Consider the following 114956-nt stretch of genomic DNA (forward strand, 5'->3'; position numbering starts at 1 on the left):
ACCGCCGTCGTGCTCCCCGCGGGGATACCGAGCCGCTGCCACACCCGCCCGCGCAGCAGCGCGTATTCCTCGCCCCTGCGCAGCGAGTGGCGCATCGGGCGCGGCACCGAGACGCCCTCCATGACGACCTGACCGGCGCGGAACTGGTCGCGGGTGAGGTCGATCTGGGAGCCGTCCGGCAGCCTGTTCCACCAGTGGAATCCCTGCCGGCCACCGTGCACCCCGTACACCTCCCCGCACATCAGCTCTCCGCCCAGCAGGTCCTGCACCACCAGCGCCGTCACGTCGCACTGCCCCCACGCGGGGTTCGCCGGACTCCAGCCCGCGCGCTCCAGATCATCCGGGGAGCAGGTGTCCGCGCCCCAGGACGCGCGCAGCGCTCCCTCGATCCGGCCCAACTCCGAAGCACCCGCGCCCATACCGGAAACCCCGACCGCATCCGCACTCATGTCCGCAAGCATGCCCCACCCCACTGACAACGACCCCTGCCGACCGCAGCACACCGCGGCCGCTCCACGGGACCAGGGTCAGGGTCGAGGTCAGCTCGGTCCGAAGCCGCCGTAGGGCCGGAGCGGCACGACGCGGAACTCCGACATCTCCTTACGGGCCAGCGGAAGGGTGTCCACGGCCGCCTGCGCCTCCTGCGGCGAGTCGGCCTCCAGCAGGAAGCAGGCCCCCGGCCCGTCCCCGCGCAGCCAGATCTGCCGCAGTACCCCGTCCGCGTACAACTTCCGTACCGCCGCGGACTCCTCGGGGAGCACGGCGGCGAACTCCTCCTCGGAATAGCGGTCGCTGTAGCGGCGGGTCATCACCAGGAACTGCATGCTCCGACCCTACTCCGGGGGCCCGTACCCGCAGATCATCGGCCGGGCGTCCGGAGCCGCGTACGCGACGTGGTCCACGTGCCCCGGACCTCCGCCACCCCGGTTCCCCGGCTGGGTCCCCAGCCGTCTCAGCAGTCTCAGCCGTCCCCCAGCGTGCGGGCGAGGAGAGGCAGCAGCCGGTCCCAAGGGCGCTGCAACCCCGCCGGGCTGAAGGCGTCGGTGTCGGACATCGTGTAACCGTGCACGGTGCCGGGGTAGATCTCCGAGGTGTAGCGGACCCCGGCGGCGTCCAGGGCCTGGTTCAGCTCGCCGAGGGCCTCGGGCGTCAGATCGGTCTCGGCGTGCCCGAGGTGGATCTCGGCGGTGATCCTGGAGAGCAGGCGGTGCAGGCTGTCGGGCTCGTCAGCGCCCACCGGACCGTGGAACCCGGCGACGGCGGCCACCCGGTCGGGGAAGGCCGACGCCGTGCGCACCGCCAGGAGTCCGCCGATGCAGTAGCCCGTCACCGCGACGGGTCCGGGGCGGACCTCCGGCTGCGCGGAGAGGAACTCCAGGCAGGACTCCGCGTCGCGCACGATCCGTTCGTCGGTGTGCGCCTCGATCAGGGGCATCAGCTTGCCGATGGCCTCGTCCCGGGCCGCGTCCCCGATGTGCTCGGGGAGTTCGATCACCGGTGCCGGACCGCTCCGGTAGAAGAAGTTGGGGACGAGCACGTAGTACCCGTGCCCGGCCAGTTCCTGGGCGAGTTCGCGCAGCACGGGCCGGTTGCCGAAGGCGTCCCCGTACATCAGCACCCCCGGGTGCTGTCCGCCACTGTCGGGAAGGGCGGCGAAAGCGTCGGCCCGACCGTCCGCGGTGGGAATCGACAGCGTCGTGATGGGCATGGATCCTCCTGTCCGTTCGATCCCTCGAGCCTATGATCACCTCGGCCGGAGCGGGGCCCTTCGGCGTCGCCGGGCCCAAGAGGCCGGCTCGTTCCCGGCCTGTTTCCCCCGGGAGCTGCCCGCTGCTCCTCCTGATCCGTCCCGCCGTCCTCCGCGAGCAGCTTGCTCACCCGGCGCACGACGTCCACCTGCGCGGGGTTGCAGAGGTCCACGAGGGCCCCGCCGATCGTCTCCCCGGCGGACTCCTGCCCGCCTGCGGGGTCGGCGGGCAGCGTGGTCAGTCCCGGATGCTGCCGGAACAGCGCCCGCAGCGAAGGCACCGGGCGCTCGGACAGGTCGGCGCGGGCCCGTTCTTCGACGTCGCCCTCGACCTGGCGCGCTGCGGTCACCGTGTGGCGCATGGTGCAGGGCGAGCGCTGCGCCACGACCGTCGGCGGTCTCGCCGGAGCGGCGACCGCCGGCAGCGTCGCGGCATGGGCACCCCGCTGCTGGCACCGGTGCTGCTGATCGTCTTCTGGTCGTTCCACCGCTCGACGAGGCGGCCGGCCCGCGACCGGGCCTGCCACGACCGGGTGGCCCGCACCCTGCGCCGTCGACCCCGGCCCGGCGCCGAGCCGCAGGCCTCTCGCGACGGGCGGCCGCAGCGCAGCGGACAATCGAACGGTGCAGCTCCCCTACGTCCACCGCCTCAGTCCCCACGACCCCGCCGACCATGACGAACACGGCCACCGCACCGGCAGCACGGACAGCGCCGACGAGCACGGGATCGAGGAGGCCCTTCTGCAGGCGGTCGCGGCCTTCGCGGAGGCCACCGGCGTGGACCGGCTGGCCGTACGCGAACCCCGTGTGCCCTGCCTCGCACACCTCGGCGCGGAGCCCCCGGTGGACGGCTTCGGCCCGGACGGCCGCTTCCCCCTCGGCCCCGCCGGTCCGGACGGCCTTCCCGACGGTTTCCACGACGGTGCAGAGGTGCCGCTCGATGTCGCCCTGGAGCTGGTACGCACCATGCTGCGCGACAACGGCGCCTGGTGCCGACTGGAGAGGGAGGGCAGCTTCGCCGTCCATGTGGGCTGGGACCGGTGCCTCTACGTCGGCACCGCCCTGCCCTGCGCGGAGGCGGTGACCCACGCCCGCGCGCTGGGGCTGTTCCCGGAACTCCGGGACCGCTCCCCCTACGCGATGGAGACCGGCACCGGAGGAATCCAGCGGCCGGGCGACGACGACTTCTGGGCCACGGTGCGCTGGGCAGTCGCAACACGAGGCGCCGGACTCCTGGAGGAGGCACACGTCGAGGGGGCCGCACGGTGGCACCGCCTCACGGGCGACTCCGTCGAGAAGGTGCGCGCCCGGCTCGCTCCCCGCGCCCGCCTGGCCCTGTGGCCGGACCTGTCCCCCGACATCGACGCCGTCCTCGGGGGCCTGCCGTCCGAGGGCCTCGTCGAAGGCGTCTGGCAGGAAGCCGACGGCAGGATCCACAGCGCCGTCGCCGACGAGGATGCCTTCCCGGAGTTGGCGGCGCGGATCTCCCGGGCCGTCGCGGCGGCGCTCCTGCCCGTGTACACCGACGAGCGCGTCCCGCTGTTCACCGCCGTCCTGCCCGACAGCGACGGGATCGTCCGCGCCCGCTGGCGGACCGACCCGACACCCGGCGACCGGAACTGGGCCCTTCTCCGCACCCTGCGCCGGGGCGAGACCGTCACCGGCACGGTCAGTCTTGCCGCCGACTTCGGTGTGACCTTCGTGGACATCGGCGGCTTCGACGCGACGATCAACATCCCCGAGCTGTCGTGGCGCCACGTCGACCATCCCTCCGACGTCGTCTCCGTCGGTCAGCAGATCGAGGCCGAGATCCTCGTCGTCGACCCGGTCCGCGAACAGGTGTGCCTCTCCCTCAAGGCGCTGCGGAAGGACCCGATGGTGCCGCTGCGCGCACAGGTCGGCCGCACCCTTGCCGGTCCGGTCACCAGAGTCGTGCCCTTCGGTGTGTTCGTACGCGTCGAGGAGGCGGAGAACGGCTACGAGGGACTGGTCCACCACTCCGAACTGTCCGACAGCGCCCCGCAACCCGCTCCCCGGGAGGGCGACACACTCCTGGTGAAGATCCTGGACGTCGACCCCGTCACCCGCCGGATCGCCCTCTCGCAGCGGCAGGCCGCCCCGCATCCGGACCCGTGACGGACTCCGCCTCGCAGAGGCGACAGGGAACCTTCCGCACCGGCCACGGGCCGGAACCCACACCCTTCCGCCGACGGCGAAGACCGGCCCGGTCGGGTCCGGCGGTCAGTACCGTCCGTACTCATGACGACAATCAGCACCCGCGAGGTCGAGTACCCGGCCGACGGACTCACGATGATCGGGCACCTCGCCCTCCCGGCCGGTACCGGCCGCCGCCCCGGCGTCCTGGTCGGTCCCGAGGGGCCGGGCCTGAACGACTTCCAGCGCCGCCGAGCCGACGCCCTCGCCGAACTCGGATACGTGGCCCTGGCCTTCGACCTGCACGGCGGCGGACGCTGGTTCACCGACCCCGAGGAGATGCTGGCACGTACGACACCGCTCCTCGCCGACCCCGACCGGCTGCGGGACATCGGCCGTGCGGCGCTCGACGTGCTGTGCGCCGAGCCGCGGACCGACCCCGACCGGATCGCCGCCGTCGGCTACGGCACCGGAGGCGCGATCGCGCTGGAACTCGGGCGCGCCGGGGTCGACCTGCGGGCGATCGGGACAGTCAACGCGCTGACCACGGGCCGACCGGGCGAAGCGGCACACATCCACTGCCCCGTATGGGCCGGGGTCGGCTCCGAGGACCCGATCATGCCCGCCGAGCAACGGGACGCCTTCGCGACCGAGATGCAGGCAGCAGGCGTCGACTGGCGCATTGTGGTCTACGGCGGCGCCCTGCACGCCTTCCACCACCCGCCCGTCGACCAGAGCACCGTCCCCGGCGTCGCACACCACCCCCGGCACGCGCGGCGAGCCTGGCGCGACATCGTCGACCTGCTCGCCGAGTGCGTACCCGTGGCGGAGTGAACCGCCGGGTCAGTGGCTTCCGCGCCCTGGCCCGGCTGACCCGGCTGACCGGCTGACCCGGCTCCGGAGGAATCCCGCTGCCGTGCCGGGTGCCGACTCACGCCCCGGAACACCACTCTCACCGGCGGGGCCGCCGCTGCCCGTCCGGGCCCCGGGCCGCCGCGGACCCGAGGTGGGATGGGCGCCCCCGGGCGGGCCCTCAGTCGAGGCAGAACTCGTTGCCCTCGATGTCCTGCATCACGAGGCAGGACTCGTTCTCCTCGTCGGCGCGCAGCAGCCGCACGCGCTGCGCGCCGAGCGCGACCAGCCGTGCGCACTCGGCCTCCAGCGCGGCGACGCGCTCCTCGCCCACCAGCCCGGTGCCGACCCGCACATCGAGGTGCAGGCGGTTCTTGGCGACCTTGCCCTCGGGAACCCGCTGGAAGAACAGCCGCGGACCCGCACCCGAGGGATCACTGCAGGCGAACGCGGCGTCCCGGCGCTCCGGCGGCAGCGAACGGTTGTACTCGTCCCACGTGCCGAACCCCTCCGGCGGCTGCGGTACGACGTACCCCAGCACCTCGCACCAGAAGCGGGCGACGCGCTCGGGCGACGCGCAGTCGAAGGTGACCTGGAACTCCTTGATCGACGCCATCGGCCCACCCTAGCGGCGCACACTGCTTCTTGAGCCCTGAGGTGTCCCGCAAGCGCGGCCTGGCAGGGGACCCGCTGCTCCCCCGGGCTGGAGTACCACTGCGTCCGGTCAGCCGACCCGGCCGACGAGTGCCGAGACGCGGACTTGCTCGGGGAAGAGTTCCCCAGGCGGCAGTGCCTTCCGGAGCCGGTGCTCGAACACCGGTCGTCGCTCGCCCGTCGGCAGTAGCTCTGCGGGGACGGCGGAGTAGAGACCGCCGACGACCTGCTCGAAGGTCAGCTCGTCGGTGTAGGAGTGCGCTGTGCTCCGCACGTCGGAGAATCCGGCCTCCCCGAGAGCCTCGGCGTACCGGATCCGGTCCTGCTCGGCAGTCCCGCAGGACGAGGTCAATTCGGTGTCGAAGTACTCTTCCAGGAAGCCGCGCAGCGCACCGGACCAGACCGAATCCTGCTGCCACAGCGGCGCCCCGTTGGCGAGCACGGCGATGCCTCCGCCCGTGCGGAACAGCGGGCGCAGATCCCGGAAGAGGGCGTCGGGCCGCATCCAGTGGAGCGCCTGTCCGACGACGGCCATCGCAAGGGGAGACGCCTGTCCCAGCAGTGCGCCGAGGGCGGGGACGTCGGTGTCGGCGCCGAGCACCCAGGTCACGTTGGCCAGCCCCTGCTCACCGGCCCTCTCCCGCGCGAGGCGCAGCATGTCGGGCTCTGGGTCCATCCCGAGCACCGAGCGGACGCGCCGGGCGAGCGGAAGGGCGAGTTGCCCAGTGCCGCAGCCGAGATCCAGGACGCTGTCGGCCGGTGTCAGGGAGAAGTACTCCTGGAGGGTGTCCAGCACCCGCTCGGGATACCCCCGCCGGAATCTCGCGTAGTGCTCCGCCACTTCACCGCTGAACCCCGCAGTCATGAGAGCACTCTGTCGGCCGCCGGTCCTTCTGCACAGCCTCCCGCACGGCCGATCGCTGTGGGCGGAACGCCACCGGCCGCGTAGCGGTCGGGAGCCGGCCGCGCGCCACCGCGCCGCCGCTCTTTCCTCAGCGGAGGGGGAGACCACCGTCCGCCCTCCGACGAGGTTGCCCGGCGGACCGCGGCGCCGGGGGCAGGAGCCGGCCGGCGAGCAGGACGGCGCAGGCCCCCGTGGTCAGCAGCCCGCCGACGAGGAAGGCGGCGCGCACGCCGGCCGACGACAGGACCAGTCCGCCCAGTGCGGCGCCCGCGGCGATACCGGCGTTGTAGAGGCCCGAGTTGGCCGCGAGTGCGAGCTCCGTGCGGCCCGGTGCGCAGTGCAGCATCGCGTGCTGCGTGGCCATGAACACCGGGCCGAGGGCGCCGCCCATCAGCGCCAGGAACGCCACTGCGGCCACCGGATCGCTGCCGACCGCGTACAGCCCGAGCATGCCCACCGCCTGGGTGCCCACGACGGTGGTCAGCGCAGCCTGCGGAAAGCGGTCCAGCAGCAGCCCGGTGATGCTCACCCCGGCCAGGCACGCCGCGCCGAAGGCCAGGAAGAGGACGCTGACCGCGCCCGGCGGGTAGCCGCTCACCTCGCCCAGGAGCGCCGCGAGGTAGGTGTACCCGGCGAACGCTCCGGTGGCGGACAGCGTGCCGGCCAGCAGCACGGTCCCGAACCGGCGGGCGTCGGGGCTGGTCCCGTACGCGGCGGGCTCCCGGTCCGGGCGCGAGGTCGGCAGCAGCGCGGCGACGGTCAGCAGGGAGACGCAGCCCAGTGCCGCCAGCACGGCGACGGGCGCCGGCCAGCCGTGCCGCCACCCCAGCCAGGTCCCGGCGGGCACACCCAACACCAGGGCGAGCGACCCCGCGACGGAGATCGCGCCGACCACCCGTCCGCGGACGGCCGGTGCGAACAGGCCCACCGCGACCGGCCCCGTCACGGCCCAGAACAGCGCCTGGGCGAGCGCGGTCAGCAACCGCGCCAGCAGCAGCACCCCGTAGGAGGCGGCCAGCGCGGCGAGAGTGCTGGACACGACCAGCGCAGCCAGCAGCCCGGTGAGTACATGACGCCGGGGTACGACCCGCGTGGCGTGGGCGAGCGGCACCGAGGCCACGGCCACCGTGAGGCCGTAGCCGGTGACCAGGAGGCCGACCGTCGGCACCGGCACCCGGAGGCGGTCGGAGAGGAGTTCCAGGAGCCCGATCGGCAGGTTCTCCGCGGTGTTGAAGCTGAAGCAGCCAGCATCAGCGCCGCGAGGACCGCCACCCGCCGCCATGGCGCCGCTGCCGCGGCGGTGCCTGCCTCCGCCGCGGCCTCCCGTCCCGCCTGCCGTACGGCCTCGCCCATGGCCGTACCTCACCGGGCCGCCCGCTCCCGCCGCAACCGGATTAGGCCCCGCGCCCGCGGGCGGTGGAGGGTTCCCGCCGGTACGGACGGGTGCGGACCGGCAGGGTCTCAACTCCGCCGGCAGACGACGCTGTGACCTGCGGACCTGCCCGTTGTTTCAGGTCGGTCGCTCCGCTGTTGCCCCACGAGCGTGTCACGTCCTCAGCGGGCAGGGCCGAACCGCACTTTGGACAGCGCGGCCGTATCGCTCGCATGGTGCGCACAGGGCAGCGTGCTGTTCCTTCCGAGTCGGATTCCGGCAGAGCTCCAATCTGCTGGAGAGCCAGGAGAACGGAGGCGGAGGTCCTTCTCAAACGAGTGGGTTCCGGCGGAACCGGAGCTCGTGGTGGGGCCCATCTCCCGGGGTTCACTGCTCGTCGGCGGTCTCCAGGATCGTGCGGAGACGCGATAGGCATTCGTCGCCGAAGGCGGGATAGGTAGTCCAGTAGTCCACCACTCCGCTGACTCCGACGGCGATGGCCCACGCCCGGGCACGCAGCCATGTCGCGTTGTCGAGGCTCATGGCGTCCCAGTATGCCTGTCGGGCCCCGGGGGGAAAGTCCCACAGAGGCGAGTGCTCGGCGTCGGGGAAGCCGACTGAGAGGGCTCCGAAATCGATGACCGCGTGCAGCTTCCCCTGCCGCACCAGAAGGTTGCTGGGTTTCAGGTCTCCGTGGAGCCACACTTGGTGACCGGAAGGCTCGGACGAGGCGAGCGCACACTGCCACAGGTGCCACAGGTGCGCGATGTCGAGATCGAGGCCCTCGATCGTCCGGCAGTTGTCGAAGCACTCGCTGATCCACCGGTCACAAGCCTGCAGGCCCCCTCCGCGGTACCAGCTGAGCTCGCCCTGACGAGTAGCTCCCATGAGAGGGATGGAGTGCAGGCTCTGCACCATCGCCGCCAGATCGGCCCCGAAGGCGGGCCAATCGATGACCGGTCCCAGACCGGCTTCATCGCCGTCGATCCAGCGGTAGACCGACCAGGCAAGCGGGAATGCTGAGCTCGGGATGCCGGCGTACACCGGCTCCGGGATACGACACGAAAGGTGTGGCGCCAGCCGCGGCAGCCATGTCTGTTCCTTCCGTACGGCCTTCGCGTTGTCCGGGGTACGCGGCAGCCGCACGAGCAGCTGCTCGCCGAGCCGGTACATCCTGTTGTCGGTGCCCTCACCGGCAGGTGAGAGGGGAAGGGCAGACCATTCCGGTTGCTGCTCCCGCAGCAGCGACCGGACGACGGCCTCATCCACACGGACCTCGTTCTCATGAAGTGTCACGCTGAGAGCCTTCTGCCCGCGCTTCGCCGCCGCCAGTGATTTCCTCAAGACGCCGCCGCTCGGAAAGCGATCCGCTGGAAAACTGTCAGGTCATCTGCGACTCGAGCGCCTGATGAAGCTCTGGGCAGGGACCGACGAGGCCCTCGGGGGAAGATACTTCTGGGTCTCGGACGATCTGATCGTCAGGGATCCCGGCATCGACAGCATGACAGCCGTGATCGCCGGACTGATTGGGAGCGGCGAGTTCTCCGAGATCTTTCAGCGGGTGATCAACGACTGATGGATCGACGACCAGGGCCGTCCCGGTCACCCGGTCCCAGCCCTCCACACGCACCATGCGACCGATCTCGGTGTCGGTGCCATCGAAGATCGCGGTCCAGCCAGTCTGATTGAAATAGCGAAGAGACACCGCTCCAACATCTCGAACCTGGACTCTCGCGCTTGACAGGTCTCCTTGCTCTGCACGTTCAACCGTATGCGCTCTGCACAAAGGCGAGTACGCCACAAACGCGGGACCGAGAGGTCAGCTGGGCCGGGCCGCAATCTGGCGACGGGCAGACCCCCAGACTTCCTCGAACTCCTCGAAGGTGAGTTGCTCGGGATCGTGGCCTTCCCATTCCGAGACGGGCGGCTCGGCGGTGATCCCGAACCTGCTGTCGTACTCCTCGAGGCGGCCTGCGTCACGGGCCTGCTGCCGCTCAGTGAGGGAGGCAGCTGCGATCGGGATCAGTTCAGGCCCTTCGAGTTCGACCTGCCGGATCACCCAGCCTTCGGCGTCGACCTCGAAGTAGAACCAGGTGTCCTCCACGTCCCAGTAGCAGCGCATCCATGTGGTCACCGGGCCATGATGTCAGGCCAGACACGCCGTGCCACTCCGCTCTGTCTCATGGTTGAGCGATGAACCCTGCCGATCGGTCGAGCTGGAAAGGAGAGCCGGAATGGGTTGGATCCCACCCTTGAGCCCGTGCTTCTCGGATGCTGGCAGCAACGTGAGCTGGCCGCATGGGTTCCGTCTCGACGCACACCCAGTTACTGGAATGGGCCTGATCGCTGGTTACGATCAAGATCGTGCCCGGCTGGCTGCCGCTGGCCGCTTCGACCGCGTAGGTCATCGGTGTCCAGCAGAGTCCCTGCATGTAGGAGGGCTTCCTGCGGATCCTCCAGCGGTACTCGATCCCGTCAACAGTTATGCGCCGGGAACCCTTCTTGTTCAGCGCCATCTTCCCTCCTTCGCTGTCGGACTCCAGCGCCGTGCAACAGGCCCGCCCCAGCCGGAATCTACCGGGCTGCTGTGACGACGCGTTCTCCGAAGGGGGTCAGCTTCATGGCGGTGCCGCGTTCAGCTCGCAGCGACGCCCCATCACAACACGTCAGGTCTGGGCCATGTCGACGAAGCGGGAATAGTGGCCCTGGAAGGCGACCGTGATGGTGGCGGTGGGGCCGTTGCGGTGCTTGGCGACGATCAGGTCGGCCTCGCCCGCGCGCGGGGATTCCTTCTCGTAGGCGTCCTCGCGGTGCAGCAGGATCACCATGTCCGCGTCCTGCTCGATGGAGCCGGACTCACGCAGGTCGGAGACCATCGGCTTCTTGTCGGTGCGCTGTTCGGGTCCGCGGTTGAGCTGGGAGAGGGCGATGACCGGGACTTCCAGCTCCTTGGCCAGCAGCTTGAGGTTACGGGACATCTCCGAGACCTCCTGCTGGCGGCTCTCGGGGCGGCGGGAGCCGCCCGTCTGCATCAGCTGGAGGTAGTCGATGACGATGAGTTGGAGGTCGTTGCGCTGCTTGAGGCGGCGGCACTTGGCGCGGATCTCCATCATCGACAGGTTCGGCGAGTCGTCGATGTACAGGGGCGCGTCGGTGACCTGCGGCATCTGACGGGCCAGCCGCGTCCAGTCCTCGTCCGTCATGGAACCCGAGCGCATGTGGTGCAGCGCCACCCGGGCCTCGGCGGACAGTAGGCGCATCGCGATCTCGTTGCGGCCCATCTCCAGGGAGAAGATCACGCTGGGCATGGTGTGCTTGATGGAGCAGGCGCGGGCGAAGTCCAGGGCGAGGGTGGAGTTGTGCGTGGGGACCATCGCCCGGCCGGCCAGATAGAGGCTGTCGGGGTTGTCCACCTGCACGCAGCGCACCGGGACGCTGGGTACGGGGCGCACCTCGGTGATGAACCGGGCGTCCGCACGGGGGGCGTGCGCGGGCCTGCGCTCCTTGTGGAGCAGCCGCTTCCGCTCCAGCCGGAAGACCTCGTCGGGGGTGGTGAAGGTGATCTCGTGGAGCACCGGGTCCGTCGGGGATTCCTCGCGGAAACCGTGGTCCTCACAGAGCCCGTGGTCCTCACAGAGCCCGTGGTCTCCGTGTTCCTCGTGCCCGTCCCGCAGTCGGCGGGTGGTCCAGGCGCAGCGGTAGCCGAGGCCGAGCAGCAGTTCGCGGAGGTCCTCGGCGAACTGCTGCCGGGTGGCGGCGAAGCTGACGGCGCCCGCCTCCCCGACCGTGCCGTGGGTGTCCAGCAGCCCGGCCAGGAGCGCCCGGCGCTGGGCCTCGGAGGCCCGCAGATAGCTCCGCGGGATGCGCGTGTTCTCCGACATCCCCATGGTGCGGAGAAGAGTCCGGACGCTTCCGGACGGCACGGGGGCGCCGGGCAGGTGGAGCGCGTGGCTCGCCGAGTGGCCCACGCGGGAGGTGGCGTATCCGTCGGCTCCGATGTGGAGCAGCACCTCGGGTTCGTCGGTGGTGACCAGGAGCGTGTCGGCGGCCCCGTCGACCTCGGAGGCGCCGTCGGCCGCGGCGGCCCCGTCGACGTCGGGGGAGCCGCCGAGCCAGGCGCCCAGCGTGTACGGCGCGAGCGGCAGTTGGCGCTCCGGCAGGTCCAGCGGGGCCGTGTTCCGCACCGAGTGCTCGGGGCGGTGGTCGGGACGGTGGCCGGACGCGGAGTGCAGGGTCTCGGCGAGCTGTCGGGTGGTGCGCACCGCCGGGAGGTCCTGCGGGGGCCGGCCGTCGCCGCTGCGGGCCGCTTCCCGCGCGGCCCGGCGGGAGGCGCGGGTGTCCGTGAGCCACTGGTGCTCGGCGTCGGCGACGAGCACGGTGCCGTCGTCGAACCGGACCTCGTAGCAGGGGCGGTCCGTCATGACCTCGGTGGCGGCGGTGACGCGGGTGGCGCGGCCGTGCGCGTCCAGCAGCCGCTCGCCGACCTTCACCTCGCCCATCGTCGTCCACCCGGAGGGGGTGGGGAGGGGGGTGTCCAACGCGAGGGCCTTGCCCATGGCAGGACGGGCGGCGATGACGATCATCTGGCCGGGGTGCAGGCCGTTGGTGAGCGAGTCGAGGTCGGTGAAGCCGGTGGGGACGCCGGTCATCTGGCCGCTGCGGGAGCCGATGGCCTCGATCTCGTCGAGGGCGCCCTCCATGATGTCGCCGAGCGGGAGGTAGTCCTCGGAGGTGCGCTGCTCGGTGACGGCGTAGATCTCGGCCTGGGCGCCGTTGACGATGTCGTCCACGTCGCCGTCCGCCGCATAGCCCATCTGGGTGATGCGGGTGCCTGCCTCGACCAGGCGGCGCAGGATGGCTCGTTCGTGGACGATCTCCGCGTAGTACTCGGCGTTCGCCGCGGTGGGCACGGCCTGGACCAGCGCCTGGACGTAGCCGGGGCCGCCGACGCGGGCGATCTCCCCGCGCCGGGTGAGTTCGGCGGTGACGGTGATGGGGTCGGCGGGCTCGCCCTTGGCGTAGAGGTCGAGGATGGCCTGGTAGACCGTCTCGTGCGCCGGGCGGTAGAAGTCGACGCCCTTGAGGACCTCGACCACGTCGGCGATGGCGTCCTTGGACAGCAGCATGCCGCCGAGGACCGACTTCTCCGCCTCCAGGTCCTGCGGGGGCACCCGTTCGAATCCGCCTGCCGGACCCTCGGCTCCGCGTTCGTGCTGCTCGGGCAGGCCGGGGCCGGAGCGCTCCGCGCCGGGGCCGGAGCGGGAGCCGCCGCCCGGGCCGCCGTTGCTCCCGCCGCCGCTGCCGTTGCGCCGGCGGCCCTGCGGCGGCTGCGCCGTCAGGGCGAAGCCCTCCTCGGTGGCGAGGTCGGCGGCCCAGGGGTCCTCCACGTGCTCGGGCTGCTGGGTCACCCCGCTTCGCCTCCTCCCACAGGTCCCGTCGTAGGGCACAGTCTTACGGCACAGCACTGACAAACGCTGGCAATCGGGCCGCCCGACCCGGGTTACGGCGCGTCGCTGCGACGGTGAAGAAGAGGGGAACGGGGAGTCGGGCGCTGGTACACCGTAGGCGGCCCGCACGGTTCAGCCAATCACCTTATCCACAGGGTGGTGTGGACAGTCGGGGCCAACCTGTGGAGAAGCCGCCGAAAGCTGTGCACGAGTCGGGGGACAGTGCTGTGGATTACTTCCGAACCTCGCCACAACAGCTACCCTGACCTGCACTTTCACCGTACATGCCCTGTGCGGCGAAAAAACTTTCCGCCGGTACCCCCGGGAGGATCACCGAGGGTGTTCACGCCTGTCACGTACACCGTAAAGTAAGCGCCACAAGCCCATTGTGCTCATTACCTGTGGATGTTTGGATCGAACCTATGAGCCCCGCTTCCCCGACCACGCGCGCCACCGTGCGACGCCACGACCGCGAGATCGTCGCGCTCGCCCTCCCCGCCTTCGGCGCACTCGTCGCGGAGCCCCTCTTCGTCATGGCCGACAGCGCCATCGTCGGTCACCTCGGCACCCCCCAGCTCGCCGGGCTCGGCGTCGCCGCGGCGCTGCTGCAGACCGGCGTGAACATCTTCGTCTTCCTCGCCTACGCCACCACCGCCGCCGTCGCCCGTCGGCTGGGCGCCGACGATCTGCCCGCCGCACTCCGCCAGGGCCTCGACGGCATCTGGCTCGCGCTCCTGCTGGGCGGACTCGTCGTGGCAGCCGTGCTGCCGACCGCCCCCTGGCTGATCGACGCGTTCGGCGCCTCACCGACCGCGGCGCCGCCCGGCACCACCTATCTGCGCATCAGCGCGCTCGGCATCCCGGCCATGCTCGTCGTCCTCGCCGCGACCGGAGTGCTGCGCGGCCTCCAGGACACCAGGACCCCGCTGTACGTGGCCGTCGGCGGGTTCAGCGCCAACGCGGCGCTCAACGCGCTGCTCGTCTACGGCGCCGGACTCGGCATCGCCGGTTCCGCCTGGGGCACGGTGCTCGCCCAGTGGGGGATGGCCGCGGTCTATCTGACCGTGGTGGTGCGCGCCGCACTGCGGCACCGCGCCTCGCTGCGTCCCGACCTCGCCGGGATCCGGGCCAGCGGGCGGGCCGGGGCCCCGCTGCTGATCCGGACGCTCTCGCTGCGTGCCGTTCTGCTGATCGCCACGGTGGTGGCGGCCCGCATGGGCGACGCGGACATCGCCGCCCACCAGATCACCCTCACCCTGTGGTCGCTGCTCGCCTTCGCGCTGGACGCGATCGCCATCGCCGGTCAGGCCATCATCGGGCGCTATCTCGGCGCCTCCGACGTCGAGGGGGCCACGGCGGCCTGTCGGCGGATGGTGCTGTGGGGCGTGATCTCCGGGGTGGTGCTGGGGGCGCTGGTGGCGCTGGTGCGGCCGCTGTTCATGCCGCTCTTCACGACAGACCAGGCCGTGATCGACCAGCTCACGCCGGTACTGCTGGTGGTGGCCGTCACCCAGCCGATCGCGGGCGTGGTGTTCGTGCTCGACGGGGTGCTCATGGGCGCCGGGGACGGGCCCTATCTGGCAGGCGCCATGCTGGTCACCCTGGCGGTCTTCGCGCCGGTCGCGCTGGCGGTACCGGCCCTCGGCGGCGGGCTCACCTCGCTGTGGTGGACGGTCGCCGGGCTGATGATGGCCACCCGGCTGGTCACCCTGGCCCTGCGGGCCCGCTCAGGACGCTGGGCCGTCACCGGCGCGGTACGCGCCTGACAGAGGCGCCGGGCGGCGGGCGCCTGACGGACGGACGGCGGGCAGGCGGGCGCCGGGCGGACGCGGGCCGAGCCCGGGCGGGTCGCACCGTCCGGGCGCCGCGCGGGCTCCCTGATACGGCGCAGCCACGACGGCCCCGACATGACGCAGCAGGGCGCACCCCCCGGAAGGGAGTGCGCCCTGCTGTGTGTCTCAGCCGGCTCGGGCCGGCCGCAGCCGGCCCCGGCCGATCTGGGTCGCGCGCGGCGTCAGGCCGCTGCGACCTCCACGCCGACCGTGGCGGTCACGTCGGCGTGCAGCCGCACGGCGACCTGGTGGGCGCCCAGCGACTTGATGGGCGAGCCCACCTCGATGCGGCGCTTGTCCACGTCGGGGCCACCGGAGGCCTTGATGGCGTCGGCGATGTCCGCCTGGGTGACGGAGCCGAACAGCCGGCCCTGCTCCCCGGCGCGCACCGTGAGGCCGACGCGCAGGCCCTCGAGCTGGGCCTTGATCTCGTCGGCCTGCTCGATCGTCGCGATCTCGCGGATCTTGCGGGCGCGGCGGATCTGCTCGACGTCCTTCTCGCCGCCCTTGGTCCAGCGGATCGCGAAACCGCGCGGAACCAGGTAGTTGCGGGCGTAGCCGTCCTTCACCTCGACGACGTCGCCTGCGGCGCCGAGGCCGGAGACCTCGTTGGTCAGGATGATCTTCATGGTGTGGTCACCCTTCCCTTATCGCGCGGTCGAGGTGTAGGGCAGCAGCGCCATCTCACGGCTGTTCTTGACGGCCGTGGCGACGTCGCGCTGGTGCTGGGTGCAGTTGCCGGTGACCCGGCGGGCACGGATCTTGCCGCGGTCGGAGATGAACTTCCGCAGCAGGTTCGTGTCCTTGTAGTCGACGTAGGAGATCTTCTCCTTGCAGAACACGCAAACCTTCTTCTTCGGCTTGCGAGCAGGCGGCTTCGCCATGTCTCTACTCCTATGAGTTTCGCTCAGAAGGGTGGCTCGTCCGAGTAGCCGCCACCGTTGCCCCCGCCGGGGGCACCGCCCCAGTTGCCGCCGCCGCCCTGGCCGCCGCCGCCCGGGCCGGTGGCCCACGGGTCGTTCGCGGGGCCGCCGCCCTGGCCGCCCTGGCCACCGGGGCCGCCGCCCCAGTTGCCGCCGCCGCCCTGGCCGCCGCCACCGCCGAAGCCGCCGCCCTGGCCGCCGCGGCCGGTGGTCTTGGTGACCTTGGCCGTGGCGTTGCGGAGGCTGGCGCCGACCTCGTCGACGTCCAGCTCGTAGACCGTGCGCTTGATCCCCTCACGGTCCTCGTACGAGCGCTGCTTGAGGCGGCCCTGCACGATGACGCGGGTGCCCTTGGTGAGGGACTCGGCGACGTTCTCCGCCGCCTGCCGCCAGACCGAGCAGGTCAGGAACAGGCTCTCGCCGTCCTTCCACTCGTTGGTCTGCCGGTCGAAGGTGCGGGGGGTGGACGCGACACGGAACTTCGCGACCGCCGCACCGGAGGGGGTGAAGCGCAGCTCGGGGTCGTCGACCAGATTGCCGACGACCGTGATGACGGTCTCGCCTGCCATGGGTGAACCTCTCGGCGTGCTGCTGGCTGCTGTGGTGCCTGGTGGTGCTCGGTGGTGCTGTGGTGCTCGGTGCTACTCGGGAGTCGGCCTCAGTGGGTCGACGGGCGCAGGACCTTGGTCCGCAGGACGGACTCGTTCAGGTTCATCTGCCGGTCGAGCTCCTTGACCACAGCAGGCTCGGCCTGCATGTCGATGACCGAGTAGATGCCCTCGGGCTTCTTGTTGATCTCGTAGGAGAGACGACGACGGCCCCAGGTGTCGACCTTCTCGACCTTGCCGTTGCCCTCGCGGACGACGGAAAGGAAGCTCTCGATCAGGGGGGAGACAGCGCGCTCCTCCAGATCGGGGTCGAGGATGACCATCACCTCGTAGTGACGCATGTGGAACCCACCTCCTCTGGACTCAGCGGCCACGGTCGTTCCGTGGCAGGAGGGTCGTGATGCGTTTCCGCACCCGCGGGAGTCGTTTCCGCACCCGCGGGGTGCAGACGGGCCAGCCTACCCGGCCACGGCCTTCCGGTTGAAATCCAGGGGTAACCCGGAGCAATCTGGACACCTCAGATGTGAGCGGCGTTACAGTCCGCGCCGCGCTTCCCCCGGGAGCCGCGTCCCCGCCCGGAGCCGCGTCACACTGTCCACAGCTGCGTCGGGAGGTGCCACATGGCACAGGCAGTGCGCTGGAACCATCCTTTCTCCTATCTGAACTCCGACGGCAAGCGGCATCCCGTGGAGAACTCCTTCGCGAGCGTGACGCTGCTGCTGGGCCTGGTGGCCGTGATCACCGCATGGTGGCCGGGGCTGCACATGATCGGCTCGTGGGCGGGGCTGATCGGGATCCTCACCGGGGCCTGGGGCCAGTTCATCTCCGCGACGACAGGTGAGCGCTTCGTGACGATCATCGGGCTCGGCGCCGCGGCGGTCGGGTTCTACCTGGGCGTGGCGCACGGCGGCCTGGTGCCGTAGCCGGTGCCGTAGGCGGGCACACCGCGCGGGAGCCGGAGGGCGCCCCGCGCGGGAGCCGGAGGGGCGGCGTGAACCGCCTCTCCGGCCCGGCCCTGGGCCGAACAGGGCGTTGCGGGGCACAGTAGGCTTCCCGGCGAGCATCGTCAGTTCGCCGGAGGAGCGTCCCGCCATGAGCCTGACCCTGAGGACCGTCAGCCGAGAGCAGCATCTGGCGTATATCCAGAGCCTGCCGTCGGCAAGCCACTGTCAGGTGCCCGCCTGGGCGGACGTCAAGAACGAGTGGCGCTCGGAGAGCCTGGGCTGGTTCGACGAGCGTACGGGCGAGATGGTGGGGGCCGGTCTGGTGCTCTACCGGCAGCTGCCGAAGGTCAAGCGCTACCTCGCGTATCTGCCCGAGGGCCCGGTGATCAACTGGTACGCGCCCAACCTGGACGAGTGGCTGCGCCCGATGCTCGACCACCTCAAGCAGCATGGCGCCTTCTCCGTGAAGATGGGCCCGCCCGTGGTGATCCGGCGCTGGGACGCGGCGGCCATCAAGAAGGGCATCCAGGACCAGGACGTCAAGCGGCTGCGGGACATCGAGGCCACGCACATCGAGCCGCGCGCCTTCGAGGTGGCCGACAAGCTGCGCAAGATGGGCTGGCAGCAGGGCGAGGACGGCGGCGCGGGCTTCGGCGACGTGCAGCCGCGCTACGTCTTCCAGGTCCCGCTGGAGGGACGCTCGCTGGAGGACGTGCACAAGAGCTTCAACCAGCTCTGGCGCCGCAACATCAAGAAGGCCGACAAGGCCGGGGTGCAGGTGGTCCAGGGCGACATGGCCAACCCGTACGACCTGGACGAGTGGCAGCGGCTGTACGAGATCACCGCCGAGCGCGACCGGTTCCGGCCCCGGCCCAAGGCGTACTTCCAGCGGATGTGGAACGTGCTGAACGCCGAGGACCCGCAGCGGATGCGGCTGTACTTCGCCGAGCACGAGGGCGAGCGCATCTCGGCCGCCACCATGCTGGTCGTGGGCGGCCACGTCTGGTACTCCTACGGCGCCTCCGCCAACCACAAGCGCGAGGTGCGGCCCTCCAACGCGATGCAGTGGCGCATGCTCCAGGACGCCTACGCACTGGGGGCGAGCGTGTACGACCTGCGCGGCATCAGCGACTCGCTGGACGAGAACGACCACCTGTTCGGCCTGATCCAGTTCAAGGTCGGTACCGGTGGGCAGGCGGCCGAGTACCTCGGCGAGTGGGACTTCCCGCTCAACAAGCTGCTGCACAAGGCACTCGACATGTACATGTCGCGCCGCTGACGGGCTCCCCGCGCCCGCCCCGGCTGTCCGCCTGACGGCACCACCCCACCAGACGACCCCACCAGAAAGGTTCCGTACCGGCCATGGCGCTCTCCCTCTACGTCGACAACGATCGCTGGCGAGCGCACCAGCAGACCGTGATCCAGCAGTTCCCGGGCATCGTGCCGGTCTGCAAGGGCAACGGCTACGGCTTCGGCCACGAGCGCCTGGCCGACGAGGCCACCGCGTTCGGCGCCGACATCCTGGCCGTCGGCACCACCTACGAGGCGGCCCGTACGAAGGACCTGTTCGGCGGCGATCTGCTGGTGCTCACCCCGTTCCGCAAGGACGAGGAACCGGTGCCGCTGCCCGACCGCGCCATCCGCTCGGTCTCCTCGGTGGAGGGCGTGGGCCTCATGCGCGGGGCCCGGGTCGTCATCGAGGTGATGAGCAGCATGAAGCGGCACGGCGTCACCGAGCAGGACCTGCCGCGGCTGCACGCCGCCATCGACGAGGTCCGCCTGGAGGGCTTCGCCATCCACCTGCCGCTCGACCGGGCCGACGGCTCGGACGCGGTGGAGGAGGTCATCGGCTGGATGGACCGGCTGCGCGCCGCGCGGCTGCCGCTGGACACCATGTTCGTCAGCCACCTGCTGCCGGAGGAGTTCGCCGTCCTCCAGCAGCAGTTCCCCCAGACTCGCTTCCGCGCCCGGATCGGCACCCGGCTGTGGCTGGGCGACCACGCCGCCACCGAGTACCGGGGCTCGATCCTGGACGTCAGCCGGGTGGCCAAGGGCGAGCGGTTCGGCTACCGGCAGGCCAAGTCGTCCGGCGACGGCTGGCTCGTCGTCGTCGCGGGCGGCACCTCGCACGGGGTGGGCCTGGAGTCCCCCAAGGCGCTGCACGGCATCACACCGCGCGCCAAGGGCGTCGCCCGCGCGGGCCTGGCGACCGTCAACCGGAACCTCTCCCCGTTCGTCTGGGCGGGCAAGCAGCGCTGGTTCGCCGAGCCGCCGCACATGCAGGTCTCCATCCTCTTCGTCCCCGCCGACGCCCCGGAGCCGCACGTGGGCGAGGAACTCGTCGCGATCCTCCGGCACACCACCACGGCGGTGGACCGGACGGTGGACCGCTGACGGCGGCCCTGCTACGGCTGCCGGCGGCCGGCCGATGACGGGGACTCTGACGGCGAGCGGCTGACCGAGGCCGCCACAGTGCGCGCGGTGCCCGGACGGCGGTGGCCGGACGGCGCCGGCCCGTCGGCGTGGCCCTGAGAAGCGGATACAGCGCACGCGAGGAGGGGCCCGGGGACGTCTCCCCGGGCCCCTCCTCGCAGTGGGCCGTCAGCGGCCGGCGGTCAGCGCTCCACCTTGCCGTCGATGAAGTCCTGCACGTTCTGCCGGGCCACGTCGTCGAAGTACTGCACGGGCGGCGACTTCATGAAGTACGAGGAGGCCGAGAGGATCGGGCCGCCGATACCGCGGTCCTTGGCGATCTTCGCCGCGCGCAGCGCATCGATGATCACACCGGCGGAGTTGGGCGAGTCCCACACCTCGAGCTTGTACTCCAGGTTCAGCGGCACGTCGCCGAAGGCGCGGCCCTCCAGCCGGACGTAGGCCCACTTGCGGTCGTCCAGCCAGGCGACGAAGTCCGAGGGGCCGATGTGCACGTTGTCGGCGCCCAGGTCGCGGTCGGGGATCTGGGAGGTGACGGCCTGCGTCTTGGAGATCTTCTTCGACTCCAGCCGCTCCCGCTCCAGCATGTTCTTGAAGTCCATGTTGCCGCCGACGTTCAACTGCATCGTGCGGTCCAGGACGACCCCGCGGTCCTCGAACAGCTTCGCCATCACCCGGTGCGTGATGGTGGCGCCGACCTGCGACTTGATGTCGTCACCGACGATCGGCACGCCCGCGGCGGTGAACTTGTCCGCCCACTCCTTGGTGCCGGCGATGAAGACGGGGAGCGCGTTGACGAAGGCGACCCCGGCGTCCAGGGCGCACTGCGCGTAGAACTCGACGGCCGACTGCGAACCCACGGGCAGGTAGCAGACCAGCACGTCCGCCTGCGCGTCCTTCAGCGCCCGGACGACGTCGACGGGGGCGGCGTCGGACTCCTCGATGGTCTCGCGGTAGTACTTGCCCAGACCGTCGTGGGTGTGGCCGCGCTGCACGGAGACGCCGGTGGGCGGCACGTCGCAGATCTTGATGGTGTTGTTCTCGCTGGCGCCGATGGCGTCGGCCAGGTCGAGGCCCACCTTCTTGCCGTCGACGTCGAAGGCGGCGACGAACTCGATGTCGCGCACGTGGTAGTCGCCGAACTGGACGTGCATCAGCCCCGGCACCTTGCCGTCCGGGTCGGCGTCCTTGTAGTACTCGACGCCCTGGACCAGCGATGCGGCGCAGTTGCCCACGCCGGCGATGGCTACGCGAACCGAACCCATTCCGGTTGCTCCCTGTGTGTTCTCGCTGAGGCTCGCGACGGAGCGCGGCCTCATCTGTCGGTGTTGTCGGACGGACCCGGTGCTGGCCGGTCCGGACGGGTCTCCCGTGCCGGGCGCCCCGCACGCTCGCTCTCGATGAGTTCGCTGAGCCAGCGGACTTCGCGCTCCACGGATTCCATGCCGTGGCGCTGGAGTTCGAGCGTGTAGTCGTCGAGGCGCTCGCGGGTACGGGCGAGGGAGGCACGCATCTTCGCGAGCCTCTCCTCCAGTCGGCTGCGGCGTCCCTCCAGCACGCGCATGCGGACGTCGCGCGAGGTCTGGCCGAAGAACGCGAAGCGGACGCCGAAGTGCTCGTCCTCCCAGGTGTCGGGACCCGTCTGGGAGAGCAGCTCCTCGAAGTGCTCCTTGCCGTCGGCCGTCAGCCGGTACACGATCTTCGCCCGGCGCCCGGCCAGCGGAGCCGCCTGGGCCCGCGCGGACTGCTGCTCCTCCGGCTGCTCGCTCGGCTCCTCCACCAGCCAGCCGCGCTGCACCAGCGCTTTGAGGCAGGGGTAGAGCGAGCCGTAGCTGAAGGCGCGGAAGACGCCGAGCGAGGTGTTGAGCCGCTTGCGCAGCTCGTACCCGTGCATCGGGGACTCGCGCAGCAGACCGAGTACGGCGAACTCGAGAACGCCGGAGCGCCTGCTCACCGTCCGCCCACCTCCGTCCACAACCGCTTATCCCGTGCTTATCTCGCTCTGATGTATCGACTCGATACATCCCGACGATAGAACGCGGTGCCGGAAGCAACAAGAGGGGGGTCGGTGAAGGCCCTCACATCGCCGATTCACCGGGGTACCTTTGCGTCCTTTGTGGCGAATACCGGCTAAGGATGGTTTTGGAGCTGCGTAGTCTGTCCGCGTGCAGACCACCGGGAACCGTGCGACGCGAGTGCGCGTCCTCGTCTCCGGTGAAGTGCGCCCGGGTCCGGTTCTCCCGTCCCGGGGCACCCGGGGGGACCAGAAGCAAACTGCCACCTTCAGGCGCACGGGCCGCCTGCCCGAGGAGTAGCTGTTCCAATGAGCGGAAACCGTCGAAAGCCGCCGCAGGGGCGCGGCCGTCGTGCGGCGCAGCCGCCACCGTCCTCCGGCCGCCGGTCGGCCTCCCGCGGTGGCGGGCAGCAGCCGCCTCCCGGACCGGGCCCCGAAGCGCAGGGCCACCGGTCGGCACCCGGCGAGTCCGGCCACAGCGGCCGCGCGGAGGCCAGGAGGGCCGCCCAGGGCGGCGGACGGCGGCGCGCCTCGGCGGCGGCCGCCAACGCCCAGGCCGGGCGGCGCGGAGCCGGCAAGGGCCGCGGCCGCGAGACGCCGGAGCGCAAGCGCTTCATCGACTACCCACGGGCCGGGAAGCACGGCGTGCGGCGCTGGCTGCCGTCCTGGAAGCTGGTGTCCGGCACCTGCTTCGGCTTCCTCGGGCTGCTGATCGTCGTCTTCGCGATCGGCCTGTGGATGGTGGAGGTCCCCGACCAGGCCAAGGCGGACGCGCGCTCGCAGACGAACGTCTACTACTGGGAGAACGGCGACCGGCTCGCGGTGGCGGGCGCAGAAGGTGAGAAGAACCGGCAGAACGTCTCACTGAGCCAGATGCCCAAGTCGCTCCAGCACGCGGTCGTCGCCTCGGAGAACGCCTCGTTCTGGGACGACTCCGGCGTCGACCCGATGGGTATCGCCCGCGCCGGCTTCAACATGGCCACCGGCGGTGAGACCCAGGGTGGTTCGACGATCACCCAGCAGTTCGTGAAGAACAACTACCTCACCCAGGACCAGACCATCAAGCGCAAGGTCACGGAGCTGTTCATCTCCATCAAGGCCGGCGCCACGATGAAGAAGTCGGAGATCCTGGAGGGGTACCTCAACACCGCCTACTTCGGCCGCGGCGCCTTCGGCGTCCAGGCGGCCTCGCAGGCGTACTTCGGCAAGGATGTCGAGAAGATCGACGCCTCCGAGGGCGCGTATCTGACGACGCTGCTGAACGGCTCCGCGCTCTACGACCCCTACGAGGGCGACCGGAAGGCGAACGAGGCACGTTCGCAGAAGAAGTGGGCGTCCGTCCTCAACCGCGAGGTCGAGGTCCACAAGATGTCCCGGGCCAAGGCGGACGAGTACATCGACAAGGGGCTGCCGGACATCAAGCCGCCGAAGAAGGCGATGGACAAGCGGGGGCAGAAGGGCTACCTGATCGACCTGGCCAACCGCTACCTGGTCAACAACGACGTCCTCACCCGCGAGCAACTCAACCGCGGCGGCTACCAGATCACCACGACCTTCGACAAGAAGAAGACGTTCGCGCTCCGGGACTCGGTCAACAAGGTCTACAAGGAGAACATCGACCCGAAGAAGCGCCCTGATCTGGACACCCACGTCCAGTTCGGCGGCGCCTCGGTCTCTCCCACCGACGGCAGAATCGTGGCCCTGTACGGCGGCAAGGACTACGTCAAGCACTTCACCAACAACGCGGACGAGACCGGTGTGCCCGTCGGCTCCACCTTCAAGCCGTTCGTGCTGAGCGCCGCCATGCGCGACGGGGTGCGCGACCGCAGCGGACAGGAGCAGCAGTCCGCCGCCCAGCGCACCCTCGCCAACCCGGACAAGAGCTTCTACAGCGGCAAGAACAAGATGCTCGTCCGCAACTACAACGGCGAGATCTGGAAGAACAAGGAAGGCGAGTCCTGGCGGCAGACCAACGACGGCAACCAGGACTACGGCGACAAGTCGCAGGACTACCGGATCAACCTGCGTGAGGCCATGGTGCACTCGGTGAACACGCCGTACGTGCAGCTCGGCATGGACGTGGGCATCCCGACGGTGCGCAAGAACGCCGAGGACGCCGGACTGCTGCCCTCCAGCCTCAACAAGTCGAACGGCCCCTCCTTCTCGCTGGGCATCTCCACCCCGAGCGCGATCCGGATGGCCGGCGCCTACGGCACGTTCGCCGCGCAGGGCAAGCAGCGCGACCTGTACTCGGTGACCAAGGTCGTCGGCCAGGACGGCAAGCGCCTGACCCTGCCCGAACACGAGGTCAAGCAGTCCTTCAGCCCACAGGTGGCCAACAACGTCACCGACGTGCTGACCGACGTGGTCGAGCGGGGCACCGGAACCGTCGCCAAGGGGATCGGCCGCCCGGCGGCCGGGAAGACGGGTACGACGGACGGCAACAAGTCGGCCTGGTTCGCCGGGTACACCCCGCAGCTGTCGACCGCGGTCGGCATGTGGCGGATGAACGACGACGCCTCCGCCAAGGACCGCAAGTTCCTGGAGATGTTCGGCACCGGTGGCCAGGAGAAGATCCACGGCGCCTCGTTCCCGGCCCAGATCTGGACCTCCTACATGAAGGCCGCCCTCAAGGGCACCAGCGTCAAGCAGTTCCCCAAGGCGCAGCCCATCGGCGACAAGGTCTACGGGCCCGGTGAGAGCCCCGAGCCGACACCGACCGAGACCTCGGCGCCGCCGAGCCCGTCGGAGACGCCGAGCGAGACGCCGTCCGAGGAGCCCTCGGAGTCCGAGTCGAGCGACCCCTCCCCGTCCGACACGAGCTGCCCGCCGCTCGACCCGCGGTGCCAGGAGAACGGCGGCAACGACAACGGCGGGAACGGCAACGGCGGCGACAGCGGCGGAACCTCCGGCCCGGGCGGCGGTCCGGGCGGCGACGGGGGCGGTACCGGCGATCCCGGCGGCAACGACGGCGGCAAGATCTTCGGCGGCCCCGTCGGCGCCCGGAGGGAGTGAGCGCACGCTCCACCTGAGCGCCGCTCCCGCCCTGCACACCGCTCCGCGGACGGCCCCCGGCTCGACTCCTGGAACCACGGGAGTCCGAGCCGGGGGCCGTTCCCGTATCCGGTGTGCGGCAGGATGACCCCCATGACGAGCGCCCCCACCGCACGGAACCCCGCTCCGCGATCCGGCCGCCCCTCCGCCGCGCCGCCCGTCGTACGCCCCACGGACCACGACGAGGTGGCGACCGCCGCGAGCGAAGTGGCCGGCGGTCCCGCCGGGCGGCGCGCCCTGAGCGGGACCGGCTGGTGGACACCGATCCGCACCGTCGTGGCCCTCGCCCTGGCCATGTACACGCTCGGCATGCTGCAGAAGGTCCCGTGCCTGGACGGGGGCTGGTTCTCCGGGCAGACCGCTCAGTACGTGCACGCCTGCTACTCCGACATCCCGCACCTCTACCACGGCCGGGGCTTCGCGGACGGCTTCATGCCCTATCTCGACCGCATTCCGGACCGGATCTCCGGCGGTATGGACTATCTGGAGTACCCCGTGCTCACCGGGGTGTTCATGTACATCGCGGCCAAGCTCACGGTGGGCGGGGACTCACTCCAGCAGGAGGAGCAGATCTACTGGGTGGTCAACGCCGGAATGCTGCTGGTCTGCGCCGCGGTGCTGATCGTCTGCGTGGTCCGCACCCACCGCAACCGCCCCTGGGACGGCATGCTCGTCGCGCTCGCCCCCGCGCTGGCGCTGACCGCGACCATCAACTGGGATCTGCTGGCGGTGTCGATGACAGCCGCCGGGATGCTGCTGTGGTCCCGCTCGCGCCCCCTGGCGGCAGGCGTGCTGATCGGCCTGGCGACCGCGGCGAAGCTCTACCCGGCGCTGCTGCTCGGTCCGCTGCTGCTGCTGTGCTGGCGAGCCGGACGCTGGGGCGCCTTCGGCCGGGCGGTGGGTGGCGCGGCCGCCTCGTGGACGGTGGTGAACGTGCCGGTGATGCTGCTCTCCTGGGAAGGCTGGTCGAAGTTCTACCGCTTCAGCCAGGAGCGTCCGGTGGACTTCGGCTCGCTGTGGCTGATCCTCCAGCAGCGGACCGGCCGCACATTCGACGACGCCAACATCTACGCCACTCTCCTGATGGCCCTGGGGTGTGCGGGCATCGCCGCCCTCGCACTGTGCGCCCCCCGCCGCCCCCGGTTCGCCCAACTCGCCTTCCTGGTCGTCGCGTTGTTCGTGCTCACCAACAAGGTCTACTCACCGCAGTACGTGCTGTGGCTGATCCCGCTGGCAGCCCTTGCCCGCCCCAAGTGGCGTGATTTCCTCATCTGGCAGAGCTGCGAGGTGCTCTATTTCCTGGGGATCTGGATGTACCTCGCCTACAACGGCTCCGACAAGCACCAGGGCCTGCCCGAGGACGGCTACCAACTGGTCATCACCGCCCATCTGCTCGGCACCGCCTATCTGTGCGCGATGGTGATCCGGGACGCACTGCGCCCCGAACACGACCCGGTCCGCCGGGATGACGGCTCAGACGACCCGGGCGGCGGGGTCCTGGACCGGGCACCCGATGCGTTCTCCCTGACCTCGCTCACCCGCCCACCGGTACTCCAACGCTCCGGGGTGCCCATGGCCCGGGCGGCAGTGCACTGGGGCACGACGCTGCGGGAGTGAGTCGGCCGGGGCGGGGCAGGCACGGGGCCTGGGCAGCCGGGGGAGATCCCGGCACGAGGCCGTGGCAGGGCCGGAGGGGGCAGGTCCACGCGTCCGGGCCAGATTCCTTGGCGCGGGGAGCTGCGGAGTCGGCAGTGCGGCCGACGGCGTCGTTTCACGTGAAACCGTCGCGGTCGGACCGGACTGTGTGAGGCTGTCCCCATGTCCGTCGCCCGCGATCTCCGCACCCTGCTCCGTTTTCCGGACTTCCGGAAGCTGCTCACGGTACGGCTGCTCTCCCAGTCGGCCGACGGCATCTACCAGATCGCGCTGGCGGCCTATGTCGTCTTCTCCCCCGAGAAGGAGACCTCCCCTGCCGCCATCGCCTCCGCGCTGGCGGTGCTGCTGCTGCCGTACTCCTTGCTCGGGCCGTTCGCCGGGGTGCTGCTGGACCGCTGGCAGCGCAGGCAGGTGCTCTTCTTCGGCAACCTCCTCCGCACCGCACTGGCGACCGTCACGGCGGCGCTGGTCTTCGGTGCCGTTCCCGAGTGGCTCGTCTTTCTCTCCGCGCTCACCGTCACCGCCGTCAACCGGTTCGTCCTCGCCGGACTGTCCGCCGCCCTGCCGCGCGTCGTGGACGGCGAGCGCCTCGTGGTGGCCAACTCCCTCTCCCCGACCGCGGGGACGCTCGCCGCGACGCTGGGCGGCGGCGTCGCTTTCGTGGTGCGCTTCCTCGCCCCCGGCGCCGGACGGGACGCGGATGCCCTGGTCCTGCTGACCGCCGCCGCGGTGTATCTGCTGGCCGGCCTCGCCTCCCTGCGGATGGGCAAGGAACTGCTCGGTCCCGATCCCGCCGAGGTGCAGCCCCGCATCCTCGCTGCCGTCGCCAGCACCGCGCGGGGACTGCTCGCGGGGCTGGTCCACCTCGGCGGGCGCCCTGCTGCCGTGTACGCACTGGCAGCCTCGGCGCTGATGCGATTCTGCTACGGAGCGCTGACGGTCACGGTGCTGATGCTGGCCCGGTACGCATGGAACGGAAGCGGCGACACCGACGGCGGACTCCCGTTGCTGGGGATCGCACTCGGTCTCTCGGGGCTGGGGTTCTTCATCGCCGCCGTCCTCACGCCCTCGGCAGTGCCGCGGGTCGGCATCTTCGGCTGGATGGCGCTGTGCGCCGGTGCCGGGGCAGTGTTGGAACCGGCTCTGGGACTGTCCTTCCGACCCGTGCCGATACTGCTGGCCGCCTTCGTGCTGGGGCTGGTGACCCAGGCCGGGAAGATCGCCACGGACACCGCTGTCCAGACCTCCGTTGACGACGCCTTCCGCGGCCGGGTCTTCTCCCTCTACGACATGCTCTACAACGTGTCCTACGTCGGCGCGGCCGGAGTCGCCGCGGCGATACTTCCGCCGGACGGCCGGTCCGCGGTCATCGTCGTCGGAGTCGCCGTGCTCTACGCGCTCCTCGCCGCCGCGCTCTTCCGCGTTTCACGTGAAACAACGCTGCGCGGCGGCGCGGACCGGGTCAGCCCTCCTGCTGGGCCCACCACTTCCTGAGCTCCGCGACAGCGGCGTCGTGCCCCAGCGGCCCGTGCTCCAGCCGCAGCTCCAGTAGATGCTTGTACGCCCGCCCCACCACGGGCCCCGGGGGCACGTCCAGCTCCCGCATGATCTCGTTGCCGTCGAGATCGGGCCGGATGGCGTCCAGTTCCTCCTGCTCCTCGAGCCGGGCGATGCGCTCCTCCAGGCCGTCGTAGGCGCGGGAGAGCGCCTGCGCCTTCCGCTTGTTCCGGGTGGTGCAGTCGGAGCGGGTCAGCTTGTGCAGCCGGCTCAGCAGCGGCCCGGCGTCCCGTACGTAGCGACGCACTGCGGAGTCCGTCCACTCGCCCGTGCCGTACCCGTGGAAGCGCAGATGGAGTTCGACCAGCCGCGAGACCTCCTTGATCATCTCGCTCGGGTACTTGAGCGCGGCCATCCGCTTCTTCGTCATCTTGGCGCCCACCACCTCGTGGTGGTGGAAGGAGACCCGTCCGTCCTTCTCGAACCGCCGCGTCCGCGGCTTGCCGATGTCGTGCAGCAGCGCCGCCAGCCGCAGCGTCAGATCGGGGCCGTCCTCCTCCAGGTCGATTGCCTGGGCCAGCACCGTCAGCGAGTGCTCGTAGACGTCCTTGTGCCGGTGGTGCTCATCGCGCTCCAGCCGCAGTGCGGGCAGCTCCGGCAGCACCCGGTCGGCCAGCCCGGTCTCCACCAACAGTTGCAGCCCCTTGCGCGGCTGCGGGGAGAGCAGCAGCTTGTTCAGCTCGTCCCGGACCCGCTCCGCCGAGACGATCCCGATCCGGTCGGCCATCTCCTTCATGGCGGCCACGACCTCCGGAGCGATCTCGAAATCGAGCTGCGCGGCGAACCGGGCGGCACGCATCATCCGCAGCGGATCGTCCGAGAAGGACGCCTCCGGGGTGCCCGGAGTGCGCAGCCGGCGGGTGGCCAGATCCTCCAGCCCGCCGTGCGGGTCGACGAACTGCTTCTCCGGCAGCGCGACCGCCATCGCGTTCACCGTGAAGTCACGCCGGACCAGATCGTCCTCGATGGTCTCGCCATAGGAGACCTCGGGCTTGCGGGAGGTGCGGTCGTAGACCTCGGACCGATACGTCGTCACTTCCAGGACAAAGTCGGATTTCTTGATCCCTACGGTGCCGAAGGCGATACCCACGTCCCACACCGCGTCCGCCCACGGCCGCACGAGCGCGAGCACGTCCTCGGGCCGGGCGTCCGTGGTGAAATCGAGATCATTACCGAGCCGCCCCAGCAGTGCGTCCCGTACCGAGCCGCCGACCAGAGCGAGACCGAATCCGGCCTCCTGGAAGCGGCGAGCTAGCTCGTCCGCCACCGGCGAGACCCGCAGCAACTCGCTCACGGCGCGCCGCTGCACCGCACTGAGCTGCTCGGCTGCCGGACGGTCCGCTGCGGACATCGCGGGCACGACGGTGGGCTGGTCCTGGCTGTCACTCTTGGCGTTCGGCACAACAGCACAGGTTACGTTGCCGCCCCAGGCGGAGGCGCCCCCGTTCCCGGCGACCGCCCCGGACCCGCGGCACCGGCCTGGGTGATCATGTGGTGGACGGCGCGGCACTTCCACCCTGCGGGCATCGTTACCATCAGGGATCCGGAACGGGACGTCGGCGCCCCGGAACGGGACGTCGGCGATCCTGACGTACCCTCCCGCGGCCGGAGAATCGGCACCGGGCACCGGCACCACCGAGCGCCAAGCACCGAGCACCAGACAGCAGGCACCAGGCACAGGCACCAGGCACCACAACGACACAGCACATTCGACACACACGTCGACGCAGCAATCGAGACGACAGACGACGGGATGGACGAGCGCGTGGCCGAGGCGGCTGAGAGTCAGGCTCCCCCTGGCCCGGAGGGGACGAACCGCTGGAGGCGCCGGGCTGCGGCGCTCCTCATGGCCGCACTCCCCGTGCTGGCCGGAGTGCTCCCCGCAACCGCCCCGGCGGCGGCAGCCGCGCCCGCCGCCTCCCCCGGGAACGCAGCGGCGACAGCGCCCTCGGCCCGCAGCGGCACCGGCTCCCGCAGCGCGCAGATCTCCCTCGACGAGGTCACGCCGACCATCCCGAAGAAGGGCGACACGCTCACGCTGAGCGGCACGGTCACGAACACCAGCAAGACGACGCTGACCGATCTGCGGCTCGCCCCCCGGATCGGCCCCACGCTCACCTCGCGCAGCGCCATCCAGCAGGCAGCACGGCGCAAGGGCTACCTCTCGGGGGCCGACGGCATCGAGGTCCCCGGCGACCACGGCGCGCGGCTCAGCGGCCTCGCCTCCGGCGTCACCCGGCCCTTCACCCTCAAGGTCCCCGTCGACGACCTCCACCTGAGCAGCAACGGTGTCCACCAGCTCGCCGTCTCCCTCACGGGGCAGACCCGCAACCGGCCCTACGCCCAGATCCTCGGCATCGGCCGCACCTTCCTGCCCTGGCAGGAGGAGGCACCTGAGAACCGGACCCGGCTCACCTACCTCTGGCCGCTGATCTCCACCCCGCACGTCACAGCACGCACCCAGTCCGACGAGCAGCAGACCCCCGTCTTCGAGGACGACTCGCTCGCCGAGGAACTGGCACCCGGCGGCCGCCTCCAGCAGATGCTGGAGCTGGGCAAGGACCTCGACGTCACCTGGGTCATCGACCCCGACCTGCTGGCGAGCGTCGACATGATGGCCGGTCGCTACCGGGTACAGAAGCCCGGCGGCAAGCCGGACGAGACCGTCGCGGGGAAGAACCAGGCGTACGCCAAGCGCTGGCTGGCAGAGCTCCAGCAGGCGGTCGAGGGCAAGGAGGTCGTCGCCCTCCCGTTCGCCGACCCGGACCTGGCCTCGCTCGCCCACCGCGGCACCAGGGTCCGCGGCGCCCTCAGCTCCCTGGGTCAGGCCACCACGCTGGCCAGGCGGACCGTGCAGGTCGTGCTCCACGTGAAACCGAGCACGGATTTCGCCTGGCCCTACCAGGGCGCCGTCGACTCCTCCCTCGTGGACGTGGCCACCTCGGCGGGCGCGCACAACGTCATCGCCCGCAGCGACAGCGTCCGCGAGAAGGGGCTCTCCTACAGCCCCACCGCAGCCCGCCCGATCGGCAGCGGCAACACCGCGCTGGTCGCCGACGCACTGCTGTCCACCGCGTTCGAGGGCGACATGTCGCGGGCGGGGAACTCCTCGCTCGCCGTCCAGCGGTTCGCCGCGCAGTCCCTCGCGCTGGCCCGGCAGGTGCCCTCCCGGAGCCGCAGCGTCGTCGTCGCCCCGCAGCGCAGGCCCAGCGTCTCCCAGGCGCAGGCGATGGCGGACGGCATCAAGGCGCTCGGGCGCAGCGGCTGGACGGAGACCAGCAGTCTGGCGGACGCCGCCGAGGCCAAACCCGACCCGAACGCCCGGCGCCGGATGCCCGCACCGTCCTCCTACCCCTCCTCGCTGCGGAAGAGCGAGCTGCCCACCGCGGCCTTCGAGCAGGTGCGGAAGACCAAGGACGGGTTGGAGGACTTCAAGCGGATCCTCAGCCAGGCCGACCGCGTCATGCCGCCGTTCACCACGGCGATAGACCGCGAGGTCTCCAACGCCTGGCGCGGCGAGGCCCGCGCCGGACAGCGCTACCGCGACTCCGTGGAGGAGTACCTGCTGGAGCTGCGGGGCGCGGTCAAGCTCATCAAGAAGTCGGACATCACCCTCTCCGGGCGCGAGGCCACCATCCCGGTGACGGTCCAGAACAACCTCGCGCAGGGGGTCGACGGGCTCGTCCTGGAACTGCGCTCCAGCCGGGTGGGGCTGGACGTGGGCGACGCCAAGCGGGTCAAGGTCGACGGGGAGCACACCCAGTCCCTCAAGTTCGACACCAGCGCCAAGAACAACGGCCGGGCCTATGTCTACGCACAGCTCTACACCGAGGACGGTGAGCGCTACGGCAAGGTGATGAAGTTCCAGGTCAATGTGACCTCCATCACTTCTACCGTGCTGCTGGTGATCGCGGGCGGCGTGCTGCTGATCGTGCTCGCGGGCATCCGGATGTACACCCAGCGCAAGCGTTCCGGCCCGGCCCCCGACCCGGACGCCCCGCTGGAGCACCCGGACGGCGACGACGATGACGGCGCCGAGGACACGGACGCGGACGCGGACGACGGCGATGGTCCCGGCGACGACGGGGAAGCCCCCGAGGGCTCTCCCGGGGACGGCGCCAAGGACCACGCCGAGGGGGCGGACACCACCGAGCGCGACGGCAGTGACGGAGACGACACCGAACGGGAAAGCGACAACCCCCCGGCGACGGGTGAGAAAGTGGACCGTTGACTCATCCGGGCGAGCAGGGGCAGGGGTAGGTAGCGACGATGAACGCGCCGTATGGCGGTGACCGGGGCCGGAACCCCGGTGACGGCTCTGGCCGGCCGGAAGACGCGTACGCACAGGACTCGTACGGGCCCGACCCGCACGACGAGCGCGACCCCTCGGTCCACGATCCGCACACGTGGCCCTCCCCCGGCCCGCAGCCCGAGGATCCGCACTCAGCCCAGGACCAGCCGCGCTCCCCCCGGAGCCAGCCGTATCAGGGACAGCACCCGTACCCGAGCGCGCCGTATCCCGGCCGGGCCCAGCAGGGACCGGGACACCCAGGTCAGGTCCAGCCTGGGGCGGGACACCCGGGCCCGGCCCAGCAGAGCAGGCCGCCGCAGAGCCAGGCGTACCAGGGCCCGGGACCAGCCCCGGGCCCGGCCCAGGGCCCGGCCCAGCACCCGGGACCGGCCCAGCACCCGCTCCAGGCCCCGGGCACGGCCCACCGGCCACCAGCCCCGTCCACGCCCCCGTCTCCGCCCGCACAGCAGAGCGACGCCTTCGCGCACCTCTACCGCGACCAAGGGCAGGCGCCGCCGCAACAGACCGCACCGCCCGCGGGGCCGCCCCCCGGGTACGTCCCGCCCGACGACCGGAGACAGCCGCCCGGCTCCGACCCGTGGCAGCACCGCTCGCCGGAGCACGACCCGAGCCGGGACCAGGCCCAGTCCTCCGGGTTCCACCCGGAACCCACGCAACCGCCGCCGCCCTACCCACCCGAGCCGGGGGCTCCCGGTGCCGCCGAGGAGCCGTCCGCGCAGACCGTCGATCTCGGCACCGTCGTGCCCAAGGGCGCTCCGCCCGGCGAAGAGGGCTCGGCTCCGGCCGCACCGCCCGCCTCCGGCGGCGGGGGAGGGCTCCTCAAGTCCAGCGCCATCATGGCCGCGGGCACGATGGTCTCCCGGCTCACCGGGTTCGTACGCTCCGCGATGATCGTGGCCGCACTCGGCGCCTCGGCCCTCGGTGACAGCTACCAGCTCGCCATCACGCTGCCGACCATGATCTATGTGCTGACCGTCGGCGGGGGCCTCAACTCCGTCTTCGTGCCGCAGCTCGTCCGCGCCATGAAGGAGGACGGCGACGGCGGCGAGGCGTTTGCGAACCGGCTGCTGACGCTGGTCGCGGTGATCCTGGGCACGCTGGCCGTGGCCTCGGTGTTCGCAGCACCCGTCCTGGTGCGGCTGATGTCGGTGAAGCTCGCCGACAACCCCGCGGCCAACGAGGTCACCGTCACCTTCGTGCGCTACTGCCTGCCCTCGATCTTCTTCATGGGCATCCATGTGGTGATGGGACAGATCCTCAACGCGCGCGGCCGCTTCGGCGCCATGATGTGGACCCCGGTCCTGAACAACATCGTCATCATCGCCACCATCAGCATGTTCCTGTGGGTGTACGGCACCGCCGACACCTCCGATCTGACGGTCAGCACCATCCCGCCCGAGGGCGCCCGGCTCCTCGGGGTCGGCACCCTGCTGGGCCTGGTCGTGCAGGCGCTGGCGATGATCCCGTACCTCCGGGCCGCGGGCTTCCGCATCCGCCCCCGCTTCGACTGGCGCGGCCACGGCCTGGGCAAGGCGGCCAAGCTGGCCAAGTGGACGATCCTGTTCGTGCTCGCCAACCAGGCCGGCGTCCTGGTCGTCTCGCAGCTCTCCACCTGGGCGGGCACCACTGCGGCCCAGAGCGGCCACTCCGGCACCGGCTACATCGCCTACTCCAACGCGCAGCTGATCTGGAACATGCCGCAGGCGATCATCACCGTCTCCGTGATGGCCGCGCTGCTGCCCCGCCTCTCCCGCTCGGCCGCCGACGGGGACAGCGGCGCCGTGCGGGACGACATCTCGCAGGGCCTGCGCAACTCCGCCGTCGCCATCGTCCCGATCGCCTTCGGTTTCGTGGCGCTCGGCATCCCGATGTGCACGATGATCTACGGCTCGGCGGGCGTGGGCGCGGCCCGTTCCATGGGGTACATGCTGATGGCCTTCGGCCTCGGCCTGATCCCCTTCTCCGTGCAGTACGTCGTCCTGCGTGCCTTCTACGCCTACGAGGACACCCGCACCCCGTTCTTCAACACGGTGATAGTGGCAGCCGTCAACGCCGCCGCCTCCGCACTGTGCTTCCTGCTGCTGCCCTCGCGCTGGGCGGTCGTGGGCATGGCCGCCTCCTACGGGCTCGCCTACATCATCGGTGTGGGCATCGCCTGGCGCCGGCTCAGCCACCGGCTGGGCGGCGACCTCGACGGGCGGCACGTCGTCCGTACCTACACCCGGCTCGCCGGGGCCAGCGTCCCGGCCACCCTCGCCGCCGGGGCCGCCGCCTGGGGCGTCACCCACGCGCTGGGCAGCGGCACGCTCGGCTCGATCGCCGCGCTGCTGGGCGGAGGGATCGTATTGGGCGCGGTTTTCGTCCTAGCGGCGAAGCGCATGCGCATCGAGGAGATGACGGCGATGCTCGGGATGGTGCGCGCCAGACTCGGCCGATGAAAAGCGGGGTGGGAATCCGGCGTATACAACCATCATTCGCCCCCGCGTGTCGTGCATAGCGGCGAGGTGTAGGCACAATGTTTTTGGCCGTTTCCAGGAAAACGGCCACCACGGATGGGGAGGCAGGAACGACGGTGGCGGAACGGAGCACAGCCGCTGTCGGCGTGGCCGAGACCAGTGGTGCGCATGACGCACCACTGACCGCCCAGCAGGACGGGGCCACGGGCGACGGTGCGACGGACGCGACGAACGGATACAGCCGCAACACCGGGACCTCGGACCACGACGAGTCCCCGGCCCACTCCACCGACACCGCACCGCTGACGGGTACGCGCGGTGCCACCCGCCCCGCCACCTCCCCCGAAGGGAGCAGTGGGAACCAGCCGAACTCCGCAGCGGAGGACTCGGCCCGCAGCAGCGACCCGGCCGACCCCGCCGGAGCTGACGGAACTCGCGGTGACGACACCTCCGCGGCCGCTCCTGAGCGCCCCACCGACACCGACGCCGGGCCCGACGCCGACGCGGCCTCCGACAGCGACGCCGGCACGGCCTCCGACCCCGCCGCGGCTTCCGGCCCCGACGGCGACAGCGCCGCGGACGGCGCCGCCGAGGACGCCGGGAGCGCCGAGGAGAAGCGCGCGGGACAGCACACAGGGCAGCAGAAGCCCCGGAAGAAGGCCAAGGACCGCGAGAAGTCCAGAGCCGACCGACAGCAGCCCGAGGGCGCTGCCGGGGAGCCGGCCGGAGCGGCCTCCGATCCGGCCGACGGATCCGCCAAGCCCGCGCCCGCCGAGATGCGGGTCCCCGAGCTGCACAGCGGCCACAAGCTGGCCCGGCGGTACCGGCTGGAGGAGTGCGTCACCCGGCTCGACGGGTTCAGCAGCTGGCGCGCGGTCGACGAGAAGCTCCGCCGTGCCGTCGGCGTGCACCTGCTGCCCGTCGGCCACGCGCGGGCCCGCCAGGTCCTCGCCGCTGCGCGCTCGGCGGCCCTGCTCGGCGACCCCCGGTTCGTGCAGGTCCTCGACGCGGTCGAGGAGGGCGAACTGGTCTACGTCGTCCACGAGTGGCTGCCCGACGCGGTCCCGCTCAGCGAGCTGCTCGCCGCCGGACCCCTGGAGCCCCACGAGGCGTATCAGCTCGTCAACCAGCTCGCCCAGGCCCTGGCCGCGGCCCACCGGGAGGGCCTCGCACATCTGCGTCTGACGCCCTCCTGTGTGCTCCGGACCGGCATGGGCCAGTACCGCATCCGTGGGCTCGCGGTGAACGCCGCGCTGCGCGGTGTCACGAGCGAGCACCCGCAGCGGGACGACACGGAGGCCATCGGTGCCCTGCTGTACGCGGCGCTCACCCAGCGCTGGCCGTACGAGGAGGGTGCCCACGGACTGCCGGGCACCGGTTCGCTGGACATCGGGGCGCTGGTGGCCCCCGAGCAGCTCCGGGCCGGCGTCCACCGCGGTCTTTCCACGCTGGCCATGCGCGCCCTGGTGAACGACGGCGCGACGGCATCCCGGCAGGAGCAGCCCTGCACCACCCCGGACGAGCTGTGCAAGGCTGTCGCCTCGCTGCCCCGCATCCGCCCGCCGGAGCAGGCGTTCACCACCCCGCCCCCGTACCAGCGCACTGCCTACCAGCAGGGCAGCTTCGCGGCGCCCGGCGGCGTTCCCGGCGGCGCTGCTCCCGGCAGCCCGGCCGCGGTGCCCGGTGCCGAGTCCCCGGCACCGCCCACGCTGCCCGGACGCACCGGCAAGGCTCTCAAGTGGGGGGTCTCCGCGCTGCTGATCGCCGCTCTCGGCCTGGGAAGCTGGCAGATCGCCGACGCCCTGCTCAAGGGCGAACCGGTCAAGGAGAAGCCCACCAAGCCGGTGGAGGGCGAGGACAAGCCGGTGCAGACGGGCAAGCCGATCAAGATCCAGCAGGTACAGGACTTCGATCCGGAGAGCTCGGACGGGCGCGAGAAGCCGGAGCGCGCCGGCGATGCCGTGGACGGCGACCCCGGCACCTACTGGCTCACGGACAAATACCTGGGCCACCCCACCTTCGGCAATCTGAAGTCCGGCGCCGGCCTCATCCTCGACCTCGGGACCACCCGGCAGGTCAGCCAGCTGAAGGTGGACTTCATCGGGAAGACCTCGGCGAGCTTCCTGGCCGCGCCGAAGAGCGTCACCAACACACCTTCCTCACTGGGCAGTTTCAGCAAGGTCACCAACGGCTCCGGGGAACACCTCACCCTGAAGGCCAAGAAGCCCATCAAGACCCGCTACGTACTGCTGTGGCTCACCAAGCTCCCGGCCACCGACGGAGGCGACTACCGTGGTCGCGTCACGGAGGTCCAGGTCCTCAGCTGAGGCGCGGGCGCCGCTTCCGGCATGCGGGCGGCAGGGTGAGGGGAGGGGCTGCATGGCGAGCGAGGAGGCTCCCGGCGGAACGGCCGAGCCGGACGACAAGGAGCTGCTCGCCCGTCATGTCGCGGGGGATCCGGAGGCGTTCGGCGAACTCGTCCGGCGACACCGGGACCGCCTGTGGGCCGTGGCCCTGCGCACCCTCGGAGACCGCGAGGAGGCCGCCGACGCCGTGCAGGACGCGCTCATCTCCGCCTACCGCGCCGCACACAACTTCCGGGGGCAGTCCGCCGTCACCACCTGGCTGCACCGCATCACGGTCAACGCCTGCCTGGACCGCGTCCGGAAGGCAGCCTCCCGCAGGGCCACGCTCACCGACGACACCGAGCGGATGGATCAGCTCCTGGAGCCCCAGGAGTCCGCCGCCGCGCCCGTGGAACGCCAGGAGACGCATCGCCAGATCGTCTCCGCGCTGTCCGAGCTTCCGGTGGACCAGCGGGCGGCGTTGGTGCTGGTGGACATGCAGGGCTATCCCGTCGCCGAGGCCGCCGAGGTGCTCGATGTGGCGGTGGGCACCGTCAAGAGCCGCTGTGCCCGCGGCCGGGCCCGCCTGCTCCCCCTCGTCTCGCATCTGCGCGGCGACGGCAGCGGCGGAGGCAGGAGCGGGGACAACGGCGGAGGCAGGAGCGGGGACAGCGGCGGCGGTTCCGAGGACGTGGCCGGTACCGGACGGAACCCACCGCCGGGAGCATCCGTCCCAGCACCGAGAGCGGCGCCGCGCAAGGCACCGCGGAAGGCGGCCCAGCAGCCGACACCGCGGAAGGCTGCGCGCACGACCCAGCAGGACACCACAGGCTCCCGGGCCGGGAAAGGAGGGGGACAGGCATGACATCCACTCCTTCTCCGCACGACGAGCACCCGGAGATCGACGAGATCTCCGCGCTCGGCGAGGGAATCGTGCCCGCGGCGCGCCGGGCGGAACTCCGCGCGCACCTGATCACCTGCGCGCTCTGCGCGGAGGTGTCCGCCTCGCTGGAGGAGATCCGGGAGACGCTCGGCACCCTGCCCGGCCCCGAGCGGATGCCCCAGGATGTGGCAAGCCGCATCGACCGGGCACTGGCGGCGGAGGCGGCTGCGGTGGTGACCGGGTCACCGGGAGCGCCGGAGTCCCCCACCACGGATACGGATGCCGCCGATGCCGCCGGGGGCGAGACGGACACCGGTCGGGCAGCGACCCACGTCATCGCTTCCGACGGTGCCGGTATCAGTGCTCATGCCGATGACAGCGACAGCGGTGACGGTGCGGCGCATGAGCGTTCCGTTTCACGTGAAACACCTGCGGAGTCTCTCGGGTCCGCTTCGGGAGCGGATGGGCGCCCGGTTTCACGTGAAACCCGGCACGGCCGTCGCTCCGGGAGCGCGGCAGCAGGTCGGCCTCCGGGACATGCCGCGGGTTCCACCGGCCCCGGAGGAGCGGACCGCGGTGCCACCCCAGGACCAGGACGGGACGGCGTCCGAGGCGCTCGACGTCGGCGGCGCACGATCGTGCTGGTCGCGGCGGCATCCATGGCCGTCCTCACCATGGGCGGCATCACCCTCCGAGCGCTCTCCGACTCGGCTCCCACCGAGGTGACCTCGAATACGGCGAAGTCGACCACGGGTAAACAGGCGCCCCAGGCGCCGTCCAGCCCGACGGTCTCCGCCGATACCGATGCCGGAGGCAGCAGCGACGACCAGCAGCTGCGCAAGCGAGTCCAGGGGCTGCTCTCCGACAAGAGCTCACCCCCACCGTCCCGCGAGGTGCCGGACAGCCCTGCCCCGCCCCGCGACACTCCCACAGTCGATATCGAGCAGAGCCCCAGCAGCGACGGGAACACGCTCCGCGACGACACGCTCGGCGACGGGCCGACCGTACCGTCCTGCATCCGCGACAGTCTGCACCGCACGGAGAGCCCGCTGGCCGTCGACTCCGAGGCCACCTTCCAGAACCACTCCGGATACTTGCTCGTCCTGCCCCACCAGGGTGGCGACCCGAAGTTGGTCGATGCCTACGTCGTCGACCCTTCCTGTGTGAACGCCGACCCGTCCCGCCCGGGCAAGGTCCTGTTCAAGGGCACCTACCCTCGCGGGTGACCCGCGGACGAGGGCAGGGGAATGTCTGCCCCGTAGGATCCGTTGGACGGGGTGCAAGCCTCGGCAGAAGTACCCGGAAGCAGTCGGCAGACAAGGAAGACTCCCGTGAGCGACGTCCGCAACGTCATCATCATCGGCTCGGGCCCGGCCGGATACACGGCAGCGCTCTACACCGCCCGCGCGTCGCTGAAGCCGTTGGTGTTCGAGGGCTCCGTCACCGCAGGCGGAGCGCTGATGAACACCACCGATGTCGAGAACTTCCCCGGGTTCCAGGAAGGCATCATGGGCCCGGAACTCATGGACAACATGCGCGCCCAGGCCGAGCGCTTCGGGGCTGAACTGGTGCCGGACGACATCTCCGCGGTCGACCTCTCCGGCCCGGTGAAGAGCGTCACGGATTCCAACGGCACCGTGCACCGCGGCCGGACCGTGATCGTGGCCACCGGCTCGCAGCACCGCACCCTGGGTCTGCCGCTGGAGGAAGAGCTCTCCGGTCGCGGTGTCTCCTACTGCGCCACCTGCGACGGCTTCTTCTTCCGCGAGCAGCACATCGCCGTGGTGGGCGGCGGTGACACCGCCATGGAGGAGGCCACGTTCCTTTCCCGCTTCGCGGCGTCGGTCACCGTGGTGCACCGCCGGGACACACTGCGCGCCTCCAAGGCCATGCAGGAGCGGGCCTTCGCCGACCCGAAGATCTCCTTCGCCTGGGACAGCGAGGTTGCCGAGATCCACAGCAAGGACGGCAAGCTGTCCGGCCTCACGCTGCGCGACACACAGAACGGGGAGACCCGCGAGCTCGACGCGACCGGGCTGTTCGTCGCCATCGGCCACGACCCGAGGGTGGAGCTGTTCAAGGACACCCTCACCCTGGACGAGGACGGCTACCTCGAGGTGGACGCGCCCTCGACCCGCACCAACGTCCCCGGGGTCTTCGCAGCCGGCGACGTGGTGGACCACACCTACCGCCAGGCGATCACCGCGGCGGGCACCGGCTGCTCCGCGGCGCTGGACGCCGAGCGCTACCTGGCGGCGCTCACGGACGTGGACGCCGAGGAAACCCCCGAGCCGGAGAAGACCGCGGCAACCGTCTGACCCGCACAGCCCGCAGGGCCCGCTCCCTGTCCCCGCTCAACTCTCCACCCCGCAGTCAACAGAGAAAGAGGAGAAGCACCATGGCCGGTGCCACCGTGACCGCGACCGACGCCGACTTCGAGGACGTCGTCCTGAAGAGCGACAAGCCCGTGCTGGTCGACTTCTGGGCGGCGTGGTGCGGACCGTGCCGTCAGATCGCCCCTTCGCTGGAGGCCATCGCCTCCGAGAACGCCGACAAGCTGACGGTCGTCAAGCTCAACATCGATGAGAACCCGGGCGTCGCCGCCAGGTACGGCATCATGTCGATCCCGACCATGAACGTCTACCAGGGTGGCGAGGTCGTGAAGACCATCGTCGGCGCCAAGCCGAAGGGCGCCATCGAGAAGGACCTCGCCGATTTCATCAGCTGAGGATCCCTACCTCACTGAGGGCGCCGTTTCACGTGAAACGGCGCCCTCAGTGCTGTCGGGCCTCTGTCGTCCCGTGCTGTCGACCGTAGTGGAGTGGAACGGGCCGCCCACCGCACTACCGCACGGCACCGGTGTGACCTCCCCGAGGCCGACGCCCCAGAGCCGCCACCCAGAGCCGCGCCCCGTTGTCGCACCCCGTAGCCGCGACCTCGACAGTGCCGCACGGCGTCGGCGCAACAGCGACATCCGCATCGACATCCCAGAGCGGACATCTCAGAGCGGCCGCAGTGCCGGCTCCTTGCTGTGCACCTTCCCCAGCAGTTGGTCCAGGGCTCGCTCCATGTCGTGCCGCCAGGAAACCGTGGAGCGCAGCTCCAGCCGCAATCGGGGATAGCGGGGGTGCGGGCGGACGGTCTTGAAGCCGACCGAGAGCAGATGCTCCGCAGGGAACATGCAGGCCGGTTCCGTCCACTGTGCGTCACCGAACGCTTCCATGGCCTTGAATCCACGCCGCAGCAGATCCTTCGCCACCGTCTGCACGATCACCCGACCGATGCCCTGCCCCCGGAACTCCGGCAGCAGATAGGCGGTCATCAGTTGCACCGCGTCCGGGGCGACGGGGCTGGTGGGGAAGGCGAAGGAGCGCGGTACATATGCGGGCGGCGCATAGAGCACATAGCCCACCGCGACCTCGTCCACATAGACGACCCGACCGCAGGAACCCCATTCCAGCAGGACCGAAGAGATCCAGGCTTCCTTCTCCAGATCGGGCCGCCCCGACCTCTGCGCCTCCTCGCCGCTGACCGGGTCCAACTCCCAGAAGACGCAGCCGCGGCAGCGGTTGGGCAGATCCGGGAGATTGTCCAGCGTGAGGGGAACGAGCTGTCGTCCCATGGCACACATCGTATCCGGAGGGCAGCGACATCACCGCTGGTTTCCGCCCCGCCCCCACCACCGCGGCGCTGGGGGCGCCACCACGACCGCGCTACGACGGCAGTGGAAAGGCCCGGGCGACAGCGCCCGGGCCTTTCCACTGCGAGGTATGCGGACTGCCTATGAAGAGACCGCTTCCTCGTCGCTGTCGTCCTCGGCCAGCTTCTGCTCCAGCACCCGTCCCTCGCCCGGAGCGAGCTGGCCCAGAATCCGCTCCAGGTCGTCCATGGAGGCGAACTCGACGACGATCTTGCCCTTCTTCTGGCCCAGGTCGACCTTCACCCGGGTCTCGAAGCGGTCCGAGAGCCGTCCTGCCAGATGGTCCAGCGCAGGGGAGACCCGGGCGCCGGCCCGGGGCCCCTTGGGCTTGGCACTCTTGGGCTTGCCGCCCATCAGCGTGACGATCTCCTCCACTGCACGGACCGAGAGCCCCTCGGCCACGATCCGGTGAGCGAGCTTGTCCTGCTCCTCTCCGTCCTCCACGGACAGCAGCGCCCGTGCATGCCCGGCGGACAGCACCCCGGCTGCCACCCGGCGCTGCACTCCCGGAGAGAGCCGCAGCAGCCGCAGGGTGTTGGACACTTGCGGCCGGGAACGGCCGATCCGGTCGGCCAGTTCGTCATGGGTGCAGTTGAAGTCCCGCAGCAGCTGGTCGTAGGCGGCTGCCTCTTCCAGCGGATTGAGCTGTGCCCGGTGCAGGTTCTCCAGCAGCGCGTCGAGGAGGAGCTTCTCGTCCTCGGTGGCGCGGACGATCGCCGGGATTCGCTCCAACCCCGCCTCGCGGCAAGCCCGCCAGCGGCGCTCACCCATGATGAGCTCGAAGCTGCCGGGTGTGAGCTCCCGGACGACGACCGGCTGGAGGAGACCGACTTCCTTGATGGAGGTGACGAGTTCGGACAGGGCGTCCTCGTCGAAGACCTCACGAGGCTGGCGCGGGTTCGGGGTGATGGCGTCGAGCGGCACCTCCGCGAAGAACGCGCCTCCTGCGTCCTCGGAGGCGGCGCCCTGCGCGGGGACGGCGGAGGTCGTTTCACGTGAAACTGAGTCGTCCGCCTCCTCCTGGTCCCGCTGCGAGAGTTCCGCGACCTTGGCCGCCGCCACGCCCCGCACCCCCTGCTCCGGGGCCAGCACGGGAACGGCAGTGGGGGAGGTGGACCCTCCACTCATGTTCGGACGCTGCTGCTCACCCTCCGCGTCGGCAGCGTCCGGCCCGGTCGGAGCCGCCGGGATCAGTGCACCGAGCCCCCGCCCCAGACCCCTACGTCGCTCGCTCACTGAGTCCCCTCCGCCATGCTGCCGTGCTGCTGCGCCTGTAGTTGCTGTGCGTGAAGCTTCTGAGCCTGCTGTACCTGCTGTGCCTGCTCAACATGCGGATCGCGCAGCGCGATTTCCCGCGCCGCCTCCAGATAGGAGAGCGATCCGCTGGAACCCGGATCGTATGTCAGAACCGTCTGCCCGTAGCTGGGGGCCTCCGAAATGCGCACCGACCGCGGAATGTTGGTCCGCAGGACCTCCTTGCCGAAGTGTCCGCGCACTTCCTCCGCCACCTGGGACGCCAGCCGGGTCCGGCCGTCGTACATGGTGAGGAGGATGGTCGACACATGCAGCTTCGGGTTCAGATGACCCTTCACCAGTTCGACATTGCGCAGCAGTTGGCCGAGGCCCTCCAGCGCGTAGTACTCGCACTGAATGGGGATCAGCACCTCAGCACCGGCCACGAGCGCATTCACCGTCAGCAGCCCGAGGGAGGGCGGGCAGTCGATGAGGATGTAGTCCAACGGCTGCTCGTACGCCTCGATGGCGCGCTGAAGGCGACTCTCCCGCGCCACCAGCGACACGAGCTCGATCTCCGCACCGGCGAGATCGATGGTCGCTGGCGCGCAGAAGAGTCCCTCCACGTCCGGCACCGGCTGGACGACTTCCGAGAGCGGCTTGCTCTCCACCAGAACGTCGTAGATCGACGGCACCTCGGCGTGGTGGTCGACCCCCAGCGCTGTCGAGGCGTTGCCCTGCGGGTCGAGATCGACCACGAGGACGCGGCCCCCGTGCAGGGCCAGCGAGGCCGCGAGGTTCACGGTCGTGGTGGTCTTGCCGACGCCGCCCTTCTGGTTGGCGACGACCATGATCCGCGTCTGGGCGGGGCGGGGCAGGCCCTCCCCGGCACGGTTCATCGCCTCGACCGCCTGCTGTGCCGCGCGGCCGATCGGGGTGTCGTCCATGGGCGGTGGCGTCTCACGTGCCGCATCACCGCGGGGTGCGACCGCGCTGGTATCCCCTGGCTCTGTACGGGGACCGGGGACCGGGTCGGCCATCGGTCCCGCGATGTTGGCGTCGGACCGCAACGGTTCACTCTCCTCAACATCAGGCTCGCTATGAGCAGAGCCTCCCATGCTTTCGGGCCCGTGAACCAGCGAGCCCCACTCAGTTGTGGATGAATCCACTTCCGAGCGGGGCTCAGGGGCGGTCTGGCTGCGCCCGCCGGCGGCGGCGCGGCCTCGGTTGATGATTCCGTGCAACAGAGAGCGGCGTTTCACGTGAAACACGATGCACAGGCACCGCACGGTGTCCGCCGCGACACTCCGCTCCGCGGGGTCTTAAGCGTTTTTATGGAGTAACCGAATCAGCGTTTCAGCGCCCGACCGGACGACCAGCCGGCCCGACCAACAGATCGGCGGGACCGGTCTGCCCTCACCCGGCTCAGCGTCGCCGTCGGCCGCCCCGGGCCGAGCGGCCGTTCGCCCGGGCCGCCTTCTCGGCCTTGACCCGACGTGCGGCAAAGCGCACCCCGCCGGGGCTCTCCCCGACCCTGGCGCGTACCACCGTCGAGGGGGGATCGATCAGACCCTGGCCGATGTGCTCCACGGTCGTCTCCACGACACCCAGCTTGTGCAGTGCGTCCCGGGCGGTGCGCACCTCGTCCTCGGCGGTGTCGCCCTTGAGCGCCACCATCTCGCCGTACGGCCGCAGCAGCGGAACGCCCCAACCGGCCAGCCGATCCAGCGGCGCCACCGCGCGGGCGGTCACCACGTGCACCGGCGTCAGCGTGCCCAGCATCTCCTCGGCCCGCCCGCGCCGCACCGTCACATGATCGAGCCCGAGCAGCTCGACGACCTCCTGGAGGAACGTCGTGCGGCGCAGCAGCGGCTCCAGCAGCGTGATCTCCAGGTCCGGCCGCACCAGCGCCAGCGGAATGCCGGGCAGCCCGGCACCCGAGCCGACATCGCACACCGTGACACCCTCGGGTACGACCTCGGAGAGCACCACGCAGTTCAGCAGGTGCCGCTCCCACAGCCGCGGCACCTCGCGCGGGCCGAGCAGCCCGCGCTTCACTCCGGCATCCGCCAGCAGCTCCGCGTACCGCTCCACCGTGCGGAGGCTGTCGCCGAACGCCCTGCGCGCCGCCTCGGGAGCGGGTGGCAGGCCCGGCTGCTCCTCCGGGGACTCCCCCGACTGCTGTGTCACGGGAGTACGACCACGCAGCGCTGCGGCTCCTCGCCCTCGGACTCGCTGCGCAGTCCGGCCGCCTTCACCGCGTCGTGCACGACCTTGCGCTCGAACGGCGTCATCGGGCGGAGCTTCACGGCTTCACCGCTGCTCTGTGCTTCCTGCGCCGCCTTCGCGCCCAGTTCCGCGAGCTCCTCGCGCTTTTGGGCCCGGAATCCGGCGATGTCCAGCATCAGCCGGCTGCGGTCGCCGGTCTCCCGGTGCACGGCGAGCCGGGTCAGCTCCTGGAGGGCCTCCAGGACCTCTCCGTCCCGGCCCACCAGCTTCTGCAGGTCACGGGCCGAGCCCTCGCTGATCACCGACACCGCGGCGCGGTCGGCCTCGACGTCCATGTCGATGTCGCCGTCCAGGTCGGCGATGTCGAGCAGCCCCTCGAGGTAGTCGGCCGCGATCTCACCTTCCTGTTCCAGCCGGGTCAGGGTGTCGCTGTCGGCCTCGGTGCCTTCTGGCGCAGTCGTATCCGTCACGGCGGGGACTCCTTCGGTGCTCACTTCTTGGAGGGGTGCTTGGGGCGCTGCGGGCCCTTGCGCTGGCCGGACTTCTTCTGGCCCGACTTCTGCTGCTGGCCTGCCGCCTTCGACCCGCCGCCCTGCTTCTGGCCGGACTTCTGCTGGCCGGTCTTCTGCTGGCCGGTCTTCTGCTGGCCGGACTGGCCGGACTGCTTCTCGTTCGTCTTCGGTCCGGTCTTCTGCATGGACGTGGCGGCCGAGGTGGACTCGTCCTTGTCCGTGCTCGTGGCGACCGCGCCCTGGCGCTGCGACTTGCTCTGCCGCTTCGGCTGCTGCCGCCGGACCCGGGCGGCCTCGGCGGCCTCGCGCGCCTCGACCTCCTTGGGGTCCTCCTTGAGCTTGCCCTGGGCGCGCAGCTTCTCCTGGCGCTCGTTGAAGGCGCGGGAGCCGGGGGTCGGGTTGCGCTTGATCACGAACATCTGCTGGCCCATCGTCCACACGTTGGTGGTCAGCCAGTAGATGAGGACACCGACGGGGAAGTTGATACCGAAGACGGCGAACATGATGGGGAAGACGTACATCAGCATCTTCTGCTGCTGCATGAACGGCGTCTTCACCGTCAGGTCGACGTTCTTGGTCATCAGCTGGCGCTGCGTGTAGAACTGCGACGCCGACATCAGGACGATCATGATGACCGTGACGACACGCACGTCGGTGAGGCTGGCGCCGAGCTGGCCCACCTTCTCGGCGCTGTCCATGAACTTGGCGGCGATCGGGGCGCCGAAGATCTGGGCGTTCCGGGCGCTGTTGACCTGATCGATGCTGAGGACGCCCACCGGCTTGTTGTCGGCGATGTGCTGGAGCACCCGGAAGAGGGCGATGAAGAACGGCGACTGCGCGAGGATCGGCAGGCAGCTGGAGAGCGGATTGGTGCCCGTCTCCTTGTAGAGCTTCATCATCTCTTCGCTCTGGCGCTGCTTGTCACTCTTGTAGCGCTCCTGGATCGCCTTCATCTTCGGCTGGAGCGCCTGCATGTTCCGCGTCGACTTGATCTGCTTGACGAAGAGCGGGATCAGGCAGATCCGGATCAGCACCACCAGGAAGAAGATGGACAGACCCCAGGCCCAGCCGCCGTCCGGGTCGAAGACCAGGCTGAACAGCGAATGGAACTGGACGATGATCCAGGAGACGGCTTTGTAGAGAGGACTCAGGATCGTGTCCACGAATCAGGCTCCTTGGGCGTTGGACTGGGTCCGGTGCTGCTGCCAGCGGGAGCGGATCCGCTGGTGCCATACCGGGTGCTTCCGGGCGGGGACATGGTCGACGCCACCGGGCGACCACGGATTGCAGCGCAGGATGCGCCAAGCCGTCAGGCCCGTTCCCTTGACGGCGCCATGACGGGCGATGGCCGTGTACCCGTAGTGGGAGCACGACGGGTAGTACCGGCACACCGGACCGAGCATCGGACTGATGGTCCACTGGTACAGCTTGATCAACCACAGCAGCGGGTACTTCACTGAGCTCTCCCTCCCGGTTCGCGTCCGGGATTCCGGGGGCTGTCCCCCGAGGCGGCAGAGCGGTGAGGGGGCCCGTTGAGCAGCTTCCGCAGCGCGGCATCCAGATCGCGGGCCAGTTCCACGTGGTCCGCGTCCGCCGCACCGGGTTGCGCCCGTACGACAACCAGGCTACCGGGGGGCAGCAGGGACAGCCGGTCCCGCAGCAGATGCCGCAGCCGCCGCTTCACACGGTTACGGATCACCGCGTTGCCGACGGCCTTGCTCACGACGAAACCCGCACGCGGCGGGGGGACCTCTCCCCCCGGCGCGTGCGGGTCCGTTCGACTGCGTAGATGGACGACGAGAAGCGGGCGACCGGCCCTGCGTCCTCGGCGTACCGCGGCCGCGAAGTCCTCGCGCCGCCTCAGCCGGTTCTCGGTAGGCAGCACGTCATGGACCTGTGGTCAGGCTGCTCAGGCCGACAGGCGCGCGCGACCCTTGCTGCGGCGGTTCGCGACGATCGCGCGGCCGGCGCGGGTCCGCATGCGCAGCCGGAAGCCGTGGGTCTTCGCGCGGCGACGGTTGTTCGGCTGGAAGGTGCGCTTGCTCACTCGGGGGCTCCAGAGATGCTTGGTGTCCCACGCTCGCCGCAGGACTGGGTGCGGGGAGTCGACCGGCTGTCACCGTGCGCCCACGAGTAGCTCGCAACGCCCGAGTGTGCACCGCTTCATGATCCACCGGGAATCCCGTTTGATCTTGCCCATCGGAGGCAGGCGGCAGCAGCCGTCGACACTCGACCTGGTTACGGTACGCGTGCCCGCACCACCCGGTCAAACCGGGCCCGGCGGGGCCCGGCGACCCGCCCGACGGCCGCCCGGTGGCGACTCGACTACTGCAGTCGTGCACAGCCTGTGGACAACGACTTGAACGGGGCAGGTCCGCGTGACTACCGTGGCCGAACTTCCTTTCCTTCCCGACCGTCCCGAGAAACATGCATTCGTGGGACCGGGTCGGTCACCGGACGACCGTCACCCACCGAGTGACCCGTCACCCAGCGAGTGAGAGAGCGTGCCCCGTGGCTGACCTACCTGCCGATCTTGCCGCAGTGTGGCCACGGGTGCTGGAGCAGCTCCTGCGCGAGGGGCAGGGCGTCGAGGCGAAGGACCAGCGCTGGCTGCAGGACTGCCAGCCGCTCGTCCTGGTCTCCGGTACGGCGCTGCTCGGCGTACCGAACGAGTATGCGAAAGGGGTGCTGGAGGGCCGGCTCGCCCCGCTGATCACCGAAGCTCTCGGCCGCGAGTGCCAGCAGCCCATCCGGTTGGCGATCACGGTGACGGGCCCGGCACCCGAGGCCGCCCCGCCCGCTCCCGCCATTCCCTCGCCCACACCGCCCCCGGAGCAGCAGACCTCGCCTCCCCAGGCACAGCAGCCGCAGGCGCCCCAGCAGGCACCCCAGCAGGCACCCCAGCAGCAGGGGCAGGGGCAGGGGCAGGGGCAGGGGCAGGGGCAGGGGCAGGGGCAGGGGCAGGGGCAGGGGCAGGCCCATGCGCAGCAGGAGCGGTACGGCCAGGAGCGCTACCCCGACGAGCGGTACCCCGACGACCGCTACGAGCAGTACGACCAGTACGACGGCCGGGACGTCCCCGGCGCCCGCTCCGCGTACCCCTCGGACTACGCGCGCAGCGCCATCCCCTCCACCGGCCCCGGCTCGCCCGCCGCCGCCCCCGCGTCCTGGCAGCAGCCGCGCGAGCCGTACCACCCGCAGCAGCACCGGCCCTACGACCCGCAGCAGGGCTACGAACACCAGCAGCAGTCCTACGACCAGCAGTCGTACGAGCAGCAGAGCACCGGCTACGACTCCGCGCAGGGCTACGAGCGCGGCGGCCAGAGCTACGAGCGCGGTCCTGGCTACCAGGGCGGCCAGGCCGGGCATCGGAACCAGGGCTACGACCAGCAGTCGTTCGAGACGTACGAGCCGCAGCACCAGCAGCGCCCCCGCCCCCAGGTGCCGCCCCAGGGCCGGCCCCCCGCGCCGCACTACGACAGCCCCGCACAGCTGCCGGCGCCCAGCGGAGCACCAGGGCCGCTGGCCGCGCAACCCGCGCCCGCCACCGGCCCTGGGGAGCCGACGGCGCGGCTGAATCCGAAGTACCTCTTCGACACCTTCGTGATCGGCGCCTCGAATCGGTTCGCGCACGCGGCAGCCGTCGCCGTGGCCGAGGCACCGGCCAAGGCGTACAACCCGCTGTTCATCTACGGCGAGTCCGGGCTCGGCAAGACGCACCTGCTGCACGCGATCGGCCACTACGCGCGCAGCCTCTACCCGGGCACGCGGGTGCGCTACGTCAGCTCGGAGGAGTTCACCAACGAGTTCATCAACTCCATCCGGGACGGCAAGGCCGACGCCTTCCGCAAGCGCTACCGCGACATGGACATCCTGCTCGTCGACGACGTCCAGTTCCTGGCGGACAAGGAGTCGACGCAGGAGGAGTTCTTCCACACCTTCAACACCCTGCACAACGCCAACAAGCAGATCGTGCTCTCCAGCGACCGGCCGCCCAAGGCGCTGGAGACGCTCGAGGACCGGCTGCGCAACCGCTTCGAGTGGGGCCTGATCACCGACGTCCAGCCCCCCGAGCTGGAGACGCGGATCGCGATCCTCCGCAAGAAGGCGGTACAGGAGCAGCTGAACGCGCCGCCCGAGGTGCTGGAGTTCATCGCGTCGCGCATCTCGCGCAACATCCGGGAGCTGGAGGGCGCCCTGATCCGGGTGACGGCCTTCGCCAGCCTCAACCGGCAGCCGGTCGACCTCGGGCTGACCGAGATCGTGCTGAAGGACCTGATCCCCGGTGGCGAGGACGCGACCCCGGAGATCACCGCGCCCGCCATCATGGCCGCGACGGCGGACTACTTCGGGCTGACGGTGGACGACCTGTGCGGCTCCTCGCGCAGCCGGGTGCTGGTCACGGCACGGCAGATCGCGATGTATCTGTGCCGGGAGCTGACCGACCTGTCGCTGCCGAAGATCGGTGGACAGTTCGGCGGTCGCGACCACACCACGGTGATGCACGCCGATCGCAAGATCCGCGCGCTGATGGCCGAGCGGCGCTCCATCTACAACCAGGTCACGGAGCTGACCAACCGCATCAAGAACGGCTGACGGGGGACTGGCAGAGGCCCCGCCGCGGCGCCGTGGCGGGCCGTCCCCTGCCCTGCCCCCGCGGCGCCGACAGCGGGACTCCCGGCCCGCGGCGGCGGGCCGGCTCCGGAACCCGGCCCGAGGCATGCCCCGCACCCGTCAGGGCGCCGCCCGACAGCGCCACGTGCCCCCTGACCCGGATGCGCCCTGACCCGGATGCCTCCGGCCCGTATGCCCCCAGCAGACGCGCAGGGCTCCAGCCGCCAGCAGCGGCCGCGCCGGGCGGCCGCTGGCGAACGGCACCCGGCGGACGACAACGGCGGCCGCCGCAGTAGCGGTCAATCCGGCTCCCCACCACCCGGCGCGGCGCCGACGGCCCGCCACGACCGCCCCAGCCGTCTGACCCGGCCCCGACCCGGCCCCCGCGCTCTCCGAAGCAGGGCGAGGAACGACTCATATCCCGCGAGCGACGTCCCGGGGCCTCCCACGCACGACTCACGGACGTCCCACGCACGACTCACGGACGTCCCACGCGCACCGCGAACGACTCGCGCGATCCACTACGCGGCCGGCCCACAGCTGGGGACAACTCTTCGAAGGCTGCTCGCTGTTCGAATCGTGGCGTGCGAGGTGCCGGAATCCACAGCAAGGAGCGGTTTACCGCTTCCACACCCTGGGGACTCTGCTTGTTGTCCCAAGGCCGTCCACAACCACCCTGTCGTGGAAGTGGTTTGCCGAGGTCACTCGGCTGTGGACTTGTGGGCGCGCGCTGTCCACATGATGTGGAGGGCGCTGCGGCCCGGGGACGAGGCCCGCGGGTTGTCCACCGGCCGCCCACAGGATGCGGCGTCTTATCCCCAGTGATCGGCCTCTTCTCCACAGAACTGTCCACTGTTCGGCAACTCAACGCGCCCGCTCACCGGTCCGAGTGAAAGCCGTCACATCCAGGGCTGGGTTTGGGCTGTGGGAAAGCCGGGGAAAGCTGTGGGCGGAGCTGTGGGGAAACCGCCCCACCCTGTGGGCGGGGTGTGCAGAACTTTTCGTCATCCACAGCGAGCCCCGCTTCCTCCACCGGTCCGCCCACAGGCGCGGTGGACAAAATTTCCGGGCTGAGCTGCGGAAACGTGCTTTTCCACCGTTTCCACAAGCCCTACTACTACGACCACACAGAGAGAGCCCGGGATTCGCTTCGAAGTGGGGGCTGTGCACAACTCGGCGCCGCGCGCTCCGGACCGCACCGCACCGACTTGACCCGCACCCGCGCCCGCTGTCAGTCGGGTACGTCAGACTGGTGCCCGGCAAAGCACGAGCAGAGGCAGCAGCAGGAGGCGGCTGAACGTGAAGATCCGGGTTGAACGCGATGTGCTCGCGGAGGCGGTGGCCTGGACGGCCAAGAGCCTCCCCGCCCGCCCGCCGGTGCCCGTGCTCGCGGGCCTGCTGTTGAAGGCGGACGACGGCACGCTGAGCCTCTCCGGCTTCGACTACGAGGTCTCGGCACGGGTCTCGGTCGAGGCGGAGGTCGAGGAGGACGGCACGGTGCTGGTCTCCGGCCGGCTGCTGGCCGACATCTGCCGCGCCCTGCCCAACCGCCCCGTGGAGATCTCCACAGACGGTGTACGGGCGACCGTCGTCTGCGGCTCGTCACGGTTCACCCTGCACACACTCCCTGTGGAGGAGTACCCGGCGCTGCCCGAGATGCCGTCCGCGACCGGCACCGTCCCCGGCGAGGTCTTCGCCGCGGCGGCCCAGCAGGTCGCCATCGCCGCCGGACGGGACGACACCCTGCCGGTGCTCACCGGTGTGCGCATCGAGATCGAGGGCGACACCGTCACGCTGGCCTCCACCGACCGGTACCGCTTCGCGGTGCGCGAGTTCCTGTGGAAGCCCGAGACGCCGGACGCCTCGGCGGTGGCCCTGGTGCCCGCCAAGACGCTGCTGGACACGGCGAAGTCGCTGAACGGGGGCGACAGCGTCACGCTGGCGCTCTCCGGCTCCGGCTCCGGTGAGGGCCTGATCGGTTTCGAGGGCGCCGGGCGGCGGACGACGACCCGGCTGCTGGAGGGCGATCTGCCCAAGTACCGCACGCTCTTCCCGACGGAGTTCAACTCCGTCGCGGTGATCGAGACGGCACCGTTCGTGGAGGCCGTCAAGCGCGTGGCGCTCGTCGCCGAGCGGAACACCCCGGTGCGGCTGAGCTTCGAGCAGGGCGTGCTCACCCTGGAGGCCGGTTCCAGCGACGATGCACAGGCTGTGGAGCGGGTCGACGCGGAGCTGGACGGCGACGACATCTCGATCGCCTTCAACCCCGGCTTCCTGCTGGAGGGGCTGAGCGCCATCGACTCGCCGGTGGCCCAGCTGTCGTTCACGACCTCGACCAAGCCCGCCCTGCTGAGCGGCCGACCGGCCAAGGACGCCGAGGCGGACGAGGCGTACAAGTACCTGATCATGCCGGTCCGTCTCTCCGGCTGAGGGGACACCGCCCGAGGTGGCGCCCCGCGGCGGCAGCCGGAAGCGGCCTGCCGGGGCCGGCTCGGCCGGACCCGGACCGGAGGCCGAGGGCGGACCCGCGGCAGCCGGCGCGCACCGGACCGAGGGCCGGGCACGGGGAGCGAGACGACGGGTGTCGGTGACCGACGGCTGCGCCGTCCGTGCCGTGCGGCCGAGGCGACCCGGCAGCATGCGGCCCCGGACTCGGGCTCCGGCGCGGCGTACGCGCCAGGGAGCCCGCGCGTGCGCCGCGCCCCGGGCGGCCGTACCGCCGCGCCGAACAGGGGTGCGGCAAGGCGTAGGGTCGAATGCGTACGAAACTGCGGAAACTCAGCTAAGGGGCAGTGATGGAGCTCGGTCTGGTCGGTCTCGGGAAGATGGGCGGGAACATGCGCGAGCGCATCCGCCGCGGGGGCCACACGGTCATCGGGTACGACCGGAATCCGGACATCTCCGACGTGGACAGCATCGAGGAGCTGGTGGGCTCGCTCAGCGCACCCCGCGTCGTGTGGGTGATGGTGCCGGCGGGCGCGGCGACCCAGTCGACCGTCGACCAGCTCGCCGAGCTGCTCTCGCCCGGTGACCTGGTGGTGGACGGCGGCAACTCGCGCTGGACCGACGACGAGAAGCACGCCGAGGAGCTGCGGGCCCGACAGATCGGGTTCGTCGACTGCGGCGTCTCCGGCGGAGTGTGGGGCCTGGAGAACGGCTACGCGCTGATGTACGGCGGCTCCGACGAGGACGTGGCGAAGGTGCAGCCGGTCTTCGACGCGCTCAAGCCCGCGGGCCGGTTCGGCTCGGTGCACGCGGGGAAGGTCGGCGCGGGCCACTTCGCGAAGATGGTCCACAACGGCATCGAGTACGCGATGATGCAGTCCTTCGCGGAGGGCTGGGAGCTGCTGGAGGCCGCGGACTCGGTCACCGACGTGCGCGAGGTCTTCCGCTCCTGGCAGGAGGGCACCGTCATCCGCTCCTGGCTGCTGGATCTGGCCGTCAAGGCGCTGGACAGCGACGAGCACCTGAACGCGCTGCGCGGCTACGCGGCCGACTCCGGCGAGGGCCGCTGGACGGTGGAGGCCGCGATCGACAAGGCGGTGCCGCTGCCGGCGATCACCGCGTCGCTGTTCGCGCGGTTCTCCTCCCGGCAGGAGGACTCCCCGCAGATGAAGATGATCGCCGCGCTGCGCAACCAGTTCGGCGGGCACGCGGTCACGGCCGCGGACAAGGCCGGTGAGAAGGGCGCGGACGCACCGGGTGCCGACGTCACGCCGCCCGCGGGAGGCTGACGCCGGCCGATGCACGTCACGCATCTCTCGCTCGCCGACTTCCGCTCGTACACCCGGGCCGAGGTGCCGCTGGCACCGGGTGTGACGGCGTTCCTCGGGCCGAACGGCCAGGGCAAGACGAATCTGGTGGAGGCCGTCGGCTATCTCGCCACGCTGGGCAGCCACCGGGTCTCGGCGGACGCGCCGCTGGTGCGGCAGGGCGCCGAGCGCGCCGTGGTCCGTGCCGTGGTGCGGCAGGACGAACGCGAGCAGCGGATCGAGCTGGAGCTGAATCCGGGCCGGGCCAACCGGGCGCGGATCAACCGCTCGTCGCAGGTGCGGCCCCGGGATGTGCTGGGCATCCTGCGCACGGTGCTGTTCGCGCCGGAGGACCTGACGCTGGTCAAGGGCGACCCGGGCGAGCGCCGCCGCTTCGTGGACGAGCTGGTGACGGCCCGCGCGCCGCGGATGGCGGGGGTGCGGTCGGACTACGAGCGGGTGCTCAAGCAGCGCAACAGCCTGCTGAAGTCGGCCGCCATGGCCCGGCGGCACGGCGGACGCGGGGTGGATCTGTCCACGCTGGACGTGTGGGACCAGCATCTGGCGCGGGTCGGCGCGGAGTTGCTGGCGCAGCGGCTGGATCTGCTGGCGGTGCTGGGGCCGCTGGCCGACAAGGCGTACGAGCGGCTGGCGCCGGGCGGCGGACCGGTGGCGCTGGCGTACCGGGGGCCGGTGACGGGCGCGTCCCGGGAGGAGCTGTACGCGGGTCTGGTGGCGGCGCTGGGCGAGGCGCGCAAGCAGGAGATCGAGCGCGGGGTGACGCTGGTGGGCCCGCACCGCGACGATGTGCTGCTGCGGCTGGGCGAGTTGCCGGCGAAGGGGTACGCCAGTCACGGGGAGTCCTGGTCGTATGCGCTGGCGCTGCGGCTGGCCGCCTACGAGCTGCTCAAGAGCGAGGGGCATGAGCCGGTGCTGGTGCTGGACGACGTCTTCGCCGAGCTGGACAGCAGGCGCCGGGCCCGGCTGGCGGAGCTGGTGGCCCCGGCCGAGCAGGTGTTGGTGACCGCGGCCGTGCCGGAGGATGTGCCGGGCGTGCTGTCGGGCGCCCGGTTCGCGGTGGCCGACGGGGAGGTGGCGCCGCTGTGAGCGAGCAGCCGGAGGCGGCGGGCCGGTCCCCCGAGCAGGGCGGTACGGGCGAACGGGGCGAGCCGGGCGGCGGTACGCCGCCCGCGCCGAGCGGGGTGGATCTGGCGCGGGTCGCGCTGCGTGCGGCCAAGGAGCAGGCGCGGGCGCGGGGTGCCGAGGCGCAGCAGCGCCGGCAGGCCCGCCGGGGCGGCGGGCTGCGGTCGGGCGCGCGGCGCGACGGGCGGGATCCGCTGCCGTTGGGTGCCGCCGTCAGCAGGCTGATCGCGGAGCGCGGCTGGGAGACCCCGGCGGCGGTCGGCGGGGTGATGGGGCGCTGGCCGCAACTGGTGGGGCAGGAGGTGGCGCAGCACTGCGAGCCGCAGCGGTACGACGAGGAGGAGCGCACGCTTCTGGTGCGCTGCGACTCGACGGCCTGGGCGACGCAGCTGCGGCTGCTGGCGCCGCGGCTGGTGGCGCGGCTGAACGAGGACCTCGGTCAGGGCACCGTGCGGATGATCAAAGTGCGGGGTCCGGAGGCTCCGCGCAAGGGGTACGGACCGCTGCGGGCGCCCGGCAGCAGGGGTCCGGGCGACACGTACGGGTGAGCTCGTGAGCGGCCAGATCGCGGTGTGTGTACGGACTGGAACAGCCGGATACGGATCGAAGCGCTCAGTGCCACTGTGAGGCTCCTGGCCCCCCGGTCCAGATATGGGGAGTCGATGGACGCCAGTTCAGGGCGCCACATGTGGACTCAGGCACCGGCAAACCCCCATTCACGTTGCGGCCACCGGTACACTGGGGGACTACCGCACCGTTGCGGGACATGTCGAACGACGCAGCCGCTCCGCCTTGCCTAGGAGACGGCCTGTGCTGTGCCAGAAAGGGCGCTTCGTGGCCGATTCCGGCGATCTCAACGAGAACGACAACACGACTCCGCCGCAGTCCGCGGAGAAACCCCCGAACCACGGCGAGGGCGCCGGTCCGGACCCCGCGGGCGGCGGCACTTCTGCGGCGTCGTCCGGCGCCGAGGGGCCGTCGTACGACGCGAGCGCGATCACCGTCCTGGAGGGGCTGGACGCGGTCCGCAAGCGCCCCGGTATGTACATCGGGTCGACCGGTGAGCGTGGCCTTCATCACCTGGTGTACGAGGTGGTCGACAACTCGGTCGACGAGGCGCTCGCCGGGCACGCGGACACCATCGACGTGGCGCTGCTCGCCGACGGCGGGGTGCGGGTGACCGACAACGGGCGCGGTATCCCGGTGGGCATCATCCCCTCCGAGGGGAAGCCGGCCGTCGAGGTCGTGCTGACGGTGCTGCACGCGGGCGGCAAGTTCGGCGGCGGCGGCTACGCGGTCTCCGGCGGTCTGCACGGTGTGGGCGTCTCCGTGGTGAACGCGCTGTCCACCAAGGTCGCCGTGGAGGTCAGGACCGACGGCTACCGCTGGACGCAGGACTACAAGCTGGGCGCGCCGACGGCCCCGCTGTCGCAGAACGAGGCCACGGACGAGACCGGCACCGTGGTCACCTTCTGGGCCGACGGGGACATCTTCGAGACGACGGACTACTCCTTCGAGACGCTCTCGCGGCGGTTCCAGGAGATGGCGTTCCTCAACAAGGGGCTGACCATCTCGCTGACCGACGAGCGCGAGGGCCACGTCGACGAGGAGGGCCGGCCCAACGCGGTCCGGTACCACTACGAGGGCGGTATCGCGGACTTCGTCCGCTACCTGAACTCGCGCAAGGGCGAACTGGTCCACGACACCGTGATCGACTTCGAGGTCGAGGACGCGGAGCGGATGCTCTCGGTCGAGATCGCGATGCAGTGGAACAGCCAGTACAGCGAGGGGGTGTACTCCTTCGCGAACACCATCCACACCCACGAGGGCGGCACCCACGAGGAGGGCTTCCGGGCCGCGCTGACCGGGTTGATCAACCGCTACGCGCGGGATCGCAGGCTGCTGCGCGAGAAGGACGACAACCTCACCGGCGAGGACATCCGCGAGGGTCTGACCGCGATCATCTCGGTCAAGCTGGGCGAGCCGCAGTTCGAGGGCCAGACGAAGACGAAGCTGGGCAACACCGAGGCCAAGACCTTCGTCCAGAAGATCGTCCACGAGTATCTGACCGACTGGCTGGACCGGAACCCGAACGAGGCCGCGGACATCATCCGCAAGGGCATCCAGGCGGCCACGGCACGGGTCGCGGCACGCAAGGCGCGGGACCTGACCCGGCGCAAGGGGCTGCTGGAGACGGCGTCGCTGCCGGGCAAGCTCTCGGACTGCCAGTCCAACGACCCGGTCAAGTGCGAGATCTTCATCGTGGAGGGCGACTCGGCGGGCGGTTCGGCCAAGTCGGGTCGCGACCCGGAGTACCAGGCCATCCTGCCGATCCGCGGCAAGATCCTGAACGTGGAGAAGGCGCGGATCGACAAGGTCCTGCAGAACGCCGAGGTGCAGGCGCTGATCTCGGCGTTCGGCACGGGTGTGCACGAGGACTTCGACATCGAGAAGCTCCGCTACCACAAGATCATTCTGATGGCGGACGCCGACGTCGACGGCCAGCACATCAACACGCTGCTGCTGACGCTGCTCTTCCGCTTCATGCGGCCGCTGGTGGAGGCCGGGCACGTCTTCCTGTCCCAGCCGCCGCTCTACAAGATCAAGTGGAGTCGGGACGAGTACCAGTACGCGTACTCCGACCCGGAGCGCGACAGCCTCATCCAGCTCGGCCGCGAGCAGGGCAAGCGCATCAAGGACGACTCGGTGCAGCGCTTCAAGGGCCTGGGCGAGATGAACGCGGACGAGCTGCGTGTCACCACCATGGACATCGAGCACCGCGTCCTGCGCCAGGTGACGCTGGACGACGCGGCCGCGGCCGACGACCTGTTCTCCATCCTCATGGGGGAGGACGTCGAAGCCCGCCGCTCGTTCATCCAGCGCAACGCCAAGGACGTCCGCTTCCTCGACATCTGACGTCGGCCCCTGGCCGCCGCGCCGGGACCCGAAGCGCCGCACACAGACAAGGACTTGATCTTTCACCATGGCCGACGAGACCCCCACCACACCCGAGCCGACGCCCGAGAACGCCCCCGCGCCCGACAGCGCGCTGGTGGACACCGAGGCGGGTGCCCGCGTCGAGCCCGTCAGCCTCGAGACGGAGATGCAGCGCTCCTACCTCGACTACGCGATGAGCGTGATCGTGAGCCGCGCGCTGCCCGACATCCGCGACGGCCTCAAGCCGGTGCACCGGCGCGTGCTGTACGCGATGTACGACGGCGGGTACCGCCCCGAGAAGGGCTACTACAAGTGCGCCCGCGTCGTCGGCGACGTCATGGGCACCTATCACCCGCACGGTGACACCTCGATCTACGACGCGCTGGTGCGGCTGGCGCAGCCCTGGTCGATGCGGATGCCGCTGGTCGACTCCAACGGCAACTTCGGCTCGCCGGGCAACGACCCGGCCGCCGCCATGCGGTACACCGAGTGCAAGATGGCGCCGCTGGCCATGGAGATGCTCCGGGACATCGACGAGGAGACCGTCGACTTCCAGGACAACTACGACGGCCGCAACCAGGAGCCGACGGTCCTGCCGGCGCGTTTCCCCAACCTGCTGATCAACGGCTCCGCCGGGATCGCCGTCGGGATGGCGACCAACATTCCGCCGCACAATCTGCGGGAGGTGGCCGCGGGCGCCCAGTGGTTCCTCGACCACCCCGAGGCGTCCAACGAGGAGCTGCTGGAAGCCCTCATCGAGCGGATCAAGGGCCCGGACTTCCCCAGCGGCGCCCTGGTGGTGGGCCGCAAGGGGATCGAGGAGGCGTACCGCACCGGGCGCGGCTCGATCACCATGCGGGCCGTGGTGGAGGTCGAGGAGATCCAGGGCCGCCAGTGCCTGGTCGTCACGGAGCTGCCCTACCAGGTCAACCCGGACAACCTCGCGCTGAAGATCGCCGACCTGGTCAAGGACGGCCGGATCGGCGGGATCGCCGACGTCCGCGACGAGACCTCGTCGCGGACCGGGCAGCGTCTGGTCATCGTCCTGAAGCGGGACGCCGTCGCCAAGGTAGTCCTCAACAACCTCTACAAGCACACCGATCTGCAGACCAACTTCGGTGCGAACATGCTGGCGCTGGTCGAGGGCGTGCCGCGCACCCTGTCGCTGGACGCCTTCATCCGGCACTGGGTCGCGCACCAGATCGACGTCATCGTGCGCCGCACCCGCTTCCGGCTGCGCAAGGCCGAGGAGCGCGCCCACATCCTGCGCGGTCTGCTCAAGGCGCTGGACGCGATCGACGAGGTCATCGCCCTGATCCGGCGCAGCCAGACCGTCGAGGAGGCCCGCGGGGGCCTGATGGGCCTGCTGGACATCGACGAGATCCAGGCCAACGCGATCCTGGAGATGCAGCTCCGCCGGCTGGCCGCGCTGGAGCGGCAGAAGATCACCGCCGAGCACGACGAACTCCAGCTCAAGATCGACGAGTACAACGCGATCCTTGCCTCGCCCGAGCGGCAGCGGCAGATCATCGGCCAGGAGATGGGCCAGATCGTCGAGAAGTACGGCGACGACCGGCGCACCAAGCTGATCCCCTTCGAGGGCGACATGTCCATCGAGGACCTGATCGCCGAGGAGGACATCGTCGTCACGATCACCCGTGGCGGCTACGTCAAGCGCACCAAGACCGACGACTACCGGGCGCAGAAGCGCGGCGGGAAGGGGGTGCGCGGGACGAAGCTGAAGGAGGACGACATCGTCGACCACTTCTTCGTCTCGACCACCCACCACTGGGTGTTGTTCTTCACCAACAAGGGCCGCGTCTACCGGGCCAAGGCGTACGAACTGCCGGACGCCGGCCGGGAGGCGCGCGGCCAGCACGTGGCCAATCTGCTGGCCTTCCAGCCCGACGAGCAGATCGCCGAGATCCTCGCCATCCGGGACTACGACGCCACTCCCTACCTGGTGCTGGCCACCAAGTCGGGGCTGGTCAAGAAGACCCCCCTCAAGGACTACGACTCGCCCCGCTCGGGCGGCGTCATCGCGATCAACCTCCGCGAGATGGAGGACGGCCGCGACGACGAGCTGATCGGCGCCGAACTGGTCTCGTCCGAGGACGATCTGCTGCTGGTGAGCAGGAAGGCGCAGTCGATCCGCTTCACCGCGACCGACGAGGCGCTGCGCCCCATGGGCCGGGCCACCTCCGGTGTCAAGGGGATGAGTTTCCGCGAGGACGACGAACTCCTCTCGATGAATGTCGTGCGGGCGGGTACGTTCGTCTTCACGGCGACCGACGGCGGGTACGCGAAGCGGACGAATGTGGACGACTACCGGGTCCAGGGCCGCGGCGGGCTCGGCATCAAGGCCGCCAAGATCGTGGAGGACCGGGGATCGCTGGTCGGCGCGCTGGTGGTCGAGGAGACGGACGAGATCCTCGCCATCACGCTCGGCGGCGGGGTGATCCGCACGCGGGTCAACGAGGTGAGGGAGACCGGCCGTGACACCATGGGCGTTCAACTGATCAACCTGGGCAAGAAGGACGCGGTGGTCGGCGTCGCACGCAACGCCGAGGCCGGTCGCGAGGCCGAGGAAGTGGAGGCCGCGGCGGGTACCCCCGACGAGGGGGAGCAGCAGGACGCGCCCGACCCGGATGACGACTAGGACAACTAGGAGCAGGGCGTGAGTGGTGCTCAGCCGCAGCCGAAGGCGCAGCCGCAGGCAAAGCCCCCGTCCCCGGCCAAGCCGCAACCCGAGCAGCAGCCGCACCGGCCGCCGCAGGCGTATCCGTCTCCGGACCCGGGCCGGGCCGGCCCGTCGGACCGGCCGGAGCACTCCGGCCGGTCCGGGGGCTCCGACACCGTGCGCAAGCCCCGTACCGGGGCGCGCACGGTGCCGCGGACGCGCAAGGCCCGGCTGCGGGTGGCCAAGGCCGACCCGTGGTCGGTGATGAAGGTCAGCTTCCTGCTGGCGGTGGCGCTGGGAGTCTGCACGATCGTCGCGATCGCGGTGCTGTGGATGGTGATGGACGCGATGGGCGTCTTCTCCAGCATCGGCGGCACCGTCAGCGAGGCCACCAGCGCCGAGGGCAGCAGCGGCTTCGACCTGGAGACGTTCCTCTCGCTGCCCCGCGTCCTGCTCTTCACCTCCCTGATCGCCGTGATCAACGTCGTGCTGGCCACCGCGCTGGCCACGCTGGCGGCGTTCGTCTACAACCTCTCGGCGGGCTTCGTCGGTGGTGTCGAGCTGACCCTGGCGGAGGACGAGTAGGACCCGCCGCGGTCCCGCTCCGGCTGCCCGGGAACCGATTTGGGACCACGGCTGAAGTGCGCTAACCTTTCTGTGCAGCGCGCGGCTATAGCTCAGACGGTTAGAGCGCTTCCCTGATAAGGAAGAGGCCCCAGGTTCAAGTCCTGGTAGCCGCACAGCGACGGAAGGCCCGGCCCCTCGGAAGAGGCGCCGGGCCTTCCGCTTTTCGGCTCCGTCTCGGCGCCCCGGCGCTCCCGGTCCGGTCGGCGCTCCCCGCCCCTCCCCGGTCCCCTGTTCGCCGGCTCCCGCCGGGATCGTGCGGACGGCGCATGAGCCGGACCGCACGCTCCGGACGTTTGGTGCCGTCCCTGTTCTGGTACCGGTAGCCCCGTCCTGCTGTCGGCGCCGCTGGGCGCCTCCTGGCGAGCGGAGCGCTGCGATGACCGGATCCGACCCGGAACCCGAACCGGAGCCCGATCGGCCCGAGCCTGCGCCCGGACCCGAAGCGGAGACGGGGCGTGGGGCCGGATCCGGGCTCGGACGTGACTCCCGGCCCGACGAGGGCGCCGAGCCCGACGACGGCCCCGCAGGGGGCCCTGAGCCCGGCGACGGCCCCCCGCGCGGCTCCGAGCCCGGCAACGGCTCCGCAAGCAGCCCCGAGCCCGAGCCCGAGACCGAGCCCGAGCCCGACCGGGAGGCGGCCTCCGCGGGTGCGGAGGCCGCGGCCGGGCGGCTGCCCACCGGGCCGCCGCATCCGCGCAGCGCAACGCTCGGCCAGACGCTCAAGCGGACCGCGGCCGAGTTCAAGGAGGACGGCCTCACCGACGTGGCCGCGGCGCTCACCTATTACGCCGTGCTGTCGGTCTTCCCCGCACTGATCGCGCTGGTCTCGCTGGTCAGTCTGGTGATGAGCCGCGAGAAGATCGTCGAGACCCTGAACGACCTGGTCGACACGGTCGGTCCGGCGTCCGCCGCCGAGACGTTCAAGAAGCCGATCGAGTCCATGGCGTCCGGCTCCGGCGCCCCGTCGGTGCTGCTGGTCGTCGGAGTCCTGGGCGCGCTGTGGACCGCGTCGGGGTACGTCGGCGCCTTCGTCCGGGCCTCGAACGTCATCTACGAGGTGCAGGAGGGCCGGCCCTTCCGCACGCTGCGCCCGGTGCAGCTGCTGGTGACCGCCGCCGCGGTGCTGCTCCTGGCGGTGGTGCTGGTCGGGTTGGTGGTCAGCGGTCCGGTGGCGGAGTCGGCCGGGAGGGCGCTGGGCGTCGGGCACGCGGCGGTGACCGCCTGGGAGTGGGCCAAGTGGCCGGTGCTGGTGCTGGTCGTCGTGGCGATCATCGCCGGGCTGTACTACGCCGCGCCCAACGTGCGGCTGCCCGGGCCCTCCTCGGTGCTGCCGGGGGCCGTGCTGGCGCTGGGGGTCTGGCTGGTCGCCTCGGGCGGCTTCGCGTTCTACGCGGCGAACTTCGGGTCGTACAACGAGACGTACGGAACGCTCGGCGGGGTCGTGGTCTTCCTGGTGTGGCTGTGGCTGACCAATCTCGCTGTCGTGCTCGGTGCCGAGTTCAACGCCGAGCGGGAGCGCGGCAGGCAGCTGGCGGCCGGGGTGCCGGGCGCCGAGCGGCGGATCCAGCTGGCGGAGCGCTCCGCCGTCGTGCGGAAGAAGCGCGCCCGGACTGTCTGAGTGCGTGTCCGGGCGGGCGGGCCGACCAGGCTCTCGGAAGAGGTGGTTGGGTATCATCGGCCGCCTAAGAGGTCCCAATGTCTAAGAAGGACGAGGTAGCGCGGTGAAGAAGCTTTTCCTGGTCGCACTGGCCGCCATCGGCGGTCTCCTCGTGTACCGCCAGATCCAGGCGGATCGCGCCGAGCAGGATCTGTGGACGGAGGCGACCGACTCCGTGCCTGCAGGTTCCGGCGTGTAGCCCCAGCGAACAGCAACGAGAGGCCCTGGCCGCCGACTGCGGCCGGGGCCTCCGTCATGTGCGGAGCGCCCCGCGGGGTCGGCTCTCCCGCCGGTCGATCCGGTAAGGAGCGGCTGGAACAGGGCTCTTGTGGAGGGCGGTGCCGGGGTGTGCGGCGGCCTTCAGGGCGTCTCCGCTGTTGCTGTACCGTGACAGCCCTCCTCTTGTTGCTTGCTTATGCAAAGCAATACCGTGCTGGGCAAAGCTACCGGGGTCCGCACGGGCCGAGGGGGAGAAGAGCATGCGCACTGCGTGGAGGCGCCGGACCGGAGGGCTGCCGCGAGGGGTGTCGGGAGGGGTACTGCTCGCCCTTCTCGCCGGGCCGACGGCGGCACCCGCCGCCGCGGCCCCGGCCGCCCCGGCCGCCCCGGCCGCCCGGAGCGCCGCGGAGAGTGGCACCCAGGCGCTGGAGATCGTGCTGGACTCCTCGGGCTCCATGGCCCGGCGGACCGGCTCCGGCGGGACCCGGATGGAGTCCGCCCGGGACGCGGTGGGCACCCTCGTCGACAGCCTCCCCGACGGCTACCCCACCGGGCTGCGGGTCTACGGCGCCGACCGGGCCGCGAGCTGCACCGACACCCGGCTCGTCGAACCGGTCCGCCCACTGGACCGGGCGGGGCTCAAGAAGGCCGTCTCCGCGGTCCGGCCCAAGGGCGAGACCCCGATCGGCCCGGCGCTCCGGAAGGCCGCCGCGGACCTGCCCGACCCGCCGCGGAACACCCTGGGCCGCCGCACGATCGTGCTGGTCTCCGACGGCGAGGACACCTGCGGGGACCCGGAGCCGTGCGAGGTCGCCGAGGAGCTCTCCAGGGACGGCCTGGACCTGCGGATCGACGCCATCGGTTTCCAGGTGCGCGGCGAGGCACGCAAGCAACTGGAGTGCATCGCCGAGGCCGGGCACGGGAAGTACTACGACGCGCCGGAGGCCGAGGACCTGGCCCGCGAACTGGAGCGCGCCGGGCGGCAGTCGGCGGCCGGCTACCGGTTCGAGGGCAGGCGGGTCACCGGGGCGCGCTCCTCGGCCGACGCCCCGGCGCTGCGTGCCCCCGGCCAGTATCTGGACACCATCGGGCCCGGGGAGACCCGCTGGTACAGCACCGAGCTCGGCGCCGGCTCCGCGGCGCGGGCCGTGGACCTCTCCGCCACCGGAGTGCCCGCGCCCGGCGCCCGCGTCGGCACCGCGGACGCTCTGGAGCTGACGATGCGCAGCTCCGACGGCAGCCGGTGCGGCAACGACCGCTCCTGGTTCGTACAGGACGAGGGCGGTGTCCCGCTCACCGCGACCGTCAGCCGGATCCCCGACGGGGACGGTGTCCGCTCCTGCGACCGGCCCGGACGCTTCACCTTCGAGCTGACCCGCGCCACCGCCGACGACTCAGACCGGGCGCGCTGGCCCGTGGAACTGCGGCTGGGCACCGAGCGGGCGCTGCCCGGCGGGGCAGCGCCCGCCCGCGCCGAGACCGGATACGGGCCCGGAGGCGAGGACGCGGCCCTGCCGACGGGTGCGCCCCGGGACGTCGAGGGCGGCACCGGCTTCAACGACGCGAAGAAGCTGCGCGCCGGCGTGTGGCGGGACACTCTGGTCCCGGCCCAGACCCGCTGGTACCGGGTTCCGGTGGGCTGGAACCAGCAGCTGCGCTACGACGTCGAGTTCGCCAACGAGCCGGCGCGCCCGCGGAGCGGCGGCGCCCCTTCCTCGTCCGTGTGGACGGAGCTGTACGCGCCGGGACGGCTCCCGATCCCGGGCGGCACGGAGTTCACCACCCGCCGCCCGTACCGGGGCGAGCCGGTGAAGGTGTCGCACGGTACCGTGCCGGTCTCGTGGCGGAACCGTACGGAGCCCGCCGCCTCCGTACGCCCGGTGCGGCGCGCCGGCGACTACTACGTCGCGGTCACGCTGGGCGCCGGGGCCGACCGCATCGCCGCGCACGCCGCGGTCCGGGTGGTCCTGCGCGTCGACGTCAAGGGCCGCCAAAAGCAGGGCCCCGAGCACGACGCTCCGTACGCCGGTGCCGAGGGAGCGGCGGACGGGCACAGCGGCGACACATCCGCCGGGAGCGGGACGTCCGGCAACGTGCGGCACACGGCGGGAGGACCGCATCCGGCGGTCGCGGCCGCGGGTGGCGCCGCGGCCGTGCTGCTGGCGGCGGGCGGGGCGGGGTACGCGCTGCGGCGCCGTGCCAGGGTTCGGAGCGCGACGGCGACGAGGGGTGGAACGTGGTGACGGGGCACGACGTGTGTGACGGGAGTGATGTGTGTGACGGGCGCGGCGGATACGGGTACGTCCCCGGCCGCAGTGACGGCCACAGGGAGCCACACCGGCACGGAAGGGGACCCACCGACCGGCACCGGAGTCGGCACGAGCACGCCCGCGGGCACGAACGCGGCCACGCCCACGGCCGGGAACCCGGGCACGGGCGGCGACAGGCGGCCCGCGCCGCCGCGTTGACCGCCCTGCTCTGCCTGGCGGCCGGGGTCCTGGGCGGCCAGACCGCACCGCGGGCGTGGGCGGCGGGCACCCCGCGCGGCTACGAACCGGCCGCCGACGCACAGCAGATCACCGGCGCCGCGAGCAGCGCCGACGCGCCCGAGGTGGCGTCCGGCCTGTTCACCGACCGGATCCGGCCGGGCCAGGAGAAGTACTACGCGCTCGACCTGGACGCGAAGGCGGACGTCCATGTGACCGCGACCGCGATTCCGCAGCCGGGGTCCAGGGTCACCTTCCAGGACGGCCTCAAGGTGACGCTGCAGAACACCGACGGGGACTCCTGCTCCGAGGGCTCGGCCGCCGGGAGCGGCGACACCGCCTTCCCGCTGGCCGCCACCGCCTCCCGGCTGATGGGCGACCCCGGGGACGAGGCCTGCCGCACCGCGGGGCCCTATCTGGTCCATGTCGTCCGCGAGGAGGGCGACGACTCCGCCCCGGGCTCCTGGCCGCTGGAGCTGTCGGTCATGGCGGAGCCCGGCCTCAAGGGCGGCATCCCGGCACCCCGGCCCGGCGCCGAGGAGGAGACCGACGCGCACAACACCCGCCCCGCGCCGCCCCCGGGTCCGGCGGAGACCCGCACCGGCGGTACCGGCTTCAACGACGCCCGCGCGCTCGGGGACGGGGTGTGGAAGGACCGCGTCCGCGCCGGGGAGACCCGCTGGTTCCGGGTGCCCGTCGACTGGGGGCAGCGGCTGTACGCGCGTACGGAGCTGCCCAACTCCGCGCGGCGGTCCGGGACCGGGAGCCGGTATGTGCCGCACGGCTTCCGGATGAACGTCTACAACCCGGCGCGCACCCCGCTCTACGACGAGGACTTCCAGGGATACGACGGCGACGGAGCCAAGTTCGACCGCTACAGCAACCCGGTCCGCTACGAGAACCGCTTCCTCGATGCCGCCTCCGGGACCCGCTTCGCGGGCTGGTACTACGTGGCCGTCACCGTCGGCCCGGACATGGCCACGCCGTTTCCGGACGGCACCCCGGTCACCCTGCGGATCGACGTCCGAGGCCGGGCACAGCAGGGACCGGAGTACGACGGGGACGCCGCCGCTGCCGGGTTCGGGGTCTCCGGCCGGGACCGGGAGATGGCCGAGAAGGGGCTGACCGAGGCCCAGGCCGAGCACAGCGCAATCCTGCGCACGGTGGGCTGGGCCGGTGTCGGTGCGGGCGCGGCGCTCCTCCTCGTCCTCGCCCTCTGGCTGCTGCTGGCCCGTCGCCGGGCCCGCACGGCCGGGTACCCGGCGCCGGACCCCTCTGCTCCGGTCCCGCCGGACGGCCGGCTCCCGCACCACTCGCCCTATGGAACTCCGCAGGGCGGCCCTCCGCAGGGCTAGAGCCCGTCCGACGGGTCGAGGACGGCGGGGGTTTCCGCGCCGTGCCCGGTGGCGTCAGATGCCGCGTTCGACCATGTCGAGGACGTCCCGGCCCGCGTCCTGGACCTGGGTGGGGTGCAGGTCGCGCAGCGGGCCGTCGATGAGGAGGACGGCGAGTCCGTGGACCGCGGACCAGGCGAGGAACTCGGCGCCGGGGCGCCGGTCCTCGGCCAGGAGCCCGGCGTCCACGAGACCGTCGAGGGCCTCGCCGAGCAGCTCGAAGGGGGTCTTGCCGGTGGCGCCCGCGGCGGTGTCGGCCGCGGCGTGGGTCATGTCGCCGGGGACGTGGAAGGCCGTGCGGAACAGGCCGGGTTCTTCCTGGGCGAAGCGGAGGTATCCGGTGCCGACGGCACGGAAGCGGGCCCGGGCGACGGCCGCCGGGTCCCCGGTCGGCGGCACGGCGGACTGTTCGGCCTCCATGGTGCGGGCGGCCCGGGCCATGGCCGCCTGGGAGGCGGCGTGCAGCAGAGCGTCACGGTCGGCGAAGTGGCGGTAGGCGGCGTTGGGGACGACCCCGGCCTGCCGGGTGGCGGCGCGCAGCACGACGGCCGCCGGGCCGCCTTGGCGGGCGAGTTCGAGGGCGGCCTCGAGCAGGGCGTTGCGCAGGTTGCCATGGCGATAGGTGTCCCGTTTGGGCTTTTCATTCCTGGTTGCCGCCATGGCCGCCACCTCCAATGTGGACAGCATCCACTTGTGTCGTCTACGCTCTCGTTCATCATCCGGGGGTGCGGGTCACCACACCCTGTGAATGTGGACATCGTACACAAGGGCGGTCGACGGCCGTCCGGACACCTGGCACCAAGGGGGACCCGGCACTCATGGGAAAGCTCACGCACTTCGTGCACCAGTCACTGGACGGCTTCATCGAGGGCCCGAACGGAGAGTTCGACTGGCCCCGCATGGACGGCGAACTGTCCGCCTACTCGCAGGCCCTCACCGACAGTGCCGACATCTTCCTGTACGGCCGCGTGGTGTGGGACATGATGTCCGGCTACTGGCCCCGCGCCGAGGAGTTCTCCACCCATGAGCACGACCTCGCTTTCGCGCCCGTCTGGCGCGAGGCGCCCAAGGTGGTCGTCTCCTCGACGCTGACCGAGGCCGACTGGAACACCCGCGTCATCAACACCGACGTCGTCGAGCAGCTGACCGCCCTCAAGGACAGCGGGGCGCACCTGCTGCTGTTCGGCGGCTCCGCGCTGGCCGGCTTCCTCACCGAACACCAGCTGATCGACGAGTACCAGATCTTCGTCCACCCCGTGCTGCTCGGCGGCGGCAAGCCCGTCTTCACCCCCCAGCGGCGCACCGACCTGACCCTGGCCGAGACCAGGACCTTCGACTCCCAAGTGGTCCTGCTGCGCCACGAACGCACCTCCCAGTCCGCCTGACACCGCCACCACACAGACCTGGCACCGCCACCACACAGAACGGAATCGCCGTGACCACACCCGCGAAGGGCCCCGCGAGCTACTTCCCCGCCATCGAGCAGAAGTACGGCCGGCCGATCGCCGAATGGAAGGACCTCATCCGTACCTCGCCGCTGACCAAGCACATGGAACTCGTCACCTGGCTCAAGACCGAACACGGCCTGGGCCACGGCCACGCCAACGCACTGGTCGCCCACACCCTCGCCGAGGCGAGCGGCAAGTGAACCTCCCCCCGGAGAGCCCGGGGAGACGGCCGCGGGCTACGCCGCTGTCGAGAGCGCCCAGACGCCTGTGGCCAGGCAGAGGAGCGCGACGAGCAGCATCGGCACCGCGACCTTGAGCGGCGGGCCGGGCCTCCGTGCGGGGGCCGGCACGTGCACGGGCGGCGCCGTCGCGGCGGGCGCCACCGGGCCCGGTGGCCCCGCCGGGTACCCGTACGCCGGGGGGTAGGCGCGGGTGCCCTGGTCCGCCGCGGGGTACGGACCGGGGGGCGCGGACGCCGCCGGTGGCGTACCCGGCTGCTGCGGCACCGGCTGCGCGGCGGTGGCCGTCGCGGCGGGGGCCGGCGCGGGCGGCTGCAGCGGGAAGCTCCCCGTGTCGGACGGCCGCGGAGCGGGCGCGGCCCCCGGCGTCGGGGCGCCTGCACCGGCCGTACCGGCGTCGGTCTCCTCGCCCCCCGTCCCGACGGTGGCGCTTCCGGCCACCGCCACGTCGTCGGCCCCGGTGCCGCTCCCGGCCACCGTCCCCGCCTCGCTCCCGGTGGCGCCACCGGCGGCCGTGTCCGCGTCCGGTGGGGTCGGACGCAGCGGACCGTCGGGGCCGAACCCTTCCGGCAGCGGGCCGATGTGGTCGAAGACCTCGACGGCCTCCTGCTCCACCGTCGCGTCCCGGTCCAGCAGCTCGGCGGCCGCGGCCAGGGCCTTGCGGGCGCCTGTCGCGGTGCGGAAGCGTACGGCGGGATCGGGCTGCAGCAACTGTCCCAGCACCTGCCACAGCGGCTCGGCCACCCCCTCGGGCGCCGCGGGCATCCCGTGCTCGTACTCCTCGAACAGCGCCTGTGCGTCGGGCTTCCGGCCGGTGAGCAGATAGAGCCCCACCAGCCCCACCGCGTACAGATCCGAGGCGAAGTCCGCCTCCGCCTCCAGCATCTGCTCGGGCGCGAAGTAGCCCGGCGTACCGACGACGTAGTTGGTCTCGGTCAGACGCGGCTCGCCCTTGCGCATGGAGATGCCGAAGTCGGACAGCCGCAGGTGCGGACGGCCCGTGCCGGTGCAGTCCAGCAGGATGTTCGCCGGTTTGATGTCCCGGTGCACCACGTCCTCGGCGTGCACGGCGGCCAGGCCGGAGAGGAGCTGATCGAGCAGGGCGCACACGAACGTGGGCGGCAGTGCGCCGTAGTCGCCGACGAGATGGGCCAGCGATCCGCCCCTGACCAGGTCCATCGTGAACAGGACCTGCTCGTCGTCGGCCGCCCAGCTCGCCGGGGCCAGCACGTGCGGGTGGTCGATGCGCAGGGACTGCTCGCGGACGAAGCGCAGCAGGGTGTGGGCGTCGGACTGCTGCAGCACCTTGGCGGCCACGTACCGCCTGCGCCGATGGTCCCAGGCGCGCCAGACCATCCCGGCGCCGCCGCGTCCGATCGGATCGACCAGCTCGTACCTGCCGGCGAAGATCTCACCCATGGTGCTCGCGCCCGCCCCTTGCTTCTGCGCTCTCCCGCTGTACCGCAGCGAACCGCGGTGCGGCTCGTGGTGATCAGCTCTGGTGCGACTCGTAGTGCTTGACCGCGTCGGAGGTACGGCCCGCGCCGTAGACCCGGAGGAACTCTGCCAGTTCCGGATGGGAGGGGGCGAGCGCGTTGGACGCCTCGATGATGTCGGCGGCGTCCGACACCGACCGCAGCAGGGCCTGGATCTCCCGTACGACCCGCTTGACCGGGGTCTGGGAGGCGCCGGAGGAGGCGGTCTGCGTGGCGTTGTTGAGCACACTGCCACCCGCGGTCCGGCGGATCTCGTCCATCCGGTTGGTCGCGTCAGCGGCGCTGATGTCACCGCGCGCCACCTCGGCGGCCAGCTCCTGAAGGGCCTGGACGCGCTGGACGACGGCCGGGTTCCCGATCTTTGCCCGCTGCCCGCTCATGAGCTGCGAAAGCATAGGTGCGGACAGTCCGAGCACCGTGGCGAGGCGGGCCTGGTTGAGCCCCAGGTCCTCGATCAGCCGGCGGAAGAGGGTTCCCAACGGCTCGCCGTACCACTGACTCTGGAGCTCGCGCGCCTTCGCCGTCGGGTCCTGTGCTGCTGCGTCCATGGCGTCTCCCCTGGGCTGCCCTGCGGTGCTTCGCTCGCGCGAACTTGCCGTGCATCCTACGGACGGCGGCGGGGGCGGGGCGATACCCGGTCGGAATTCGTCCCCGGGAGCCGGTACCCTGGTGCGCGACGGGGCCATAGCTCAGTTGGTAGAGCGCTGTCTTTGCATGGCAGATGTCAGGGGTTCGACTCCCCTTGGCTCCACCCGGAAATGCCCTCTGTCCTGCGGAAATGCAGGTCGGAGGGCATTTTTCGTGCCCGCGGCCAACCGCGGACCCTCCGGGCCCGGGCACCGCCGACTGAGACCGGTCTCCGGCCTCCGGTGCGGGCCGCGGTGTGCGACGTCACCCGTGATCGGTCACCTGTGAGCGTCCGGCTCGGTGTCTGCGTCTGCGTCGGTGGCCGCGGTCTGCGGGCCGGACGGCTCGTCGAGCGGCGGCGGCAGGGCGCGGACGAGGGCGTCGAGGGCCGGGGTCCAGGCGTGGTCGGAGGGGGTGGCGTAGCCGACGACCAGACCGTCCGGTGCGGGCATGGTCGCCGCCGGGTGGCGGAAGGAGGCCAGCCCGTCCAGTGCGACGCCCTGCCAGGTGGCCGCCTTGACCGCCGAGCGCTCCGTGCCCGGGGGCAGCCGCAGCACGGCGTGCAGGCCCGCCGAGATGCCGGTCGCGTGGACGTGCGGGGCGTGCCGCTCCAGTGCGGTGAGGAGCTGGTCGCGGCGGCGCCGGTAGCGCTGGCGCATGCGGCGGATATGGCGGTCGTAGCCCCCGGAGGTGATCAGGTCGGCCAGGGTCAGTTGGTCGAGGACGCCGGTCCAGCCCTCCCGTTCGCCCTTGACGGCGAGCACGTCGTCGACGAGGTGGTCGGGCAGCACCATCCAGCCCAGCCGTACGGCGGGGGACAGGCTTTTGCTGGCCGAGCCGAGGTAGAGCACCCGGTCGGGGTCGAGCCCCTGCACGGCGCCCACCGGGCGGCGGTCGTAGCGGAACTCCCCGTCGTAGTCGTCCTCCAGGAGGAGCCCGCCGACGGCGCGGGCCCAGTCGACGATCGCCGTGCGCCGCTCCGGCTCCAGCGGCCCCCCGGTGGGGAACTGGTGGGCCGGGGTGAGCAGCGCGGTCCGCACCTGCGTAAGAGCGGCCAACTCCGCGACGCGGGCGCCGCTTTCGTCGAGTGACAGCGGTGTCGTGGTCACCGGTGCGGCGGCCAGCAGCGCGCGGTGGAAGGGCAGCCCGTAGGACTCGACGGCGATCGGGCCCGGCAGCACCGCACCGACGAGCAGCCGCAGCGCGTGAGCGAACCCGGCGCAGATGACGATGCGTTCGGGGCTCGTGCGCACGCCGCGAGCGCGGGCCAGGTAGTCGGTCAGGGCGCGGCGCAACTCGATGCGGCCCTGCGGGTCGCCCGGCCCGAACGCCTCGTTGGGTGCGGCGCTCACCGCCCGCCGTGCTGAGGCCATCCAGGAGCCGCGCGGGAAGGAGGCGTCCTCCGGCTGGCCCTGCCGGAGGTTGTGGGTGGGGCGGGCGGGTTGCGCCGGTCCCGGCGGCTGCCGTCGGGACCGCTGGGGCGCGAGTGGCTCCGCCCGGCGGGCGACGCGGGTGCCGGAACCCTGCCGGGCGGTGAGCCAGCCCTCGGCGACCAGTTCGCCGTATGCCTCGGCCACGGTGTTGCGTGCGATGCCGAGGTCGGCGGCGAGGGAGCGGTAGGGCGGCAGGCGGGTCCCGGGGGCGAGCCTGCCGGACCGTACCGCCTCCCGCAGGGCGTCCATGAGCACGGTACGGCGCCCGCCCGCGGCGGCCAGTTCCACATGCAGGTCCTGACCGAGCACCTCTGCCGCCGCGGACGCCGTCGGCTCCGGGCCCGGCTCCGGGGCCGCGCCCGGGTCCGGGGCCGCGCCCGGGTCGGGGGAATTGACCCATGTTTCTCCCATGGCATTGCACCCTACAGCCGGTCATTCGGACTTCTAGGTTCGAGGCATGACAACGAACGAGAACACCCCACCCGCCACCCCGCGACTGAACTTCGCCAAGACCGCCCCGAAGGCGTTCAAGGCTCTGATCGGCCTCGACGCCGCCGCACGTGAGCACCTCGACCCGGCGCTGGTCGAACTGGTCCAGATCCGCGCCTCGCAGCTCAACGGCTGCGCGTACTGCCTCCACATGCACACCTCGGACGCCCGCAAGGCGGGCGAGAGCGAGGAGCGGCTGCACATGGTCGCCGTGTGGCGGGAGGCCGCGCACTTCTTCTCCGCGCGGGAGCAGGCGGCCCTGGCCCTCACCGAAGCGGTCACCCGGGTCTCCGACGCCGGGGTGCCGGACGCGGCCTACGACGGGGCGGCCCGCCACTTCGACGAGTCGGAACTGGCCGCGCTGCTGGCGCTCACCTTCGCCATCAACACCTGGAACCGGGTCGCGCTGGCCACCGCCAAGGTCGCCGGCACGGACGAGCGGGCGGCGCGCCGATGAGCCCTGCCGCGGCGCGGGCGGGCCGGCAGGGCCGCATCCTGGCCCTGCTGGCCCTCGCCCAGCTCATCATCGCCCTGGACTACAACATCGTGTACATGGCCCTGCCGCGGATCGGCAGCGGTCTGGGGTTCACGCCGGGCGGCCTGCAGTGGGTGGTGAGCGCCTACGCCGTCGCCTTCGGCGGGTTCCTGCTGCTCGGCGGCCGGGCCTGCGACCTGTTCGGCCCCCGGCGGATGTTCGTCCTCGGCCTCCTGCTCTACGCTGCCGCGTCCCTGGCCGGGGGGCTGGCGGGCGGCCCGGGCCTGCTGCTCGCGGCCCGCGCGGGACAGGGGGTAGGGGGCGCGTTCCTCTTCCCCGCGACCCTCACCCTGGTCGGCACGCTCTTCGCCGAGGGCAGGGAACGCAACCGGGCGTTCTCGGTATGGGGAGCGGCGGGCGGAAGCGGCCTGATCGTGGGCGCCCTGCTGGGCGGACTGCTCACCGAGGTGCTCGGCTGGCGGGCGGTGTTCTACGTCAACGTCCCGCTCGCCGCGGCGGCGCTGGTCGCCGCGTACCGGCTCATCGCGCCGGACCCGGCGGGTGCCGCGCGCGGCGGCCGGCTCGATGTGCCCGGTGCCCTCACCTCGACCCTCGGCGTCACCGCGGTGGTACTCGCCCTGGTGCAGGGCCCGGAATCGGGCTGGTCCGCGCCGCCGGTGCCGGCCGCCGCCGCCCTCGGCGCAGCCCTGCTCGCCGGGTTCCTCCTCCTGCAGTGGCGCGGCCGCGCCCCGCTGATGCCGCTGCACCTGCTGCGCGACCGCGACCTGAGCACCGGTGTGGCCGTCACCTTCCTCTTCATGGGGACGATCGGCAGCCTCGTCTACTTCCTCACCGTCTACTTCCAGGAGGTGCACGGCTACGGCCCGCTGAGGACGGCGCTGGCCTATCTCGTGCCGATGGTGGCCGTCGCGGCCGGGTCGCTGCTGGCCGGGCGGATCGCCACCCGGTTCGGGATGCGGGCCGTGATGGTGGCAGGGCTCGCGGTGGCCGCCGCAGGGGCGGCGGCGGTCGGGCTGACCATGGCGGAGGACGCCTCGTACGCGGCGACGGTGCCCGGCCTGGTGGTACTGGGCCTCGGGCAGGGCGCGAGCTACACCCTGATGTTCGGCGCCGCTGCCGCCGGGGTGGACGGGCGGAACGTGGGCGTCGCCTCCGGGATGGCGTCCACCACCCAGCAGGTGGGCGCCGCCGTCGGGCTGGCCCTGCTGGTCGCGGTGGCCGCGGGCTCGGGAGTGTCCCGGGTCGAGGGCCTGCGCCAGGCCGTCCTGCTGGCCGCGCTGGGTGCAGCCGTCACCGCCCTGATCGCCCTGCGCTTCCGCCGTCCCCGCGCGTCCGACGCGGCGGCTTCTGCCACGGCCGGTGCGGAGGGTGCGGAGGCCGCGGTGCGTGCCGGGCCCGCGGAGAGTGCGGCGGGTACGGCGGCCGGTGGCGCGGGATCCGCGGGCGCCGCGGGGCCCGCCCACGCGGAGCCGTCCCAGGTGGAACCGGCGGGCGGGTGAGCCGGACCCACCCGGCCTTCTTCGCCGCGGACGGCCCTGCCGGTCGTACGGACCCGGTCGGCCGCTCGGCGGTGGCCGGTCGTGCGGTCGCCGGTCATGCGGTCGCCGGTCGTGTGGTCGCCGGTCGCGCGAGGGTGGCGGCCCCCGGCAGCGAGGGCCGCCACCGCCGTCCCGTCCCGCGCCGCGCACCGTCCCTCACCGGCGGTTCTCCCGAGCGGCGCGGGTTGCCCGGGCCAGTACCTCGTCGCGGTCGGCGTGCAGGGCCTCGCGGAAGAGTGCTTCGTACTCCGCGTCGCCGAGCCGGGCCCGGGCCGCGGCCTGCCCCTCGTCCCGCAGCGGGGCCACCTCGGGGGTGCCGCGCTGCGGGTGGCCCACGATCTCCCAGTGCTGCGCGGCGGCCCCGTAGGCGAGCGCGGCCCGCTCCGGCTCGCCCTCCCGCGCCTGGGCGGCGGCCAGCAACTCCAGCCCGAGGGCGATGCCGAAGCGGTCCCCGATGCGGCGCTTCGCATCGAGCATGTCCCGCGCGTGGGCGCCCGCCGGGCCCGGCCGGTCCTCGAAGAGTGCGATCAGCGCCAACTGGTAGTCGGTGTAGGAGCGGGTCCAGTACTCCCCGAGCCGTACACACTCCCGGCGCAGGGCCTCGGCTTCGCGGCGGGCCTCCTTGAGCCGTCCGGCACCGGTGAGCGCGAACAGCCGGGCCAGCCGGCACAGGGTGCTGCCGAAGGCGGGCCCCGGCGCCCGGCCGGTGTCGCGCAGCGCCGCGTCGGCCGTCGCCAGAGCCGCCAGCGGGCGTCCGGCCAGCAGTGCGGCGAGCGCCTCCAGATAGGCGGCCCCGCGCAGCCCTTCGTCGTTCCGCGCGAGGGCGGCCTCCTGCCGGGTCAGCTCGGCGAAGGAGCGGCCCGACTCGTGGTCTCCGTGGAGCACGCGCGCCAGGCCCAGCGACCACAGGCCGCGGGTCCGGGCCTCGCTCGACCCCTCGGTGCAGGCCAGTGCCAGCTCCAGGTAGTGGTGGGTCTCGTAGAGGTGGCCGCAGCACACCCAGAAGAAGGCCACGTTCCCGGCCAGCTCCAAGGCTCCGGCCGGGTCGGAGCCCAGCAGGAACCGCAGCGCTTCGCGCACGTCGTGGTACAGCTCCTCGACCCGCTCGTACCAGGCCTGCTGGCGCGCCCCGGGCCATTCGGTGCGGGCCTGCCGCGACAGCTCCACGATCGCGGCGGCGTGCCGGGCGGCCAGCTGCTCGGTCTCGCCCAGTTCCCGCAGCCACATCCGGCCGTATTCGCGGATGCTGTCCAGCAGCCGGTAGCGGCCCCCCTCGACGGTGACGACCGACTTGTTCACCAGGCCGGCCAGGCAGGAGCGCAGCTCCTCGGGGGTCAAGGGGCCACCGTTGCAGACCTGTTCGGCGAGTCCGCCGTCGAACCCTGCGGGGAAGACGGTCAGCCGGGCCCACAGCAGGCGCTCGGTGGGGCGGCACAGCTCGTGGCTCCACCCCACGGCCGTCCGCACGGCGCTGTGCCGTGCGGGGCGCCGGAGTTCCTCGCCGGGGCCGGACGACCCGGGCCCGGACCGTCCGGCAGCGGCGCCGCCCGGCGTGCTTCCGCCCGGCGTGCTGCCGCCCGGCGTGCTTCCGCCCGGCGTGCTGCCGCCCGGCGTGCTGCCGCTCCATGGCCCGGAACCGGCGCTCGGCGGCCCGGAGTCGGAGCGCCCCGAGTCGGACGGTCCGGGTCCGGACCCTCTCGGCCCGGAGCGGCCGGGAGGGTCGAGCAGATCCAGCCCGGAGCGGATCCGGTCCGAGGTCTCGGCCAGCGTGTGGTGGCGCAACTGTGCCGCCGCCAGTTCCAGGGCGAGCGGCACGCCGTCCAGCCGGGCGCACAGCCCCGCGGCCAGCCGTTGCTCGGAGACCTCGCGCAGCGGTCTGCCGACCGCCTCGGCGCGCTGTCGGAAGAGGGCGACGGCCTCGGTACCGGGCGCCAGCGGCGGTACGGGCAGCACGGCCTCCCGGATGGCGCCCAGCGGCTCCCTGCTGGTGGTCAGCACGGTCAGATGCGGGCAGGCGGTCAGCAGTTCGCCGACCAGATGGCGGCAGGACGGGACGAGGTGTTCGCACGAGTCGAGGACGAGCAGCACCGCGCGGTCGGCCACCCAGCCGCACAGGGCGTCCAGCGGCATCCGGGGAGTGTGGTCGGAGAGGCCGAGCGCGTCGGCCACGGTGGCGGCCAGGAGTTCGTCGCTCCGCAGCGGCCACAGGTCGGCCCAGTAGATGCTCCCGGCTCCGGGAGGGGCGGTGCCCAGCGCGTGCAGGGCGAGCCGGGACTTCCCCACTCCGGCGCCGCCGACGAGGGTCACCAGTCGCTGCTCCCTGAGCGCTTCGGCCAGCCGCGCCAGTTCGGCGGCCCTGCCGACGAAGGACGTGGTCTCCTCGGGGATGTTCTGCTGCACGGGGCCAGTCTTCCTGCCGACCGGCCGGTAGTCCGCCACTTCGGACATTCTCCCGGATGCGGAGGACTCGTGGGGGTGAAGCGTCAACTCGCAAGCAGAATTGGGTTTTTACACTCGTTCGAGTGACGATGCAGGGGTGGCGCAGCGCCACCCCCAAGGGCCCTGCCTATGCTTACGGGCCGATTTCCTGGACTCCTACGGTCACAAGGTCATACGTGAGGGCACCGATGGCACCGCACCCGGACGCGAGCGGCAGCAGGCTGTCCTCCACCGCACCAGAGCAGCCCTGGGCCACCGCCGAACAGCCCTGCGCGTACGGGGCCGACACCCCCGGCGAGGGCGAGGGGGCTCCGGCGGGCACGGTGCTGACCCGCGACGAGCGCGGCCGCAGCGTGGTGGAACTGCACGGGGAGATCGACCTGGCCGTGGTGCTGGCCACCACGCCCCGGCTCTACGCGCTCACCGCCGCTCCCGCCCCGCAGCTCGTCGCCGATCTGCGGGCGGTCACCTTCATCGACTGCAGCGGACTGGCCCTCCTCGTGGACATCCGTGCCCGGGCGCTGGCCAGCGGCGGCGCCTTCACCCTGGTGTGCGCCGACCCGCGAGTCCTGCGGCTGCTGCGGATCACCGGCCTGGAGGACGTCCTGGTCCCCGTGCCGGCACCGCAGGCGCTGCCGGAGCAGCCGGACCGGAACGCCGCGAACGCCGCGAACACAGCGAACACAGCGAACACTGCCGACGACGGGGCGGACGGTGCGAACGGTGCGGGCCGCGCGGACGGCCCGAGCAGCGCGGACGGTGCGGGCAGCGCGGACGGTGCGGACGCGGGCGGAGGACGGGAGAGCTGACTCCCCCCGCCCCTCACCCGACCGGAGTACCCGTGTGCCCGGCGGCGACGTTTGCACCGCAAGGGGGCCGCGCCGCCAAGGCGCCCGCGCCACAGCCGCTCCGCGCGCCGACGGGCGGTGTCGGCGAGCGGTGTCGGCGAGACCCGCGCCCGGCGAGCCGTGTCGGCGGGGTACCGCGCCGTCGGCAGCCCGCCGTCGGCAGCCCGCGCCGTCGACGGTCCGCGCAGCCGAGGGGCGGCGCCACCGACGGTCGCGGCGCCGGCCCTCGGAGGCGGGCTACTGCTTGTCGCGGCCCTCGGACTCCGCGTCGTCCTGCTTGGCCCGGACCTCCGGGTCCAGCTCGCTCCCGTCGCTCCTGCTGCTCTCGGCGGGAGAGCCGTTCACGCGGGAGAGCGAGCTGCGGTCGCCGACCTCGGTCGCGGCCGGCGGCTCCACCAGCCAGTCCGGGTTCGCCTGCCGGTCCCACCAGCGCCAGGCGGCATAGGCGCCGCCCGCCAGCAGCCCGATCAGACCGGCGCGCCGCACGAACCGGCCGGCACGCGAGCGCCTGTGGCGGCGACGGGTGAGCTTCTCGATCTCCTCGACCGTCACCTGGCCGCGCAGCGCGGCCACCGCGGCAGCCCCGCGCTGCGCCGCTTCCTCGCGGGCGGGCCCGGCGGCGGCGCGGGCCTCCGTCATCGCCGTCTCCAGGCGCGGCCCCGCGTAGGCGGCCGCCCGGCGGGCCGCCTCCCTGGTGTGCTCGGCCGCGCGCCCCGCGGTCCTGTCGACCTCGGGAGGGAGGGCGTCCAGAGCCTGTGCGACCCGGGGTCCGACGTAGTGCTCGTATCCTTCGCGGGCGGAGTGGCGAGCCTGCTCGGCGGCCTTGGAGACCTTCGGCCCGAGCCGCGCACTCGCCTCATGGGCATAGCGCGCCGCGGTGTCCTTGGCTTGGCCCGCGTGGGGCTTCACCACTTCCGCGGCGTGGCGCACGCTCTCCTTGGCCGTGCCGGTCGCAGCGCGCACGCTCTTCTTGGCGGTCACGGTTCCTCCTCCTCGGTGGCTCATGACTCACGTGGCAGTCTCTCCGACAACGGAGGACAGGAAGTCGTTTTCCACCTGTTTCGAAGATCATGCCTGCCTGTGCGCCGACCCGCTCCCTCGGTCGGGCATCCGGGTCAGCCACCGTTCCCCGGCGTCCGTGGGAGGATCGGGGCGAGACAATGCAGGCAGATGGAAGGTAGACCGTGGCCGAGCAACTCCACGCCACCCTGAAGACCAACCACGGCGACATCCGCGTTCAGCTCTTCCCGAACCATGCGCCCAAGACGGTCAAGAACTTCGTCGAGCTCGCCGAGGGCTCCCGCGAATGGACGCATCCGGAGACGGGTGAGAAGACCACAGCGAAGCTGTACGACGGCACCGTGTTCCACCGTGTGATCAGCGGCTTCATGATCCAGGGCGGGGACCCGCTGGGCAACGGCACCGGCGGCCCCGGATACGAGTTCGGCGACGAGATCCACCCCGACCTCGCCTTCACCAAGCCGTACCTGCTGGCCATGGCCAACGCGGGCCCGGGCACCAACGGCTCGCAGTTCTTCGTCACCGTCGGTGCCACGACCTGGCTGACGGGCAAGCACACCATCTTCGGCGAGGTCGCGGACCAGGCCGGCCGGGAGGTCGTGGACAAGATCAGCGGTACGCAGACCAACCCCCGCACGGACCGTCCGCTGCAGGACGTCGTGCTGGAGTCCGTCGTCATCGAGCGGCAGTAACCGCGGCAGGCGACAGCGGCCGGCAGTCGGCACCCGCAGGCGGGCCGGCGGCGCCGGCGGCAGCGGGAACCACACGCCCCACCCGTCCGTATGTCAGGGCGGGTGGGGCTGGTGCGTACGGGACACTGGAGGGGTGAGCGTGGAGCAGGACGGACAACCCGGGGGTGGGGCCGCACAGCCGGCGCCGAAGTACTGCTACCGGCATCCCGACCGGGAGACGGGCATCTCGTGCACGCGCTGCGAGCGACCCATCTGCCCGGAATGCATGGTGGCGGCCTCCGTCGGATTCCAGTGCCCCGAGTGCGTCCGGTCGGGATCCGGGACCGGACACCGGCCGGGTGCCGATCGGCCCAGGACAGTGGCGGGCGGGCGCGTCACGGGGGATCCCCGGCTGGTCACCAAGGTGCTGCTGGGCCTCAACGTGGCCGTCTTCATCGCGGTGCTCGCGGGCGGCGACCGGCTGCTGGACGAACTGCTGCTGTTCGGGCGGGCGGTCACCGAGCCGTACGGCCCGGTGGAGGGCGTCGCGGAAGGGCAGTGGTACCGGCTGCTGACCTCGATGTTCCTGCACCAGGAGATCTGGCACATCGCGATGAACATGCTCGGCCTGTGGTTCCTGGGCCCGCCGCTGGAGGCGGCGCTGGGCCGGTTGCGCTTCGCAGGGCTGTATCTGCTCTCCGGACTGGGCGGCGGAGCGCTCACCTTTCTGCTGGCTGTGCCGCAGCAGGCGTCGCTGGGCGCCTCCGGCGCGATCTTCGGCCTGTTCGGCGCGATGGCCGTGCTGATGCGGCGGATGCGCTACGACATGCGGCCGATCCTGATCCTGCTGGCCATCAACCTGGTCTTCACCTTCACCTGGAAGAACATCGCCTGGGAGGCGCACGTCGGCGGCCTGGTCACGGGGGTGCTGCTGGCCTACGCGATGGTGCACGCGCCGCGTGAACGGCGGACCCTGGTGCAGGCCGGCGCCTTCGTGCTGCTGCTGGCGGTGGTCGTGGTGCTGCTGGTGGTGCGGACACTCCAGCTGACCTGACCTGACCTGACCTGACCTGACCTGACCTGACCTGACCTGACCTGACCTGACCTGACCTGACCTGACCTGACCTGAGCCGGCCCGGGTCGGCCCGGGCCGGGCGATGCTTGGTGGCCCGGCCGGCCGGCTGGGCCGAGGCAGCGGGACGCGGCGCCGGGCGCTCTTCGTGCGGGTGCCGCGGGTGCCGCGGGTGCTGCTCGCCGCGCCCGTGAGGTCGGTCACTCCCGGGCGCCACCGGCGGACCGTCCGGCCGGGGGGAGCGGGGACGGCGGAGGCGGCGGGGCACCGGTGGGGTCGGATGCCGGTTCGCCGGTCGGTCCCGGCCTCCGGTGGACAACCGGGGACCGGGACCTTCGTACGGTGCTCGAAAGTGGGCTCGACCCCCGGTTGTCCACAGCGGGTGCGGAATCTTGTGCACGGTGTGGTCCACCCGGGGGCGTCTTCGCTCAGGTGTGCGCATCCCTTGCTATTGCAGGGGCGACCTGGGCTCTTCCTGCCGCCCGTGCAGTCACATCGGCGTCAACACCCAGAAAGTTATCCACAGATCTTGTGAGTTATCCAAGGCTGTGGATCAGCCTGTGGATAACTCTTATTTCCACTGGGTGGAGACGACGAAGCCGGTCGCGATGAAGCCGAAGCCCACCACGATGTTCCAGTTGCCCAGCGACTCGACCGGAAGCGAGTTGTTGGTGACGTAGAACACCACGATCCAGGCGAGGCCGATGCCGAACAGCGCCAGCATCAGCGGTGCCACCCAGCGGCGTCCGCCACCACGCAGGTCGATGGTGGTGGCCTTCTTCTCCGGCGGGGGCGTGAAGTCCGCTTTCTTTCGGGTACGTGACTTCGGCACGAGAGACTCTCCTGTCGATGCTCTGCTGACCGCCGTACGGCCCATAGGGACGGTGGTCCGTTAGCGTAGTGCTTTCCCAGGGCGGAGGGAGACAAGGGTACGGTGACCAGATCGTTGATACGGCCTGCACGGCTGGCTGCCATAGGTGTCTTCGCCCTCGCGGGCCTCATCTTCTGGGTCAGCTTCAACACGGCGCAAGGGACGAACATCCGCAGCGACAGTTCGATGCTGCGGCTCTCCGACCTCATCCAGGAGCGCAGCAGGCAGAACGCGGAGCTGGACCGCCAGGCGGCCGGGCTCCGCCGCCAGGTCGACAAGCTCGCCCGCCGCGACGACGGCAGCACCCGCGACCAGGATCGCAGACTCGACGACCTGGAGAAGCGCGCGGGACTCAAGAAGCTGTCCGGCCAGGGGCTGACCGTCACCCTGGACGACGCCCCCAGCAACGCCACGGCCAAGGTCCCCGGCCTCCCCGACCCCGAACCCAACGACCTGGTCATCCACCAGCAGGACCTGCAGGCGGTCGTCAACGCCCTGTGGCAGGGCGGCGCCAAGGGCATCAAGGTGATGGACCAGCGGCTCATCTCCACCAGCGCAGTGCGCTGCGTCGGCAACACCCTCATCCTGCAGGGCCGCGTCTACTCCCCGCCCTACAAGGTCAGCGCCGTCGGGGACCGGGAGAAGCTGCGCACCGCGCTCGACGAGGCTCCCGCGATCCGCAACTACCTCGAGTACGTGGACGCCTACGGCCTCGGCTGGAAAGTCGAGGAGCACAAGGCGATGACTCTTCCCGGCTACTCCGGCACAGTGGATCTCCAGCAGGCCGAGCCCGTGCGGTGAGCGTGCCCGCACCGGGCCCGTCCGGGGTCGAGCACGTCCACGCCGAACAAGTCCGCGGCGCAGCCGTCCGCGGCCCTGACGTTCGCGGCGGACGGGAAGTGGGGCAGCGGTGCGGGACGGAGCGGCGTCGGGTACGGACGGAGCGGCGTTACGGGCGGCCGTACGCGGACTGAGCGAGCTGTGCATCACCGTCGGGGTGCTGATCGTGCTCTTCGTCGTCCACCTCCTGTACTGGACCGGGATGCGCGCCGACCGGGCCGCGGACGACGAGATCGCCAGGCTCCGGAAGCAGTGGTCGGCCCAACCCGCGCCCGGCGGCTCCCCCGGCCCCGGCCCCGGCCCCGGCCCCGGCCCCGGCCCCGGTGCCGAGTCAGGCAGCCCGCGGGACCCGGCCTCCGGAGGTGTCGGCGAGCGGCGGCAGCAGGAGGGCGGGAGTCCGGCGGGCACCCGCGGCGGCGGCCCGGCGCACGCCGGTCACGAGGATGGCGAGGGGTTCGCCGTGATGTACGTCCCGCGGTTCGGCCGCGACTGGTCCCGGCCCGTCCTGGAGAACACCCGCCCGGGCACGCTGCGCAAGGGGCTCGGCCACTACACCCGCACCGCGGACCTCGGCGAGCGGGGCAACTTCGCCGTCGCCGGGCACCGCCGCACCTACGGTGACCCGTTCAAGGACTTCCCCGAGCTGCGCCCCGGCGACCACGTGTTCGTCACGAACGGCGACACCTGGTACACCTACACGCTCACCCGGCGCCCCTACCGCACGCTTCCCGGCGACACCGGAGTGCTCGACCCGGTGCCCGCTCCCGTCGATCCGGCGGCCGCCCCCTTCGACCGCCCCGGCCGCTATCTCACCCTCACCACCTGCGATCCGGAGTGGGGCAGCAGCCACCGGCTGATCGCCTGGGCGCGGCTGGACGCCACCCGGCCGGCGAGCGCGGGGAAGCCGGACGCGCTCACGCGCTGAGGCCGTACTCTGACGCCGTACTCTTGGGTGGGCCGAACGGCATGCGTGCCCGACGGGCGCGGGAGGAGAGAGGACGGCATCGCGGGATGTACGGCTGGATCTGGCGGCATCTGCCGGGCAACGTGTATGTACGCGCACTGATTTCGGCGGTACTGGTGACCGGGGTCGTCTTTCTGCTGTTCCAGTACGTCTTCCCGTGGGCGGAGCCGCTGCTGCCCTTCAACGACGTGACCGTGGACGGTGCCGCCGGCCGGGCCGCCGGGATCGCGGGCACGGTCGTGGGAGGCACGCCGTGAGCGCCCGGATCCTGGTCGTGGACAACTACGACAGCTTCGTCTTCAACCTCGTCCAGTACCTCTACCAGCTCGGCGCCACCTGCGAGGTGGTCCGCAACGACGAGGTCGAGCCGGAGCACGCCGAGGCGGGCTTCGACGGCGTACTCCTCTCCCCCGGACCGGGCGCGCCCGAGGAGGCCGGAGTCTGCATCGGTATGGTGCGGCACTGCGCGGCCCGCGGGATCCCCGTCTTCGGGGTCTGCCTGGGCATGCAGTCGATGGCCGTCGCCTACGGCGGCGTCGTCGGCCGGGCCCCGGAGCTGCTGCACGGGAAGACCTCCGCCGTCTCGCACGAGGGCGCGGGCGTGTTCGCCGGACTGCCCTCGCCCTTCACCGCGACGCGCTACCACTCGCTGGCCGTCCGCGGCGCGCTCCCGGACGCGCTGGAGGTCACGGCCTGGACGGCGCCGGGCGGCGCGGACGCCGCCGCCCCCGCTCGGGAGGGCGGCGCCGGCGGGGCCGGTCTGGTGATGGGGCTGCGCCACCGGGAGCTGCCCGTCGAGGGGGTCCAGTTCCACCCCGAGTCGGTCCTCACCGACGGCGGTCACCGGATGCTGGCCAACTGGCTGGTGCGCTGCGGTGACACCGGCGCCGTGGAGCGCTCCGCGGGGCTGGAGGTGCCGCGCGGCGCCGGTCTGGGGACGGTCACCGGGTGACGCCGGGCCATCGCGGTGGCGAGGAGGCGGACGGTCACCGGTACGGGTCCGGGAACGACCCCGAGTACGACCGCTACCGTGCGGCCGTCGACGCCCTCGCGGATCCGCTCAACGACCCGCTCCCGGGCCAGCGTCCGCCCGAGCCGGAGCCGCCCCGCTCGCAGTCGGAGCCGCCCCGCTCGCAGCCGGAGCCGCCCCGCTCGCAGCCGGGGCCGGAGCGCTCGCAGCCGGGGCCGGAGCGTCACCCGCACGCGCGGCCGGAGCCGCCGCCGTCCGGGCCCCAGGGGGCGCCCGGGCCGCGGGCACGTCACGGGGAGGCGCAGTGGCCGCCGGGGCCGCAGACGGCGGCTGGAAGCCCGTACGCGGCCGACGCGGGCCAGGAGGCCGCCTGGTACGCGGGAGCGCCGTACGAGCCGTACACGGGGTCCGCACAGCCGCAGTCCCCGCAGCGGTCGCAGTCCCCGCCGCAGCGGCCGCAGCCGCCTGTGGGGCAGATGCCGGCGGGGCAGCAGACGCCGACGGCCGAGCCCGAGCCGCGGTTCGTCCGGGGGCCCGTCCCGCCTGCGGGGCCGGAGAGCGGCCCGAGCGGCCGCGGACCGCAGGGGAGCACTCCGTTCGAGTCCGAGCCGGGACCGGTCCAGGGGCACCAGGCGCAGGTACCTCAGGGGCCGGGGCCGGAGCAGCCGGGGGCTCGGGAGCGCCGGACACGGCGGCAGCAGGCCCCGCCGCGCCAAGACGGTCGACAGCAGGGCGGCCGGTACGAGGGCGGAGGGCAGCAGGACCAGGACGACCGCAGCACCGTGGGGCTGCGTCGTCCGCGCGCCGAGGAGTTCCCTCCCCGGTCGCGCACGGAGCGCCCGCCGGGACCGACCCGGCTGGAGGCCCGCAAGGCCGCCCGCGCGCTGCGGCCGGGCCCCGGCATGATCGCCAGCCGGGCCATCGGCGAGGTGTTCATCACCTGCGGTGTGCTGATGCTGCTGTTCGTCGCCTACCAGCTGTGGTGGACCAACGTCCGTGCCGACCAGCAGGCGAACGGTGCCACCGACAAGCTCCAGCAGCAGTGGGACGAGCGCGATCCCGAGGACGGTGTCGACCCCGAACGCAAAGCCGGTGCCTTCAAGCCCGGTGAGGGCTTCGCGATCATCCATATCCCGAAGATCGACATCACCCGGCCCGTCGCCCAGGGCGTCTCCAAGGAGAAGGTGCTGGACAAGGGCATGGTCGGCCACTACGACAAGAAGCCCCTCAAGACCGCCATGCCCTGGGATGAGAAGGGCAACTTCGCCCTCGCGGGGCATCGCAACACCCACGGTGAACCGTTCCGCTACATCAACAAGTTGCAGACGGGCGACGAGGTCGTGGTCGAGACCCGGTCGAAGTACTACACGTACAAGGTGACGCGGCAGCTTCCGTCCACCTCCCCGTCCGATACGGGGGTGATCGACCCGGTTCCGCCCAAGTCGGGTTTCTCGGAGCCCGGTCGCTACATCACGCTCACCACCTGCACACCGGAATTCACATCCAAGTACCGTCTGATCGTCTGGGGCAAAATGGTGGACGAACGTCCGCGCAGCAAGGGCAAGCCGGACGCGCTCGTCGACTGACACCCGGCGGGCGGAGCCCGGTGTGGTGACCAGCGAGACGGCGGCGGAGGCGGCAGCAGGTGAGCAAGGGCAAGCGGGACACCGCCCGAACGACGGAAACCCCGGACCCGGCCGACGAGACCGCCGCCGCGGAAGGCACGGAGCCCGCGGAGCACAACGCCTCCGCGGAGGGTGCGGAGCCCGCGGGGGGCGGGAAATCCGCGGAGTCCAACATCCCCGCGGATGCCGACGACTCCGCGGAGCCTGGTGACTCCGCGGAGACCGAGAAGTCCGCGGAGCCGGTCACCCCCGCGGAGAGTGCGGAGCCCGCGGAGTCCGACGACTCCGCCGAGCCCGAGCGCTCCGCCGAGCCCAGCGATTCCGCGGCGAATCCGCGCCGCGGGGCGATGGCGCTGGCCGTCGCGGTGTTCGGCGAACTGCTCATCACCGCCGGGCTGGTGCTCGCGCTGTTCGTCGTCTACTCGCTGTGGTGGACGAACGTGCTCGCCGACCGGCAGGCCGCGAAGGAGAGCAACCGGGTGCGCGAGCACTGGGCGGCCGACCGCGGCCCCGGCGCTCTCGACACCCGGGACGGCATCGGCTTCCTGCACGTGCCGTCGATGTCCTCGGACGACATCCTGGTCAAGAAGGGCACCGACCCGAAGGAGCTGAACCAGGGCATCGCGGGTTACTACACCAAGCCCGTCAAGTCCGGGCTGCCGCAGGACCAGTCGGGCAACTTCGCGCTCGCCGCGCACCGCGACGGGCACGGGGCCAAGTTCCACAACATCGACAAGATAGAAGAGGGCGACGCGGTCGTCTTCGAGACCAAGAACACCTGGTTCGTGTACAAGGTGTTCGCGACGCTGCCGCAGACCTCGAAGTACAACGTCGACGTGGTGGACCCGATCCCGAAGGAGTCGGGCAAGAAGCAGCGCGGCCGCTACATCACCCTCACCACCTGCACGCCCGTCTACACGTCCAAGTACCGCTACGTGGTGTGGGGCGAACTCGTGCGCACCGAGGACGTCGACGAGGACCGCACACCCCCGGCCGAACTCCGCTGAGCCGGGCTCACCCCACCTGGCGAACCCGCGGGACCCACCCCTTCCGCAGGCCCGCACACCCCCTGCGGAAGGCGCCCCTCGGTGAAACGCGCTCGGCTCCGCGACACCACACGCCACACGCCACGCGCGCGAACGGCGGGCGCCGTCCGGAGCCGGTACTACCGGCTCGCGGTCGCGCCCGCCGTCGAAGCGGGTCCGCGCAGCCCGGAGGGCTGTCGGCCGGCCCGGTCCGGTGCGGACCGGGTCAGTCGGAACCCCATCCGCCGCCGAAGAAGCCGTCGTCGCCACCGCCGTTGCCGTCGCCCGGACCGCCGGGCCGCGTCACGATGTTGACCTTGTCGCCCTTCTTGCCCTGGGTGTTGGGCGGCGGGTTGGTGGTCAGGACGATGGACTTGCCGTCCTGCGGGCCCTGGATGTTGCCGATCTGGAAGCCGGCTTCCTGGAGCGCCTTCTTGGCGTCCTTGAGCTTCTGGTTGGTGACGTCCGGCACGGTGGCGGGCTGGTCGGCGGGGGCCTTGGCGACGGTCAGCGTGATGGTGCTGCCCTCCGGCTGCTTGCCGGTGCCCGGGTCCTGCTTGAGCACGGTGCCGGCCGGCTTGTCCCCGTTCTCCTGCTCGGTCTTGGAGACCTTGAAGCCGAGCGCTTCGAGCTGGCTCTTGGCCTGGTCGAAGGGTTTGTCGACGACGTTGGGCACGGTCGGCCGGGACTCGGTGGCCACGGTCAGCGTGACCTTGGAGCCCTTCTTGGCCTTCTGGCCGACGCCGGGGTCCTGGCTGAGCACGGTCCCGGCCTGCTGGTCCTCGGACTCCTGCTGCTTCTTGACGACCTTGAAGCCCGCCTCGTTGAGCTTCTGCTTGGCGTCCGCGTAGACGTCGCCGGTGACGTCGGGCACGCTGCGGGGGGCCTCGTCCCGCGGTCCCTTGGACATGATCAGGCTGACGGTGCTGTCGGGTTCGACGCTCTCGCCGATGCCCGGGTCCGTCTTGCAGACGGTGTCCTTCTTCTCGTCGCAGTAGACGCTGTCGCCCTTGGTGGCCTTGAGCCCGGAGTTGCCGAGCTGCTCCTCGGCCTCGGATGCGGAGAGCCCGGTGACGTTGGGGACGTCGACATCGTTGCTCGGCGAGTCGAGCAGCGCCTTGCCGACGAAGATCGCGCCGACCAGCACCAGGATCACGGCGAGCGCCAGCAGGATCGTCGAGAGCGGGTTCTTGCCCTTGCGGCGGCTGCGCTGCTCGTCGTAGAAGCCGCCGTCGTCCGAGCGCATCGGCGGCAGCATGGAGGTCTGCGGCTCCTGGGCGCGCAGCGCCGCGGTGGGCTGGTCCTCGGGGTAGCCGCCCGCGCCCATGGCCGCGGCGGCGACGGGCTGGCCGTCCAGGCACGCCTCGATGTCGGCGCGCATCTCATCGGCGCTCTGGTACCGGTAGTCCGGGTCCTTGACGAGCGCTTTCATCACGATCGCGTCCATGGCGGGTGCGATCTCGGGGTCGAAGGCGCTGGGCGGCTGCGGCTCCTCGCGGACGTGCTGGTAGGCGACGGCGACCGGGGAGTCGCCGACGAACGGCGGCCGGACGGTCAGCAGCTCGTACAGCAGGCAGCCGGTGGAGTACAGGTCGGAGCGGGAGTCGACGGTCTCGCCCTTGGCCTGCTCGGGGGAGAGGTACTGCGCCGTGCCGATCACGGCGGCCGTCTGCGTCATGGTCATGCCGGAGTCGCCCATGGCGCGCGCGATGCCGAAGTCCATGACCTTCACCTGGCCGGTGCGGGTCAGCATGACGTTGGCGGGCTTGATGTCGCGGTGGACGATGCCGTTGCGGTGGCTGTACTCCAGGGCCTGGAGGATGCCCACGCACATCTCCATGGACCGCTCGGGCAGCAGCTTGCGCCCGGAGTGCAGCAGTTCACGCAGCGTGGAGCCGTCCACGTACTCCATGACGATGTACGGGATGGAGACGCCGTCGACGTAGTCCTCGCCCGTGTCGTAGACCGCGACGATCGCCGGGTGGTTGAGCGAGGCGGCCGACTGGGCTTCGCGGCGGAAGCGGGCCTGGAACGACGGATCGCGGGCGAGGTCGACGCGGAGCGTCTTGACCGCGACCGTGCGGCCCAGCCGGGTGTCCTGGGCGACGTAGACCTCGGCCATGCCTCCGCGGCCGAGCACCGAGCCCAGCTCGTACCGGCCGCCTAGGCGACGCGGCTCTTCCATAGTCTCCAGCCCTCTCCGGTCTTCCGTGCCACCGGGCGTGGTGCTCCCCCAGCCTCCGGCTGGGAGGTACCCCCACGCTTGCGACACGGCGGTGTGCTGCTCGGCATACGGTACCCGCCACAGGGTGCGCGCCCGGTGCGGCCGTGGTGACCGGCCTCACCCGATGCTGCCGACGTGTGTCAGTGCTTGCCGTCGAGGACGGCCTCCATCACGCCCTTGGCGATCGGGGCCGCCAGCTTGCCGCCCGCGATGTCGCTGCGGAGTGTGTCGGAACTCTCCACCACGACGGCGACCGCGACGGGAGATCCGTCACTGGTCTTCGCGTACGAGATGAACCACGCGTACGGGTTGTCCTTGTTGTTCTCGCCGTGCTGCGCGGTACCGGTCTTGCCGCCCACCGTGACGCCTGGGATCTTGCCCGAGGTTCCGGTGCCCTTCTCCACGACCGTCTCCATGGCCGACTGGAGCTTCTGCGCGTTCTCCGGCGAGACCGGCCGGCTCAGCTCCTCCGGCTTGGTCTGCTCGACCACGTTGAGGTTCGGCGCGACGAGCTGATCGACCATGTAGGGCTTCATCAGCTTGCCGTCGTTGGCGACGGCCGAGGCGACCATGGCCATCTGCAGCGGGGTGGCGCGGTTGGATGCCTGGCCGATACCCGCCATCGCGTTCTGCGGACGGTTGTCCTTGGGGTAGATGCTCTTCGCGGGCCGCACCGGAGTGTCCAGGTCGGGGTCCAGGGTGCCGCCCTTGACGTCCTTCTCGAAGCCGAACTTCTCGGCTTCCTCGATCATCTTGTCGTTGCCCAGCTGGTCGCTCATCTTCGCGAAGACGGTGTTGCACGACCACTGGAGCGCGACCCGGATCGAGGCGTTCTTGCACGCCGGGTTGTTGCCCTCGTTGCCCAGGTCGGTGGACGAGCTCGGCAGCCGGTAGGGGTCCTCGGAGTCCGTCTTGGAGTCGATGTCGTAGTCACCGCTCTCCAGCCCCGCCGCCGCGGTGACGACCTTGAAGGTGGAGCCGGGCGGGTACGTCTGCCGCAGCGCCCGGTTGAGCATCGGCTGGTCCTCGTCGTCGTCCAGCTTCTTGAACTTCTCCCCGTCCTCGCCGCTGACGCCCGCGAAGGTGGACGGGTCGTAGGAGGGCTTGTTGGCCAGCGCGAGGATGGCGCCGGTCTTCGGGTTGATCGCCGCGACGGCGCCCTTCTTGTCGCCGAGCCCGTCGTAGGCCGCCTTCTGCGCCTTGGCGTTCAGCGTCGTGACGACGTTGCCGCCCTTCTGCGACTTCCCGGTGATCATGTCGATGGTGCGGTTGAAGAACAGCCTGTCGTCGTCGCCCGTCAGGAACGAGTCGTAGAGCTTCTCCAGCTGGTTGGCACCGATCCGCTGGGAGGCGTACCCCGTGACCGGCGACCACAGCTTGCCGTTCTTGTAGGTGCGCTTGTACTTGAAGTCGGTGCCGTTGACGACCGTCGAGCCGGTGACCGCTTTGCCGTCCACGATGATGTTGCCGCGGGGCTGGGCGTAGCGCGCGATGTCCACGCGCCGGTTCTTCGGGTCGGTCTTGAGTTCGTCCGCCTGCACGAACTGCAGCCAGTTGGTCCGTACGAGCAGGGCCAGGACCAGCAGACCGCAGAAGATCGCGATGCGGCGCAGGGGCTTGTTCACGGTCGGACCACCTGGGTCATCTCGGCGTCGGGTGACGGTGCGGGTGCGGGCGCCGGGCGCCGGGCGGTGTCGCTGATCCTGATCAGGATGCCGATCAGCGCCCAGTTGGCGAGCACCGAGGAGCCGCCGGAGGCCAGGAACGGCATCGTCATACCGGTCAGCGGGATCAGGCCCATCACGCCGCCCGCGACGACGAAGACCTGGAGCCCGAAGGCGCCGGAGAGGCCGACGGCGAGCAGCTTGCCGAACGGGTCGCGGGCGGCGAGCGAGATGCGCACGCCGCGCTCGACGATCAGCCCGTAGATGATCAGGACCGCCATCATGCCGGTCAGCCCGAGTTCCTCGCCGACCGTGGCGAGGATGAAGTCGGAGTTGGCGGCGAAGCCGATCAGGTCCGAGTTGCCCTGGCCCCAGCCGGTGCCCAGCACCCCGCCCGAGCCGAAGGCCCACAGCGACTGGGCGATCTGGTCGCTGCCGGTGCTCTCGATGGTCTCCTTGGCGAAGGGGTGCAGCCACGCCTGGACGCGGTCCTGCACGTGCGGCTCGAACGTGGCCACGACCGTGGCGCCGCCGGCCGACAGCAGCAGGCCGAAGACGATCCAGCTGGTGCGCTCGGTGGCGACGTACAGCATGATCACGAAGAGGCCGAAGAAGAGCAGCGAGGTGCCCAGGTCGGTCTCGAAGACCAGGATCATCAGGCTCAGCGCCCAGATGACGAGGATCGGGCCGAGGTCCCGGCCGCGCGGCAGGTACAGCCCCATGAAGCGGCGGGAGGCGAGGGCCAGCGCGTCCCGTTTGACCATCAGGTAGCCCGCGAAGAACACCGCGATGATGATCTTCACGAATTCACCCGGCTGCAGGTTGATGAAGCCCAGCTTCACCCAGATCCGGGCGCCGTTGACCGGCGGGAAGAACACCGGAAGCACCAGCAGCACCAGGCCGACGGCCATGGAGATGTAGGTGTAGCGCTGCAGGACACGGTGGTCCTTCAGCAGCAGCAGGATCGCCACGAACAGCGCCAGCCCGATCGCGGAGTACATCAGCTGCTTGGGCGCGTCCGGGCTGAAGCTGCCGAAGAGGCTCTCGGCGCGCTGGCGCAGCCGCTCGGACTGGTCCAGCCGCCAGATCAGCACCAGCCCGAGCCCGTTGAGCAGCGTGGCCAGTGGCAGCAGCAGCGGGTCCGCGTAGGGCGCGTACCGGCGCACCACCAGGTGGCCGACCCCCGCCAGCAGCACCATCCCGAAGCCGTAGCCGAGCATGCCGGAGGGCAGTTCGTCGTTGATCGCCAGCCCGACGTTGGCGTACGCGAAGACGGGGACGAGCACCGCGAAGACGAGCATCGCCAGCTCGGTGTTGCGGCGGCTGGGCAGTCCGCCCGAGGACACGGTGGTGTTGCTGCCCGTGTTGGTGAGGTTGCTCATGCCTGTGCCGCCCCCTACGGCCCGGTGCACTGCTTGGCCAGCTCCTGCTGCTTCTCCGAAAGCTCGGGGCTCGGTGAGGGAGTGCTGGAGGCGGCGTCAGTGGTGTCGTTGGTGGAGCCGGAGGTGAAGGCGGTGTGCGCGACGGTGCCCACACCGTTGCCGGCGTCGCCGACACCCGCGGTACCCGTGCCGGTGCCGCCGGTGGTCGCGTCGCCGGGTGCGTTCTGCTCGTCCTTGCGCTTCTTCTCGGAGTCGTTCGCCCCGTCGCCGGAGTCCTTGCTCTTGTCGCCCTTGTCCTTGTCCCCGGAGTCCCCGGGCTTCTTCTTCTGCTCGGCGACGATCTTGCAGACTTCGGACTGCGCACTCAGCTCGTCCAGCTTGGCGCGGGCCTCGTCGCGGCTGTTCATCGCGATCGTCTCGCGGAGTTCCTTGCGCTGGAAACCGGCGAGGTACTTGAGTTCGATCTCGGGGTGGTCCTGGTCGACGTTGTGCAGCTTGACGCCGGCCAGCTCCTGGTTGATGCCCCGGTAGAGGGCGACATGGTCCTCGTTGGCGCCGACGTAGTACTGCGTCTGCGTCCACCGGTAGCCGCCGTACAGGCCGCCGCCCGCGACGGCCAGCGCCAGCGCGATCCACAGCGAGCGCTTGAGCCAGCGGCCCTTGCGCTTGCCGGGCTTGGCGAAATCCTCGTCGGTGTAGGGGCCGAACTCGCCGGCCGGCGGGGCCGGGTCGGCGTTCGGCGGACCGAAGCCCTCGGGGGCCGCGGAGCCGCCCTGCGGGGGCACTCCCCCACCGCGTCCGAGTTCCGCCGCCCGTGCCGCGGGGGTGCTGCGTGCCGCGCTGTCGCCGCCCGGTGCCTGCTGGCTCTCGGCGACGGCGCCCACGATGACGGGGGTGTCGTTCAGCCGCCCGTGCACGGTGTCCTCGGGGCTGAGCGCGTCCACGTCCAGCACGTCGGCGACGATGCAGGTGATGTTGTCGGGCCCGCCGCCGCGCAGCGCGAGCTGGATCAGCTCCTGCACGGTGTCCTGCGGGCCGTGGTAACCGGCCAGGGTCTCCTCGATGGTCTGGTGCGAGACCACCGCCGAGAGCCCGTCCGAGCACAGCAGGTAGCGGTCGCCGGCCCGCACCTCGCGGATCGAGAGGTCCGGCTCCACATGGTCGCCGCTGCCCAGGGCCCGCATCAGCAGCGAGCGCTGCGGGTGCGTGGTGGCCTCCTCCTCGGTGATCCGGCCCTCGTCCACCAGCCGTTGCACCCAGGTGTGGTCCTGGGTGATCTGGGTGAGCTGGCCGTCCCGCAGCAGGTAGGCGCGGGAGTCGCCGACGTGCACCAGGCCGAGCCGCCGGCCCGTCCACAGCAGCGCGGTCAGTGTGGTGCCCATGCCTTCGAGCTGCGGGTCCTCCTCGACCATGACGCGCAACTGGTCGTTGGCGCGCTGCACCGTCGTCCCGAGGGAGGTGAGGATGTCCGAGCCGGGAATGTCCTCGTCGAGCTGGACCATGGCGGAGATCACCTCGGAGGAGGCGACCTCCCCGGCGGCCTGGCCGCCCATGCCGTCGGCGACCGCGAGGAGCCGCGGACCGGCGTAGCCCGAGTCCTCGTTGTGCTCGCGGATCATGCCGTCGTGTGATCCGGCGGCGAAGTGCAGTGACAGGCTCATGCGCACCTCGCCCGTCGGCTCCGGGTACATCCGCACGGTGCCCACCCTCCGGTCGTCATGTCGGTACTACTTCCGCAGCTCGATGACCGTCTTGCCGATACGGATCGGCGCTTCGAGCGGGATCGGCGTCGGTGTGGTGAGCCGGGTCCGGTCGAGATACGTGCCGTTGGTCGACCCGAGGTCCTCGACGATCCACTTGCCGTCACGGTCCGGGTAGATCCTGGCATGCCGGCTGGACGCGTAGTCGTCGTCCAGCACGATCGTGGAGTCGTGTGCGCGGCCCAGGGTGATGGTCTGCCCCTGGAGGGCCACGGTGGTGCCGGTGAGCGACCCCTCGGTGACGACCAGTTTGCTGGGGGCGTTCCGGCCGCGCCCGCGCCTGCCGCCGCCGCCCTGCGGGGCCTGCTGCGGCTGGGGGCGCTGCGCGGGGCGCTGGGCCTCGGCGCGCCGGGCGGTGCGCTGCGTCACCCTGGTGCCGAACAGGTCGCTCCTGATGACCTGGATGGACACGATGACGAACAGCCACAGTACGGCGAGAAACCCCAACCGCATGACCGTGAGGGTCAGCTCTGACATTGCCCCCGCTTCACCCTTCGGCTTGCCGGTAAATGATCGTGGTACTGCCCACGACGACGCGTGAGCCGTCGCGGAGCGTAGCGCGCGTGGTGTGCTGTCCGTCCACCACGATCCCGTTCGTGGAGCCCAGATCCTGGATCGAGGAGGGGGTTCCGGCCCGGATCTCGCAGTGCCGGCGGGAGACTCCGGGGTCGTCGATCCGTACGTCGGCCTCCGTGCTGCGGCCGAGCACCAGGGTCGGGCCGGAGATCTGGTGGCGGTTGCCGTTGATCTCGACCCAGCGCCGCGTCTCGGTACCCGGCAGCGGTCCGGCCGAGCCGGAGGGGCCCGGCGCGTAGGACGGCGGGGAGGCGGGCACGGGCGGCGCCGCAGCGGGGCGCGGCGGGAATCCGCCGTCGGCGCCTGCGGCCGGGGCCGCGCCGCCGTGCTGCGGGGCCTGCTGGGAGGTGCTGGAGGCGAGGGTGCGGCTGCGCACCCGGTAGAGGCCGGTGTCGAGATCGTCGGCCTTCTCCAGATGGACCTTGATCGGTCCCATGAACGTGTAGCGCTGCTGCTTGGCGTAATCCCGCACCATGCTGGCGAGTTCGTCCCCGAGCTGGCCCGAGTAGGGGCTGAGCCGCTCGTAGTCGGGCGGGCTGAGTTCCACGACGAAGTCGTTGGGGACGACCGTGCGCTCGCGATTCCAGATCGTTGCGTTGTTGTCGCACTCGCGCTGGAGGGCGCCCGCGATCTCCACAGGCTGCACCTCGGATTTGAACACCTTCGCGAAGGTGCCGTTCACGAGTCCTTCGAGCCGCTGCTCGAACCGCTTCAGTACTCCCACGACGCACCTCCTTCCCAGCTGTTCTCCGGCCTAGTGCCCGCTATGTCCCTGGCGCCTGTCTCGATGTCTCCGTCCCAGTGTCCCCGGCTTTCGGGCACGACGCTTCCGCGGTACTGCTTACTGATCGTATCCACGCGCGGAGGGAACGACTGGTTCCCCATTGGGGCCCGGTGCTCAAGTGTTGCCCCTCACAGTGATCCGCGCGTGCCCCCGCCCGCAGTCGCCGGTACCGCCCTACACCTTTGCATGGATAGTAGAGCGCCCGCGCTGGGTACCGCACCGAGTGTCCGGCCGCGTCCGGTGACCCCGCGGGCGGTGTCCGGCGGAAGGCTGCGAGGTGGCGGGGTGGAATACGGATGTGAGTCCACCCCCGGCAGCGTGCTAATCTTCTGGATGTCGGCAGGCGCCCGCACCGGGCGAGCCGGCAACACCCAATGCGCGGGTGGCGGAATAGGCAGACGCGCTGGATTCAGGTTCCAGTGTCCGAAAGGACGTGGGGGTTCAACTCCCCCCTCGCGCACAGCGACGAAGGCCCTCACCGGGTTCCGGTGGGGGCCTTCGTCATGTCCTGCGGGATGCGCGGGTCCGCGGCTTCCGCCACTCCGCGGCTTCCGCTTCTCCGCCGACTTCCGCTTCTCCGCGGTGTCCCGTGCTTCCGCGGTGTGCCCGTGACCCGGCCCCGGAGCCGGGCTCGGGGCCGGGCCCGGGGGCCGGGGGCCGGGTCGGGGCGGCAGCGCCGGGTCCGGCGGCCGTCGCTCAGGCGGCGAGCCGGGCCGCCAGTTCCTTGCCGCGGCTCTCGGCGGCCTCGTGCGCCCGGGCGCGGGAGGCCCTGGACGGCTCGACGAGGTGCTCCATGCCCGGCGTCGTCTCGGCCAGCGTGAGCTCCGGCACGATGAACTCGACGTCCAGTCCGAAGCCCTCGGGGCCCAGCACCGTCTCCAGGTAGGGCAGGACGAACTCGAAGTTCTCGCGCGGGGTGCCGGGGCCGTAGCCGCCGCCCCGGCTGGCGACCACGGTCGCGGGCTTCCCGGCAGCCGTCCGGGTCTCGGCGGCGGTGGTGCGCCCCATCAGGATCACATGGTCCAGCCATGCCTTGAGAGTCGAGGGGATCGCGTAGTTGTACATCGGGGCGCCGATCAGCACGGCGTCCGCCGCCTCCAGTTCCGAGATCAGCTGCTCGCGCAGTGCGAAGGCTGCGGCCTGCTCGGCGGTGCGGTCCGCGGGGGCCGTGAAGCCCGCGCCGGCGCCGAGGCTCTCCAGGTGCGGGACCGGTTCCGCGTTCAGGTCGCGGTAGATCACCTGGCCGTCCGGGTGCTGGGCCTGCCACGCCTCGCGGAAGGAGGCGGTGACGGAGCGGGAGACCGAGGCGCCGTCGGGGAAGACCGAGGCGTCGAGGTGCAGGAGGGTAGCCATGGGAAGCTCCTAGTGATTCGTAAGCTGTCCAACTTTCCGATGTAGCTAGATATAACATAGGTACTTACTTTTCTGCATCCACTTGCGGTGACGCAGTACCCTGGAGTCATGTCAGAGCTTGGAGAGGTGCGCGATCAGTCACAGGAGTGCGCCACGGCCGCGGTCTGCACCGAGCCGGAGAGCGCCGTCACCCGCGTCTTCCATGTGCTCGGCAAGCGCTGGACGGGGCTGATCCTGGCCGCCCTGATGAGCGGCCCGGGCCACTTCGCCGAGCTGCGCCGCGCCGTTCCGGGCATCAGCGAGCGGATGCTCTCCGACCGGCTGACCGAGCTGGCGACGCTCGGCCTGGTGTTCCGCTCCGTCGAGGAGGGCCCGCCGCTGCGGGTCAGCTACCGCCTCACCGACTCCGGGCACGCACTGAGGCCCGCCATGGTCGAACTCACCCGCTGGGCCGACGGCCACCTCCCGGAGTCCGCGGGGACCTGTCCGGAGGCGTTCCGGCGCTGAGCAGGGAAGCTCCCTGCGGCCCCTGCGGCCCGTCCGGCCCGTCCGGCCCGAGGCGGAGGCGCTCCCAGCCTCCGAGGCGGGCTTTCCGGGCCCCGAGGGCCGGCCTTCCGGCTCCGGTCGGACGGCGCTCCCGTCCCCGAAGCGCGGGTTTCTGCCCCGAGGCGGTGGCCTTCCGGCCCCCGGGGCGGCGCGCGGCGGTCGTAGGGTGGTCCCGATGAACCCCAACTCCCCCGCCCAGGCGAGCGAAGATCCCCCCGCGAGCGGCGCCCAGGAGCCCCCTGCCTCGGGGGTGGAGGCTCCGGAGGCGAACCGGCCTCCGGGGGCGAGCGCGGAGCCCGGCACCGAGCGCCTGGAGAAGGCGGTACGGGCCGCGGAGGCCGCGCTGATCGAGTACGAGATCGCGGTCGAGACGTTCCGCGTCGAGGTGGAGAACTTCTCCCGGCTGCACCACCAGCGGCTGGGCCCCGTCTACGCGCGGCTCGACGAGCTGGAGGCGCAGATCGCGGAGACGATCGCGGCCCGCACCGGCGATCCCGAGGACATCCGGAAGGCCGACGCGGCACGCGGCGCCGTCCTGCCCATGCCCCAGGTCGAGGAGCTCTTCTTCGGCTGGATCGACTCGACCGGCATGCTCCCCGAGGCCCAGGCGATGCTCAACGAGCAGCCCGTCAGCCCACCGGGCCGGGTGCGACCCAGCGAGGACGCCCGCAAGGCGTACCGGGACCTGGTGCGCAAGGCCCACCCCGACCTCGCGCAGGACGACGCCGAGCGCGAGCGGCGCGAGGCGTTCCTCGTGCGGGTGAACAAGGCGTACGCGGACGGTGACGCGCCCGCGCTCGCCGCGCTCGCCGAGGAGTGGGAGGCGGGCCCGCTGCCCGGTCCCGTGGCCGAACTGCTGCGCAGCGAGGAACTGTACGCCCGGCTGGAGTGGCTGGCGCGGCGCAAGGAGATGCTCGCCGAGATGGCCGCGGAGCTGGAGGAGAGCGCGATCGGGGCCATGCTGAAGCTGGCGCCCGACGACCCCGACGCGCTGCTGGACGAGATCGCCGAGCAATTGCTCGGACAGGTGGCCGAGCGCGAGCAGGAGCTCGCCCGGCTGAGAGAGGGAGAGCAGGAATGAACCCCGTTCCCGGGCAGGTACCGCAGACCGACGCCGCCTCCGTGCCGGCCGACGCGCTGCTGCTGGACGTCCGCGAGGACGACGAATGGGCCGCCGGACGCGCTCCCGGCGCGCTGCACATCCCGATGAGCGAGTTCGTCGCCCGGCAGGGCGAGCTGACCGAACGCCTCGGCGACGGCGGTCCGGTGTACGTCGTCTGCCGGGTCGGCGGCCGCTCGGCCCAGGTTGCGGGCTACCTCTCCCAGCAGGGCGTGGACGCGGTCAACGTCGACGGCGGGATGCTGGCCTGGCAGAGCGCGGGCCGCCCGCTGGAGGGCGACGGGGACCCGGCGTTCGTGCAGTGACGACCCGCCGGTGACCCCCTCCGCCGGGTGCCCCCCGGGGTCCCCGGGGACCCCTCCGGGGGCGGGGGTCCTCTCGCCGGGTGGCCCGGCGCCGGACGGCCTTCGGGGCTGCGCCGGGTGCGCCCTTCGGCTGCCCGCCGTGCGCCCCTTCCTCGGCTCGGTTCGGTGGATCCTTCGGTGCGGCCCGGTGCCCTTCCGCCGGTGCCCGGTCGTCCGCCCCGCCTGTGACGGCAGCCGCGGTCGGTGCGGGACGAGCGTGCCCGCGCGGCTCAGCGAAATGGGCGGAAGGTGTGTCCCCTGCGGGGCGGGCGGGCGCGGAACTCAGCGGACGGCCAGCAGGTCGGCGAGGGCCGCCTCGTGGGCTGCCGCCGGGCCGTAGGCGAGCTCCCACTGCTTGGCCCAGGCGTGGAAGCGGTGCAGTGGGTACTCGGTGTCGGCGCCCATGCCGCCGTGCAGATGCTGCGCCGTCTGCACCACCCTGCGCACGCCGTCGGACGCCCACATCTTCGCCACGGCCACATCGGCCGGATCCAGCCGCCAGGCGGCCTGCCAGAGTGTCGCCTCCATGGCGCGCAGGTCGATGTACCGGTCGGCCGCCTGGACGGCCACCGCCTGGAACGTGGCGACGGGGAACCCGAACTGTTCGCGCCGGCCGACATAGTCGCTGGTCATCTCCAGCACCCGGCTGCCCAGGCCGAGCGCCAGCGCGCAGGTGCCGGTGGTCAGCAGCCGGTGCAGCCGGTCCGTCGCACCGGGTGCGTCGAGGACGTCGCGGGCCGCCACCCGCGCCCCGTCCAGCCGCACCTCGGCATACCGCTCGCCGTTGGTGGACGCCTGCGCGGCGAGGGCGACCCCGGCGGTGCCCTCGGGCGGGACGAACGCCAGCAGCGTGCGCCCCTCGGCCGTGTGCGCCGGTACGACGACGAGGTCGGCCGTCTCCGCCCACGGCACGGCCGTCTGGACCCCGTCCAGGACCCAGCCGCCCTCATTCCCCTTGCCGTCCTTTGCCGGGGTCGCCCGTACCGCGCGCTCGGCCGGCTCATGGCCCGTGCTCCCCTGCCCTGCGACGCTGAGCGCCGACCCGCCCGCCACGACCCGCGGCAGCAGCGCGGCCTGCTGCTCCGCCGAGCCGTGGGCGGCCAGGATCCAGGCGGCGGCGCAGGTCTCCAGCAGCGGCACGCGTGCCAGTACCCGGCCCGCCTCGCGCAGCACCAGGCACAACGCCACCGGGTCCAGGGCCAGCCCGCCGTGTGCTTCGGGCACGGTGAGCCCGAGCAGGTCGGCCCGCGCCAGCCGCTGCCACAGCTTCCGGTCGAAGTCCTCGGCGACCGCGCCGGGAGACAGGGCGGGACTGCCCACGGTGTCCGGGGCAACCGCCGAGAAGACACCCCGGGCGGCTTCCTGGGCGGCCTGCTGTTCTTCGCTGAAGGTGAAGTCCATCGCGCTCTCCCCGGGTTGCCCTCCCGACTGAACTGACGCTGCGTCAGGTTAGAGGTCGGGACGGAACCACGCCAGAGGGCCGGGCAGCCCGGAGGACCGGACCGAGCCGTGTCGCGCTCCGAACAGCGCTCTGGATGGCGCTCTGGATGGCGGGCCGGGCAGCGGCTGGAGCGGTGCGCCGCGAAGCGGCCCGGGTGGCGGCCGGAGCCGGGGCGGCGGCACGCCGTACGGCGCGGCCGACCGGCGAGTACCGCATCGCGCCGGGCGAACCCCGCGCGGTCCGGCGGCGGTCCGGGGCGAAGGCGCTACCCGTCGAAGTCCACCTCCACCTCCTCCGTGAGGGGGTGGGACTGGCAGGCCAGGACGTAGCCGACCGACAACTCCTCCTCCTCCAAGGCGAAGTTGCGGTCCATATGCACCTCACCGCCCAGCAGCCGGGCGCGGCAGGTGCCGCAGACCCCGCCCTTGCAGGCGTACGGGGCATCGGTCCGGTTCCGCAGCACCGCCTCCAGCAGGGTCTCGCCCTCCCGCACCGGCCAACTGCCGCTGCGTCCGGCGAGGGTGGCACGCACCGTGGCGGATCCTGGCACCGTCCGAGTGGGCGGTGGTGGAGCCGCGGCGGCCGCCTCCGCGTGAAAGATTTCCTGGTGGACGCGGTTCGCGGGTACTTCCAGCGTCCGCAGCGCCCTGGCCGCGTCCTCCACCAGCCCCAGCGGGCCGCACAGGAACCAGCCGTCCGTCTCCCGCACTCCGGGGGCGGACAGCAGCGCGGGCAGCAACGCGGTCAACCGCTCCTCGTCCAGCCGCCCGGAGGGCAGTCCGCTCTGCTGCTCCTCGCGGGAGAGCGCCGTCACCAGATGGAAGCGCCCGGGGTAGCGGTCCTTGAGGTCGGCCACCTCTTCCAGGAACATCGTGGAGTCCGTGCTGCGGTCGCTGCGTATCAGGCAGAAGCGGGCCTCCGGCTCGCGTGCCAGCAGCGTGCCGGCGATGGACAGCACCGGAGTGATGCCGCTGCCGCCCACCACGGCGGCGAACCGGCCCGCACGGGGCTCGAGCACGAACCGGCCCATCGGCGGCAGCGCCTCGACGGTCCCGCCCGCGGTCAACTCCTTGAGCGCGTACGTCGAGAACTCGCCGCCCTCCACCAGCCGGATACCCACCCGGAGCGTCTCGGGCCGGGGCGTCGCCGGGTCGCACAGCGAGTAGGTGCGGCGGATCTCCTCGCCCCGCTCGTTCATCCGCCGCAGAGTGAGGTGCTGGCCCGGGGTGTAGCCGAAGGTCTCCCGCAGTTCGGGCGGCACCTCGAGGGTGAGTGCGGCCGCGTCGTCGGTCAGCGCCTCGACCGAGCGGACACGCAGCGGGTGGAAGGCGGGCACCCTCACACCTCCTTGAAGTGGTCGAACGGCTCCTGGCATGCGGTGCAGCGCCGCAGCGCCTTGCAGGCCGTGGACGAGAACCGGCTGAGCAGTTCGGTCTCCGCCGCGCCGCAGTGCGGGCAGCGGACCGGCTCCGGGGCGGGGGGCCGGGTGTGCTCCGCCGGGTGCCGGGTGGGGGAGAGGCCGACCAGGACCGGCCCCGGGTCGGCGGCGCGAGCCCCGGCGCGCGGCGGGGCGACTCCGTGCTCGGCGAGCTTGCGGCGGCCCTCAGCGCTGATGTCGTCACTCGACCAGGGCGGCACCAGCACTGTGCGGACCTCGACCTGTGCGGCACCGGCGGCCCGCAGCACCTGTTCGATGTCCGCGGCCATCGACTCGACCGCCGGGCAGCCGGTGTAGGTCGGGGTCAGCTCGACCAGTACGTGCCCCGGCTCCGGCTCCTCCACCCGGCGCAGCACGCCCAGTTCGGCGAGGGTGATCACCGGCAGCTCCGGATCGGGTACCGCTCCGGCCAGCGCGGCGAAGGAGTCCGACCGGGCCGACGCGGTCACCATGTCGCCCCCGGATGGCTGCGGTGCAGATGCTGCATCTCGGCCAGCAGCAGTCCGAACGGCTCGGTGTGCAGCCCCTGGCGCCCCGCACCGGCCGACCAGGCACCCTCGCTCGGGCCCTCCGGGACGGTGAGTCCGGCGCGGGCGAAGACGTCACCGATGGAGGCGTGCCACTCCTCCGCCAGCGCCGGCCAGTCCACCTCCAGCCCTTCGACGGGCTGGAGGAGTTCGCCCGTGTACTGCCACAGCCTGTCGGCGGCGCGCTGGGTGCGGGTGCGGCTCTCCTCGGTGCCGTCGCCCAGCCGCAGGGTCCACTGCTCCGCGTGGTCGCGGTGGTAGGCCGTCTCGCGGACGGCCTTGGCCGCCAGCGGAAGCACCGGGGACAGCCGGGCGAAGAGCGGCTGCTGGTAGGTGGAGAAGAAGAGCTGCCGGACGATGGTGTGGGCGAAGTCCCCGTTGGGCTGCTCGGTCAACTGGCAGTTCCGGAAGGCGCGTTCCTCCCGGAGGAAGGCGATCTCGTCCTCGCTGCCCAGGATGTCGGAGAGCCCGGCGTAGAGGGCGCGTGCCTGGCCCAGCAGGTCCAGCGCGATGTTGGCCAGCGCCACCTCCTCCTCCAGGACCGGGGCGTGTCCGGCCCACTCGCCGAGGCGGTGGGAGAGGATCAGCGCGTCGTCGCCCAGTGGGAGGGTGGCCAGGGCCGGGGGCGCGGGGGCGGTCACAGGTTCCGCACCCCCTCGGGCACCTCGTAGAAGGTCGGATGGCGGTAGGGCTTGTCGGCGGCGGGTGCGAAGAAGGGGTCCTTCTCGTCGGGCGAGGACGCGGTGATCTCGTGGGAGGGGACCACCCACAGGGAGACGCCCTCGGAGCGGCGGGTGAACAGGTCCCGCGCGTTGCGGAGCGCCATCTGGGCGTCCGGGGCGTGCAGGCTGCCCGCGTGGGTGTGCGAGAGGCCGCGCCTGCTGCGGACGAAGACCTCCCACAGGGGCCATTCGACGCTCATGCTCGGCTCCTCGTACTGCGGGTGGCGGACGGTGCGCTCGCGCCGCCCGATGCGGTGTCCGGCTGTGCCGGGCCGGTGGCCGACTGCTCGATCCGGTGGTCGGCCCGGTCCGCTGCGGCGACCTCTCCGGCATGTTCGGCCGAGTGCTCCGCGGTGTTCCTGGCGGCGTGTGCCGCTGCTGCCTCCCGGACCCAGGCGCCGTTCTCGTGCGCCGCTCGGCGGCGGTGGAGTCGCTGCTCGTTGCAGGGGCCGTTGCCCTTGAGCACCTCGCGGAACTCCTGCCAGTCGATGGCGCCGAAGTCCCAGTGACCGCGCTCCTCGTTCCAGCGCAGTGCGGGGTCGGGCAGGGTCACGCCCAGCGCCTCGGCCTGGGGCACGCAGATGTCCACGAAGCGCTGCCGCAGCTCGTCGTTGGAGTGCCGCTTGATCTTCCAGGCCATGGACTGCGTGCTGTGCGACGACTCGTCGTCCGGCGGGCCGAACATCATCAGCGAGGGCCACCACCAGCGGTCCACCGCGTCCTGCGCCATCGCACGCTGGGCCTCGGTGCCGCGGGTCAGGGCCAGCAGCAGTTCGTAGCCCTGGCGCTGGTGGAAGGACTCCTCCTTGCAGATGCGCACCATGGCACGGGCGTAGGGGCCGTACGAGCAGCGGCACAGCGGTACCTGGTTGGTGATGGCCGCGCCGTCCACCAGCCAGCCGATGGCGCCGACGTCCGCCCAGGTGAGCGTGGGGTAGTTGAAGATCGAGGAGTACTTCTGGCGGCCCGCGTGCAGTTTGTCGAGCAGTTCGTCGCGGCTCGTGCCCAGGGTCTCGGCGGCGCCGTAGAGGTACAGGCCGTGGCCCGCCTCGTCCTGCACCTTGGCCATCAGGATCGCCTTGCGGCGCAGCGAGGGGGCGCGGGTGATCCAGTTGGCCTCCGGCTGCATGCCGATGATCTCGGAGTGTGCGTGCTGGGCGATCTGGCGCACGAGGGTGGAGCGGTAGGTGTCCGGCATCCAGTCCCGCGGCTCGATGCGCTCGTCGGCGTCGACCGCGGCGTCGAAGGCGGCCTGCGCTGCCTGTGCTGCCTCGGCCTCCGACTCGGGACCGGAGCCGTCCGGCTGCCCGTCCGCTTCCGCCGCGTGGCCGCGCGGCGGCGATGTCACCGGTGTCATAGAGCCCCCTGATCCCTCGGTTTCCAGCCGACCGACCGATCGTTCGGTTCAAGGATGAGTCCGGGTTCCGGGGCTGTCAAGAGCGAATGCCGCCGACCGGCGGGGCCGAGCGGCTCCGCCCCAGTACCCTCTGAGAGTCTCTGAGGCGGACCAGCCCGGTCATGGGCATGAAAAACATGGGGAGCAGGGGTAGGGCATGGAGCCAGCGGCGCACCAGGCGCCCGGGGGGGAAGGCATGCGCGGGATCGCCGCGCTCTCGCTGCCCGCGCGGATCTTCGTCGCGATAGCCGTGGCCGTCGTCACGGTCGGAATCGCGTTCCACGTGACGATGGTCTTCCTGCAGACAGCCCCGGACAACACGATCAGCAAGCGGCACGGGGAACTCGTCGACTCCTACGTCTACCCGGAGTTCGAGCGCAACTGGAAACTGTTCGCGCCCAATCCCCTCCAGCAGAACGTCGCCGTGCACGCCCGCGCCACCGTCGCCAGGGACGGCACCACGGAGACCACCGGATGGGTCGACCTGAGCGCCATGGACGGCGCGGCCATCCACGGCAACCCGACCCCCAGCCACACCCAGCAGAACGAACTCCGCCGCGCCTGGGAGTTCTACGTCGACAACCACGACGAGAAGGGCAAGCCCGTCGGGCTCCGCGGCGCGCTCTCCGAGCAGTACGTCAAGCGCATCGTGATGCGGCGCTTCGGCCCCGAACTCAACGGCGGCAGCGTCGAGCGCATCCAGGTGCGCTCCGCCGTCACCCCGGTCGCCCCGCCCGACTGGAGTGACGAGCGCACCGAGGTGAAGACGAGGTACACCGTGCAGCCCTGGTGGCATGTCACCAGCGCCGACCTGCCGGGAGGCGGCAAGTGAGCGACCAGGGACAGTACATGGGGGTGCACGGCCTGCGCGTGCGGATCGAGCGGTGCGTCTCGCGCGGTCTGACCCGGATCACCGCGCAGGCGCTCGGCCCCTACCAGACGGCGATCGTCCGGATCGGGTTCGGCGCGGCGTGGTTCCTCTTCCTGCTGCGCGAGTGGCCGCACCGACAGGAGCTCTACGGGCCCGACAGCCCGTGGTCGTGGGGGCTGGCGGAGCGGCTCATCGAGACCAACGACGCCTTCTCGGTCCTGATGTGGTCCAGCAGCGACAACTGGTTCCAACTCGTCTACGTCGTCGCCCTGGCCGCGGCCGCCGCCGTGCTGCTCGGCTGGCACACCCGGGCCGCGACCGTGCTGTTCATGGTCGGGGTGCTCTCGCTGCAGAACCGCAGCGTCTTCATGGGGGACGGCGGCGACAACGTCATCCACCTGATGTCGATGTACCTCGTCTTCACCCGCTGCGCGCAGGTGTGGTCCCTGGACGCCCGGCGCGCGGCCCGCGCCCGGCGGCGCCGGGAGGCCGCCGCGGACCACCGGCGGGACCTCCGGGCCGCGGAGCCGGGGGCGGACGCGGGGGCGCCGGCCGGTGAGCGGCCGGCCGGTGACCTGTCGGCCGGCGCGTCGTCGTTCGGTGAGGCCGCCGGTGCCGCTGCCGGGGGCAGCACCGCTGTCGAGGCAGCGTTGCGCTCCGACGCGAATGCGAATGCGAATGCGAATGCGAATGCGGGGGCGGGTGCGGTTCCGGTTTCCGGAGCGGCGTCCCGTACCGGGGCGCGTCCGGCCGGGGCCGACGTCGGGGCCGACGCCGGGGTCGGCGGCGTGGTGCTGTGGACCGTGTTCGGCGCGGTGCTGCTGGGCAGCACCGTCGCAGGTGGGTTCACCGTCGGCTGGGCCCTCTTCTACTGGGGGCTGTGGGCCTTGCACGGTCTGTGGTGGTCCGTCCAGCGGGCCGCCGCACGCGGCGGTGCGGCGGTACGCGAGATGCGCGACGTGTGCGACATCCTCGCCAACCTGGTGCACAACGGCGTGCTGCTCGTCATCATGATCGAGGTCTGCCTGGTCTACTCGACGGCCGGCTGGTTCAAGATCCAGGGCACTCGCTGGCAGGACGGTACGGCCGTCTACTACCCGATGAACCTGGACTACTTCACGCCCTGGCCCGATCTGAGCCACCTGCTGGCGGCCAACGGTGTCATGGTCTTCCTGGTCACCTACGGCACCGTCGCCACCCAGGTCGCCTTCCCGTTCACCCTCCTCAACCGGCGCGCGAAGAATGTCCTGCTGGCCTTCATGATCGCGGAGCACCTCAGTATCGCCGTGCTGCTCGGGCTGCCGTTCTTCTCGCTGGCGATGATCGCGGCCGACGCCGTCTTCCTGCCGACCGTCTTCCTGATCTGGCTCGGCCGCAGCACGACCGCGCTGGGCGGCCGAGCACGGGACCTGCTGCCGGGCCGCGGCCGCCGAGCGCCCCAGCCGGATCCGGAACCCGCGGCGGAGGCCCCGAAGGTGTCCGTCTGAGGGCCGTCCACGGGTCCCGGGCCACAGGCCCGGGGGCGCCGCCTGCCGGAGTCCGGCGGTCCGGGCGCGTGGTCCGGGGCGCCGCGTAGGGTGGACCGGATGACGGCAGAGACGGCTGAGAGCCGGTGGGCGCGCCACGCGGCCGACGGCGTGCTGCTGGACGGGTTCCACGCGCTCAAACACGCGCTGCGGTTCGGTGCGCGGGTGCCGGTCGCGCTCGCCACCGACCGCCGCTCCGCGCTCGCCCTCGCCGAGGAGCTCGCCCCCGATCTGACCGGCACGCTCGACGCACTGCTGTGGGAGGTGCCCGGTGCGACGCTGACCGCTCTGGTGCCCCGCGCGCACCCCACCGGTGTGGCGGCGCTCGCGCTCCGGGACCCGGCGGCCGTCGCGCCGGGGGACGGGGCGGCGCCGTTCGTCGTCCTCGACAACCCGCGCAACCTCGGCAACGTGGGCGCGGTCGTACGGCTGGCGGCGGGCGCGGGGGCCGGCGGGGTGCTCACCACCGGCGACCTCGACCCCTGGCATCCCGCCGCGGTACGGGCGGGGGCCGGACTGCACTTCGCCACCCAGGTCGCGCGGCGCCAGGTGACCGAACTCCCGGACGGTCCGCTGTTCGCCTTCGACCCGGAGGGCGCCGATCTGCGCTCCGTGGCCGTGCCCGACGGGGCGATGCTGGCCTTCGGCTCGGAGCGGCACGGTCTCTCGGCCGGGATGCGCGCCCGCGCCGACCGCCTGGTGGCGCTTCCGATGCGCCCGCAGGTCTCCAGCTACAACCTGGCCACCAGTGTGGCGATGGCGCTCTACCACTGGATGGCCGCACCGCGCTGACGGCACCGAACTGACCGACGGCCGTACGGCGCTGACCGGCGGACCACGCCGACGGGACCGGCCCGCGCGAGGCGGAACCGGCCCTGTCGGCCTCGACTCCGTGAGCCCTGCGGGCCCGGTCGGCGCGCTCCAACCCGGCTACAGGTAGGGGCCGCCCGTGCGGTGCTGCGCCTCGCTGGGCTGTCCCGCGGCCTCCTCGGGCAGCACACCGGGCGGCAGCGCCCGGCGCATCTGCTCCAACTGCGCACGCGCCGCCATCTGCTGGGCGAACAGCGCGGTCTGGATGCCGTGGAAGAGTCCCTCCAGCCAGCCCACCAACTGAGCCTGCGCGATGCGCAGCTCGGCGTCGGTGGGGGTGGACTCCTCCGTGAACGGGAGGGAGAGCCGCTCCAGCTCCTCGATCAGCTCGGGCGCGAGCCCGTCCTCCAGCTCCTTGATCGAGCTGGTGTGGATCTCCTTGAGCCGCGCCCTGCTGGCCTCGTCCAGCGGCGCCGCCTTCACCTCTTCCAGAAGCTGCTTGATCATGCTGCCGATCCGCATGACCTTCGCGGGTTGTTCCACCATCTCCGTCAGGGGGACCTCAGCCTGCTCATCGCCCTCGCCGTCGCCGCCCTTGGGGCTGGGACTGCCGAGAGCCATCCCGTCCGGGCCCACGACCAGCACCTGGGGGCTCTCCTGCGACTTCTCGTTGCTCGGCTGCGTCATGCCCCCCATTCTGCATCCGCGGGGACACCGACGCCGAGCGAGGGCGGGAACGTCCCGGATCCGACCGCACCGCCCGGGTCCCGCCGCCGGCGGCACCTTCCGGTGGTGCCGTCTCCGGTACGCGTGCCCAGGTCAGCCGCCGCGCCGAACGCGCAGGGCCAGGAACGCGAGTCCCAGGCCCATCAGCGTCAGACCGGTGCCGAGCGGCAGGACGGGCAGCACCTGTCCGGACGGCTGCGCGGCGAGCCGGTCGCGCCGCCCCTCGTCGCTCTGGGGGGCGGGGTCGTCCGGCGCGTACAGGTCGTGCTTGCCGATGGCCTGGCCGGACGGAGGGGGAGCGGTGACGTTCCCGAAGGAGGCGGGGGGCCGCAGCGCGGCCCGGTGGTTCGGCGGGTTGATCCGGTTCTCCTGCTGCCGCTGCTGCCGCTGCTGCCGCTGCTGCCGCTGCTGCCGCGGGTCGCCCTCTCCGTGCCCGGGTGGCTTTTCCTGGTGGCGTTCCCTGGAGTCCCGCTCCCGGTGTGCCGTGCGCTGCCTGGCCGCGTCCCGCCGGTGCTCCTCCCGCTTCGCCGCGCGCTTCTCCTGATCCTCCTCCCGCTTCGCCGCGCGCTTCTCCTGTTCCTCCGCGCGCGCTCCGCCGGGCTGCTCCTCCCGCGGGTGCGGTTGCCGCTGCTCTCCCCCGTGCTGTCGGGCCCTGCGCTCGTCCTGCGGTACCTGCCCGTCCTCTTCGGCGCGCCGCGTCTCGTCGCTTCTGTCTTCTTCGACGCGCCTTTCGGCCGCGCCGCTGTCCCACCGCACCGGGTGCCCCGTCCTGTCGGCGGGCGTCCGGGCGTACGGGTGGGCGGGGAACGAGGAGGCCGCGTCGGACAGCCCCGGGGGCGGGCCGGGGGCGCCGGGCAGCGGGGACGGGGTTTCCGCACCGGGAAGGCGCGGAGGTTCGGGCGACTGCGGGAACCGGGGCAGCTTCGGAAGGTCCGGCAGCCGCGGCATTCGGGGAGCCTGCGGGCGGGGCGCCCAGGTGCGCGGTGGCGCGGCGGGAGGCAGCAGGCTGGGTGCCGCACCGGAGGCGGCCGCACCCGGAGTGCCACCGGAGGCGGCGGTAACGGGAGCGGGGCCGCTGGGCGTGCCCGCGGACGGGGGAGCGACGGGGGCCGAGGCGGCCCCGGGCGCGGTGCGGTCCCCACCGGGGACCGCGGGCTCCCCCGCGGCGGCGACTGGCGCGGGGAGCGCCAGGAATGCGCAGGTCAGCAAGGTGACCGCGCTGCTCCGTCGCTGAGTGTGCCGCACGAACGTGACCCCTCCGCACTGGATGGTCCGCAGACCATCCCAGCGTCACATGAAGGGATAAGATCGGCATTTCGGGCAGAGGGAACGGGTGACGGCTCGCACCGTGACCGGACTCGCGCGGTACCGGCCCGGCCCCGGACCGTTGCGGTACCGGCCCGGCCCCGGACCGTTGCGGTACCGGGTTCGCGCCGTACGGGGCGGGGAGGGTGTCCGCGCCGTACGGCCCACGCCCTGCTTCCGCGCGCCCCGCCCCACGCACCGGGGCGCGGGGCGGGGCGCCATCGGCGGGCGCGCACCTCAGTCTGCGGTGACCAGCAGGATCTTGCCGACGTGGCCGCTCTCGTCCAGGAGCTGGTGGGCGCGGGCGGCTTCGCGCATCGGCACCGTGCTGTCCACGACGGGGCGCACCCGGCCGTCCGAGAGCAGGGGCCACACGTGCTCGCGTACGGCGGCCACGATGGCCGCCTTCTCGGCCGCCGGGCGGGCCCGCAGCGACGTGGCCGTCACGGCGCCGCGCTTGGCCAGCAGCGCGCCCAGGTTCAGCTCCCCCTTGATGCCGCCCTGCATGCCGATGACGGCCAGCCGGCCGTTCACCGCGAGGGCCTTGACGTTGCGCTCGAGGTATTTGGCGCCCATGTTGTCCAGGATCACGTCGGCGCCCGCGCCGTCGGTGGCCGCGCGCAACTCCTCGACGAAGTCCTGCTCGCGGTAGTTGATCAGGATGTCGGCCCCCAGCTCGGCGCACCGCCGCAGCTTCTCCGCCGTGCCCGCCGTCACCGCGACCCGGGCACCCACCGACTTGGCGAGCTGGATGGCCATCGTGCCGATGCCGCTGGAGCCGCCGTGCACCAACAGGGTCTCGCCCGGGCGCAGGTGCGCCACCATGAAGACGTTCGACCAGACCGTGCAGGTGACCTCCGGCAGACCGGCCGCCGCCGTGACGTCGACTCCTCCGGGTACGGGCAGGAGCTGTCCGGACGGCACCACGACCCGCTCGGCGTAGCCGCCGCCGCCGAGCAGCGCGCACACCTGGTCGCCGACCGACCAGCCGGACACTCCGGGGCCGAGGGCCGCGATGCGTCCCGCGCACTCCAGACCGGGGTAGGGGCTGGTGCCGGGCGGCGGATCGTAGAAGCCCTGGCGCTGCAGGACGTCCGCGCGGTTGACGGCGCTCGCCGCGACATCGACGAGGACTTCGCCCTCCCCGGGCTCCGGGTCCGGGACCTCCGCCCAGACCAGGGCCTCGGGGCCGCCGGGTTCGGGAATCGTGATCGCATGCATACGGCCGACGCTACCCGCACCTCCCGGCACCGGGACGGCCCCGGTCCGCGGCGCCCACGCTTCCGGACGTCCCGACATCCCGCGTGCCGCCCCGGCGCTCAGGCCGCGTAGGTGAAGCGGAGCTTCTGATCCGGGGTTGGCACGTACGCCTGATGGCAGCCGGTGCAGAACCAGAACCAGGAGTCCTCCTTGCCCGGACCCGTCTCACGGGTGTCCTTCCACAGCAGGCGCTCCGGGCAGTTGGGGCAGGTCGGTGGCGGGTCCATCGGGTCATCGTCACGCCTGCGCCCGGCAGCGGTCCGCCGGGCGCCGCACGGTCACCTGAAGGGATGAGGAGCGGGGGTGTGCCGCTACCGCAGGTCGCCGCGCGGTATGTCCGCCTGGGGGCCCTTCCGGGAGGCGCGGTGGATGACGACCAACCGGTCGGTGAGCTCCAGCTCCGCGGCCTCCGGGTCGTCGAAAGCCAGTATCCGGTGTCCGCGCACGATGGAGACGACCAGGTCCGGGCAGTCGCGCGGGGAGCGGCCCTCCTCCGCCTTGGTGACCGGGCGCTCCTTCAGATCGAGGCCGGTGCCCTGCTGGATGAGGTTCTCCATCACCGAGCTGGCGTTCGGGCTGAGCATCGCCAGCCCGAGCAGCCGGCCCGCCGCGCTGGCGCTGGTGATCACCTGGTCCGCGCCCGACTGCCGCAGCAGCGGAGCGTTCTCCTCCTCCCGCACCGCGGCGACGATGTTTATCCGCGGGTTGAGCTGCCGCGCCGTCAGCGTCACCAGCACCGAGGTGTCGTCCCGCTGCGGGGCGATCACGATCTGCTTGGCCCGCTGCACCTCGGCCCGGATCAGCACCTCGCTGCGGGTGGCGTCGCCCTCGACCCCGGCGAACCCCTCCGCGTTGGCGGTCTTGACGGCGTGCCCGTGCGGATCGATGACGACGACCTGGTTGCGGCCCAGCCCCGTCGACAGCAGGGTCTGGACGGCGGAGCGGCCCTTGGTGCCGAATCCGACGACGACGGTGTGGTCGCGCAACGCGGACCTCCAGCGGTTCAGGCGCCACTGCTGCCGGGTGCGGTCCGTCAGTGCCTCGAGGGTGGTGCCGATGAGGATGATCAGGAACAGCACGCGGAGCGGCGTGATGACGAGAATGTTGACGAGCCGCGCGCTGTCGGACGCGGGTGTGATGTCGCCGTAGCCGGTCGTGGAGAGCGTGACGGTGGTGTAGTAGAGGCAGTCCAGGAACGTCACGTCGCTGTCGGAGTTGTCCACGTAGCCGCCCCGGTCCAGATAGACCAGCAGCACCGTCACCCACAGCACGGCGAGCGCGGCGAGCAGCCGGCGGGCGACCTGCCGCTGCGGGCTGATGTCCGGACGCGGCAGCAGTACCGAGCCCAGCCGCTCGGTGGTCTCGCCGGTCTCCTCCGGGGGCCGCCTCACCACGGCAGATCCAGTACGGGCACGTCCGTGCCGGGGGCGCCGCCGCCGGGCGGCACCACCGCCAGCGCGTCGCAGGAGGCCACACCGCGGAGCATCGCCGGACCTGCGTAGCGCAGCGGCCGGATGCGCGCCCGGAGGCCCGAGCCCTCGCACCGCACGGGTACCAGCCGGGTGTCGTGCGGATGTCCGGACACCTCGGCGCCCAACGTGGCCTCCCGGGGTTCGGGCGCCGCGCGCCCGGCCAGTGCGCTCAGCAGTGGCGCTGCCAGCGTGACGAGGCCGGAGAGCGCGGCCAGCGGATTGCCGGGCAGCCCCACCAGGAACCGGTGGCGCGGCTGTCCGCCCGTGCTCTGCCGGTCCGCCGGTCCGAGCGCGGCCAGCAGCATGGGATGCCCGGGGCGGACGCGCACTCCGTGCACCAGGAGCCGTGCATCGAGGCGGCGCAGTGTCGGCCGGAGGTGGTCCAGCGGTCCGGCGGCCGTGCTGCCGGTGGTGACGAGCACATCGGCCGTCGAACCGGCCAGCGCCTCGTGCAGGGCCTCCGCGTCGTCGCCCAGCAGCCGGGTGACGGTCACCTCGGCCCCCAGGGCGGTCAGCCACGGTTCGACCATCGGCCCGAGCGCGTCCCGGATCCGGCCGTCCCGGGGCAGACCGCGGTGCAGCAGTTCGTCGCCCAGGACGAGCACTTCGGCCCGCGGCCGGGGCACGGTCGCCAGGTCGTCGTACCCGGCCGCCGCGACCAGCCCCAGCACGGCAGGGGTGACGGCCGCGCCCGCCGGCAGCAACTCGTCGCCCTTGCGGCACTCCTGGCCGCGCGGGCGGATGTCGGTACCGGGCTGCGGGGGGGTGTCCGTACGTACCCGCGCGCCTGTGTGCTGGACCGCCTCCCGGCGCAGCACGGCGCTGGTGCCGGACGGGACGCGGGCGCCGGTCGCGATCCGGACCGCCTCCCCGTCCGCGAGCTGCGCGGGCTCCTCGCGAGCGCCCGCCAGCAGGCCGGGGCGCTCGGTGCCGTCCGCCGCGCGGGCGGGCTCCCACGGGCCGGGGCCGGACACCGCCCAGCCGTCCATCGCCGAGGTGTCGAACGGCGGCAGGTCGGTGAGGGCCCGCAGTGGCGCGGCGAGCGTCCGGCCCAGCGCGTGTGCCAGGGGGACGGTCTCCCGGGGGAGCGCGGTGACGGCCGAGGACGCCAGCGCCACGGCCTCGGACCAGGTGACCGCCGGCGGTCGGGCGCCCTCGCCGTTCCGGCCCTGCGGGTGCTGCCGCGGCTGCCCCCGCCCGTGCGGGTCCTGGCCGGTACCTTCCGCGGGGCCGGTGCCCTCGCTTGCTCCGGTGCTTGTGCCGGTGCCGGTGCCGGTGCCCGCGCTTGTGCCGGTGCCGGTGCTTGTCGGCTGCCGGTCTCCGTCCGCCGAGGTGTTCCCGGGGTGCCCTGCCGGCCCGTGGCCGCCGTGTCCGGGCCGCCCGCCGCCTGCCGCGGACCCCTCGAGCGGGTGCGCGCCGCCGGGAACGGCTCCGCGGCCCGCTTCGCCCCCGGCGGGCCGGGCCCCGCCGGGGTTCTCGGCGGAGCCGGGGGTGCCGCCGCCGTCGGGTCCCTCGGTGCCGTCGGCGCCCCACTGGATCCGCCGGATGCGTTTGAGGCGCGGTGCGGGGGGCGGGTCCTGGCGGATCCGGCCGCTGTTGGCCAGGGCGATGGCCTCGTCGAGTTCGTCGGCGTCGCTCATCGGTCGTCTGTCTGCTCGGCGGGGCTGCCGGGGCCGTCCGCGGCGGGCGGTCCGGGGGTGTTCCCGGGGCCGTCCGTCCCGGGGGCCTCTCCGTCCGACTCGTCGGCCCAGCGCCGGGTGAGCCGGGCGGCCGCCTCCGTCGCCCGCGCGACGTCCTGCGGCGAACTGCCCGCCTGCGCCGCCGCGTAGCCCACCAGGAACGTGGTCAGCGGCGCCGCGGGGCGCGCGACGCCGTGCGCCGCGTCCCGGGCGAGAGCGAGCAGGGCTGAGGTGTCGACGTCGAGCTCGATGCCGAGTTCGGTCTTGACCGCGGAGATCCATTCATCCAGCACGGTTTCATGCTCCCTGATGCGGGCCCTCGCTGTGGCGATGTCGTCCCAGGTGTCGCAGTCGAGGGCGGCGGCGGTGACGGAGGGCGCGGTCACCCGGTGCAGCATCAGCCCTTGGAGCACCATCCGCAACGGCAGCCCCGTCAGGGAACCGTACTCGGTTCGCAACAGCGCCAGTTCACGGCGCAGCGGGTCCAGCCGGTAGGCGGCCAGCAGCGGTTGGTCGCGGCCGTCGTGTCCGACGGCGGCCTCGGCCCCGTCCGGAACGGACACCAGGGTGCGCACCGCCCGCGGCGAGA

The 114956-nt window shown here is 71.8% G+C and carries 100 protein-coding genes, 3 tRNA genes and 2 pseudogenes (2 of these 105 only partly in view); 50 read left to right on the forward strand and 55 right to left on the reverse strand.

What is annotated here, in order from left to right; genetic code table 11:
* The 3 genes from ACFYNS_RS16195 to ACFYNS_RS16205 all read right to left on the reverse strand — a co-directional run.
* Positions 1 to 449, reverse strand: partial view of a hypothetical protein gene (locus ACFYNS_RS16195; protein ID WP_360289910.1) — the 5' portion only. 130 nt of this gene lie to the left of the window's left edge; 449 of the gene's 579 nt are visible here — the first part of the coding sequence; its start codon is at positions 447 to 449; its stop codon lies beyond the left edge, outside the window.
* 90 nt (positions 450 to 539) lie between these two features.
* Positions 540 to 824 (reverse strand): muconolactone Delta-isomerase family protein, encoded by a 285-nt coding sequence (locus ACFYNS_RS16200; RefSeq protein WP_360289908.1) that lies wholly within the window; start codon positions 822 to 824, stop codon positions 540 to 542.
* A gap of 137 nt (positions 825 to 961) precedes the next feature.
* The gene (locus ACFYNS_RS16205) at positions 962 to 1708 is read right to left on the reverse strand and encodes a dienelactone hydrolase family protein (RefSeq protein ID WP_388603380.1); all 747 of its coding nucleotides are present in this window, start codon (positions 1706 to 1708) and stop codon (positions 962 to 964) included.
* Between the two features lie 663 nt (positions 1709 to 2371).
* On the opposite strand from ACFYNS_RS16205, the gene ACFYNS_RS16210 reads away from it, so the two are divergent.
* Positions 2372 to 3883: a S1 RNA-binding domain-containing protein gene (locus ACFYNS_RS16210; protein WP_360289904.1), complete on the forward strand. Its 1512-nt coding sequence runs from the start codon at positions 2372 to 2374 to the stop codon at positions 3881 to 3883.
* Positions 3884 to 4006: 123 nt separating this feature from the next.
* Complete coding sequence (locus ACFYNS_RS16215) at positions 4007 to 4735, forward strand: dienelactone hydrolase family protein (RefSeq protein ID WP_360289902.1); 729 nt, start codon at positions 4007 to 4009, stop codon at positions 4733 to 4735.
* A gap of 199 nt (positions 4736 to 4934) precedes the next feature.
* Here ACFYNS_RS16215 and ACFYNS_RS16220 read toward each other — a convergent pair whose 3' ends face one another.
* The 8 genes and pseudogenes from ACFYNS_RS16220 to dnaB all read right to left on the reverse strand — a co-directional run bounded on the left by ACFYNS_RS16220 (position 4935) and on the right by dnaB (position 13091).
* Positions 4935 to 5369 carry a VOC family protein gene (locus tag ACFYNS_RS16220; RefSeq protein WP_388603384.1) on the reverse strand — a complete coding sequence of 145 codons (435 nt, stop codon included), beginning with the start codon at positions 5367 to 5369 and terminating at the stop codon, positions 4935 to 4937.
* Between the two features lie 108 nt (positions 5370 to 5477).
* Positions 5478 to 6272, reverse strand: a complete 795-nt coding sequence (locus ACFYNS_RS16225; RefSeq protein WP_360289898.1) for a methyltransferase domain-containing protein — start codon at positions 6270 to 6272, stop codon at positions 5478 to 5480.
* 127 nt (positions 6273 to 6399) lie between these two features.
* Positions 6400 to 7562 (reverse strand): annotated as a pseudogene (locus tag ACFYNS_RS16230) (MFS transporter).
* A 508-nt stretch (positions 7563 to 8070) separates the two neighbouring features.
* Positions 8071 to 8979, reverse strand: coding sequence for an aminoglycoside phosphotransferase family protein (locus tag ACFYNS_RS16235; protein ID WP_360289896.1), 909 nt, complete (start codon positions 8977 to 8979; stop codon positions 8071 to 8073).
* An 85-nt stretch (positions 8980 to 9064) separates the two neighbouring features.
* Entirely contained in the window at positions 9065 to 9388 is a 324-nt protein-coding gene (locus ACFYNS_RS16240; RefSeq protein ID WP_388603387.1) for a hypothetical protein, read from the reverse strand.
* Positions 9389 to 9502: 114 nt separating this feature from the next.
* Positions 9503 to 9805 carry a hypothetical protein gene (locus ACFYNS_RS16245; protein WP_388603495.1) on the reverse strand — a complete coding sequence of 101 codons (303 nt, stop codon included), beginning with the start codon at positions 9803 to 9805 and terminating at the stop codon, positions 9503 to 9505.
* Positions 9806 to 9863: 58 nt separating this feature from the next.
* On the reverse strand, positions 9864 to 10199 hold the full coding sequence (locus tag ACFYNS_RS16250) for a hypothetical protein (protein ID WP_360289892.1): 336 nt from the start codon (positions 10197 to 10199) through the stop codon (positions 9864 to 9866).
* A 150-nt stretch (positions 10200 to 10349) separates the two neighbouring features.
* Positions 10350 to 13091 carry a replicative DNA helicase gene (dnaB, locus tag ACFYNS_RS16255; RefSeq protein WP_360289890.1) on the reverse strand — a complete coding sequence of 914 codons (2742 nt, stop codon included), beginning with the start codon at positions 13089 to 13091 and terminating at the stop codon, positions 10350 to 10352.
* 461 nt (positions 13092 to 13552) lie between these two features.
* Between dnaB and ACFYNS_RS16260 the strand changes: the two genes are divergently transcribed.
* On the forward strand, positions 13553 to 14896 hold the full coding sequence (locus tag ACFYNS_RS16260) for an MATE family efflux transporter (protein WP_360289888.1): 1344 nt from the start codon (positions 13553 to 13555) through the stop codon (positions 14894 to 14896).
* A 248-nt stretch (positions 14897 to 15144) separates the two neighbouring features.
* On the opposite strand, the gene rplI is transcribed toward ACFYNS_RS16260, so the two are convergent.
* The 4 genes from rplI to rpsF all read right to left on the reverse strand — a co-directional run bounded on the left by rplI (position 15145) and on the right by rpsF (position 16834).
* Positions 15145 to 15591 (reverse strand): 50S ribosomal protein L9, encoded by a 447-nt coding sequence (gene rplI, locus ACFYNS_RS16265; RefSeq protein ID WP_019356726.1) that lies wholly within the window; start codon positions 15589 to 15591, stop codon positions 15145 to 15147.
* Between the two features lie 18 nt (positions 15592 to 15609).
* The gene (gene rpsR / locus ACFYNS_RS16270) at positions 15610 to 15846 is read right to left on the reverse strand and encodes a 30S ribosomal protein S18 (protein WP_003978893.1); all 237 of its coding nucleotides are present in this window, start codon (positions 15844 to 15846) and stop codon (positions 15610 to 15612) included.
* Positions 15847 to 15869: 23 nt separating this feature from the next.
* Complete coding sequence (locus ACFYNS_RS16275) at positions 15870 to 16454, reverse strand: single-stranded DNA-binding protein (protein ID WP_360289885.1); 585 nt, start codon at positions 16452 to 16454, stop codon at positions 15870 to 15872.
* Between the two features lie 89 nt (positions 16455 to 16543).
* Positions 16544 to 16834 (reverse strand): 30S ribosomal protein S6, encoded by a 291-nt coding sequence (rpsF, locus tag ACFYNS_RS16280; protein WP_019356728.1) that lies wholly within the window; start codon positions 16832 to 16834, stop codon positions 16544 to 16546.
* Positions 16835 to 17113: 279 nt separating this feature from the next.
* On the opposite strand from rpsF, the gene ACFYNS_RS16285 reads away from it, so the two are divergent.
* The 3 genes from ACFYNS_RS16285 to ACFYNS_RS16295 all read left to right on the forward strand — a co-directional run bounded on the left by ACFYNS_RS16285 (position 17114) and on the right by ACFYNS_RS16295 (position 19831).
* Entirely contained in the window at positions 17114 to 17416 is a 303-nt protein-coding gene (locus ACFYNS_RS16285) for a hypothetical protein (RefSeq protein WP_019356729.1), read from the forward strand.
* A 169-nt stretch (positions 17417 to 17585) separates the two neighbouring features.
* Entirely contained in the window at positions 17586 to 18716 is a 1131-nt protein-coding gene (locus ACFYNS_RS16290) for a peptidoglycan bridge formation glycyltransferase FemA/FemB family protein (RefSeq protein ID WP_276476282.1), read from the forward strand.
* Between the two features lie 83 nt (positions 18717 to 18799).
* Positions 18800 to 19831, forward strand: coding sequence for an alanine racemase (locus ACFYNS_RS16295; protein WP_360289882.1), 1032 nt, complete (start codon positions 18800 to 18802; stop codon positions 19829 to 19831).
* A 221-nt stretch (positions 19832 to 20052) separates the two neighbouring features.
* On the opposite strand, the gene ACFYNS_RS16300 is transcribed toward ACFYNS_RS16295, so the two are convergent.
* Together ACFYNS_RS16300 and ACFYNS_RS16305 are read right to left on the reverse strand one after the other, a co-directional pair.
* Complete coding sequence (locus tag ACFYNS_RS16300) at positions 20053 to 21135, reverse strand: inositol-3-phosphate synthase (protein WP_360289880.1); 1083 nt, start codon at positions 21133 to 21135, stop codon at positions 20053 to 20055.
* A 50-nt stretch (positions 21136 to 21185) separates the two neighbouring features.
* Complete coding sequence (locus ACFYNS_RS16305) at positions 21186 to 21824, reverse strand: helix-turn-helix transcriptional regulator (protein ID WP_360289878.1); 639 nt, start codon at positions 21822 to 21824, stop codon at positions 21186 to 21188.
* A 369-nt stretch (positions 21825 to 22193) separates the two neighbouring features.
* On the opposite strand from ACFYNS_RS16305, the gene ACFYNS_RS16310 reads away from it, so the two are divergent.
* From ACFYNS_RS16310 to ACFYNS_RS16320, 3 genes are all read left to right on the forward strand, one after another.
* Positions 22194 to 24899, forward strand: a complete 2706-nt coding sequence (locus ACFYNS_RS16310; protein ID WP_360289876.1) for a transglycosylase domain-containing protein — start codon at positions 22194 to 22196, stop codon at positions 24897 to 24899.
* Positions 24900 to 25031: 132 nt separating this feature from the next.
* Positions 25032 to 26555 carry a glycosyltransferase 87 family protein gene (locus ACFYNS_RS16315; protein ID WP_360289874.1) on the forward strand — a complete coding sequence of 508 codons (1524 nt, stop codon included), beginning with the start codon at positions 25032 to 25034 and terminating at the stop codon, positions 26553 to 26555.
* Between the two features lie 201 nt (positions 26556 to 26756).
* Complete coding sequence (locus ACFYNS_RS16320) at positions 26757 to 28088, forward strand: MFS transporter (protein ID WP_360289872.1); 1332 nt, start codon at positions 26757 to 26759, stop codon at positions 28086 to 28088.
* Here ACFYNS_RS16320 and ACFYNS_RS16325 read toward each other — a convergent pair.
* On the reverse strand, positions 28057 to 29502 hold the full coding sequence (locus ACFYNS_RS16325; RefSeq protein ID WP_360289921.1) for a CCA tRNA nucleotidyltransferase: 1446 nt from the start codon (positions 29500 to 29502) through the stop codon (positions 28057 to 28059). The two genes, ACFYNS_RS16320 and ACFYNS_RS16325, sit on opposite strands and share 32 nt — an antisense overlap.
* Before the next feature lie 414 nt (positions 29503 to 29916).
* Between ACFYNS_RS16325 and ACFYNS_RS16330 the strand changes: the two genes are divergently transcribed.
* Entirely contained in the window at positions 29917 to 32382 is a 2466-nt protein-coding gene (locus tag ACFYNS_RS16330; RefSeq protein WP_388603498.1) for a DUF6049 family protein, read from the forward strand.
* A 212-nt stretch (positions 32383 to 32594) separates the two neighbouring features.
* Here ACFYNS_RS16330 and ACFYNS_RS16335 read toward each other — a convergent pair whose 3' ends face one another.
* On the reverse strand, positions 32595 to 32867 hold the full coding sequence (locus ACFYNS_RS16335; protein WP_388603394.1) for a hypothetical protein: 273 nt from the start codon (positions 32865 to 32867) through the stop codon (positions 32595 to 32597).
* Between the two features lie 336 nt (positions 32868 to 33203).
* On the opposite strand from ACFYNS_RS16335, the gene murJ reads away from it, so the two are divergent.
* The 6 genes from murJ to trxA all read left to right on the forward strand — a co-directional run bounded on the left by murJ (position 33204) and on the right by trxA (position 40875).
* Positions 33204 to 34901: a murein biosynthesis integral membrane protein MurJ gene (gene murJ, locus ACFYNS_RS16340; protein ID WP_360289866.1), complete on the forward strand. Its 1698-nt coding sequence runs from the start codon at positions 33204 to 33206 to the stop codon at positions 34899 to 34901.
* Positions 34902 to 35035: 134 nt separating this feature from the next.
* Complete coding sequence (locus tag ACFYNS_RS16345) at positions 35036 to 37246, forward strand: hypothetical protein (RefSeq protein ID WP_360289864.1); 2211 nt, start codon at positions 35036 to 35038, stop codon at positions 37244 to 37246.
* A gap of 52 nt (positions 37247 to 37298) precedes the next feature.
* Positions 37299 to 38129, forward strand: coding sequence for an RNA polymerase sigma factor SigM (gene sigM, locus ACFYNS_RS16350; protein ID WP_388603397.1), 831 nt, complete (start codon positions 37299 to 37301; stop codon positions 38127 to 38129).
* A complete protein-coding gene (locus ACFYNS_RS16355) occupies positions 38126 to 39373 on the forward strand; it encodes an anti-sigma factor family protein (RefSeq protein ID WP_388603399.1) in 1248 nt (415 codons plus the stop codon). Before sigM ends, ACFYNS_RS16355 begins: the two co-directional genes overlap by 4 nt.
* Positions 39374 to 39478: 105 nt before the next feature.
* Entirely contained in the window at positions 39479 to 40465 is a 987-nt protein-coding gene (trxB, locus tag ACFYNS_RS16360; protein WP_360289858.1) for a thioredoxin-disulfide reductase, read from the forward strand.
* An 80-nt stretch (positions 40466 to 40545) separates the two neighbouring features.
* Positions 40546 to 40875, forward strand: a complete 330-nt coding sequence (gene trxA, locus ACFYNS_RS16365; protein WP_360289856.1) for a thioredoxin — start codon at positions 40546 to 40548, stop codon at positions 40873 to 40875.
* A 273-nt stretch (positions 40876 to 41148) separates the two neighbouring features.
* Here the strand turns inward: trxA and ACFYNS_RS16370 are convergent, their stop codons facing one another.
* From ACFYNS_RS16370 to rpmH, 9 genes and pseudogenes are all read right to left on the reverse strand, one after another.
* Positions 41149 to 41769 carry a GNAT family N-acetyltransferase gene (locus ACFYNS_RS16370; RefSeq protein ID WP_360289854.1) on the reverse strand — a complete coding sequence of 207 codons (621 nt, stop codon included), beginning with the start codon at positions 41767 to 41769 and terminating at the stop codon, positions 41149 to 41151.
* 159 nt (positions 41770 to 41928) lie between these two features.
* The gene (locus ACFYNS_RS16375) at positions 41929 to 43083 is read right to left on the reverse strand and encodes a ParB/RepB/Spo0J family partition protein (protein ID WP_360289852.1); all 1155 of its coding nucleotides are present in this window, start codon (positions 43081 to 43083) and stop codon (positions 41929 to 41931) included.
* Positions 43080 to 44198 carry a ParA family protein gene (locus ACFYNS_RS16380; RefSeq protein WP_388603500.1) on the reverse strand — a complete coding sequence of 373 codons (1119 nt, stop codon included), beginning with the start codon at positions 44196 to 44198 and terminating at the stop codon, positions 43080 to 43082. The genes ACFYNS_RS16375 and ACFYNS_RS16380 overlap by 4 nt, the downstream gene beginning before the upstream one ends.
* Before the next feature lie 307 nt (positions 44199 to 44505).
* Positions 44506 to 45270 carry a 16S rRNA (guanine(527)-N(7))-methyltransferase RsmG gene (gene rsmG, locus ACFYNS_RS16385; RefSeq protein WP_360289850.1) on the reverse strand — a complete coding sequence of 255 codons (765 nt, stop codon included), beginning with the start codon at positions 45268 to 45270 and terminating at the stop codon, positions 44506 to 44508.
* Positions 45267 to 45779 carry a R3H domain-containing nucleic acid-binding protein gene (locus ACFYNS_RS16390; protein ID WP_074999061.1) on the reverse strand — a complete coding sequence of 171 codons (513 nt, stop codon included), beginning with the start codon at positions 45777 to 45779 and terminating at the stop codon, positions 45267 to 45269. The genes rsmG and ACFYNS_RS16390 overlap by 4 nt, the downstream gene beginning before the upstream one ends.
* A gap of 20 nt (positions 45780 to 45799) precedes the next feature.
* The gene (yidC, locus tag ACFYNS_RS16395) at positions 45800 to 46984 is read right to left on the reverse strand and encodes a membrane protein insertase YidC (protein WP_360289848.1); all 1185 of its coding nucleotides are present in this window, start codon (positions 46982 to 46984) and stop codon (positions 45800 to 45802) included.
* Between the two features lie 3 nt (positions 46985 to 46987).
* Positions 46988 to 47278: a membrane protein insertion efficiency factor YidD gene (gene yidD, locus ACFYNS_RS16400; protein ID WP_019356751.1), complete on the reverse strand. Its 291-nt coding sequence runs from the start codon at positions 47276 to 47278 to the stop codon at positions 46988 to 46990.
* Between the two features lie 71 nt (positions 47279 to 47349).
* Positions 47350 to 47706: pseudogene (gene rnpA, locus ACFYNS_RS16405) on the reverse strand (ribonuclease P protein component); the annotation flags it as partial.
* Positions 47707 to 47730: 24 nt separating this feature from the next.
* Positions 47731 to 47868 carry a 50S ribosomal protein L34 gene (gene rpmH / locus ACFYNS_RS16410; RefSeq protein WP_016906158.1) on the reverse strand — a complete coding sequence of 46 codons (138 nt, stop codon included), beginning with the start codon at positions 47866 to 47868 and terminating at the stop codon, positions 47731 to 47733.
* Between the two features lie 464 nt (positions 47869 to 48332).
* Between rpmH and dnaA the strand changes: the two genes are divergently transcribed.
* From dnaA to ACFYNS_RS16475, 13 genes are all read left to right on the forward strand, one after another.
* Complete coding sequence (gene dnaA / locus ACFYNS_RS16415) at positions 48333 to 50417, forward strand: chromosomal replication initiator protein DnaA (protein WP_388603405.1); 2085 nt, start codon at positions 48333 to 48335, stop codon at positions 50415 to 50417.
* 1317 nt (positions 50418 to 51734) lie between these two features.
* A complete protein-coding gene (dnaN, locus tag ACFYNS_RS16420) occupies positions 51735 to 52865 on the forward strand; it encodes a DNA polymerase III subunit beta (protein ID WP_360289842.1) in 1131 nt (376 codons plus the stop codon).
* 365 nt (positions 52866 to 53230) lie between these two features.
* The gene (gene gnd, locus ACFYNS_RS16425; protein WP_360289840.1) at positions 53231 to 54169 is read left to right on the forward strand and encodes a phosphogluconate dehydrogenase (NAD(+)-dependent, decarboxylating); all 939 of its coding nucleotides are present in this window, start codon (positions 53231 to 53233) and stop codon (positions 54167 to 54169) included.
* A gap of 9 nt (positions 54170 to 54178) precedes the next feature.
* Positions 54179 to 55294 (forward strand): DNA replication/repair protein RecF, encoded by a 1116-nt coding sequence (gene recF / locus ACFYNS_RS16430; protein WP_360289838.1) that lies wholly within the window; start codon positions 54179 to 54181, stop codon positions 55292 to 55294.
* Positions 55291 to 55878 (forward strand): DUF721 domain-containing protein, encoded by a 588-nt coding sequence (locus ACFYNS_RS16435; RefSeq protein WP_388603409.1) that lies wholly within the window; start codon positions 55291 to 55293, stop codon positions 55876 to 55878. The genes recF and ACFYNS_RS16435 overlap by 4 nt, the downstream gene beginning before the upstream one ends.
* Before the next feature lie 262 nt (positions 55879 to 56140).
* Positions 56141 to 58246, forward strand: coding sequence for a DNA topoisomerase (ATP-hydrolyzing) subunit B (gene gyrB, locus ACFYNS_RS16440; protein ID WP_360289836.1), 2106 nt, complete (start codon positions 56141 to 56143; stop codon positions 58244 to 58246).
* A 67-nt stretch (positions 58247 to 58313) separates the two neighbouring features.
* Entirely contained in the window at positions 58314 to 60926 is a 2613-nt protein-coding gene (gene gyrA / locus ACFYNS_RS16445; RefSeq protein ID WP_360289835.1) for a DNA gyrase subunit A, read from the forward strand.
* An 18-nt stretch (positions 60927 to 60944) separates the two neighbouring features.
* Positions 60945 to 61532, forward strand: a complete 588-nt coding sequence (locus ACFYNS_RS16450) for a DUF3566 domain-containing protein (RefSeq protein ID WP_360289833.1) — start codon at positions 60945 to 60947, stop codon at positions 61530 to 61532.
* A gap of 81 nt (positions 61533 to 61613) precedes the next feature.
* Positions 61614 to 61687, forward strand: a tRNA-Ile gene (locus tag ACFYNS_RS16455).
* 263 nt (positions 61688 to 61950) lie between these two features.
* Complete coding sequence (locus ACFYNS_RS16460; RefSeq protein ID WP_360289831.1) at positions 61951 to 63192, forward strand: YihY/virulence factor BrkB family protein; 1242 nt, start codon at positions 61951 to 61953, stop codon at positions 63190 to 63192.
* 103 nt (positions 63193 to 63295) lie between these two features.
* Complete coding sequence (locus tag ACFYNS_RS16465) at positions 63296 to 63430, forward strand: DLW-39 family protein (protein WP_019356762.1); 135 nt, start codon at positions 63296 to 63298, stop codon at positions 63428 to 63430.
* Positions 63431 to 63710: 280 nt separating this feature from the next.
* Positions 63711 to 65693, forward strand: a complete 1983-nt coding sequence (locus ACFYNS_RS16470; RefSeq protein ID WP_388603413.1) for a VWA domain-containing protein — start codon at positions 63711 to 63713, stop codon at positions 65691 to 65693.
* Positions 65694 to 65914: 221 nt separating this feature from the next.
* Positions 65915 to 67291 (forward strand): hypothetical protein, encoded by a 1377-nt coding sequence (locus ACFYNS_RS16475; RefSeq protein ID WP_388603415.1) that lies wholly within the window; start codon positions 65915 to 65917, stop codon positions 67289 to 67291.
* Positions 67292 to 67345: 54 nt separating this feature from the next.
* Here ACFYNS_RS16475 and ACFYNS_RS16480 read toward each other — a convergent pair whose 3' ends face one another.
* Positions 67346 to 67990, reverse strand: coding sequence for a TetR-like C-terminal domain-containing protein (locus ACFYNS_RS16480; RefSeq protein ID WP_360301736.1), 645 nt, complete (start codon positions 67988 to 67990; stop codon positions 67346 to 67348).
* A gap of 158 nt (positions 67991 to 68148) precedes the next feature.
* On the opposite strand from ACFYNS_RS16480, the gene ACFYNS_RS16485 reads away from it, so the two are divergent.
* Together ACFYNS_RS16485 and ACFYNS_RS16490 are read left to right on the forward strand one after the other, a co-directional pair.
* Positions 68149 to 68715: a dihydrofolate reductase family protein gene (locus ACFYNS_RS16485; RefSeq protein ID WP_388603418.1), complete on the forward strand. Its 567-nt coding sequence runs from the start codon at positions 68149 to 68151 to the stop codon at positions 68713 to 68715.
* Between the two features lie 50 nt (positions 68716 to 68765).
* A complete protein-coding gene (locus tag ACFYNS_RS16490; RefSeq protein WP_360301730.1) occupies positions 68766 to 68978 on the forward strand; it encodes a DUF4287 domain-containing protein in 213 nt (70 codons plus the stop codon).
* A gap of 36 nt (positions 68979 to 69014) precedes the next feature.
* Here the strand turns inward: ACFYNS_RS16490 and ACFYNS_RS16495 are convergent, their stop codons facing one another.
* The gene (locus tag ACFYNS_RS16495; RefSeq protein ID WP_388603421.1) at positions 69015 to 70436 is read right to left on the reverse strand and encodes a serine/threonine-protein kinase; all 1422 of its coding nucleotides are present in this window, start codon (positions 70434 to 70436) and stop codon (positions 69015 to 69017) included.
* Between the two features lie 73 nt (positions 70437 to 70509).
* Positions 70510 to 71061 (reverse strand): DNA-binding protein, encoded by a 552-nt coding sequence (locus tag ACFYNS_RS16500; protein ID WP_360301724.1) that lies wholly within the window; start codon positions 71059 to 71061, stop codon positions 70510 to 70512.
* A 130-nt stretch (positions 71062 to 71191) separates the two neighbouring features.
* Here ACFYNS_RS16500 and ACFYNS_RS16505 point away from each other — a divergent pair.
* Positions 71192 to 71264: transfer RNA gene (locus ACFYNS_RS16505), tRNA-Ala, on the forward strand.
* A gap of 154 nt (positions 71265 to 71418) precedes the next feature.
* Here ACFYNS_RS16505 and ACFYNS_RS16510 read toward each other — a convergent pair.
* Positions 71419 to 72984 carry a PLP-dependent aminotransferase family protein gene (locus tag ACFYNS_RS16510; RefSeq protein WP_388603424.1) on the reverse strand — a complete coding sequence of 522 codons (1566 nt, stop codon included), beginning with the start codon at positions 72982 to 72984 and terminating at the stop codon, positions 71419 to 71421.
* A gap of 46 nt (positions 72985 to 73030) precedes the next feature.
* On the opposite strand from ACFYNS_RS16510, the gene ACFYNS_RS16515 reads away from it, so the two are divergent.
* Positions 73031 to 73519 carry a carboxymuconolactone decarboxylase family protein gene (locus ACFYNS_RS16515; RefSeq protein ID WP_360301718.1) on the forward strand — a complete coding sequence of 163 codons (489 nt, stop codon included), beginning with the start codon at positions 73031 to 73033 and terminating at the stop codon, positions 73517 to 73519.
* Positions 73516 to 75057 (forward strand): MFS transporter, encoded by a 1542-nt coding sequence (locus tag ACFYNS_RS16520; protein WP_388603427.1) that lies wholly within the window; start codon positions 73516 to 73518, stop codon positions 75055 to 75057. The genes ACFYNS_RS16515 and ACFYNS_RS16520 overlap by 4 nt, the downstream gene beginning before the upstream one ends.
* Before the next feature lie 195 nt (positions 75058 to 75252).
* On the opposite strand, the gene ACFYNS_RS16525 is transcribed toward ACFYNS_RS16520, so the two are convergent.
* Complete coding sequence (locus tag ACFYNS_RS16525) at positions 75253 to 77496, reverse strand: regulator (protein WP_388603430.1); 2244 nt, start codon at positions 77494 to 77496, stop codon at positions 75253 to 75255.
* A gap of 215 nt (positions 77497 to 77711) precedes the next feature.
* Between ACFYNS_RS16525 and ACFYNS_RS16530 the strand changes: the two genes are divergently transcribed.
* Positions 77712 to 78344 carry an STAS domain-containing protein gene (locus tag ACFYNS_RS16530; protein WP_388603433.1) on the forward strand — a complete coding sequence of 211 codons (633 nt, stop codon included), beginning with the start codon at positions 77712 to 77714 and terminating at the stop codon, positions 78342 to 78344.
* A gap of 276 nt (positions 78345 to 78620) precedes the next feature.
* On the opposite strand, the gene ACFYNS_RS16535 is transcribed toward ACFYNS_RS16530, so the two are convergent.
* A complete protein-coding gene (locus tag ACFYNS_RS16535) occupies positions 78621 to 79364 on the reverse strand; it encodes a DUF5324 family protein (RefSeq protein ID WP_360295081.1) in 744 nt (247 codons plus the stop codon).
* Positions 79365 to 79567: 203 nt separating this feature from the next.
* On the opposite strand from ACFYNS_RS16535, the gene ACFYNS_RS16540 reads away from it, so the two are divergent.
* Together ACFYNS_RS16540 and ACFYNS_RS16545 are read left to right on the forward strand one after the other, a co-directional pair.
* Entirely contained in the window at positions 79568 to 80095 is a 528-nt protein-coding gene (locus ACFYNS_RS16540; protein WP_360295084.1) for a peptidylprolyl isomerase, read from the forward strand.
* 139 nt (positions 80096 to 80234) lie between these two features.
* Complete coding sequence (locus ACFYNS_RS16545; protein WP_388603502.1) at positions 80235 to 81128, forward strand: rhomboid family intramembrane serine protease; 894 nt, start codon at positions 80235 to 80237, stop codon at positions 81126 to 81128.
* Positions 81129 to 81717: 589 nt separating this feature from the next.
* Here the strand turns inward: ACFYNS_RS16545 and crgA are convergent.
* Entirely contained in the window at positions 81718 to 81978 is a 261-nt protein-coding gene (gene crgA, locus ACFYNS_RS16550; RefSeq protein ID WP_360295090.1) for a cell division protein CrgA, read from the reverse strand.
* Between the two features lie 102 nt (positions 81979 to 82080).
* Between crgA and ACFYNS_RS16555 the strand changes: the two genes are divergently transcribed.
* The 6 genes from ACFYNS_RS16555 to ACFYNS_RS16580 all read left to right on the forward strand — a co-directional run bounded on the left by ACFYNS_RS16555 (position 82081) and on the right by ACFYNS_RS16580 (position 87423).
* Positions 82081 to 82818 (forward strand): DUF881 domain-containing protein, encoded by a 738-nt coding sequence (locus ACFYNS_RS16555; protein ID WP_360295093.1) that lies wholly within the window; start codon positions 82081 to 82083, stop codon positions 82816 to 82818.
* A gap of 109 nt (positions 82819 to 82927) precedes the next feature.
* Positions 82928 to 83782 (forward strand): class E sortase, encoded by an 855-nt coding sequence (locus ACFYNS_RS16560; protein WP_388603437.1) that lies wholly within the window; start codon positions 82928 to 82930, stop codon positions 83780 to 83782.
* Positions 83783 to 83868: 86 nt separating this feature from the next.
* Positions 83869 to 84078, forward strand: coding sequence for a hypothetical protein (locus ACFYNS_RS16565; protein ID WP_360295099.1), 210 nt, complete (start codon positions 83869 to 83871; stop codon positions 84076 to 84078).
* Positions 84075 to 84773 carry an aminodeoxychorismate/anthranilate synthase component II gene (locus tag ACFYNS_RS16570; protein WP_388603440.1) on the forward strand — a complete coding sequence of 233 codons (699 nt, stop codon included), beginning with the start codon at positions 84075 to 84077 and terminating at the stop codon, positions 84771 to 84773. The genes ACFYNS_RS16565 and ACFYNS_RS16570 overlap by 4 nt, the downstream gene beginning before the upstream one ends.
* A complete protein-coding gene (locus ACFYNS_RS16575) occupies positions 84770 to 86377 on the forward strand; it encodes a class E sortase (RefSeq protein WP_388603442.1) in 1608 nt (535 codons plus the stop codon). The genes ACFYNS_RS16570 and ACFYNS_RS16575 overlap by 4 nt, the downstream gene beginning before the upstream one ends.
* A 386-nt stretch (positions 86378 to 86763) precedes the next feature.
* The gene (locus ACFYNS_RS16580) at positions 86764 to 87423 is read left to right on the forward strand and encodes a class E sortase (RefSeq protein ID WP_360295150.1); all 660 of its coding nucleotides are present in this window, start codon (positions 86764 to 86766) and stop codon (positions 87421 to 87423) included.
* A gap of 244 nt (positions 87424 to 87667) precedes the next feature.
* Here the strand turns inward: ACFYNS_RS16580 and pknB are convergent, their stop codons facing one another.
* The 6 genes from pknB to ACFYNS_RS16610 form a co-directional block, all read right to left on the reverse strand.
* Entirely contained in the window at positions 87668 to 89626 is a 1959-nt protein-coding gene (gene pknB, locus ACFYNS_RS16585) for a Stk1 family PASTA domain-containing Ser/Thr kinase (RefSeq protein WP_360295108.1), read from the reverse strand.
* A 179-nt stretch (positions 89627 to 89805) separates the two neighbouring features.
* Positions 89806 to 91290, reverse strand: a complete 1485-nt coding sequence (locus ACFYNS_RS16590; RefSeq protein WP_360295111.1) for a penicillin-binding protein 2 — start codon at positions 91288 to 91290, stop codon at positions 89806 to 89808.
* Entirely contained in the window at positions 91287 to 92711 is a 1425-nt protein-coding gene (locus tag ACFYNS_RS16595) for an FtsW/RodA/SpoVE family cell cycle protein (RefSeq protein ID WP_074999279.1), read from the reverse strand. Before ACFYNS_RS16595 ends, ACFYNS_RS16590 begins: the two co-directional genes overlap by 4 nt.
* Before the next feature lie 14 nt (positions 92712 to 92725).
* Positions 92726 to 94372 (reverse strand): Stp1/IreP family PP2C-type Ser/Thr phosphatase, encoded by a 1647-nt coding sequence (locus ACFYNS_RS16600; protein ID WP_388603444.1) that lies wholly within the window; start codon positions 94370 to 94372, stop codon positions 92726 to 92728.
* Between the two features lie 66 nt (positions 94373 to 94438).
* Complete coding sequence (locus tag ACFYNS_RS16605) at positions 94439 to 94948, reverse strand: FHA domain-containing protein (RefSeq protein WP_019356785.1); 510 nt, start codon at positions 94946 to 94948, stop codon at positions 94439 to 94441.
* Between the two features lie 10 nt (positions 94949 to 94958).
* Positions 94959 to 95771, reverse strand: coding sequence for an FhaA domain-containing protein (locus ACFYNS_RS16610; protein ID WP_388603446.1), 813 nt, complete (start codon positions 95769 to 95771; stop codon positions 94959 to 94961).
* A gap of 436 nt (positions 95772 to 96207) precedes the next feature.
* Between ACFYNS_RS16610 and ACFYNS_RS16615 the strand changes: the two genes are divergently transcribed.
* Positions 96208 to 96291 (forward strand) — tRNA-Leu (locus ACFYNS_RS16615).
* A gap of 236 nt (positions 96292 to 96527) precedes the next feature.
* Here the strand turns inward: ACFYNS_RS16615 and ACFYNS_RS16620 are convergent.
* A complete protein-coding gene (locus ACFYNS_RS16620; protein ID WP_360295121.1) occupies positions 96528 to 97184 on the reverse strand; it encodes an NAD(P)H-dependent oxidoreductase in 657 nt (218 codons plus the stop codon).
* Between the two features lie 108 nt (positions 97185 to 97292).
* On the opposite strand from ACFYNS_RS16620, the gene ACFYNS_RS16625 reads away from it, so the two are divergent.
* The 3 genes from ACFYNS_RS16625 (at position 97293) to ACFYNS_RS16635 (ending at position 99155) form a co-directional block, all read left to right on the forward strand.
* Positions 97293 to 97691 (forward strand): helix-turn-helix domain-containing protein, encoded by a 399-nt coding sequence (locus ACFYNS_RS16625; protein WP_360295124.1) that lies wholly within the window; start codon positions 97293 to 97295, stop codon positions 97689 to 97691.
* A 214-nt stretch (positions 97692 to 97905) separates the two neighbouring features.
* On the forward strand, positions 97906 to 98811 hold the full coding sequence (locus tag ACFYNS_RS16630; protein ID WP_360295126.1) for a J domain-containing protein: 906 nt from the start codon (positions 97906 to 97908) through the stop codon (positions 98809 to 98811).
* Complete coding sequence (locus tag ACFYNS_RS16635) at positions 98808 to 99155, forward strand: rhodanese-like domain-containing protein (protein ID WP_360295129.1); 348 nt, start codon at positions 98808 to 98810, stop codon at positions 99153 to 99155. The genes ACFYNS_RS16630 and ACFYNS_RS16635 overlap by 4 nt, the downstream gene beginning before the upstream one ends.
* Before the next feature lie 321 nt (positions 99156 to 99476).
* Here ACFYNS_RS16635 and ACFYNS_RS16640 read toward each other — a convergent pair whose 3' ends face one another.
* From ACFYNS_RS16640 to paaA, 6 genes are all read right to left on the reverse strand, one after another.
* A complete protein-coding gene (locus ACFYNS_RS16640) occupies positions 99477 to 100595 on the reverse strand; it encodes an acyl-CoA dehydrogenase family protein (RefSeq protein ID WP_360295132.1) in 1119 nt (372 codons plus the stop codon).
* 305 nt (positions 100596 to 100900) lie between these two features.
* A complete protein-coding gene (locus ACFYNS_RS16645) occupies positions 100901 to 101971 on the reverse strand; it encodes a 2Fe-2S iron-sulfur cluster-binding protein (RefSeq protein WP_388603450.1) in 1071 nt (356 codons plus the stop codon).
* 2 nt (positions 101972 to 101973) lie between these two features.
* The gene (paaD, locus tag ACFYNS_RS16650; RefSeq protein ID WP_388603453.1) at positions 101974 to 102525 is read right to left on the reverse strand and encodes a 1,2-phenylacetyl-CoA epoxidase subunit PaaD; all 552 of its coding nucleotides are present in this window, start codon (positions 102523 to 102525) and stop codon (positions 101974 to 101976) included.
* Positions 102519 to 103241: a 1,2-phenylacetyl-CoA epoxidase subunit PaaC gene (gene paaC, locus ACFYNS_RS16655; protein WP_360295140.1), complete on the reverse strand. Its 723-nt coding sequence runs from the start codon at positions 103239 to 103241 to the stop codon at positions 102519 to 102521. Before paaC ends, paaD begins: the two co-directional genes overlap by 7 nt.
* Positions 103238 to 103522: a 1,2-phenylacetyl-CoA epoxidase subunit PaaB gene (gene paaB / locus ACFYNS_RS16660; RefSeq protein WP_388603457.1), complete on the reverse strand. Its 285-nt coding sequence runs from the start codon at positions 103520 to 103522 to the stop codon at positions 103238 to 103240. The genes paaC and paaB overlap by 4 nt, the downstream gene beginning before the upstream one ends.
* Positions 103519 to 104679, reverse strand: a complete 1161-nt coding sequence (paaA, locus tag ACFYNS_RS16665; protein ID WP_388603459.1) for a 1,2-phenylacetyl-CoA epoxidase subunit PaaA — start codon at positions 104677 to 104679, stop codon at positions 103519 to 103521. The genes paaB and paaA overlap by 4 nt, the downstream gene beginning before the upstream one ends.
* Before the next feature lie 235 nt (positions 104680 to 104914).
* Between paaA and ACFYNS_RS16670 the strand changes: the two genes are divergently transcribed.
* From ACFYNS_RS16670 to ACFYNS_RS16680, 3 genes are all read left to right on the forward strand, one after another.
* Positions 104915 to 105550 (forward strand): DUF5819 family protein, encoded by a 636-nt coding sequence (locus ACFYNS_RS16670; protein ID WP_360295148.1) that lies wholly within the window; start codon positions 104915 to 104917, stop codon positions 105548 to 105550.
* 17 nt (positions 105551 to 105567) lie between these two features.
* The gene (locus ACFYNS_RS16675; protein ID WP_388603505.1) at positions 105568 to 107076 is read left to right on the forward strand and encodes an HTTM domain-containing protein; all 1509 of its coding nucleotides are present in this window, start codon (positions 105568 to 105570) and stop codon (positions 107074 to 107076) included.
* Positions 107077 to 107175: 99 nt separating this feature from the next.
* The gene (locus ACFYNS_RS16680; RefSeq protein ID WP_388603462.1) at positions 107176 to 107907 is read left to right on the forward strand and encodes a TrmH family RNA methyltransferase; all 732 of its coding nucleotides are present in this window, start codon (positions 107176 to 107178) and stop codon (positions 107905 to 107907) included.
* A gap of 138 nt (positions 107908 to 108045) precedes the next feature.
* Here ACFYNS_RS16680 and ACFYNS_RS16685 read toward each other — a convergent pair whose 3' ends face one another.
* The 7 genes from ACFYNS_RS16685 to ACFYNS_RS16715 form a co-directional block, all read right to left on the reverse strand.
* The gene (locus ACFYNS_RS16685) at positions 108046 to 108612 is read right to left on the reverse strand and encodes a bacterial proteasome activator family protein (RefSeq protein WP_074999017.1); all 567 of its coding nucleotides are present in this window, start codon (positions 108610 to 108612) and stop codon (positions 108046 to 108048) included.
* Positions 108613 to 108744: 132 nt separating this feature from the next.
* A complete protein-coding gene (locus tag ACFYNS_RS16690) occupies positions 108745 to 109599 on the reverse strand; it encodes a hypothetical protein (protein ID WP_388603465.1) in 855 nt (284 codons plus the stop codon).
* Positions 109600 to 110193: 594 nt separating this feature from the next.
* Positions 110194 to 111177 (reverse strand): NAD(P)H-quinone oxidoreductase, encoded by a 984-nt coding sequence (locus ACFYNS_RS16695; RefSeq protein WP_360302525.1) that lies wholly within the window; start codon positions 111175 to 111177, stop codon positions 110194 to 110196.
* Between the two features lie 98 nt (positions 111178 to 111275).
* A complete protein-coding gene (locus tag ACFYNS_RS16700; RefSeq protein ID WP_019356801.1) occupies positions 111276 to 111443 on the reverse strand; it encodes a hypothetical protein in 168 nt (55 codons plus the stop codon).
* 84 nt (positions 111444 to 111527) lie between these two features.
* A complete protein-coding gene (locus ACFYNS_RS16705; protein ID WP_388603468.1) occupies positions 111528 to 112610 on the reverse strand; it encodes a potassium channel family protein in 1083 nt (360 codons plus the stop codon).
* Positions 112604 to 114328, reverse strand: a complete 1725-nt coding sequence (locus ACFYNS_RS16710) for a molybdopterin molybdotransferase MoeA (protein ID WP_388603470.1) — start codon at positions 114326 to 114328, stop codon at positions 112604 to 112606. Before ACFYNS_RS16710 ends, ACFYNS_RS16705 begins: the two co-directional genes overlap by 7 nt.
* Positions 114325 to 114956 carry the 3' portion of a DUF6457 domain-containing protein gene (locus ACFYNS_RS16715; RefSeq protein ID WP_388603472.1) on the reverse strand. 544 nt of this gene lie beyond the right edge of the window, so only the last 632 of its 1176 coding nucleotides appear in the window; the start codon falls outside the window, past its right edge; its stop codon occupies positions 114325 to 114327. Before ACFYNS_RS16715 ends, ACFYNS_RS16710 begins: the two co-directional genes overlap by 4 nt.

The organism is Streptomyces sp. NPDC006925 (assembly GCF_042869575.1).
Taxonomy (GTDB): Bacteria; Actinomycetota; Actinomycetes; order Streptomycetales; family Streptomycetaceae; genus Streptomyces.

Coding starts and splice junctions, on each gene's coding strand:
- ACFYNS_RS16200 (WP_360289908.1), bottom strand. CDS start 824: ATGCAGTTCCTGGTGATGACCCGCCGCTACAGCGACCGCTATTCCGAG.
- ACFYNS_RS16205 (WP_388603380.1), bottom strand. CDS start 1,708: ATGCCCATCACGACGCTGTCGATTCCCACCGCGGACGGTCGGGCCGAC.
- ACFYNS_RS16215 (WP_360289902.1), top strand. CDS start 4,007: ATGACGACAATCAGCACCCGCGAGGTCGAGTACCCGGCCGACGGACTC.
- ACFYNS_RS16220 (WP_388603384.1), bottom strand. CDS start 5,369: ATGGCGTCGATCAAGGAGTTCCAGGTCACCTTCGACTGCGCGTCGCCC.
- ACFYNS_RS16225 (WP_360289898.1), bottom strand. CDS start 6,272: ATGACTGCGGGGTTCAGCGGTGAAGTGGCGGAGCACTACGCGAGATTC.
- ACFYNS_RS16245 (WP_388603495.1), bottom strand. CDS start 9,805: ATGCGCTGCTACTGGGACGTGGAGGACACCTGGTTCTACTTCGAGGTC.
- ACFYNS_RS16250 (WP_360289892.1), bottom strand. CDS start 10,199: ATGGCGCTGAACAAGAAGGGTTCCCGGCGCATAACTGTTGACGGGATC.
- ACFYNS_RS16260 (WP_360289888.1), top strand. CDS start 13,553: ATGAGCCCCGCTTCCCCGACCACGCGCGCCACCGTGCGACGCCACGAC.
- rplI (WP_019356726.1), bottom strand. CDS start 15,591: ATGAAGATCATCCTGACCAACGAGGTCTCCGGCCTCGGCGCCGCAGGC.
- rpsR (WP_003978893.1), bottom strand. CDS start 15,846: ATGGCGAAGCCGCCTGCTCGCAAGCCGAAGAAGAAGGTTTGCGTGTTC.
- ACFYNS_RS16275 (WP_360289885.1), bottom strand. CDS start 16,454: ATGGCAGGCGAGACCGTCATCACGGTCGTCGGCAATCTGGTCGACGAC.
- rpsF (WP_019356728.1), bottom strand. CDS start 16,834: ATGCGTCACTACGAGGTGATGGTCATCCTCGACCCCGATCTGGAGGAG.
- ACFYNS_RS16285 (WP_019356729.1), top strand. CDS start 17,114: ATGGCACAGGCAGTGCGCTGGAACCATCCTTTCTCCTATCTGAACTCC.
- ACFYNS_RS16290 (WP_276476282.1), top strand. CDS start 17,586: ATGAGCCTGACCCTGAGGACCGTCAGCCGAGAGCAGCATCTGGCGTAT.
- ACFYNS_RS16295 (WP_360289882.1), top strand. CDS start 18,800: ATGGCGCTCTCCCTCTACGTCGACAACGATCGCTGGCGAGCGCACCAG.
- ACFYNS_RS16300 (WP_360289880.1), bottom strand. CDS start 21,135: ATGGGTTCGGTTCGCGTAGCCATCGCCGGCGTGGGCAACTGCGCCGCA.
- ACFYNS_RS16310 (WP_360289876.1), top strand. CDS start 22,194: ATGAGCGGAAACCGTCGAAAGCCGCCGCAGGGGCGCGGCCGTCGTGCG.
- ACFYNS_RS16315 (WP_360289874.1), top strand. CDS start 25,032: ATGACGAGCGCCCCCACCGCACGGAACCCCGCTCCGCGATCCGGCCGC.
- ACFYNS_RS16320 (WP_360289872.1), top strand. CDS start 26,757: ATGTCCGTCGCCCGCGATCTCCGCACCCTGCTCCGTTTTCCGGACTTC.
- ACFYNS_RS16325 (WP_360289921.1), bottom strand. CDS start 29,502: ATGTCCGCAGCGGACCGTCCGGCAGCCGAGCAGCTCAGTGCGGTGCAG.
- sigM (WP_388603397.1), top strand. CDS start 37,299: ATGGCGAGCGAGGAGGCTCCCGGCGGAACGGCCGAGCCGGACGACAAG.
- ACFYNS_RS16355 (WP_388603399.1), top strand. CDS start 38,126: ATGACATCCACTCCTTCTCCGCACGACGAGCACCCGGAGATCGACGAG.
- trxA (WP_360289856.1), top strand. CDS start 40,546: ATGGCCGGTGCCACCGTGACCGCGACCGACGCCGACTTCGAGGACGTC.
- ACFYNS_RS16370 (WP_360289854.1), bottom strand. CDS start 41,769: ATGGGACGACAGCTCGTTCCCCTCACGCTGGACAATCTCCCGGATCTG.
- ACFYNS_RS16380 (WP_388603500.1), bottom strand. CDS start 44,198: ATGGGAGGCTCTGCTCATAGCGAGCCTGATGTTGAGGAGAGTGAACCG.
- gnd (WP_360289840.1), top strand. CDS start 53,231: ATGGAGCTCGGTCTGGTCGGTCTCGGGAAGATGGGCGGGAACATGCGC.
- recF (WP_360289838.1), top strand. CDS start 54,179: ATGCACGTCACGCATCTCTCGCTCGCCGACTTCCGCTCGTACACCCGG.
- gyrA (WP_360289835.1), top strand. CDS start 58,314: ATGGCCGACGAGACCCCCACCACACCCGAGCCGACGCCCGAGAACGCC.
- ACFYNS_RS16460 (WP_360289831.1), top strand. CDS start 61,951: ATGACCGGATCCGACCCGGAACCCGAACCGGAGCCCGATCGGCCCGAG.
- ACFYNS_RS16470 (WP_388603413.1), top strand. CDS start 63,711: ATGCGCACTGCGTGGAGGCGCCGGACCGGAGGGCTGCCGCGAGGGGTG.
- ACFYNS_RS16480 (WP_360301736.1), bottom strand. CDS start 67,990: ATGGCGGCAACCAGGAATGAAAAGCCCAAACGGGACACCTATCGCCAT.
- ACFYNS_RS16485 (WP_388603418.1), top strand. CDS start 68,149: ATGGGAAAGCTCACGCACTTCGTGCACCAGTCACTGGACGGCTTCATC.
- ACFYNS_RS16495 (WP_388603421.1), bottom strand. CDS start 70,436: ATGGGTGAGATCTTCGCCGGCAGGTACGAGCTGGTCGATCCGATCGGA.
- ACFYNS_RS16500 (WP_360301724.1), bottom strand. CDS start 71,061: ATGGACGCAGCAGCACAGGACCCGACGGCGAAGGCGCGCGAGCTCCAG.
- ACFYNS_RS16510 (WP_388603424.1), bottom strand. CDS start 72,984: ATGGGAGAAACATGGGTCAATTCCCCCGACCCGGGCGCGGCCCCGGAC.
- ACFYNS_RS16515 (WP_360301718.1), top strand. CDS start 73,031: ATGACAACGAACGAGAACACCCCACCCGCCACCCCGCGACTGAACTTC.
- ACFYNS_RS16520 (WP_388603427.1), top strand. CDS start 73,516: ATGAGCCCTGCCGCGGCGCGGGCGGGCCGGCAGGGCCGCATCCTGGCC.
- ACFYNS_RS16565 (WP_360295099.1), top strand. CDS start 83,869: ATGTACGGCTGGATCTGGCGGCATCTGCCGGGCAACGTGTATGTACGC.
- ACFYNS_RS16580 (WP_360295150.1), top strand. CDS start 86,764: ATGGCGCTGGCCGTCGCGGTGTTCGGCGAACTGCTCATCACCGCCGGG.
- pknB (WP_360295108.1), bottom strand. CDS start 89,626: ATGGAAGAGCCGCGTCGCCTAGGCGGCCGGTACGAGCTGGGCTCGGTG.
- ACFYNS_RS16595 (WP_074999279.1), bottom strand. CDS start 92,711: ATGAGCAACCTCACCAACACGGGCAGCAACACCACCGTGTCCTCGGGC.
- ACFYNS_RS16600 (WP_388603444.1), bottom strand. CDS start 94,372: ATGAGCCTGTCACTGCACTTCGCCGCCGGATCACACGACGGCATGATC.
- ACFYNS_RS16605 (WP_019356785.1), bottom strand. CDS start 94,948: ATGTCAGAGCTGACCCTCACGGTCATGCGGTTGGGGTTTCTCGCCGTA.
- ACFYNS_RS16620 (WP_360295121.1), bottom strand. CDS start 97,184: ATGGCTACCCTCCTGCACCTCGACGCCTCGGTCTTCCCCGACGGCGCC.
- ACFYNS_RS16625 (WP_360295124.1), top strand. CDS start 97,293: ATGTCAGAGCTTGGAGAGGTGCGCGATCAGTCACAGGAGTGCGCCACG.
- ACFYNS_RS16630 (WP_360295126.1), top strand. CDS start 97,906: ATGAACCCCAACTCCCCCGCCCAGGCGAGCGAAGATCCCCCCGCGAGC.
- ACFYNS_RS16635 (WP_360295129.1), top strand. CDS start 98,808: ATGAACCCCGTTCCCGGGCAGGTACCGCAGACCGACGCCGCCTCCGTG.
- ACFYNS_RS16640 (WP_360295132.1), bottom strand. CDS start 100,595: ATGGACTTCACCTTCAGCGAAGAACAGCAGGCCGCCCAGGAAGCCGCC.
- paaD (WP_388603453.1), bottom strand. CDS start 102,525: ATGGTGACCGCGTCGGCCCGGTCGGACTCCTTCGCCGCGCTGGCCGGA.
- paaB (WP_388603457.1), bottom strand. CDS start 103,522: ATGAGCGTCGAATGGCCCCTGTGGGAGGTCTTCGTCCGCAGCAGGCGC.
- paaA (WP_388603459.1), bottom strand. CDS start 104,679: ATGACACCGGTGACATCGCCGCCGCGCGGCCACGCGGCGGAAGCGGAC.
- ACFYNS_RS16670 (WP_360295148.1), top strand. CDS start 104,915: ATGCGCGGGATCGCCGCGCTCTCGCTGCCCGCGCGGATCTTCGTCGCG.
- ACFYNS_RS16675 (WP_388603505.1), top strand. CDS start 105,568: ATGGGGGTGCACGGCCTGCGCGTGCGGATCGAGCGGTGCGTCTCGCGC.
- ACFYNS_RS16680 (WP_388603462.1), top strand. CDS start 107,176: ATGACGGCAGAGACGGCTGAGAGCCGGTGGGCGCGCCACGCGGCCGAC.
- ACFYNS_RS16685 (WP_074999017.1), bottom strand. CDS start 108,612: ATGACGCAGCCGAGCAACGAGAAGTCGCAGGAGAGCCCCCAGGTGCTG.
- ACFYNS_RS16690 (WP_388603465.1), bottom strand. CDS start 109,599: ATGCCGCGGCTGCCGGACCTTCCGAAGCTGCCCCGGTTCCCGCAGTCG.
- ACFYNS_RS16695 (WP_360302525.1), bottom strand. CDS start 111,177: ATGCATGCGATCACGATTCCCGAACCCGGCGGCCCCGAGGCCCTGGTC.
- ACFYNS_RS16700 (WP_019356801.1), bottom strand. CDS start 111,443: ATGGACCCGCCACCGACCTGCCCCAACTGCCCGGAGCGCCTGCTGTGG.
- ACFYNS_RS16710 (WP_388603470.1), bottom strand. CDS start 114,328: ATGAGCGACGCCGACGAACTCGACGAGGCCATCGCCCTGGCCAACAGC.